This window comes from Streptomonospora arabica, assembly GCF_039531585.1.
Taxonomy (GTDB): domain Bacteria; phylum Actinomycetota; class Actinomycetes; order Streptosporangiales; family Streptosporangiaceae; genus Streptomonospora; species Streptomonospora halophila.
In genome coordinates, this window is the sequence record NZ_BAAAQI010000001.1 from 1 (window position 1) to 115343 (window position 115343).

Below are 115343 nucleotides of genomic sequence, written 5' to 3' on the forward strand. Positions count from 1 at the left end.
TGCGCGCCGCCGGCGCCGCCGCCGCGGGGCTGCGGCGGTGGGGCACCGGCGGTCGCGCTCAGGCGCGCCCCGCACTTGTGCGAGCGGCCTCAATCCGTCGTGAAAAACGGCACATCCGCCTTCGAGCGCTACTCGGCTCCGCCGAATTCCCGCTCCAGAGCCGAGCGCTGGTTGGCGCCCAGCCCGCGGACTCGGCGGGACTCGGCGATGTTCAGCCGCTCCATGATCTGCTTGGCGCGGACTTTGCCGACGCCCGGGAGGGATTCGAGCAGAGCCGAGACCTTCATCTTGCCGATGACGTCGTCCGTCTGTCCGTCAGCCAGCACCTCTGACAGCGACACGCCGCCGTGCTTCAGACGGTTCTTGACTTCCGCGCGCTCTTTTCTGGCCTTCGCGGCTTTCTCCAGAGCCGCGGCGCGCTGTTCGGGTGTGAGGGGAGGAAGGGCCACGCCGGGTCACCTCGGTTTTCTCTCGTTTGTAGAGGGCGGACGCCTGCGCAAGTTAGTAGGTTCCGACCCCGTTCGGCAACGCAAAGTCGCCTTTCAGGCGCCATTTCATCAAAGTAATTACTCTTTGTAATTAACCGATTGCGCAGAGGTAGGAAAATCAGGACTTTCGGCCCGGTTGAAGTTCGGTTCAACCGTACCGCGGCCGGGCCCGGTCCTCGACCCCGCAGGTCATGGCCGTGCCGTCTCAGAGAGGTTTCGGGCGTGAACTTTCTGCTGTCACGAGGTGGCCGCAACCGGTCATCGTGTCCACGTCCGGGACGCACGGCGCAGGGCGGGGATCAGGCCGAGGCCGCCTCCACCCGCCGCAGCGCCGCCGCGATCGAGGCGGCCGCCGCACCGGGGTCGGAGGCCCGGGTGATGGGCCGGCCGATCACCAGGAGGTCGGCTCCGGCCTCGTAGGCCGCCTCGGGCGTGGCCACGCGCGCCTGGTCGCCGTGGTCGGAGCCCAGCGGCCGCACGCCGGGGGTGATCAGGGCCACGTCCGGGCCGACCTCGGACCGCAGCGAGGCGACCTCGTGCGGCGAGCACACGAGCGCGCGGGCGCCCGCCTCGACCGCCATGACCGCCAGGCGCCGCGCCGCGTCGCCCGCCGGGCCCGTGATGCCGATCTCGGCCAGCGCGGCGTCGTCCAGCGACGTCAGGATCGTCACGGCGGCGATGCTCGTCTGCGGGGCGGCCTCGACCGCCGCGGAGATCATCTCGCGCCCGCCGGCCGCGTGCACCGTCAGGATCGAGGGCTTGAGCCGCGCGAGGTTGCGCGCCGCCCCCGCCACGGTCGCCGGGATGTCGTGCAGCTTGAGGTCGAGGAAGACCGAGGTCTTGTTGCCTCCGCGCAGGGTGCCCACGACCTCGGGGCCGTAGCGCAGGTAGAGCTCCAGCCCCACTTTCACCGTGCTGACGTGGGGAGAGACCTCGGAGGCCCAGCGTGCGGCTGTCTCGATGTCGGGTGCGTCGATGGCGACGGCGATGGGCGCTGCCACGGTGGTTCTCCTTCGGCTCGCTGAGGTGGTCGGAACGGTTCAGGGTGTGCGGCCGGCCGCGGAGCCGGGACGGACCGCGCGGTGCCCGCGCGGTCGGGCGGAGGCGGCCGACCGGTCAGCGCCGGCGCGCTGCCCCGAGCGGTTCCCCCGTGCGGCCGGTTCATGCATGTTCGCCGCCAGATGTGCGTCGGCGCCGCTGAGACGACCGCAGCGCGGCGTTCCGTACCCGAGGGTAGGTCGGACACAGCCCCGGGCGCTTTGGGTGCCTGGAGGCGATCTGAGCGGTTTGCCGGTCATCGTCCCAGCACAGTTCCGATCGGACGGTGTGCGGCCCCGACGACGTCGGTGACCCGATCCACACCGCGCTCCTCCAGAAGCTCCTCCAGCTCGCGCAGGATCCGCACACACGCGGAGGGGTCGGCGAAGTTCACGGTGCCCGCGGCCACCGCCGAGGCGCCGGCCGCCAGGAACTCCAGGGCGTCGGCGCCGGTGCGCACGCCGCCCATCCCGACGATCGGCACGTCCGGCAGGGCGGCGCGCACGCGGTAGACGCAGCCCACGGCGATCGGGCGGATCGCCGGCCCCGAGACGCCGCCCACGCCCCCGGCCACCACCGGCCGCAGGGTGGCGGGGTCGATCGCCATGCCGCGCAGGCAGTTGACCATGCTCAGCCCGTCGGCGCCCGCGTCGACGCAGGCGCCGGCCAGGGCCACCGGGTCGGGCACGTCGGCGGCCAGCTTGGCCAAGACCGGCATGCGCGGCTCCGCGGAGCCGCGCACGGCCGCGACCACGCGGGCCGCCTCGGCCGGGTCGTCGGCGAAGTCGCGCCCGTGCCCGGCGGGGTTGGGGCAGGAGAGGTTGATCTCGATCATCGCCACCCCCGCCTCGCCGGTCAGGCGCGCGGCGAGCGCGGCGTACTCGTCGGGGCCCGACCCGGCCACGGAGACCACGGTGGTGCCGCCGCGCGACCGCAGCCACGGCAGGTCGCGCTGGAGGAACACCTCGATGCCCGGCCCCTGCAGGCCGATCGCGCTGACCATGCCCGAGGGGGTCTCGGCGATGCGCGGAGCGGGCCGCCCGGCCCGCGGCTCCAGCATGACCGACTTGGTCGCCAGGGCGCCCAGCCGGGCGATGTCGTAGAAGCGGGCGAGCTCGCGCCCGGTTCCGGCGCAGCCGGCCGCCGCGATGACCGGGTTGGCCAGTTCCCGTCCGGCCAGGCGGACGCGCATGTCGGGGTTCACGCTCAGCCGGCCTCCCGTTCGGCGGACCCGCCCGCGTCCTCGGCGCGGGCCTTCCAGCCGGGCGCGCCCAGCGCGTCGAAGGGGATGGTGCCCACGTCGTCGAAACGCACCCGCTCCCCGCGGAAGACGGGCCCGTCCACGCAGGCGCGCGCCATGCGGGTGATGCCGTCCTCGCCGACCACCGGGACGACGCAGCTCATGCACACGCCCGTCCCGCAGGCCATCGCCTCCTCCACCGCCACCTGCGCGGGGATGTCCATGCGCGCGGCGGCCGCGGCCACCCTGCCCAGCATCGGCATCGGCCCGCAGGCGTAGATCACGTCGGAGCGCGCGTCGGCCACCACCCGCTCCAGCGCGTCGGTGACGCGGCCGCGGACGCCGAAGGAGCCGTCGTCGGTGGTGAAGGTGGCGGTCTCGGCGACGCGGCGGGCGCTGATCGCGCTGAAGACCCGGTCGGCCGAGGCGGCGCCCAGCACGAAGTCCACGCGGCAGCCCCGCCGGCGCAGCGCGTGCGCCAGCGGGAACAGCGGGGCCGCGCCGGACCCGCCGCCGACCAGCACGCAGTTGACCGGGTCGCGCGGCAGCGGGAACGGCCGGCCCAGCGGGCCCACGACGTCGATGAGGTCGCGCGAGCGCCGCTCGGCCAGCCAGGCCGTCCCGGGCCCGCGCACCGCGAAGAGGAACTCCACCGTGCCGCCGTAGTCGGGCTTGACGTCGTGGACGGCGAAGGGGCGGCGCAGCAGCATGCCGGAGTGCTCGCCGCCCACGCCCACCGACAGGAACTGCCCGGAGCGGAACCGCTCGGCGATCTGGGGCGCCACGACCGTGATGGCGTGGTAGGCGTCGACCCGGCGCACGGTCAGCACGGAGCTGCGCGTCTGGACCGGCCCGCTGTCACTCACTCGGCTGCCCTGCCTCGATCCGCTCGGCTGCGCGGCCTGCCCCGGCCCCGCGCCCGGCCGCCTACCGGCCGCCCCTGTCGCGGCCGGGGGCTTCCCGGCCGCCTCGACGCCCCCTCACACGCGCGCTCAGCCCGCGGCGCCGCGCAGCGACGCGGCGTGCTCCTGCAGCGAGCGCACCCCGATGTCGCCCCGCACCAGGGCCTCGATGCCCTGGACCGCCGCGGCCAGCCCTTGGACCGTGGTGACGCTGGGCACCCCGCGCACGACCGCCGCGGTGCGGATCTCGTAGCCGTCCAGGCGCGGACCGGACTGCCCGGCGCTGCCGAAGGGCGTGTTGACGATGAGGTCCACATCGCCGCGGTGGATGAGTTGCACGATAGTGGGTTCGCCGTCCGCTCCGGGCCCTGCGCTGTGCTTGCGCACCACGCGGGCGGCCACGCCGTGGCGGCGCAGCACCCAGGCGGTGCCCTCGGTCGCCAGGATCTCGAACCCGAGGTCGGCCAGCCGCTTGACCGGGAAGACCATGGTGCGCTTGTCCCGGTTGGCCACCGAGACGAACACCGACCCCGCCGTCGGCAGCGAGCCGTAGGCGGCCAGCTGCGACTTGGCGTAGGCGGCCCCGAAGTCGGTGTCCAGGCCCATGACCTCGCCGGTGGAGCGCATCTCCGGCCCCAGCACGGTGTCCACGCCCTCGCCCTGGCGGTCGATGAAGCGGTTGAAGGGCAGCACCGCCTCCTTCACCGAGACGGGGGCGTCCATGGGCAGCGTGCCGCCGTCGCCCTCGGCCGGCAGCAGGCCCTCGGCGCGCAGCTCGCGCACGCCCGCCCCCAGCATCACCCGGGCGGCCGCCTTGGCCAGCGGCACCGCGGTCGCCTTGGACACGAACGGGACCGTGCGCGAGGCGCGCGGGTTGGCCTCCAGCACGTACAGGACGCCCGAGGCCAGCGCGTACTGCACGTTGAGCAGCCCGCGCACGCCGGTACCGCGGGCGATGGCCTCGGTGGAGTAGCGGATGCGCTCGAAGTCCTCGTTGCCCAGCGTCACCGCCGGCAGCGCGCAGGCGGAGTCGCCGGAGTGGATGCCGGCCTCCTCGATGTGCTCCATGATGCCGCCGAGGTAGAGGTCGGTGCCGTCGTAGATGGCGTCGACGTCGATCTCGATGGCGTCGTCGAGGAACCTGTCGATCAGTACCGGGTGGTCCGGGCTGACCTCGGCGTTGCGCTCGATGTAGTCGGCCAGCATCCGCTCGTCGTAGACGATCTCCATGCCGCGCCCGCCCAGCACGTAGGAGGGCCGCACCATCACGGGGTAGCCGATCTCGCCGGCGACCTCGCGGGCCCCGGCGAAGGAGTGGGCGGTGCCGTGCTTGGGCGCGGGCAGCCCGGCGTCGGCGAGCACTTTGCCGAACTCGCCGCGGTCCTCGGCCAGGTCGATGGAGCCGGGGCTGGTGCCGACGATGGGCACCCCCGCGGCCTCCAGGCCGCGCGCCAGCCCCAGCGGGGTCTGCCCGCCCAGCTGGACGACCACCCCGGCGAGCTCGCCCGTGGCGCGCTCGGCGCGCACGACCTCCAGCACGTCCTCCAGCGTGAGCGGCTCGAAGTAGAGGCGGTCGCTGGTGTCGTAGTCGGTGGAGACGGTCTCGGGGTTGCAGTTGACCATCACCGTCTCGTAGCCGGCCGCCGACAGCGCGAACGAGGCGTGCACGCAGCTGTAGTCGAACTCCACGCCCTGGCCGATGCGGTTGGGGCCCGAGCCCAGGATGATCACCTTGGGCTTGGTGCCCTCGGGGACCTCGGTCTCCTCGTCGTAGCTGGAGTAGAGGTAGGGCGTCTTGGCGGCGAACTCCGCGGCGCAGGTGTCCACGGTCAGGTAGACGGGGTGGACGCCCAGCGCGTGGCGCAGCTCGCGCACGACCTCCTCGGTCTTGCCGGTGATCTCGCCGATCTGCAGGTCGGAGAACCCCGCGCGCTTGGCGGCGCGCAGCCGCTCGGCGTCCAGCCGGGCCCCGGCCAGGCCGCGGGCGGTCTCCTCCAACAGCAGCATCTGGTCCAGGAACCAGGGGTCGATGCCGGTGGCCTCGTGCAGCTCGGCCACGCCCGCGCCCGCGCGCAGCGCCTGATGGATCCGGCGCATGCGCAGCTCGCCGGGCGTGGCCGCGGCGCGCACCAGCTCGTCCCTGCCGCCGGGCTCGCCGGCCCAGGTGAACCCGACGCCGTTCTTCTCGACCGAGCGCATCGCCTTCTGCAGCGCCTCGGGGAAGGACCGGCCGATGGCCATGGCCTCGCCGACCGACTTCATGGTGGTGGTCAGCGCGGGGTCGGCGCCGGGGAACTTCTCGAAGGCGAACCGGGGCACCTTGACCACGACGTAGTCCAGGCTCGGTTCGAAGCTGGCCGGGGTCTCGGCGGTGATGTCGTTGGGGATCTCGTCGAGGGTGTAGCCCACGGCCAGCTTGGCGGCGATCTTGGCGATGGGGAACCCGGTGGCCTTGGAGGCCAGCGCCGAGGAGCGCGAGACGCGCGGGTTCATCTCGATGACGATCATGCGCCCGCTGTCGGGGTCGACGGCGAACTGGATGTTGCAGCCGCCGGTGTCGACGCCGACCTCGCGGATGACGTCGATGCCGACGTCGCGCATGCGCTGGTACTCGCGGTCGGTGAGGGTCATGGCCGGCGCGACGGTGACCGAGTCGCCGGTGTGCACGCCCATCGGGTCGAAGTTCTCGATGGAGCAGACGACGACCACGTTGTCGTTGCCGTCGCGCATCAGCTCCAGCTCGTACTCCTTCCAGCCGAGGATGGACTCCTCCAGCAGGACCTCGGTCACCGGCGAGAGCGCGAGCCCCTGGCCGGCGATGCGGCGCAGGTCGGCCTCGTCGTGGGCGAAGCCCGAGCCCGACCCGCCCATGGTGAACGAGGGCCGCACGACGACCGGGTAGCTCAGCTCCTCGGCGGCCTCCAGGCACTCCTGGAGGGTGTGGCAGATGCGCGAGCGCGCGGACTCGCCGCCGATGCGCTCGACGATGGCCTTGAACGTCTCGCGGTCCTCGCCCGACTGGATGGCCTCGACGTTGGCGCCGATCAGCTCGACGTTGTACTTGGCCAGCACGCCGGACTCGTGCAGGGCGACGGCGGTGTTGAGCGCGGTCTGGCCGCCCAGGGTCGGCAGCAGCGCGTCGGGGCGCTCCTTGGCGATGATCTTCTCGACCATCTCCGGTGTGATCGGCTCGACGTAGGTGGCGTCGGCGATCTCGGGGTCGGTCATGATCGTGGCCGGGTTGGAGTTGACCAGGACCACGCGCAGGCCCTCGGCCTTGAGCACGCGGCAGGCCTGGGTGCCGGAGTAGTCGAACTCCGCGGCCTGCCCGATCACGATCGGCCCGGAGCCGACCACGAGGACGGACTTCAGGTCATTACGGCGCGGCATGTGCGGTCCCCCGGCTTACGACTGGGCGGGCTCGGCCGACCGGCCGGAGCTGCTGGACGGATCGGTGGAGGCGGCCATGAGGTCGCAGAAGGCGTCGAAGTGCTCGGCGGCGTCGTGCGGCCCGGCGGCGGCCTCGGGGTGGTACTGGACGCTGAACGCGGGCCGGTCGAGCAGCCGCAGGCCCTCGACGACGCCGTCGTTGAGGTCGACGTGGCTGACCTCCGCGCGGCCGTAGGGGGTCGCGAACGGCCCGTCCGCCGGGGCGTCGACGGCGAAGCCGTGGTTGTGGCTGGTGATGTAGACCCGCTTGGTGTGCACGTCCTGCACGGGCTGGTTCACGCCGCGGTGGCCGAACCTCAGCTTGAAGGTGCCCAGGTCCAGCGCACGCCCCAGGATCTGGTTGCCGAAGCAGATGCCGAACAGCGGCGTGCCCGACTCCAGCACGCCGCGCATCGCGGCCACCGGCGCGTCGGCGGTGGCCGGGTCGCCCGGGCCGTTGCTGAAGAAGACGCCGTCGGGCTCCAGCGCCAGGATCTCCTCGGCGGTGGCGCCGCCCGGCAGCACGGTGACCTCGCAGCCGCGCTCGGCGAGCCGCTGGGGGGTCATCGCCTTGATGCCGAGGTCCACGGCCGCGACGCGGAAGCGGGCGGCCACGCCCTCGGGCGGTCGGACCGTGTAGGGCTCGGCGGTGGCGACCTCGCCCGCCAGGTCGGCCCCGGCCATCTGCGGGCTGGCCAGCACGCGCTCGCGCAGCCGCTCGGGGTCGGTCTCGACGGTGCTGATGGCCGCGCGCATGGCGCCGCGGTCGCGCAGGTGGCGGGTGAGGGCGCGGGTGCCGTCGACGGCGATTCCCACCACGTTCTGGCGCACCAGCTCCTCCTCCAGGGTGCGCTCGGCGCGCCAGTTGGAGGAGACGCGGGCGGGCTCGCGCACCACGTAGCCCGAGACCCAGATCCGGCCCGACTCGGGGTCGTCGTCGTTGACGCCGGTGTTGCCGATGTGCGGGGCGGTCATCACGACGATCTGGCGGTGGTAGGACGGGTCGGTGAGGGTCTCCTGGTATCCGGTCATCCCGGTGTTGAAGACGACCTCGCCGAGGGTCTCGCCCTGTGCGCCGAAGGACCTTCCGTGGAACGCGCGCCCGTCCTCCAGGACGAGGACCGCGGGCACGCCGCCGGTTGCTGGTTGTGGATTCACTGGATCTTCCCATCGAGGACCGTGGGGACGCCGCGCAGGAACGTCGCCTGGATGCGGCCGGGCAGGCGCATGCCCCGGTACGGGGTGTTCGCGCTCTTGGATGCCAGGGCCGCCGGATCGATGTCCCAGGCGGTGTCCGCGTCATACAGCGTAACGTTGGCGGGCTCGCCGGGGGCGATCGGACGACCGTGACCTGCAAGACGTCCGATGCGAGCGGGTTCGGCCGACATCCGCCGGGCCAGTGCGGCCCAGTCGAGCAGACCGGTGTCGACCATGGTGTGCTGCACCACCGACAGCGCGGTCTCCAGGCCGAGCATGCCCATCGCCGCGGTGGCCCACTCGGTCTCCTTGGCCTCGGCCGGGTGGGGCGCGTGATCGGTGGCCACGCAGTCGATGGTGCCGTCGGCCAGACCCTCCCGCAGCGCGCGCACGTCCTCGGCGGTGCGCAGCGGCGGGTTGACCTTGTAGACGGGGTCGTAGCTCTCGGCGAGGTCGTCGGTGAGCAGCAGGTGGTGCGGGGTGACCTCGGCGGTGACGTCGCAGCCGCGCTCCTTGGCCCAGCGGATGATCTCCACCGAGCCCTTGGTCGAGACGTGGCAGACGTGCAGCCGCGAGCCGACGTGCTCGGTGAGCAGGCAGTCGCGGGCGATGACCGCCTCCTCGGCCACGGCCGGCCAGCCGGCCAGGCCCAGCCGGTCGCTGACCACGCCCTCGTTCATCTGGGCGTTCTCGGTGAGCCGGGGCTCCTGGGCGTGCTGGGCGACGACGCCGTCGAAGGCCTTGACGTACTCCAGGGCGCGGCGCATCAGCAGCGCGTCGGAGACGCACGTGCCGTCGTCGGAGAACACGCGCACCGCCGCGGCGGAGTCGGCCATGGCGCCCAGCTCGGCGAGCCGGACACCGCCGAGGCCCCGGGTGACCGCGCCGACGGGCTGGACGTCGCAGTGGCCGGACTCGCGGCCGAGCCGCCACACCTGCTCGACGACGCCGGCGGTGTCGGCGACCGGGTCGGTGTTGGCCATGGCGTGCACGGCGGTGTAGCCGCCCGCCGCGGCCGCGCGGGCGCCGCCGGCCACGGTCTCGGCGTCCTCGCGGCCGGGTTCGCGCAGATGGGTGTGGAGGTCGACGAGGCCGGGCAGTGCGACGAGCCCCTCGGCGTCGACGACGGCGGCGCCGGCGGCGCTGAGACCGGTGCCGGTCTCGGCGATCGCGCCGTCGCGGATGAGGATGTCGACCGGGTCACGCCCGGCGATCCGGGCACCGCGGACCAGGTAGGCGGCGCTGCTCTGGGTCATATGGTCCATCGCTTCTGTGTGGTGGTCGTGTTGCGGGCGCGGCGCGGCCGCCGCCCCGGGAGCAGGCGGGCGCGGCGGGGCCGGGGCGGTGCGCGCTAGGAGCCGCCCAGGAGCAGGTAGAGCACGGCCATGCGCACGCTGACGCCGTTGGCGACCTGCTCGTTGACGGTGCTGCGGGGGGAGTCGGCGACCTCGGCCGAGATCTCCATGCCGCGGACCATGGGGCCGGGGTGCATGACGATGGCGTCGTCCTGCATACGGGCGAAGCGCTCGCCGTCGAGCCCGTAGCGGCGGCTGTACTCGCGCGCGGTGGGGAAGAACGCGTCGTGCATGCGCTCGGCCTGCACCCGCAGCAGCATCACCACGTCGCTCTTGGGCAGCACGGCGTCGAGGTCGTAGGAGACCGAGCAGGGCCAGGTGTGCACCGACACCGGAACCAGAGTGGGCGGTGCGACCAGGGTGACCTCGGCGCCCAGCGTGTGCAGCAGCAGCACGTTGGACCTGGCCACCCGGCTGTGCAGGATGTCGCCGACGACCGCCACGCGCAGCCCGTCGAGGCGGCCCAGGCGCTCGCGCATGGTGTAGACGTCCAGCAGCGCCTGGGTGGGGTGCTCGTGGGTGCCGTCGCCGGCGTTGAGCACGGCGCCGTCGACCCACTCGGCCAGCCGGTGGGCGGCCCCCGAGGCGCTGTGGCGCACGACGACGCCGTCGGCGCCCATGGCCTGCAGCGTCAGCGCGGTGTCCTTGAGGCTCTCGCCCTTGGAGACGCTGGAGCCCTTGGCGGAGAAGTTGACGACGTCGGCCGAGAGGCGCTTGGCGGCGAGCTCGAAGGACGTGAGGGTGCGGGTGGAGTCCTCGTAGAAGAGGTTGACCACGGTGCGCCCGCGCAGGGTGGGCAGCTTCTTCACCGAGCGGCCGCTGACCTGGGCGAGCTCGGCGGCGGTGTCGAGCACCAGCAGCGCCTCGTCGCGGGAGAGGTCGCCGGCGGACAGCAGGTGGCGCATCAGGCCTCCACCCCCTCGTGCCCCTCGTGGCTCCGGCCGCCGGGACGGGGCCGCTCCGCCGGGCCCAGCAGAACGGCATCGGTCCCGTCGTACTCCTCCAGCTGCACCGTGACGTTCTCGCGCAGCGAGGTGGGCAGGTTCTTGCCGACGTAGTCGGCGCGGACGGGCAGCTCGCGGTGGCCGCGGTCGACGAGGATCGCCAACTGCACCGCGCGGGGGCGGCCGAGGTCGTTGAGGGCGTCCAGGGCGGCGCGCACGGTGCGCCCGGAGTACAGGACGTCGTCGACCAGGACCACCTGGCGGCCGTCGATGCCTTCGGGCGGGATATCGGTGCGGCCCAGTGCGCGGGCGGGCGCCAGCCGCAGGTCGTCGCGGTACATGGTGATGTCCAGCGAGCCCCGGGGGACGGTGCGGCCCTCGACGCGCTCGATGCGCTCGGCCAGCCGCTCGGCCAGCGGGACGCCGCGCGAGGGGATGCCCAGCAGGGTGACGTCGGCGCCGCCCTTGGTGCGTTCCAGGATCTCGTGGGCGATGCGGGTCAGCGCCCGCTGGATCTCGGGGCCGTTCAGGACGGTCCGCGCGGCCGATGGGGCGCGCGAGCCGGATCCGAGCGGATCGGCGGCTCCGCCCGCGGATGCGTCCGAATCACGTTCGGCACGCTGGCGCGCACACACAGTAGTGACCCCCTTCCCTGCCTCACGGGACAGGCCGTTAAAGGATGTCGAACGCCTTCACGCTATCAGCGGAGGTAGAGCACTCCGGGCGGCGGGTCGACGACACTCGGCGAAAAATGTGACTCTCGTCACACTCCCCGATCTTGACATAGTGCACCATTGTCCGGCGAAGGGGATGCCACACACGGTGCACACACCGGACGGATCTCCAGAATCCCCACGCCAACGGGCTTTCCGCGCACCCGGGGTGGATACGGTGTCCCGATCAGTCCCGGAATGAGAGCCCTCTCACTTACACACGGTTTGGCCACTGAATCGTCGCATTTCCACCCAACGGCTTGACCTGGCAACCGAACAGCCCTACCGTCACTGTCCGTAACCAATCTCGGGCGGGACCGCTCCGTCCGGGCCCTGCGGCAGGAGCCCACCGGGCGCCTTCGGCCGGGCGCGGTCGCCCATGGCGGACTCGGGGCCCTACCGCCCACACCAGCCACTTTCACGGCCGGGGAGCGACGAAGAAGATGCCATCCGAATACGCCAAGTCCCTAGGTGCGCGGCTGCGCGCCATCCGCACCCAGCAGGGGCTCTCCCTGCACGGAGTGGAGGAGAAGTCCCACGGCCGCTGGAAGGCCGTCGTCGTGGGCTCCTACGAGCGCGGTGACCGCGCCGTGACCGTCCAGAAGCTCGCCGAGCTCGCCGACTTCTACGGCGTGCCCATGTCCGAGCTGCTGCCGGGCGGCGCCGCGCCGACGCCGCTGGGCCCCACACCCAAGCTGGTGATCGACCTGGAGCGCATGCAGCAGCTGCCCCAGGAGAAGGCCGGGCCGCTCGCACGCTATGTGGCCACCATCCAGAGCCAGCGCGGCGACTACAACGGGCGCGTGCTGTCCATCCGCCAGGAGGACCTGCGCTCGCTGGCGGTCATCTACGACCGCTCGCCCGGCGACCTCACTGAGGAGCTGATCAACTGGGGCGTCCTCGACCCCGAGGCCCGCCGCGCGGTCGACGCGTTCTAGCGGGCTCGGGCAGGCCTTCCGGCAGGCCTGAGACGGACCGGCAGACCGCGGCGCGCGCCCACCGCGCGCGCCGGCCGAGGCGCGCGTCCCGCGCCCACTCCCCCGGGCCGCGGACGCGCCGCCCCGCCGCGCCGCGGGCATGCCGCCGAGCGCCGCGCGGACCGGTCCCGCGCTTCCCCGTGTCCCCGTGCTCCTCGGGACCGCGCGGTTCGCCGCGCCGAGACGACGACGGCCGCGTCCCCGCTGCACTCGCGCAGCGGGGACGCGGCCGTCGGTGTGTGGAGCGGGCACCCGGAGCGCGCCGACCCGGATGACCGGAGGGGGCGCGGCCGGGCAAGAGGCTTCCCCTCCCCCCGCCCGGCCGCTTTCCCGCGCCCGCGCGCCCGACCGGACAGGCGGGCCGCAAGCACGGGGTGAACGTAGCTTCCGGACGACCCGACGGGGCCTCGTCCGAGGCTCCAGTCGAACAGAAGTACGAACATGGACAGTTAAGCGCACCCCGGCGGCCTCCGTCAACAGCGCCGCGCGCGGACGCCGGTCGTCTACCGTGGCCCTGTGCGCACCACCGAGATCGAGCTGTGGGAGCTGGCCGCTCCGGCCTTCCTGCACGCTCTGCCGGCCCTGATGGAGATCTACACGGCCGCGATGGACCCGCCCCGCGAGCAGCTCCCCGGGCGCCGCTCCATCATGCGCGAGCACGCCCGCTACCCCCGGTTCCGCTCGGTGATCGCGCTGCCCCGGGAGGGCGGGGGCGCGGCCGGGTTCGCCTACGGCTTCCGCGGCGGCAGCGGGCAGTGGTGGCACGACATCGTCACCGCCGAGCTGCGCGAGCACGACCCCGGCGCCGAGCAGCGCTGGTTCACCGACTCCTTCGAGGTCGCCGAACTGCACGTACTGCCCGCCCACCAGGGGCGCGGCATCGGCCGCAGCCTGCTGGAAACACTGACGGCGGCGCGCAGGGAGCGCACCGCCGTCCTGTCGACCCCGGCCGGCCGGACGGCCGCCCGGGGCCTCTACCGCTCGTGCGGGTTCGTCGACGTCCTACCGGAGTTCCACTTCCCCGGCAGCCCTCATCGGCCCTTCACGATCATGGCCGCGCCCCTGCCATTGCCGGGAGGCGGTCGGAGGCGACCTGCTCGTAGATCTCCCGTGTGGCAGTGGACTGGTTGAACGTGATGAAGTGGATGCCGGGAGCACCCTCGTCCAGCAGCCGCTCGCACATGCGCTGCGCCTGCTCGATTCCCAGCTTGCGCACCGCCTCGGGGTCGTCGGCGACCTTGTCGAACTCCTCGGCGAGGTGGCGCGGGAACGGCGCGCCGGAGAGCTGCTCGGACATCCCGATGGTGGAGTGCTTCACCACCGGCATGATCTCGGGGATGATCGGGGTGTCGCAGCCCGCGGCCGCCACCCGGTCGCGCAGGCGCAGGTAGTCCTCGGCGTCGAAGAACATCTGGGTGATGGCGTAGTCGGCGCCCGCACGGCACTTCTGCACGAGGTACCTCGTGTCGGACTCGATGTCGGGAGAGCGGGGGTGCTTGTAGGGGAACGCGGCGACGCCGACGCTGAAGTCGCCGGTCTCCTTGAGGAGCCGGACCAGATCCTCCGCGTACTCCAGCCCTTCGGGGTGCTTGACCCACTCGCCGAGCGGGTCGCCCGGGGGGTCGCCGCGCAGCGCGAGGAGGTTGTTCACCCCCACGCCGGCGAAGCGGCCGATGAGGTGGCGCAGCTCGCGCACGGAGTGGTTCACGGCCGTCATGTGGGCGACGGGGAGCAGTGTCGTGTCAGTGGCGACCTGCTCGGTGATCTCGACGGTGAGATCCCGTGTACCGCCGCCGGCGCCGTACGTCACCGAGATGAACGACGGCTGCAGCGCCTCGATCTGGCGGATCACCCGCCAGAGCTTGCGCAGTCCTTCGTCCGTCTTCGGTGGGAAGAACTCGAAGGAGAATGTCGGTTCGCCGGCCTTGAGCAGTTCGCGGATGTCGCGCGGCCGCGACGCTGCGGCCGGCGCGCTCCCGTTGCGTGTCGATGACCCAACCATGCGTTCCACCTTAGGCGAAGCCCTGTCCCGCACCGGGAGGGTGGGTACCCACTACCCGCTTTACCTGCACGAACACCCGCAGAACGGCCTCGGGTGCCCGCGAGGCCCCCGGCCGCGGACCGTTCGGCACCGCCGCCGCGGCGGCACCGGGGCGGCACCGGGGCGGCGAGAAGCGGACCCGCCGCCGCGCCGCCGATGCCCCGGCGCGCGGACCCCGGCCATCAGGCGGGGAACCCCATACCAACCGATAATGTGCAGCCCATGACCTTCTCCGCCTCCTCTCCGGTCTCCTTCGTGCGCTCGGCCGTCGACGGCGAGATCGCCCGGTTCGTCGCCCGGCGGCGCGCCCAGCTGCTGGAGATCGGCTCCGAGCTGGCGCCGGCCGTCGATGCGCTGGAGGCCATGCTCGCCGGCGGCAAGCGGCTGCGTCCGGCGTTCTGCTACTGGGGCTGGCGCGGTGCGGGCGGCGCCGACGTGCCGGGCATCCACGCCGCCGCGGCGTCGCTGGAGTTCCTGCAGGCCTGCGCGCTCATCCACGACGACGTGATCGACAACAGCGACACCCGCCGCGGCCTGCCCGCCACCCACAAGCGCCTGGAGGAGCTGCACGAGCGCTCGGGCTGGAGCGGGTCGGCCGCGGACTTCGGCCGCGGCGCGGCGATCCTCATCGGCGACCTGTGCCTGGCCTGGAGCGAGGACCTCTACCAGGCCAGCGGCCTGGAGCTGGAGGCGCTGCGGGCCGGGCGCACGCCCTTCGACGCGATGCGCACCGAGGTGATGGCCGGGCAGTACCTGGACATGCTGGAGCAGGTGCGCGGCGGCGGCGCCGTCGAGGCGACGCTGCGGGTCATGCACTACAAGGCCGCCAAGTACACCGTCGAGCGCCCGCTGCACCTGGGCGCGGCGCTGGCGGGCCGCCACGAGGACCTCTCCCCCGTCTACACGGCCTACGGGCTGCCGCTGGGCGTGGCCTTCCAGCTGCGCGACGACGTCCTGGGGGTCTTCGGCGACCCCGAGCAGACCGGCAAGCCGGCAGGCGACGACCTGCGCGAGGGCAAGCGCACGCTGATCGTGGCCGAGACGCTGGAGCGCGCGGGCGCGGCCGACCGCGCCGGGTTCCTCCGGCGCCTGGGGGACCCCGGGCTGGACACCGACGCGGTGGAGTGGATGCGCGGCGTGGCCGAGGACTGCGGGGCGCTCGCGGCCTGCGAGCGCCGCATCGACGACTACGTCGAGCAGGCCGGCACGGCGCTGGAGAGCGGCCTGCTCGACGGCTCGGCACGCTCGGCCCTGGCCGACCTCGTGGTCGCCGCCACCGCCCGCAAGCACTGACGGGCCGCGCCGCCGCGGGCGGGGGCCGGGCGGGGCGGGGCCCGCCCGGTGCGGGCCTCCTCCCGCGGAGCACCACGCCTCCGCCCCGAGGCGGAGCGGCGTCCCGTCCCTCGGGCGGTCGCACCGGGCGGCCGCATCGGGCACGCTGAAGGGAAAGCACGTCCTGCGGCGGCCTGCCCGCGCTTGGAGGCACCATCGTGGACGCCACACCGGCCCCCCGACGCGGACCGCTGCGCCCGGCGGAGCGCGCTCCGGCCCCGGACCTGGCCCGCGGGTTCATGCTCCTGCTGATCGCGCTGGCCAACACCCCGCTGTACCTCTACGGCTCCCGGCAGTCGCCGCTGGGGACCCACCCTGTCGACGGGTCGGCCGCCGACCGCGCCGTGCAGTTCGTGATGATCCTGGCCGTGGACGGACGCGTCTACCCGATGTTCGCGTGCCTGTTTGGCTACGGGCTGGTGCGCATCTACGACCGCCAGCGCGCGGCGGGCGCCTCGCCGCGGGACGCGGCCGCGGTGGTGCGCCGCCGCAACCTGTGGCTGCTGGTGCTCGGCTTCGCGCACGCGGCGCTGCTGTTCCTCGGCGACGTCCTGGCCGCCTACGGGCTGCTGGGGCTCGTCCTGGGCGGGCTGCTGCTGCGCCGCCCCGAGCGCGCGATGCGGTGGACGGCGGCGGTCCTCGTCGGGCTGACCCTCGTGCTGTGGGTGTTCAGCGCGGTCGGCGCCGCCCTGGCCGCGCTGGCCCCCTCCGGCGCCGTCGGCGGGACGGGAGCGGACATGTCCGGCATCCTGCGGTCCTCCTTCAGCGAGGAGGACTACCTCGCCTCCGTCGCCGACCGGCTGGCGGCCTGGGCGCTCCTGGCGCCGCTGCAGGCCCTGACCCTGGTGATGCCCGCCATGATGGCGCTGGGCCTGGTCCTGGGCCGCCACCGGGTACTGGAGCGCACCGACCGGCACCTGCGCCTGCTCGTCGCCGCCGCCGCGGTGGGGATCGGCCTCGCCTGGGCGTCGGCGCTGCCCGAGGCGCTGGCCCACGTCGGCCTCGTTCCGGCGAACGGCGCCGTCACCGCGGCGCTCAGCGGCGTGCGGCAGCTGAGCGGCGTGCTCGGCGGGGCGGGCTACGTGGCGCTGTTCGCCCTGGTCGGCCGCGCCGTGAGCCGCCGGGCGCGCCCCGGACCGGGCACCGTCGCCGTCATCGCGGTCGGCAAGCGCTCCCTGTCCTGCTACCTGGCCCAGTCGGTGCTGTGCGCGCCGCTGCTGGCCGCGTGGGGGCTGGGGCTCGGCGCGCACTTCGGCAGCGCGGCCACGGCCCTGTTCGCCGCGGGCGTGTGGCTGGTCACGCTGGTCGGCGCCTACGCGCTGGAGCGGGCCGACCTTCCCGGGCCGGCCGAGGTGCTGCTGCGCCGGCTGAGCTACGGTCCCGCGGCCCGAAGCGGCGGCAGCGGGCCCGGCGCAGACCCGTCCGGCGGGTCCGGCACCGCGACGCGCTGAGAGGCGCGCGAACGCCCGCGGCCGCGCGGGTCCCGGACGCGCCGTCCCGGGGTCGGCGACCGCGCGCCCGGACCGGCGCAGTACGCGCTCCTTGAGGAAGCCCGGAAAGCCGGGAAGGAACGGGCTCATCCGCGGGCCCGCCGGGCAGGGCCGCCTGGCGCGGGTCTCGCGCGAGGACGCGGCCGAGGCGGCGGTGGCCGTGCTCACCGGCGGGCCCGGGCACGACGGGAGCATTTGCGACCTCACCGGGCCCGAGGCGATCGGCGCGGCCGGGGGAACGGGACGGATCCGGAGCCGGCACCCGGGTCGGCGCCGACGCCTGCGCCGCGATCGCCGCGGGCGGACCGGACGCGGTCCCGCCCCGCCGTGCCCGAGCTGACCGGAGGGCCCGCCCGGTCCGTCGAGGGCTGCCTGCGCACCCGCCCCGGCGCGCTGCACCGCGCGCCGGTCCGACCCGCGCCGGCGCCGGAGAGGCGCCGCGAGCGGTCACTCGCGCGTGTCGACGACCTCGAGCTCGCCCGAGGCGTGCCGGGAGCGCAGGGTCTTCTTGTCGAACTTGCCGACGCTGGTCTTGGGCACCTCCGCCACGAAGGTCCAGAACTCCGGCAGCTGCCAGCGCGCCATCTTCTCGGCCAGGAACTCCCGCAGCTCCGGGGCGCCGGCGGCCGCGCCGTCCCGGAGGACGACGGCGACCAGCGGGCGCTCGTCCCACTTGGGGTCGGGCACGGCCACGACGGCCGCCTCGGCCACGTCCGGGTGGGCCATGACGGAGTTCTCCAGCTCGACCGAGGAGATCCACTCGCCGCCGGTCTTGATGACGTCCTTGGCGCGGTCGGTGAGCCGCAGGAAGCCGTCCGGGGTCAGAGAGCCGACGTCGCCGGTGCGCAGCCAGCCGTCGTGGAACTTCTCCGGGTCCTCTCCGCCGTAGTAGGAGCCGGTCACCCAGGGCCCGCGCACCTCCAGCTCGCCGACGGAGGCGCCGTCGTGCGGCACCACCGCGCCGTCGGGGCCGATGAGCCGGCCCCGCACCGAAGCCGGCAGGCGCCCCTGGCTGAGGCGGTAGGCGCGGCGCTCGCTGCCGGCGGCCTCGGCGGGCGGGCGCGCGAAGCTGCCCAGCGGGGAGGTCTCGGTCATCCCCCAGGCGTGCAGCATGGGCACCCCGTAGCGCTCCTCGAAGCGCTCCATGAGCGAGGGCGGGCAGGCCGCTCCGCCCACGATGACGCTGTGCAGCGAGGACACGTCGCGCGGCGCCGCCTCCAGCTCCTCCAGCAGCCCGTGCCAGATGGTGGGCACGGCCGCCGCGATGGTCGGGCGCTCGGCCTGGATCATGTCGGCCAGCGGGCCCGGCTGAAGGAAGCGGTCGGGCAGCACCAGCGAGGCGCCCACCATGAGCGCGGCGAAGGGCAGGCCCCAGCTCATGGCGTGGAACATGGGCACGACGGCGAGCACGGTGTCACCCTGGGCGACGGCCATGCCGTCGGTCATGCACACCTGCATGGAGTGCAGGTACATCGACCGGTGGCTGTAGGCGACGCCCTTGGGCGCCCCGGTCGTGCCGGAGGTGTAGCACATCGCGGCGGCGTCGCGCTCGTCGATCTCGGGCCAGTCGAAGGTGTCGGGCCGTCCGGCGAGCAGGTCCTCGTAGGAGTGCACCTCCACGCCCTCGGCGGCGAGGCCGCCGGGCTCCCCTCCGGCGACGATCACGTGGCGCACGGTGCGCAGCCGCGGCAGGATCGGCGCGAACACCGGGACGAGGGAGGCGTCGACGATGACGACGCGGTCCTCGGCGTGGTCGGCGATGTAGGCGACCTGGTCGGCGTGCAGCCGGATGTTGAGCGTGTGCAGCACCGCGCCCATGGCCGGGACGGCGAGGTAGGCCTCCAGGTGCTCCTGGTTGTTCCACTGGAATGTGGCCACGCGCTCGTCTCCGGCGACCCCGAGCCCGCGCAGCGCGTGGGCCAGGCGGGCGGCGCGCGCGCCGACCTCGCCGAGGGTGGCGCGGCGGGGCTCGCCGCCGGTCCAGGTGGTGATGCGGGCCCGGCTGTGCACCGAGGTGCCGTAGCGGACGAGGTCGCCGACGGACAGCGGGACGTCCTGCATGGTGCTGCGCATTCGCCCTCACCCTTCACGCAGTACGGACGTGATTCGTGTCACCGACGCTAGAAGGGGCGGGGCACGCGGGAAAGCATGCCGGGCACATCGTTACCTGACGGTGTTAGGCAAAGGGCGCGCCCGCCGGAGGGGGCACGGGCGCCTTCAGCCCGCGGCGGCGAGCCTGCGCGCGAGCTCCTCCGCCGCGGCGCGCGGGTCCTCGGCGCCGGTGATGGCGCGCACGACGACCACGCGCCGGGCGCCGGCCGCCACCACGCGGTCGAGGTTGGCCAGGTCGATGCCGCCGATGGCGAACCAGGGGCGCTGCGGGGCCATCGCAGCGGTGCGCTCCACCAGCTCCAGCCCGGCGGCGGCCCGGCCCGGCTTTGTAGGCGTGGTCCAGGTCGGACCCACGCAGAAGTAGTCGACGCCCTCCTCCTGGTCGGAGGCGGCCGCCATCGCCGCGTCGCTGTTGGAGCGGCCGATCAGCGGACCGGCGCCGACGACGGCGCGCGCGTGGGCCACAGGCAGGTCCTCCTGGCCCAGGTGCAGCACGTCGGCGCCCGCCGCCAGGGCGATGTCAGCGCGGTCGTTGACCGACATCAGGGCCCCGTGGCGCTCGCAGGCGGCCCGCACGGTCTCCAGCGCGGCGAGCTCCCCTCGGGCCTCCAGGGACTTGTCGCGCAGCTGGACGATGTCGACGCCGCCGGCCAGCGCGGCGTCGAGGAACTCGGCGAGGTCGCCCCGGTCGGCGCGGGCGTCGGTGCACAGGTAGAGGCGCGCCCGGTCCAGGCGCTCTCGCAGGCTCGCGTTCACCGGGCCAGGGTAACCGCCGCGGGCCGGGCGCCCGCGCGCGCCCTCCTCCGCCGGGGCGGGCCGCCCCGGCGGGGGCGGACGCCTCCGGCGCAGGGCGCGGTCAGAAGGCCATGGCCTGCGCGCGGCGGCGGACCTCGGTGCCGCGGTTGTCGCTCAGCGCCTCGATGGGCGCTCCCGGCAGCGTGTCGTCAGGGGTGAACATCCACTCCAGCGCCTCTTCGGTGCTGAACCCGGAGTCGGCCAGGACGGTGAGCGTGCCGGGCAGACCCTTGACGACGTCGCCGCGGGAGATGAACGCGGCCGGGACGCAGAGCTCGCCGCCGCGCCGCACGCCCAGCAGCTTGTGGTCGGCGATGAACTGCTTGACCCGGTTCGGGCTGACGTTCAGCTCCTGCGCCGCGTCCTTCAGTGTCATCCATTCACCGACGAGGGCGTCGATGTCGCTGTCGTTCTCGTTCACGCTGCCAATGTGCCACACCCGCCCCCGTGCCAAACTCCGCTGCGGCGGCGTATCGCTCAGGGCGTAGGGCGCGTGTTCGGCGGGTCGCTGTCCTCCTGCGCAGCGCCCCGCTCCGGAACAGCGCTGCACGCCCCGACCACGGGGCGCACCCACGCGTCTTAGTCGACCGTCGTCTACGTCGACAACGACCCGCTGGTGCTGGCACACGCCAACGCCCTGCTCGTCGGGACGGCCGAGGGCACGACCGACTACATCCACGCCGACATCCGCGACCCCGAATCCATCGTCGCCGCGGTCCGCGGGCGCCTCGACTTCGACCGGCCGATCGCCCTGGTGCTGATGGGCGTCCTGGGCCACATCGACGCCGACGAGGTGCCGCGGATCATCCGCGCCCTCGTCGAGGCCCTGCCCAGCGGCAGCTACCTCGCACTGTGGGACGGCACCGACACCGACCCGGGTGTGCCGGCCGCGCTGGAGGAGTACAACGCCAACGCGCCGCTGCCCTACCGGCACCGCAGCCCGGAGTGGATCGCGTCGCTCTTCGACGGCCTGGAGCGCGCCGCCCGCTGTGGACGGATCCGTCGAACACGCCCCGGCCCGGTCCGCCGGGAGGAGCGCCGCTCCGCCCGGGACACCCCGGCGGGCCGGGCCCTAGAATGGGTGCGGACGAGAACACCCGCGGGAGCCGGGGCGGGACCCGGCTGAGAGGGAGGCTGGCCGCCTCCGACCGCATGAACCTGATCCGGGTCATACCGGCGAAGGAAGTGGCAGCAGGACCGTGTGTGCAGCGACCGACCTCTCCGCCTCGCAGCGCACCGCCGACGTGGTCGTCGTCGGCGGCGGGCTCGTCGGGCTGGCCACCGCTTGGCGGGCCGCCCGCGCCGGGCTGAGCGTGACCGTGGTGGCCGAACCGGTCGAAGGCTCCGCCTCGACCGTGGCCGCCGGCATGCTCACCCCCGCCACCGAGGCCTCCTACGGCGAGGAGGCGCTGATGCGCCTCGCCGTCCTCTCCCGCGACCGCTACCCCTCCTTCGTCGCCGAACTTGAGGAGGACAGCGGGCTGGATGCGGGCTACCGCGCCGAGGGCACCCTGCAGGTCGCCTTCGACACCGACGACATGGCCCGGCTCGGCCACCTCGGCGAGCTGCGGGAGCGCCTGGGCCTGTCCACCGAGCGGCTCACCGGGCGCGAGTGCCGCAGGCTGGAGCCCATGCTGGCGCCGTCGGTGCGCGGCGGCTACCTGGCGGCCGACGACCACTCCGTGGACCCGCGCGCACTGCTGGAGGCGATGCGCGCCGCCGCCGAGCGGCGGGGCGCCGTGGGCGTGCGCGACCGCGCGGGCCGACTGGTCCTCGACGGCGGCCGCGCCCGGGGGGTCGTACTCGACTCCGGCAACGAGGTCTCCGCGGGGCAGGTCGTGCTGGCCGCCGGGGTGGGCACCCCGGCGATCGAGGGGGTCCCCGAGGGCGTGGTGCCGCCGCTGCGCCCGGTGAAGGGCCAGCTGCTGCGCCTGCGCACGCCCGAGGGCGAGGACCCGATCGTCACCCGCACCGTGCGCGGCCTGGTCAAAGGATCGCCCGTGTACCTGGTACCGCGCGGCTCCGGCGAGATCGTGCTCGGCGCCACCCAGGAGGAGCAGGGCTTCGACACCCGCCTGACCGCCGGCGGCCTGTGGGAGGTGCTGCGCGACGCCCACGAGCTGGTGCCCGGCGTCAGCGAGCTGGAGGTCGCCGAGACCTGTGTGGGCCTGCGCCCCGGCTCCCCCGACAACGAACCGCTGCTGGGCCCCACCGCGGTCCCCGGGCTGCACCTGGCCGCCGGCCACTTCCGGCACGGGGTGCTGCTCGCCCCGGCCACCGGTGACGCCATGGCCCAGGCTCTGACCACCGGCGCGCTTCCCGACTACGCGCGCCGGTTCGCCGCCACCCGCGCCGCCGGCGGTCTCCCCGCCGCCGCGGACGGCGGCCGCACCGAGGGAGGCGAGCAGGACCAGTGGATGTGATCATCAACGGCGAGCGCCGCGCGGTCCCACCCCGGACCACCGTGGAGGAGGTCGTGCGCTCTCTGACGCACCGGCCCGCCGGCATCGCCGTCGCGCTCAACGACGAGGTCGTGCCCAAGGCGGGCTGGGCCATCACCGAGGTCGGCGAGGACGACCGCGTCGACGTGCTCACCGCGGTCCAAGGAGGCTGACGTGACCCACACGCACACCCCGGCGAGCCCGGAGGCCGCCGGAGCTCCCGGCACCGGCCGCGAGGACCGGCCGCACCCCGGCGCGGAGTCCGGCGAGGACCCGCTGGTCATCGCAGGGCGCTCGTTCACCTCCCGGCTCATCACCGGGACCGGCGGCGCGCCCTCGCTGCGCGTCCTGGAGGACGCCCTGGCCGCCTCGGGCACCGAGCTGACCACCGTCGCGCTGCGCCGGGTCTCCCCCGGCGCCGAAGGAACGGTGTGGGACGTGCTGCGGCGCAACGGCATCCGGCCGCTGCCCAACACCGCCGGCTGCTTCACCGCCGGCGACGCGCTGCGCACCGCCCGCCTGGCCCGCGAGGCGCTGGAGACCGACTGGGTCAAGCTGGAGGTCGTCGCCGACGAGCGCACTCTGCTGCCCGACCCGGTCGAGCTGCTCGACGCGGCCGAGCGCCTGGTCGACGAGGGGTTCACCGTCCTGCCCTACACCAACGACGACCCGGTCCTCGCGCGCCGGCTGGAGCAGGTCGGCTGCGCCGCGGTCATGCCGCTGGGCGCCCCCATCGGCTCCGGCCTGGGCATCCGCAACCCGCACAACATCGAGCTGATCGTGGAGCAGGCGGGGGTCCCGGTGGTGATCGACGCCGGCATCGGCACCGCCAGCGAGGCCGCCCTGGCCATGGAGCTGGGATGCGACGCGGTCATGCTGGCCACCGCGGTCACCCGCGCCCAGGACCCGGTACTGATGGCCGCCGCCATGCGCGACGCCGTGAGCGCCGGCCGCGCCGCCCGACGCGCCGGGCGCATCCCCGTTCGGCGCTACGCCCGGGCGTCCTCCCCGGCCGTGGACTAGGATCCACAGCGGACCGTCCGGCGGCGCCCGGACGGCCCGCGTGTCCGGTCTCACCCTCGGCCGCGCCGTCCGCCCAGTTCAGGGGCTTGTGCCCGGTCGCGGTCGGGCCGCGGACCACCGCAGGCGCCACCCCCGCACGCACGACGCCTTACACTCCCGGGTGTGGACATGACGACTGCCGACCCTCTGGTGGGCACGACACTCGATCAGCGCTACCACGTCGAGGCACGGGTGGCCAGCGGAGGCATGGCCACGGTCTACGTCGCGCACGACACGCGGCTGGACCGGCGACTGGCCTGCAAGGTCATGCACCCCTCCTTGGCTCAGGACCCCTCCTTCGTGCGCCGCTTCATCAACGAGGCGCACTCGGTGGCCAAGCTCTCCCACCCCAACGTGGTGCAGGTCTACGACCAGGGCACCGACCAGGGCCACGTCTACCTGGCCATGGAGTACGTGCCGGGGCGGACACTGCGCGACATGCTCAACGCGCGCGGGCGCCTGTCGCCCTCGGACGCGGTCGAGGTCATCTCGCCGGTGCTGGCGGCGCTGGGCGCCGCCCACCAGGCCGGACTGGTCCACCGCGACGTGAAGCCCGAGAACGTGCTGCTCACCGAGGACGGCCGCGTCAAGGTCGCCGACTTCGGCCTGGCGCGGGCGGTGGAGTCCTCCCAGCAGGCCACCACCAAGACCGGCACCGTGATGGGTACCGCCGCCTACCTGGCGCCCGAGCAGATCGAGCGCGGCGCCGCGGACGCGCGCACCGACGTCTACGCGGCCGGCATCATGCTCTACGAGCTGCTGACCGGCGCGCAGCCGCACACCGGCGACACCCCCATCTCGATCGCCTACCAGCACGTCAACGAGGACGTGCCGCGGCCCTCGCGCGCCGTCCCCGGGCTGCCGCCCCAGATCGACACCCTGGTCACCCGCGCCACCGAGCGCGACCCCAGCTATCGGCCCGGCGACGCCGGCCAGTACCTGGCCCTGGTGCTCAACACCAAGTCGGCGCTGCCGGCCGCCGGGGCGGCCGAGGCGGCCCACGGCGGTCACACCGCCGCGCCGCCCCCGGCTTCGGACGGGTCCAACGACACCCTCGTCGTCGAGACCGGCGGGCCGGCCGGGGAGGAGGCCGCACCGGCGTTCCGCGGCGGGCGGGGGCGGCGCTCCCGCCTGCGGCTGGACTACCGCAGCTACCCGATGATGATCGTCGCGGGCGTGCTCGCGGTGGTGCTCCTGGTGTTCGGCTGGTGGTTTTTGGTCGGCAGGTACGAGCCCGTGCCCGAGGTCGTCGGCATGCACGAGTCCGGCGCCCGCGCGGTGCTGGGCGACATCCCGGTGCAGATCGAGACCTCCGACAAGCGCGTCTACTCCGAGGAGTCGGCCGGCTCCGTCGCCAAGCTGGAGCCCGCGGTGGGTGAGCGCATCCTCCCCGGCGACACGGTCAAGCTCTTCTTGTCGAAGGGGCCGCAGACCGTCGAGATGCCCGACCTGGTGGGCCAGAGCGCCGGGGACGCGCGGGCCGCGCTGGAGGACCAGGGCTTCGCCGAGGTCGTGGAGCAGGAGACCGAGTCCCAGGACCAGCCGGCGGGGACGGTCATCAGCACCGACCCCGAGGCGGGCACCGACGCCGACCGCGAGGAGCCGGTCACCCTGTCCGTCAGCGCGGGGTTCGAGGTCCCCCAGGTCGAGGGGATGCAGCAGGACCAGGCGGAGACGGCGCTGCAGGACGCCGGGCTGCAGGTCTCGGTGACCGAGGAGCCCAGCGAGGACGTCCCCGAGGGCGAGGTCGTATCGCAGGACCCGCCCGGCGGCGAGACCGTGAGCTCCGGCGACACCGTCACGATCACCGTGTCCTCGGGGCCCGCGGCGATCGGGATCCCCGATGTGACCGGATGGAACGTGAACGACGCGAAGAAGAAGCTGGAGGAGCTGGGCTTCAAGGTGAAGGTCACCAGGATCTTCGGCGGCGACACGGTCACCAGCTACAGCCCGCAGGGCGAGGCCGAGAAGGACACCGAGATCGAGCTGGTCGCCAGCCCGTTCGACACCGGCGGTGGCGGCGGCAGGCCGCCGGGCCACGGCAACGGCCAGGGCGGCGACGGCGACGGCGGTGACGACTGACCGCACCACCGCCTCCCGCCGAGGGCCGCGGCCGCCGCGGAGGCTCCGTTAGAGTCGCTCCATGATCGACCGGGCAGAGGCGGAGTCGGCGGAGGGGCGCGCGATCCGCGTCATGGTCGTCGACGACCATCCCATGTGGCGCGACGCGGTGGCGCGCGACCTGGCCGAGGCCGGTTTCGCGGTGGTGGCGACCGCGGGCGACGGCGCCAAGGCCGTGCGCGTGGCCCCGGCGGCCCGGCCCACGGTCGCGGTGGTCGACCTGCAGCTGCCCGACATCGGGGGCGTGGAGGTCACGCGCCGCCTGCTGGCCGGCGGCGAGCCGCCGCGCGTGCTGGTGCTCTCGGCCAGCGGCGAGCAGGCCGACGTCCTGGAGGCGGTCAAGGCCGGCGCCACCGGCTACCTGGTGAAGTCGGCCCAGCGCGAGGAGCTGCTGGAGGCCATACGCCGGGTGCACGCCGGCGAGGCGGTCTACACCCCCGGCCTCGCCGGGCTGGTGCTGGGCGAGTACCGCCGGATGGCCGCCGAGCCGGAGCCGGCCGGCGAGCCCGCGGCGCCGTCGCTGACCCCGCGCGAGACCGAGGTGCTGCGGCTGGTGGCCAAGGGGCTGGGCTACAAGCAGATCGCCGAGCGCCTGACCCTGTCCCACCGCACCGTGCAGAACCACGTGCAGAACACGCTGAGCAAACTGCACCTGCACAACCGCGTCGAGTTGGCGCGCTATGCGATCGACCGGGGGCTCGACGGCGACGAGTGAGCCCGGGCGCCGCGCGGCGCGCCCGCCGGCGCCCGCGCGGCCGCGCGAGTGCGGCCGCACGGGCGGTGCCTGCGCGGGCCCGCGCGGGCGGGGCTTCAGCGGAGCTCGGCCCAGCCTTTGGAGCGCTCGACGGCGGTGCGCCAGCGCCGGTGGGCGGCGTCGTCGCGGTCGCCGGGCTCGAAGCGGCGGTCCAGGTGCCAGGTGCGCGCGAGCTCGTCGGTGGAGGACCACACGCCGGTGGCCAGTCCAGCGAGGAACGCGGCGCCCAGCGCAGTGGTCTCCTGCACCTCGGGCCGGGCCACGCTGACCTGGAGCTGGTCGGCCTGGATGCGGCAGAGCAGGTCGTTGGTGGAGGCGCCGCCGTCCACCCGCAGCTCCGGCAGCCGGGTGCCGGAGGCGGCGGCCATGGACTCGACCACGTCGCGGACCTCGAAGGCGATCGCCTCCAGGGTGGCGCGGGCGATGTGGGCGCGCTGGGTGCCGCGGGTGATGCCGAAGATGGCGCCGCGGGCGTGGGGGTCCCAGTCGGGCGCCCCCAGGCCGGTCAGCGCCGGGACGAACACCACGCCGCCGGAGTCGGGCACGCTGGCGGCCAGCCCTTCGGACTGCGGCGCGCTGTCGATGAGGCCCAACCCGTCGCGCAGCCACTGCACGGCCGCGCCGGTGACGAAGATCGAGCCTTCCAGGGCGTAGTCGAGCCGACCGTCGGGGTGCTGCCACAGCACGGTGCTGAGCAGGCCGTGGTCGGGCGCCACCGGCTGCTGGCCGGTGTTGACCAGCACGAAGGACCCGGTGCCGTAGGTGCACTTGGAGGTGCCCGGGGTGTAGCAGTTCTGGCCGAACATGGCGGCCTGCTGGTCGCCGGCGATCCCGGCGATGGGAATCCGCAGGCCGAGGAACTCCTGGGGGTCGGTCTCGCCGACGACCCCGTAGGAGGGCACGACCTCGGGCAGCGCCGAGAGCGGCACGCCGAGCAGGTCGCACATCTCCTGCGACCACTCGCCGCGGTGGATGTCGTAGAGCAGGGTGCGGGAGGCGTTGGAGGCGTCGGTGACGTGCCGGGCCCCGGCGGTCATCCGGCTGATGACGTAGGAGTCGACGGTGCCCACGACGGTCTCGCCGGACTCCACGCCGCTCCAGGCCCGCTGGTCGTTGCGGCTGATCCAGGTGAGCTTGGTGCCGGTGAAGTAGGGGTCCAGCCGCAGGCCGGTGACGTCGGTCACGCGGCCCTCGTGCCCGGCCTCGCGCAGCTCGGCGCAGATGCCCGCGGTGCGGCGGTCCTGCCAGACGACGGCTCTGCGCGGCGAGCTGCCGCGTTTGCGGTGCCACAGCACCGCCGTCTCGCGCTGGTTGGTGATGCCCACGCAGGTGGGCACGCTGTCGGTGGCGTCCAGGGCCGTCTGGCACGCGGCCAGGGTCGCCTGCCAGATCTCCTCGGGAACGTGCTCGACCCAGCCGGTCTCGGGGTAATGCTGGGCGAACTCCTGGTAGCCGCGGGCGAGAACACCGCCGTTGTCGTCGACGACGAGTGCGGTCACGCCGGTGGTGCCGGCATCGAGCGCGAGGACGGACATGGGTTGGCCTCCAGCACGTTGGGCGACTATGGTCTAGACCATGCGGACGGTGCGGGACTGAAGGCGCCGCCCCGGCTCCGATCCGCCATCCGGGGGACTTACCCCCCGGCAGGCGGCTTCCAACGCTCGGCGCGCGCCTTCCGTGGCACCGGTCACATTGTGGCCCCTGGCGTGACGGCGGACGACCGCTGTCGCCCTGCGGTCCGCACCGCCCGAACGGCGCCCGCGCCGGCAGGGGCGGTCAGGTTGTCCACAGGAATTCGAGGAGTGCACGCATGCGAGTCGGGGTGCTGACCGGTGGCGGCGACTGCCCGGGGCTGAACGCGGTCATCCGCGCAGTGGTCCGCAAGGGCATCAAGGACTACGGCTACGAGTTCGTCGGGTTCCGGGACGGCTGGCGCGGGCCGCTTGAGGGCGCGACCATGGCCCTGGACCGGGCGGCCGTCAGCGGGATCCTGCCGCGCGGCGGCACGATCCTGGGTTCCTCGCGCACCAACCTCATGAAGATCGAGGGCGGCGTCGAGCGGGTCAAGGAGAACATGGCCGAGCTGGGCATCGACGCCCTGGTGGCCATCGGCGGCGAGGACACCCTGGGGGTGGCCACGCAGCTGACCGACCGCGGCGTCAACGTCGTGGGCGTGCCCAAGACCATCGACAACGACCTCAACGCCACCGACTACACCTTCGGCTTCGACACGGCCGTCAACATCGCCACCGAGGCGGTCGACCGGCTGCACACCACCGCCGAGTCCCACCACCGCGCTCTGGTCGTGGAGGTCATGGGCCGCCACGCCGGCTGGATCGCGCTGCACTCGGGCATGGCCGCCGGCGCCAACGTCATCCTCATCCCCGAGCGCCCCTTCGACATCGACGAGGTCGTGGCGCACGTCGAGAGCCGGTTCGAGACCAACTACGCGCCCATCCTCGTCGTCGCCGAGGGCGCCCACCCCAAGGACGGCCAGATGGAGCTCTCCGCCGGCGAGAAGGACGCCTTCGGCCACGTCCGCCTCGGCGGCATCGGCCAGCGCCTCTCCGAGGAGATCGAGTCGCGCACCGGCAAGGAGGCCCGCTCGGTGGTCCTGGGCCACGTGCAGCGCGGCGGCACCCCCTCGGCCTTCGACCGCGTGCTGGCCACCCGGCTGGGCGTGAACGCCATCGAGGCCGTCCACGACCAGGACTACGGCAAGATGGTCGGGCTGCAGGGCACCGACATCGTGCGGGTCGACCTGTCGGCGGCCACCGACAAGCTCAAGACCGTGCCGGCCGAGCGCTTCGAAGAGGCCGAGGTCTTCTTCGGCTGACCGGCGCACCGCGGCGGCGCACCGACCGCCCACCGCTCCGCGGCGCGCCCCGCCCCGCCGGCTTGCGCCGGGTACCGCGGCCGGGGCGCGCCGTCGGCGTTTCGGACACCCCGGGCGCCGCTGCGGCCGCGTGCGCGGGAATCCTCCGTCGCGTCCGGTCGTTGCGATGTCCGATACTGGAAGCGGCGGGGGAACGGCCTCCGCCCTCCCCTCACCCGTCGAGACATCTGGGAGCCGCTGTCATGGCCGTCATGTCCGAGCCCGAGGCCGTCGAAGGACGCGAGGCCCAGGCCGCCGTCCCGGAGCGGTCGGCGTCCGGACCGCACGAGCTGTGCGTGCTGATGAAGCTCGGCGAGATCGTGCTCAAGGGCAGCAACCGCAGCCTGTTCGAGCGCCGCCTGCACAACAACATCCGCGCGTCCGCGCGCGGCCTGAGCCCGATCCGGCTGACCCGGCGCGGCTCGGGGGTCGTCATCGTCCGCATGCCCGGCGCCTCCGACATCGAGGTCGCCGAACTGGGCGAGCGGATGCGCAACGTGATGGGCGTGGTGTGGGTGCACCTGGTGCGCCGGGTGCCCAAGGACCTCGACGCGGTCACCGCCACCGCGGTGCAGGCCCTGGCCGACCGCAGCGGCGCCTTCGCCGTGCGGGCCCGCCGCCGCGACAAGCGGTTCCCGCTGACCTCCTCGCAGCTCGCCGCGCACGTGGGCGCGGCCGTGCAGCAGGCCCACGGCCTGCCGGTCGACCTCAAGCACCCGCGGAACACGGTCTCCATCGAGGTCGACAAGGACGAGGTGTTCGTCTTCACCGACGGCATCCCCGGCCAGGGCGGTCTTCCGGTGGGCATGAGCGGGCGCGCGCTGGTCCTGATGTCGGGCGGGATCGACTCCCCGGTCGCCGCGCACCGGATGATGCGCCGCGGCCTGAAGGTCGACTTCCTGCACTTCTCGGGCATGCCCTTCACCGGGCCGGAGTCGGTCTACAAGGCCTACAGCCTGGTGCGCCAGCTGGACCGGTACCAGGTGGGCTCGCGGCTGTTCGTCGTGCCCTTCGGCAAGGCGCAGCAGCAGCTGAAGTCCTCCGGCGCCGAGCGGCTGCAGATCATCGCCCAGCGGCGGCTGATGCTCAAGACCGCCGAGGCGCTGGCCGACGACCTCAACGCCGAGGCGCTTGTCACCGGCGACGCGCTGGGCCAGGTCTCCAGCCAGACCATGACCAATCTGACGGCGCTGGACGACTCCGTGGACCTGCCGATACTGCGGCCGCTGATCGGCATGGACAAGACCGAGATCATGGACCAGGCGCGGCGGATCGGCACGCTGTCGATCTCGGAGCTGCCCGACGAGGACTGCTGCACGCTGCTCACGCCGCGCCAGGTCGAGACCGCCGCCAAGATCCCCGACCTGCGCCAGATCGAGAAGCGCCTGGACGCCGAGGAGCTGGCCGAGCACCTGCTCACGGTCAAGCAGCTGCACCGCCCCAGCTTCCTGGGCGACGCGGCGCCCGCCGAGGTCTGAAGGGCCGCGCTGTCGGCCGCCCGACCCGCCGCCTGGCGGCGCCGGTCCGGCGGTCTCCGCGGAGACCGCCGGACGGGACAACCCCGGTGCGTCCGGCCTCCGCTACACGCCGGCCGCGGTCGGCGCCGGCGCGGCGGTGAGGGTGCGGCCCACCAGCGGTGCGAGGGTGGCCGCGATCCCGGCCAGCTCGCCGATGTCGTCGCCGAACAGGGCCTGGGGGCCGTCGCACAGCGCGGTCTCGGGCGCGGGGTGCACGTCGACGATGACCCCGTCGGCGCCGGCCGCGATCGCCGCGCGCGACAGCGGCAGGACCAGCTCGCGCTTGCCGCCCGAGTGGGACGGGTCCACGATCACCGGCAGGTGCGACAGGCTCTGGGCCACCGGCACCGCGCTGATGTCGAGGGTGTTGCGGGTGGCCTTCTCGAAGGTGCGGATGCCCCGCTCGCACAGCACGATGTCGAGGTTGCCGCGCTGGGCGATGTACTCGGCGGCCATCAGCCACTCCTCGATGGTGGCGTTCATGCCGCGCTTGAGCAGCACCGGGCGGCCGGCCTCGCCCGCCGCCTGCAGCAGCGCGAAGTTCTGCATGTTGCGGGTGCCGATCTGCAGCATGTCGGCGTAGCCGGCGACCAGGTCCACGTCGCCGGCGTCGACCACCTCGGTGACGATCGGCAGCCCGGTCTCGGCGCGCACGTCGGCGAGGATCTTCAGGCCGGTCTCGCCCAGCCCCTGGAAGGCGTAAGGGGAGGTGCGGGGCTTGTAGGCGCCGCCGCGCAGCAGCGAGGCCCCGGCCGCGCGGGCCATGCGCGCGGCCTCCAGCGTCTGGTCGGGGGTCTCGACGGCGCACGGGCCGGCGATGACGGTCATGTTGTCGCCGCCGACGGGGACGCCGGCGACCCGCACCGTGGAGCGGCCCGGATGGTGCTCGCTGCTGACGAGCTTGTAGGGGACGCTGATGCGCAGGACGTCGCTCACGCCGGGCATGGCGCGCAGGTCCAGGGTCTCGAACTGCCGTACGTCGCCGACCAGGCCGATGATGGTGCGGCTGACTCCGCGGGTCACGTAGGCCTCGCCCCCCGCGTTTGCGACGAGGTCGACGAGGTTGTCGATATGTTCGCGTGTGGCCCCAGGCCCCATGACGATGACCATGTGCGTTGTCCCTTCGGCACTTCGGTGTCCGTTCCCGGACGCGGTGGAGTTGTCGGCCGGACGGGGCGGGAGCGGCGGGGCGGAAGGGGCCGGGCAGCAGAGGAGCCCCGGGCCGCTTCCGGCCCGGGGCTCCTCTGGTCGTCCGTCTCAGCGCAGCGCTTGGCGGGCGACCGTCCTAGCCGTGGGCCGGTAGCCATAAAAGCGCCAAAAGCTCTGCTGCATGGAAGCGACTATAGCGCATACCCCGGCCCGCTCCGAACGGGCGGAGGGGCCGAGCGCGCCGCCGCCCGGCACTGGCAGGATGGCGAAGAACGCGCGAAGGAGAGCGATTGTCGGATCAGCCGCTGCCGCCGGGGCAGCACGTGCCACGCGGCCGACCCGCCCTGCACTACGGCCCGGTGCCGCGGTTCCGTGCGCACAGATGGGACCTGCGGGTCTACGGTTTCACCGAGTCGCTGGGCGAGTACCGGTGGACCTGGCCCGAGTTCGACGCGCTGCCGCGTGTGGCGGCCGTCGCCGACTTCCACTGCGTGACCAGGTTCACCCTGCCCGCCGTGCGCTGGAGCGGCGTCTCGACAGCGGCCCTGGTGGAGCTGGCTCCGCCCGCGCCCGCCGTCACGCACGTGATGGTGTGGGCCGAGTACGGCTACAGCGCCAACATGCGCCTGGACGACTTCCTCGCCCCCGGCGTGCTGCTGGCCACCCACCGCGGCGGCGAGCGCCTCGCGCCCGAGTACGGCCATCCGGTGCGCCTGGTCGTGCCGCACCTGTACGGGTGGAAGAGCGTGAAGTGGGTGCGCGCAGTGGAGTACCTCGCCGCCGACCGCCGCGGTTTCTGGGAGGAGCGCGGCTACCACAACCGCGCCGACCCCTGGAAGGAGCAGCGCTACTCCTATCAGGAGGAGCCCGGCGACGGACCGCCGCCGGCGTAGCCGCCCCGATCCCCGGCCGTGCTAAGCGGGTGCGGCCACCGGACCGAACCAGCGGTCCAGTGCGGCGCGCAGCCCGGCCCGGTCGCAGGCGCCCGGTGGGAACCGGCGGGGCGTTGCGGTGGCCACACGAAGGCCTCCTGAGCCTCGGTGCAGATGTTCGCAATCCACACCGGGACCAGCAGGCCCTTTTCTCATGCAACCGCTGCCGCGGCGCGTCGGCTGTCACCGACGTGCCGGGACAGCACACCTAGCGCGGCACGCGCAGCTCGATCTCGGTGCCCTGGCCGGGGGCCGCGGTGATCTCGGCGGTGCCGCCGAGGTCGGCGATGCGGCCGCGGATCGACTGGGCGAGACCCAGGCGGCCCTCGGCGGCGGCCTCGTCGAGGCGGTGCGGCTCGATTCCGGGGCCCTCGTCGCGGATTGTGACCGTGACCGTGCCGCCCTCGTCCTCCAGCAGGACCCAGGCGCGGGTCCCGGGCGGGCAGTGGCGTTCGACGTTGCTCAGCGCCTCGCGGACGGCGGCGTCGATCTCGCGGGCCGCCCGGGCCTCCACGGCGACCTCGGTCGCCGGCGCCGAGAGCGTCACCCGAGCGCCGGCGTGCGCGTCGAGCAGGCCCGCCAGGTCGGCGGTCGGCGGGGCGTCCCCCGGCGCGGCGGAGGGGGCCGCGCCGCCGTCCGCTCCCCCTGCGGGACCGTCCGCCGGGCCCGCGCCGTGCCTGCCGGCGATCAGCGCGCGGAGCCGCGCCTCCTGCTCGCCCGCGAGGCGGCCGAGCTCGGCCGCCTCGCCGCCCGCCTCCGCCCCGCGCCGCTGCACCATCGCGAGGACCTGGAGCACGGAGTCGTGGATGGAGCGGCCCAGCCGTTCGCGCTCGCGCGTGCGCGCCTCCAGCTCGACGGCTTCGGCGAAGCGGCGCTCGGCCGCCGCGGCGTAGGTCGCCAGGTAGCCCACCGAGTAGCCGGCCAGGAGCAGCAGCACGACGCCGCGCGGTACCGCGGCCGTGATGGTCAGGCCCATGGCTGTCCGCACCGCGATGTCGACGACGCCGTGCGCCAGCGCCGCGCCCAGCGCCACGCGCCGTCCGGCCAGCACGGCGGCGGCGAGGACGGCGCCGCCGAACCAGGTGGTCGTCAGCGGCGGGGCCATGCGCAGGTAGCCGGGTTCGACCGCCAGGGCCGTGGCCGCCAGGCAGCCGAAGGCGACGGTGAGGTCGGCGGCCAGCAGGAGGCGGGTGCGGCGGTGCGGTCGGGCGTAGAGGACGGCCGATGCGGCGGTCCACGCGGCCATGGCGCAGAGGACGCCCCACGCCGCCCACGGCCGTGCGAGCAGGTCGAGGTACTGCACCATCAGGAACACGGCGTAGCCCACCGACGCCGCGCGGAAGACCGCGATGGCGCGCCACAGGGGCGTGGAGAGCCCGGTCGGCCCGCTGGGCCGCCCGTCGCCGCGGCCGCTCGCCGCGGTGCCCGCTCCGGCGCCCGCGGTCCCGGGGGCGGCGGTCGGGGAGCCGGAAGGCGCGGAAGCGGTCCCGGAAGGGGGCGCGGCGCCGGCCGCCGCGCGGGTGAGGTCGGGGGATTCGGGGGTCATCAGCTCAGGGTCCTGCCGGCCGGGGGAACGGGAGGGCGCCGCGGCGCCGGGACGCGCACGGCGGCGGGCCGCGTGCGGCGGCGCGGCGGGGTCAGACCACGGCGCCGTCGTCGGGGCCGTTGTCGCCGGGCGGGCGGTCGCCCATGCGGACCACCAGCACGACGAATCCCGTGATGAAGGCGGCCACCGCCAGAAACGCCAGCCAGCCGGGCAGCGACATCCCCAGCAGCATCGAGCCAAGCAGCAGCAGCGGGCCGCCGAAGAGTCCGGCCCAGGACAGCCGGCTGGTGAGGTCGCCCCGGGGAAGGGGCGGCGGCGGGGGCGGCACGAAGTGCTCGCGGTCGTCCGCGGGCTCGGCCGGGCGGACCACGCGGGCGGCCGGTGCGCCGCCGGCCTCCTCGTCGTCGGCGTCCTCGGCGGCGTCGTCGGGATCGGGGTCCGGGGAGGCGGGGCGCTCGCCGGCGGCGAGGTTCTCGGCGTCGGGCCAGGCGGCCTCGGACGCGGAAGGTGTGTCGTAGAAGCGCGCGACGAGATCGGCCCACACGTCGTCATCGGCGGCCGCCGCCGCGGCCCCCGTCCCCGCACCGGGCTCGGCCTCCACCCGCGTCTGCCGGCGGGGGCCCTCTACGGTCTCGGCGCCGCCCGGTTCGAGGCCCCGGTACTCCAGGTCCGGAAGCTGGTCGCGCAGGATCTCCTCGGCGGTGGCCCGCTCGTGGGAGTCGACGTAGAGGTGGTCGGTCGGCGGTTCCTCCACCGCACCGGAGTCGTCGAGCAGCCCGTCGTCCAGCTGCACCGCGTAGGCCGCGATGCCGGACTCGCGCAGCGCGTCGAGCATCTGGTCGGCCAGGGCGGTGGGGAGCACGATGAGCGGGACGTAGGTGTCGGCGAGCAGACCGTTGCCCCGGCGATGAGTCATCGCTTCGTCCCTTCCCCGCTTCTGCTGTGCTCGCGCACGAACGCGAGGCTGCCGTCGAAGATGGTTGAGGCGTCGTGGTCGAGTGTGGCCACGTGGTAGCTGTTGTCCAGGGAGTGGACGCGCAGCGGCGCGTTCACCGCCCTACTTGTGAGGATACGCAGACTCTGCGGCCCCACGACATGATCCTGGGGACTCCGGTAGGCGAGAACCGGCGCGGTGACGGCCGGCAGGTCGCGCTTCGTGGCGCGCCACAGCCTCGGGAGTGTCGCCGCCGCGGCGGTGGGGACCCTCTCGTAGGACCCCTCGCCGGCGCCGGGCTTCTTGACGTCCTCACCCACCGCGGCGGTGGTGGGCACCAGGGGGGCCAGCAGCCGGGCCACCAGCAGCAGGCGGTTCTCCAGCGCCAGCGACGGGTTCACCACGACCACGCCGCGCACCTTGTCGGGGTGCAGTTCGGCCATGCGCAGCGCCAGGCAGCCGCCCATCGACAAACCCATGACGAAGACGGTGTGGCAGATCCCGTGCATCCGCAGCAGCGCGGACTCCACGGCCTCCACCCACTGCGTGCTCGTGGTCTTGGCCATCTCCTGCCAGCTGGTGCCGTGGCCGGGCAGCAGCGGGACGTCGACGGCCAGCCCGGCCTCGGCCAGGTGCTCGGCCCAGGGGCGCAGGGCGCGGGGCGTCCCGGTGAAGCCGTGGCACAGCAGCACGCCGACGCCGTCGCCGGATCGGCGGTAGGGCTCGGCACCCGGCATCGTCGGCATGGAGGGCCCTCCTGAGGATCCGGCGGGGTGCGGCGGACGGCCGCGGGTTCACTGACCGACTTTACGAAACTAGTACGCGCTCCGCCTCCCGGATACCCGGTCCCGGGGTCGGCGGAAACGGCCGCAGCACCGGCCCGCGGGCGGGTCCGCGGCACCCGCGGCGCGACTACCTGCGGGTAACTTGTTCCGCCATTGGTAGTACGCCCGCGACAATGGGAAGATGACGGCGAATGTTCGTGTGAGCGGGAAGGCTGACGTGGCGAGTTCGTCGAAGCACGCCCCGCGTGAGCGGGGGTGAGTGCCGGTGTTCTATTGGGTTGTCAAGGCGATTCTGGGACCTGTGATCGCGGTGCTGTGGCAGCCGCGCGCCGAAGGCGTCGAGAACGTGCCCCGACAGGGACCGGCGATCATGGTCGGCAACCATCTGTCCTTCTCCGACCACTTCTTCGGGCCGCTGCCCCTGCCCCGCAAGATCACGTTTCTGGCCAAGGCCGAGTACTTCACCGGGACCGGGCCCAAGGGGCTGCTCAGCCGCCTGTTCTTCACCGGGGTCGGGCAGATCCCCATCGACCGGTCCGGCGGCAAGGCCAGTGAGGCGGCGCTGCGCACCGGACTGAAGGTGCTCAAGCAGGGCAAGCTGCTGGGCATCTACCCCGAGGGCACGCGCTCGCCCGACGGCAAGCTCTACCGCGGCCGCACCGGGGTGGCGCGCATGGCGCTGGAGTCCAAGGCGCCGGTCGTCCCGATGGCCATGATCAACGCCGACAAGATCATGCCGCCCGGGCGCACCCTGCCCAAGCTCGGCATCCGGCCCAAGGTCGTCTTCGGCAAGGCCCTGGACTTCTCCCGCTACTACGGGATGGAGCGCGACCCGAGGGTCCTGCGCGCCGTCACCGACGAGATCATGTACTCCCTGATGGAGCTGTCCGGCCAGGAGTACGTCGACCGCTACGCCCAGTCGGTCAAGTCCGAGCTTGAGGCGGCGGCCAAGGAGGAGAAGAAGGAGCAGCACGCCGGCGAGAAGGAGCGCAGGCGCGCCGAGAAGGCCGAGCGCAAGTCCACGCGCAAGAAGGGGAGGAAGCGCGGCACGCGCTCGTCGGCCGAGGCCGACACCGGCCCCGAGGGCGTGCCCGCCCCCGAGTCCGACGGAACCGGCACCGAGCGGCCCGACGACAACCCGGGCACCGCGGCGTAACCGCGCACCCCCGCGCCTCCGGCTCTCCCCGTACGCCGCACCCGCGGCGGCCCGCCCGCTCCCGCTCGGACCGCGCCGCCCGGGCTACGCACTGACCGAGTTCCCCGCACGACGTCCCTATGTGTAAGGGCAGAACGTCCGCGTGGTCGGCTGGTGAAGGTCGGCCCCGCGGGGTCCGTCGAATGGGAGTCGGCGCCGACCGCTCGGCCTCCGCCGACTCGCCCGGCGAGGACTGCGCGCAGGCCTTCACCGCCCGGTGGCGCTGAGCCGCGGCGCGGCGCACCGCCGGCCGACCGGCTGAGCACGCGGCGCCGCCCGGCGGGCGGCCCTCCCCCGGCGCGGGCCGCCCGCCGGTCAGCCTCCGACCGGGCGCCGCCCCTCCTCTGCCTCGCCTGCCTCGCCAAGCACGATGTCGGCGAGCACCGGGAGATGGTCGCTCGCGGCGGCCATGTCGGCCGGGTCGACCAGGTCCACGGGCACACCGGCCCGGCGCACCAGGACGTCGCCCGAGGCGAAGACGCCGTCGACGCGGCGGCGCGGCGCGTGCGCGGGAAAGGTCGCCGAACCGCCCCACGGGTGCTCGGCCGCGGCGTCGCGCAGCCCGGCGGTCAGCAGCCGCCAGGCCGCGTCCCCGGGGGAGCAGGCGGCGTCGGCGGCGAGCACGAACGGCCCCGGGTTCTCGGCGGCGAAGGCGGCCAGGCGGTCCACCGCCTCCCCGGCGTGGTGCAGGCGGGCCCCGGGGTGCGGGTCGAAGTGGGCGCAGGCGACCAGCAGCGGCAGCCCCTCCACCTGCAGCGCGGCCATGGACAGGCTCCGCACGCGCAGGCCCGGATAGCGGCGCAGCACGTGGTGCCCGATGCGGTGCACCTCGATCCCCGGGCGGTACAGCACGGCCAGCCCGCCGGTGCGGCGGCTGATCGCCGGGACCATGCCGATGGAGCGGTCCAGCCTGCGCCTGCGGGACTGCCAGCGCAGCAGGTACGGCGCCTCCTGAAGGCACACGACGTCGGGCGCGCAGGCGTCGACCACCCGCGCCACGGCGTCCGGGCCGCCTCGCAGGCCGTGCACGTTGTAGCTGAGCATCCGGAATTCCGTCACACCCGCACGACTACCCGCGCCGCCCCGCGGCATGGGTGGACGGCGCCGCCCATGCCGCCGCCCGAGGACGGGACGGGCGCGGCATCAGCGCAGCGCGAGGTCGGCGGCGCCGACGATGCCCGCCCGGGAGCCCAGCTCGGCGATGCGGATCTCGGCCAGGCGGCGGGTGGAGCGCCCCGTGACGTGCCGGGCGAAGGAGTCGCGGACCGGCCCGAGCAGGACGTCGCCGGCGTCGGAGACTCCCCCGCCGATCACGAACAGCTCCGGGTCCAGGATCGCGGCGAGGTCGGCGAGCCCCAGGCCCACCCACTCCCCCACCGCGCGGAAGCAGGACAGCGCGCCCTCGTCGCCCTCCATCGCGGCGGCGGTGATCTCGCGGCCCTGGATGTCCTCGGCCTCGCCCCCGGCCAGCTGTGCCATCCGCTCGGCCCGCTTGGGCTCGGCGCGGGCGAGGTCGAGGGCCTCGCCGACCAGGGCGCGGCCGCTGGCGTACTGCTCCCAGCAGCCGTGGTTGCCGCATCCGCACCGGCGCCCGAACGGCACGACCCGGTAGTGGCCGACCTCGCCGGCCACGCCGTAGCGCCCGCGCTGCAGCTCGCCGTCCATGACGACGGCGCCGCCCACTCCGGTGCCCAGAGTGACGCAGACGACGTGCCCGCTGCCGCGGCCGGCGCCGAAGCGGACCTCGGCCCACGCGGCGGCGTTGGCGTCGTTCTCGACCACGACCGGCAGGTCCACGCGCCGCCGCAGCCGCTCCTTGAACGGCTCCTCGGCCAGTCCCAGGTTCGCGCCGAGCACGATGGTCGCCCGGTCGGCGTCGACGAACCCGGCGGTGCCCACGCCGACGGCGGCGACGGCGCCGTCGGCGTGGCCGTCGCGCAGCTCGCGCACCACCCCGCCCACGACGTCGGCCAGGGCCTCGCCGTCGCCAAAGGGGGTGGGGTGCGTGACGACGTCGCGGACCCGGCCCTCGGAGTCGGCGATCCCGGCGGCCACCTTGGTGCCGCCGATGTCCACGCCGATCGTCATCCGCATGCGCGGCTCCTCCTGCTCGTCTCCCGCGGTGCGCGCGGCGCCGGGCGCACCGCGGCTCAGGGGCGCAGGGGGTGGAGCGCGGGCGGCACGGCGATTGGTCTAAACCGGTTCCCGCGGGATTCTAGTTCAGTCCCCGCGGGGGATCTCACGCGGCGCCTCGACCTCGGAGCGCATCTGGGACCCCCGGTCGCTCGGGCGCGGCCGTTCGGGGTCGGGGGTGCGGCGCTCCAGGGCGCGCTCGACCACGCCCAGGGTTTCGCCGACGGCGCCGACCACGGCGATGCCGGCCCGCCCGAGGTGTCCGACGACCTCCGGGCCCTTCTTGCGCGCGATGCCCAGCAGCTCGTCCACCGGTGAGACCGCGGGCCGGGGCTGCTCGTACTTGACGGCCTCCTCCCACACGTCCCCCTTGCGCGGCGGTGCGGTCGCCGCGGCGGCGCCGCGGCGCACCCCGGCCACGAGCAGCCGCCTCTGCAGCGTGTCGACCATGCGCAGCGCGTCGTCGATGATGTCCTGCGACCCGTTGCCGTCCTTGTCGGTGCGGTCGGTGCCGCGATCAGGCTCGGCCATGGTGACTTCGACCCCGCTTCCCTGTCGGCCCTGTTCCTCGGCTCTGCCCGTCACGTTAGCCGCCCGGGGCGCGGTCCGGGCGAGGCGCCCGGGGGAAATCCGGGGACCCCCCGGAGGATTCCGGGGTAGGCCCGGGGAAACGGCCGGTACGCGGCCGGTACGGGGCTCAAGGTCACTTTCGGATACCAACGCCGTCCAGCCGAGAACGTGTTCTACCCGCGGGTAGGGAAAGTTGTTACGGTCGTGCTGTCCCCTCGTGGAAGCAGATGTCCGGGAGCAATGACGTGCGCGAATTCAGCAGTCCGGTGAAGGTGGAGGTCGCGGCCGAGTCGCGGCTGCCCGACACGCTCTTTGCGCGGGCCCGGGAGGAGCCCGACGCCGTCGCGTTCCGCCGGCAGGAGGACGGCCAGTGGCGCGACGTCACCTGCGCGCAGTTCCGCGACGACGTCTCGGCCGTCGCCAAGGCCCTGATCGCGGCCGGGATCGAGCACGGCGACAGGGTCGGCCTGATGTCGCGCACCCGCTACGAATGGACCGTGATCGACTACGCGGTCTGGTCGGTGGGCGGCGTCACGGTCCCGATCTACGACTCCTCGTCCGAGGAGCAGATCTCCTGGATCCTCAGCGACTCCGGGAGCCGGGCGGTCTTCGCCGAGAGCGACGAGCACGCCGCACGTGTCGAGGCCGTCCGCGGCGACCTGCCCGAGTTGGAGCACGTCTGGCGCATCGAGGGTCCGGCGTTCGGCGAGTTCCGGCAGAGCGGCGACGGCGTCGGCGACTCCGCCGTCGAGGAGCGGCGCACGGCGGGCACCGCCGACGAGGCCGCAACCCTGATCTACACCTCGGGCACCACCGGCCGCCCCAAGGGCTGCGAGCTGACCCACCGCAACCTGCTCTTCACCATCCTCAACACGGTGCACGGACCGCTGCACGAGGTCTTCTCCATCGAGGGCCGCTCCACGCTGCTGTTCCTGCCGCTGGCGCACTCCTTCGCCCGCATCATCCAGGTCGGCTGCGTGGAGTCGCGCACCGTGATGGGCCACTTCCCCACCACGGGCCCCGAGGTCATCGACGCGCTCGGCTCGTTCCGCCCCACGTTCCTGCTCGCCATGCCCCGCGTGTTCGAGAAGGTCTACAACAAGGCCGAGCAGAAGGCCGTCTCCGAGGGCCGGGGCCGCATCTTCCGCGCCGCCGCCGACACCGCCGTCGCCTACAGCCGTGCGCTGGACTCCGGCCGCGTGCCGCTGGCGCTGCGCCTGCGCCACGCGCTGTTCGAGCGGCTGGTCTACGGCAAGATCCTCGCCGCCGTCGGCGGGCAGGCCCGGTACTCGGTCTCGGGCGGCTCCGCGCTGGGCGACCGGCTCGGCCACTTCTTCCGCGGTGTCGGGCTGACCATCATCGAGGGCTACGGCCTCACCGAGACCTCGGCCCCCACTTCCGTGAACAGCCCGTCGGCGAACAAGATCGGCACGGTGGGGCCCCCGCTGCCCGGGGTCAGCCACCGCATCGACGAGGACGGCGAGGTCCTGGTCAAGGGCGACCACGTGATGCGCGGGTACTGGCGGAACGAGCAGGCCACGCGCGAGGCCTTCGACTCCGAGGGCTGGTACCGCACCGGCGACCTCGGCGTGCTGGACGAGGACGGCTACCTGTCGATCACCGGCCGCAAGAAGGAGATCATCGTGACGGCCGGCGGCAAGAACGTCGCCCCCGCGGTGATCGAGGACCGGCTGCGCGGCCACGCGATCGTCAGCCAGTGCATGGTGGTCGGCGACAACCGCAACTTCATCTCCGCGCTGATCACCGTCGACCCCGAGGCCTTCGAGTTCTGGAAGAAGGAGAAGGGCAAGACCGGCGACATCCCCGACCTGGTCGAGGACCCCGATCTGGTGGCCGCTGTCCAGGAGGCGGTCGACGACGCCAACAAGGCGGTCTCGCGCGCCGAGTCGGTGCGCAAGTTCACCATCCTGCCGTCGGACTTCTCCGAGGAGGGCGGCCAGATGACGCCGTCGCTCAAGGTCAAGCGGCACGTCGTGGCCAAGCAGTTCAGCGAGGAGATCGACCGGCTCTACAGCGGCTGACCCGCGCGGGCCGGGCGATCGGCGGGGCGGGTGCGGGCCGGGCGGGCCCGCACCCGCCCCGACTCCTGCGCACCGGCGCCCGCGCGCGGCGGGGGCCCGGCGGCGCTCAGCCCTCCAGCAGGTCGGCCAACCGCTCCGCGACGCCGTCCCAGGTCCACTCGCGCTCCACCCACGCGCGGCCGCGCTCTCCCATGGCCGCGGCCCGCTGGGGGTCGCGCAGCAGCCCGATGAGCGCCCGCGCGGTGGGACCGGGGCGGGTCGGGTCGACCACGAGTCCGGTCTCGCCCTCGCTGACGGCGTCGGGCGCACCGCCGGAGCGCCCGGCGACCACCGGCAGGCCGGTCGCCGAGGCCTCCAGGTAGACCATGCCCAGCCCTTCGACGTCCAGCCCGCCGTTGCGGGTGCGGCAGGGCATCGCGAACACGTCGCCGGCGTCGTAGTGGGCGGGCAGCTCGCCGGCCGGAACGTCGCCGGCAAAGCGCACCGAGTCCGCGACCCCCTGCTCGCGCGCCAGAGCCTCCAGCCGCCCCCGGTAGGGGCCGCCGCCCACCAGCAGCAGGGCCGCGTCGGGCACGTCGGCCAGCACGCGGGGCCAGGCCCGCAGCAGCGTGTCCTGCCCCTTGCGGGCGACCAGGCGCGAGACGCACACCACCACCGGGCGCCCGCGCAGGCCGTGGCGCTCGCGCACGCCTTCGCCGCCCGCGCCGGGGCGGAACCGCGCGGTGTCGACGCCGGGCGCCAGCCGCCGCATGCGGTCGGCGGCCTCCGGCGTCAGCGCGCGCGCCAAGCGGGCGCGCGTGTACTCGCCGAGGTAGGTCAAAGTGTCGGTGTCCTCGCCGATACGGCGCAGCGCCTGCCGCGCACCCGGAAGTGCCGACCAGCCGGTCTCGTGGCCGTGTGTCAGGCCCACGATGCGGCGCACCCCGGCGCGGCGCAGACCGCCGGCCATCAGGCCCAGAGGGGCGGCCGCACCGAAGAGCACCGAGTCGCACTCCTCCAGCGCCGCGATCCGTGCGGCCCGCCGCCGCACCGCCGGGGTGGGCAGCAGTACCGGCGTCCGCTCCCGCACCACGGGAAAGGGCAGCCCCAGGTCGAAGTCGGAGGCCTCGTCCGGGGCCGCCGCGCCGCGCGGGCTCGGCGTCGAGCAGTACACGACCACGGAGTCCGGCGGACGGCGCAGCGCGAGCTCGTGCACGAAGGCCTGGATGCCCCCGGGACGCGGCGGGAAGTCGTTGGTGATGATCAGCGTACGCGGCACGGGCCCGAGTCTAGGCCGATCCGCACCGCGGGGGTACACGGCCGCGCGGGCCGGCCCAGCGTCCGGAAGCGCACGCCGGTGTCCTCCGCGGACCGCCCGGCAGCGCGCTACCGGTCGCCGCGCGCACGGCCGGCGTCGGTCCGGACGCGCGGTGAACAGCAGGTCGGCGACAGCCGCCGAGGCCGGAGGGGACGTCCGGGCACCCCGCTCCAGGGCGTCGGCGAGGTCCCGGCCGTCCCGCACCCCGTCGACGACGCGGATGACCGGGAACCGCCCCGGCGCCATCGCGTCACCGTGGCGGGTCAGCACCCCCTGCAGGTGAGCGCGGCCGCCGACCGGGGGCGCAGTCCGCGCCGGGCACGCTCCAGCGACCGCCCGCGCTCACCGGGTCCGCGCCGCGGCCTCAGCGTCGGCGCGCCCGCGGCCGACGGCCGGACGGACGCGGTTCGCGGTCGACGCCGCCGGGCGCGCCGGCGACGCGGACCGGCGCCCGGCAAGCGGCGCCGTGTCCCCGGATGGGCGGCGCTTCGGCCGCCGCGACTCGGCGGCGGTCACGGCGGTCACGCCGTCAGGTCCCTCAGGGAGAGCCGGGACCGCGGTCTCGGCGCCGAGCGCGGCCGCCCGCCGCCGAGACCCGCGTGCGGGCGCTACGGGCGGACCGCCGAGTGGAAGTTGCTCTGGTAGTAGCCGCTCAGCGAGACCTCGGCGACCGGCTTGGAGGGGTTGGAGGCGTGCACCATCATGTTGTTGCCGACGTACAGGCCCACGTGGCTGGGGCCGTCGTAGAAGAAGATCAGGTCGCCGGGCTGCATGCTGTCCCAGGACACCGGGGTTCCGGCGTTGACCTGGTCGTAGGTGGTGCGCGGCAGGCTGACGCCGGCCTCGGCCCAGGCGGCCTGCACCAGGCTGGAGCAGTCCCAGACGTCGGGGCCGGTGGCGCCCATGCTGTAGGAGTCGCCGATCTGGGCGTAGGCGAAGTCGATGGCCACCCCGGCGCTGCCCGAGGCGCTGCCGGTATAGGTGGCGCCGGAGTCGCCGCCGCCGACACCGGAGGTGGCGGCGTTCTGCTGCTCGGCCGTCAGGTCGCTGAGAAGGTCCTCCTGCTTCTCGATCTTCTTCTCGGCCTCGTCCTTGGCCTCTTCGGCCTCGTCCAGCTTGTCCTTGGCCTTGTCCTCGGTGTCGGCCGCCTCGGCCGTCAGGTCGTCCAGCTTGTCCTTCTGCTCGTTGTAGTCGACGAGCGTCTGCTGCTGGTTCTCCGAGAGGTAGCCCAGGTCGGCGGCCTGCTCCAGGGCGTCTGCGGGGCCCTGGGAGCCCAGCAGGTAAGCGGGCGACCCGAAGTCGGCGTTGGTGTAGGCCGCGTTGGCGAGCCCGCGGATGTCGTCCTGCATGCCGTCGATCTTGTCCTGAGTCTCCTGCTTGTCCTCGCGCAGGTCCTCAAGCTTCTCTTTGGCGGCGTCGTGGTCTTCCTTCGCCTGGTTGTACTTCTCGGCGAGCTCCGCGTGCTCCTCTTCGAGCTTCTCGATCTTGTTGCGGACCTCGTCGACGCTCGGCTCGGCGACCGCGGCGCTGGAGGACAGGATCAAAGCGCCTGCGGCGACGAAGCCGACGGTCGCGAGATGCCGGCGGAACGAGCCACGTTCATGGCGTTCATCCACGATGGTGGCACACCTTTCTGCCAGGGGGCCGCCTGACCGGAGGACTCCACGGAAGCGGGGCGGCCGCGGCGTTCGGCGGTCGCACCCGGGGCGCAGTCGGCGCCCGGTGATCCGGGAAGGATGCGTGCGGCGTGCGAGAGAACACGCCCGCAAGGGGGTTTCCGGTCTCCGCCGGCCCGGGGGTGGAACGGCACGGTCGGAGGTCGGCGGGAGCCGGCCGGCGCCACCCTTCTGATGGCACGTACAGGCGACCGGGCTCGGCGAGGAACACTAGTGCATCCCCAGCACCATACTCAACCGATTCGTTACTATTTCTACCTCTTTACGGCCCGTCCGCAATGGAACGTCCGGATCATCCCCACCCCATATCGGCATCGGCGCCGATTCACCTGGAGCCGTCGCCGCCCGGCCCGCCGCGCCCTGGAGCACGCGGCGACCGGATCAGAGCCGGAGTGCTGAGGGGCGCACCGCCCGCCCCGGTCCGCGACCGGAGCGGGCGCAGGCGACCCGGCGTCCGCCGTCCGCCCTAAGGGCGCACGCCGAACTGGAACTGGCCGTCCCAGTACCCCGAGAGCGAGACGACCTCGACGTTCTTGCCGGTGCGCGGCGCGTGGATCATCTGGCCGTTGCCGACGTAGAGGCCGTCGTGGCCGAGGCCGTCGAAGAAGAACAGGATGTCGCCGGGCTGCAGCTGGTCGTAGCTGACGCGCGGGCCGGCCTCGGCCTGGCCGTAGGTGGTACGCGGCAGGCTCACCCCGGCGGCACCCCACGAGCGCATCACCAGGCCGGAGCAGTCGTAGCTGTCGGGGCCGGTGGCGCCGTAGACGTAGGGCTTGCCCAGCTGGGCGTAGGCGAAGTCGAGGGCCGCACGCGCGTCGCCGGAGGCCGCGCCGGTGTAGCTGCCGCCCCCGGAGTCGTCGCCGCCGGTGGCGGGGTCGGCGGAGGGGAACTCGGAGAGCAGGTCCTGCTGCTTCTCGATCTTCTCCTCGACCTCGTCCTTCTTGTCCTCGATCTCCTCCTTCTCGTCCTTGGCGTCGGCCAGGGCCTCGTCGGCCTCGTCCTTCAACCGGAACAGGCGCTCGGAGGAGTCGGTGAAGTCGTCCAGCTTCTCCTTCTGGTTCTCCGAGAGGTAGCCGACGTCGGCCGACTGGGCCTGCAGTTCCTCGGGGTTCTCGACGTTGATGATGTTGGAGGGCGAGTCGAGGTCGGTGCCCCGGTAGGCGGCGCTGGCGAAGTCGGCGACGTCGTCGCGCAGCTCGTTGTAGCGCTCCTGCTCGTCGCCGACCCGCTCCTCGAGGTCGTCGGCCTTCTCCTTGGCGGCCTGGTAGTCCTCTTTGGCCTTGTTGTACTCCTGGACGATGCCGTCGGCTTCCTCCTGGAGTTCGCCGATCTTGTCCTCGACCTCCTGCTGGGTCGGCTCGGCATAGGCCACCCCGGAGGGCACGATCAGGCCTCCTACGGCCACGACCCCGAAACCGGTCGCGATCCGGCGGGCCGTGCGCCGACCACCTGTGCTCGTCATGGCGGTCCACGCTCCTTACGGGTCAGGTCCACATGCGGGATGGGGGGGATCGGGGCGGGGGCGACCGGAATCCGGGCAGGGTGCCGGGCGAGCGGGAACCGCGGACACACCGGGCCGGACCTCCGGTCGGTGCGGCGGCACGCCGCAAAGGCACCGCCGTCACCGGGGGCCTCCCGCAGAGCGCACGACGCGGCGACACCGGCGCCGCAGGCGCGACCCTCGCGTTCTTCGCGGGAAGCCGAACAAGCTCCGGATAGAACTTAGCGGACCGGACAGGGCACCTCAACCACAACGACCGACGCGTCACCCGGTGCACACGGGGTTTCGGACGCCGCATCGGTCGCGCCCGCCCTGGCCGGGAACCACGCCCGGGGGCCGGCCGGCGCGTAGGCACCGCCGGCCCGGCGCCTATCCGCCCAGCCGGCGCAGCAGCAGAGACGACGCGACGGTGCGCGCCCCCTCGCGGCGGACCGCGGCGACGATCTCCTGGTCGGAGGTGACCACAGCCAGCGGCCGCCCCCGCGGTTCGGCCCGCACCAGCCGGATGATCAGCTCGTCGGCGGTCTCGTCCGGCTCGCTGAACAGCAACCGCACCCGGCGCGTGGCCGAGAGCACCGGCGGCGTGCTGACGTCGGCGCCGTCGAAGACGCAGGTGATCTCGGTCTTGGCGCGGCTGGCCAGCCCTTCCAGCGACGACAGCAGCCGGCTGCGCTGGTCGGCCAGCGGCAGGGTGCCGTAGCCGGTCTTGGTGACGTTGTAGCCGTCCACCAGCACGTGCATCCGCGGCAGGCTCAGCAGCTCGTCGACCAGCCCCGGGTCGTCGTCGGGCAGCCCCTGGCCGGGGACCGAGGCCGCCCCGGCCGGGTGCTGCTCCGCCACCAGGTCGGCCGGACTCTCGATGGAGCTGGGCAGCGCCAGCTCGCGGCGCAGCCCGTGGGAGGCCTCCAGCAGCACGTCCAGCAGCACCCGCAGCCGCGCCTCGTCGGCGCTGCGCCCGGCGCGGGCGGCCCGGCGCGCGTTCTCCACCTGCGCTTCGGCCGCGGCAAGGCGGTTGCGCAACCGGCGGTTCTCCGCCTCCACCGCGTTGACCTGACCGGTCGTGGTGGCACTGCGGTCCGCCGCCTCCGCGATCGCCTGCTCGGCTTTGTTCATCGCCTCCTTGGCGCGCTCGCGCTCGGTGTGCAGCCGGCGGCGCAGGTCGGCGATGGTGCTGCGCTGGTCCTTGAGCTCGCTGCGCAGCCGCGCCAGCTCCTCACGCTGGCCGCTCTTGGCCTCCTCCAGCCGGCGGCGCAGGTCGGCGATGGTGCCGGCGGCGTCGTCGACCTCCTTGGCGGTCTCCTGGCGGTCGAGTTCCTCGCGCACGCGGCCGACGACGGCGCGCCAGCCTTCAGGGCGCAGCAGGTAGGCCGCCGCCGCCACCGCGACGGGGTCGGCCGCCGGCGGCACCACGCCGCGGCGCAGTTCGCCGACCAGCTCGGGCCAGACCTGCTCGACGCGTTCGGCGACCTGCCCGCGAAAGCCCGCGTCGGCCTCCAGCTGCGCGGCGATCTGCGGACCGGCGAGCCGCGCACGGCGGCGCGGCTCGAACTTCGCGACGCGGCGCAGCACCGGCGGCAGGTCGGAAAGGCGCATCCCGCCCAGGACCTCGGAGCCGTACTCGACGACCCGCGCGCGCACGGCCTCGGGCAGCGGGCGCTCCGGACCCTCCACGGCGCTCTCCGCGCTCTCCGCGCCGTCGCCCTCGCCGCCCTCGCCGCCGCCGGGGCGCTCCGCGGCGGCCGCGGACTCCTCGGCGCCGCGGCGCCGCGGGCGCCCGCCGGCCTCGGAGGTCACGACCGCACCCCGGCGCCGCGAACGCACCGCCCGCGCCGCGGCGGAACCGGATTCCGCACACCCATCTGCCTGGTCCTCCTGCACTCCGCACCTCAAGCCTCGCTGCGCACCGGGGCCCCGCCGCGGCTCGCGGCCCGGTCTCCCCCGGGGTCTGGGCCATCCTTCCACGGAGATCGCGGGGGAAACCGGCCGAACCACGCGGGCCCCGCCCCGCGGGACCCGGCGCCCGCCCGCGTTCGGCACACCGCGCCACCTGCGCCGACACCGGCCGCCGACCCCGCCCGGCCGCCGGCGGCGTCGGTGCCCCCGTTTACCCTGTCGGGGTGGCCGAGCAGCACACCCCCGTCCAAGGCACCCTCGACGACCTGGGAACCCCCCTGTCGGAATGCACGTTCGTCGTCGTCGACCTGGAGACCACCGGCACCCGCGCCGACGCGTCGGGCATCACCGAGATCGGCGCCGTCAAGGTGCGCGGCGGCGAGGTGCTCGGCGAGTTCTCGACGCTGGTCAACCCCGGCCTGCCCATACCGCCGTTCATCACGCTGCTCACCGGGATCACCCAGGCCATGGTCGCCCCGGCGCCCGCCGTCGAGAGCGTGATCCCCGGGTTCCTGGAGTTCGCCGGGCTGGAGCGCGGCTCCCTCCTGGTCGCCCACAACGCCCCCTTCGACGTCGGCTTCCTCAAGGCCGCCTGCGCCGCGCACGGCTACGACTGGCCCGCGCCCCAGGTCGTCGACACCGTCGCGCTCGCCCGCCGGCTGGTCACCCGCGAGGAGGTGCCCAACCACAAGCTCGGCACCCTCGCCGGCTACTTCGGCGTCGCCGACCAGCCCACCCACCGGGCCCTCGACGACGCCCGCGCCACCGTCGGCGTCCTGCACGGCCTGCTGGAGCGCCTCGGCGCCTTCGGCGTCGAGACCGCCCAGGAGCTGCGCGGCTTCCGCTCGGCCCCCACCGCCGCACAGCGCACCAAGCGCCGCATCGCCGACGACGTCCCCGCGGCCCCGGGCGTCTACGTCTTCACCGACGCCAAGGGCGACGCGCTCTACGTCGGCAAGAGCACCGACCTGCGCCGGCGCGTGCGCTCCTACTTCACCGGCTCCGAGAAGCGGGGCCGCATCCGCGAGATGGCGGCCCTGGTCGAGGGGGTCACCCCCATCGTGTGCGAGACCGGCCTGGAGGCCGAGGTGCGCGAGCTGCGGATGATCGCCGAGCGCAAGCCGCCCTACAACCGGCGCTCGCGCAACCCCGAGCGCGCGCCCTGGCTCAAGCTCACCGCCGAGGACTTCCCGCGCCTGTCGATCGTGCGCACCGTGCGCGACGACGGCGCACCCTACCTGGGGCCGTTCCGGTCCGCGCGCGAGGCCGAACTCGCCCGCGAGGCGCTGCACGAGGCCTTCCCGCTGCGCCAGTGCACCCGCCGGATCACACCCGCGAAGCCCACCGCCGCCTGTGTGCTGGCGGAGCTGGGCCGGTGCGGGGCCCCCTGCTCGGGCGCCGAGACCGCCGCGGACTACGCCGTGCACGCCGCGGCCGCCCAGGGCGCCATGACCGCCGACCCCGCACCGGTGGTCGAGCGCATCACCGCCCACATCCGCGAGCTGTCCGAGCAGCTGCGCTACGAGGAGGCGGCCGGCCACCGCGACCGGCTGGCCGCGTTCCTCACCGCATCGGCGCGCAGCCAGCGCCTGACCGCCCTGTCGGCGATCCCCGAGCTGGTCGCGGCGGCGCCCGCACGCGGCCCCGCGGGCGCCGCACGGCCCGGCTGGGACGTCCACGTGGTGCGCTACGGGCGGCTGGCCAACAGCGGGGTCATGGCCCCGGGCACCGACCCCGCGGAGTTCGTGGCGGCGCTGAGCGGCACCGCCGAGTCCGTGTTCCCCGGCCCCGGGCCGGCGCCGTGCGCCAGCGCCTGGGAGATGGAGTGCGTACTGCGCTGGCTGGAGGCCCCGGGCGTACGCCTGGCCGAATCCGCCGAAGGCTGGACATGCCCCGTCAATGGGGCCGAGAAGTACCGCCACCTGACAGACTGGGAGCGCGGCGTGTCGGCGCTCGCGCACCGCTGACGCCCCGCGCCTGGCGGACGCACCGGCCCGCGCCCGCAGTGACCGGAGTCCTCGCCCAAGGAGTGCAGATGGCGGGTATCCCGCTGAGTGACGACTACCCGGTGCGGCGCGTGCCCACGGTGACCTACGCGCTCATCGCCGTCAACGTCGCCGCCTACCTGCTCTCGCCGCTGTCGCTGCTCGCCGTGTGGTACGACGCCGGCGACCTGCCCCGCCAGTGCGCCGTCGAGCACTACTTCCTGCGCTGGGCGGCCATCCCCGTGGAGCTGCTGGGCGGAGCCCAGGTCGAGGGGGCGGGGCCCTGCCCCGCGCCCGGCCACACGAAGGTCGCCTGGGTCTCCGCGCTGACCTCGATGTTCATGCACGGCGGGGCGCTGCACCTGATCGGCAACATGGTCTATCTGTTCGTGTTCGGCCCGGTGGTCGAGGACCGCCTGGGGCGGCTGCGCTACCTGGGCCTCTACCTGGGCAGCGGCCTGGTGGCCACCTACGCCTTCGCGCTCAGCCAGGCGTCGGCGGAGGTCCCGCTCGTGGGCGCCTCGGGGGCGATCTCCGGCGTGCTGGGCGCCTACCTGCTGGTGCAGCACCGCAGCCGCGTGGTGACCCTGGTGCTGGTCATCGTGCCGGTGCGGCTGCCGGGCTGGGCGCTGGTGGGCACCTACTTCATCCTCCAGTATTTTCTCTACGTCAGCATGTCGGCCTATCCCGGCTCCGACACCGGCGTGGCCTACGCCGCCCACGTCTACGGCTTCATCGCCGGCGCGCTGGGGGCGCTGCTGATGCACCGCATCCGCTGGCGCTCCGGGATCCGCCGCTCCGACGTCTACTGACCGGCCCGCCGACCCACCGAACCGGAGGACACCCCGTGATCACCGCGATCGTCATGATCAAGGCCGAAGTCGCCCGCATTTCCGAGGTCGCCGAGGCGATCGCCGAGATCGGCGGCGTCAGCGAGGTCTACTCCGTCACCGGCGGCGTCGACCTGATCGCGATGGTGCGGGTGCGCGGCCACGAGGACCTGGCCGAGGTCATCCCCGGCCGCGTCAACAAGGTTCCGGGCGTGCTCTCCTCCGACACCCACATCGCCTTCCACGCCTACTCCAACCATGACCTGGAGGCGGCGTTCTCGCTGGGCATGGAGGATTGACCGGCGGCCGGCGCCCGCCGACGACCGCGCGCGCAGCCGACCTCCCGGTCCGTTCGCGTCCGGGCCCCGCCCGGCGGGCGGTGCGCCGGGTCCGCCCTTCGCGCGCCGCCGGGTAGGGGCGCCGCGGGAAGGGCGGACCGGGGCCTACTCCGAGGGCTGGGGCAGCTCGGGGCACTCGACGGTCGGGTTGACGCCGAAGTAGTTCAGCGGTCCGGCCGCGATCGTCGTGAGGGTGCTGCCGATCGTCGCGCAGTTGGCCTCGTCTGTGCTGAAGTAGCCGCGCTGGATAGCCGCGAACAGGCCGATGAGCAGCCAGACGACCACGACGGTTGCGATGACGACTCTGCTGCGCACTGCTGCCTCCTGGGGGTGAGGGGGGCGGAAGGGGCGATGCGGCTCGCCGTGTCGCACACGGCGTACCCCTCTGGCGCGCGATGTCACCACTTTCGTGCCGCCCCGCCGTCCGGCGCCGGTCCGCAACGGCCGCCGCGCTGCGGTCACTCCGCACCCCGCGCGGCCGGCCACCCGGCCGCGCGCACGTCCGCGGGCCCCGCAGGGCGGTGTGGGCCCCCTCAGGCCCGCTTGGCGCGGGACTGGCTGACCTCCACCCAGTCGTCGAGCACGCGGGCGGCGGCTCCGCTGGTCAACGCGTTCTCGGTGACCTCCAGGGCCGAGCCCAGGGTCTCCGCCGCTCCCGCCGAGCCGAAGCCGGGCAGGGTGGCGGCCACCGCCGCCGCCGCGTTGAGCAGGACCGCGTCGCGCACGGCTCCCTCGGCGGCGGGGCCGCCCGCGACCAGGTCCCGCACCACGCGGGCGTTGTACTCGACGTCCCCGCCGCGCAGCGCCCCCGGCTCCGCGCGCTCGATGCCCAGCTCGGCCGGGTCGAAGCGCTCGTGGGAGACCGCGCCGCCGTGCACCGTCCAGATGCGGGACGTGCTGGTCGTGGTGAGCTCGTCCAGGCCGTCGTCGCCGCGGAAGACCATGGCCGAGGTGCCGCGCCGGGCGAACACGCCGGCGATGGTCTCGCACATGCCCTCGTCGAAGACGCCCACGGCCGCGGCGCCCGGCCGCGCCGGGTTGGTCAGCGGGCCCAGGAAGTTGAACACCGTGGGCACGCCCAGCTCCTTGCGGGTCTTGGACGCGTGGCGCAGCGACGGGTGGAACAGCGGGGCGAAGCAGAAGGTGATGCCCGCCTCCTCGGCCACCCGCGCGGTGTCCTCGGGCGCCAGGTCGATGACCACGCCCAGCCGCTCCAGCACGTCGGCGGTGCCGCAGGACGACGACGCGGCGCGGTTGCCGTGCTTGACGACCTTGGCTCCGGCCGCGGCGGCCACGATAGCCGCCATGGTGGAGATGTTGACGGTGTGGGCCCGGTCGCCGCCGGTGCCGACGACGTCGACCGTGCTGCCGGGGACCGTGATCTGCACGGCGTGCCGGAACATGCCCTCGGCCAGGCCGGTGACCTCGGCCACCTCGGCCCCCTTGGCGCGCAGCGCCACGGCGAAGCCGGCGATCTGCACGTCGGTGGCCGAGCCGGACATGATCTCGTTCATGGCCCAGCCGGTGTCCTCGGCGGAGAGCGGCCGGCCCTCCAGCAGCGCGGTGATCAGCTCGGACCAGGTGCGTTCGGTGGTGCTCACGTGGGTGCTCCTCGGGGGATCGTCCAGGGGACGCGTCGTCGGGCGGTCGGACTGAGCGGAGTGGCTCAGCCGCGCCATCGAGCGGTGTCGGCCCCGTGGCGGCCCCCGCCCCCGGCGAAGCGCGCCTGCACGCCGCGGGTCCCGCGGCCGGCGCTCGCCCCGGTGCGGCCCGGCGCGGCCGGGGCCGCGGTCAGCGGGCGGCGCGCCAAAGCGGCGGGGCCGCGCGGCCGCGGTCGGCCGCCTCGGCTCGCACCTGCGCTGTGCACCATCGGCAACGTCTCTCGCTCGGCTGGGTCCGTGCCGCCCGCCGCGGATTGCACCGCACGGGCGGAGGCGCGTGCACACCTCGGGCGCGCGGCCGGCGGTGTGCCGCGGCGCCGCCGGCCGGCGGCGCCGCTTCCTGCGTCGGAGACTACCCGAGGGCGGCGGTCCCGGCCGCCTGCTCGCGCATCAGCTCGGCCAGCGCCTCGGCCAGCGCGACCGGGTCGATCGGGTGGCTGACGACCTTGTCGGCGCGCGACCACGCGGCCAGCCATCCGTCGTCGCGGCGCCCGATGATCAGCAGCACCGGCGGGCACCGGTAGATCTCGTCCTTGACCTGGCGGCAGACGCCCATGCCGCCGGCCGGCGCGGTCTCGCCGTCGAACACCGCGACGTCGATGCCGCCGTCCTCCAGGCGCGCCAGCACGCCGGGCGCGGTCGCGCACTCGACGAACTCGACCTTCGGGACGTCGGCGGCCGGCCGGCGCCCGACCGCCGTACGCACCTGCTCGCGGGTACCGGGCTTGTCGCTGTAGAGGAGCACGCGCATGCGCGCGGCGGGCTCCCCGGAAGCGGGGCCGTTGGTCGCCATGGTCAACCGTCACCATCCCTGTACGTCACGGCCGGCACCGGTGCCTTCGGGAGGCGCTCCGGGCGTCCGGGCACGAGCCCGGCGGCCGTCGAGTTGAGACCTTCGCCACCTCAGCATGCCACCGAGGGCACATGCCTGGCCATCCGGCGCCCCTCGGCGGGCCCGGCGGTGCGGGCCGCCCCGGAACCCGGACACGCCGGAAGGTGCGGCGGATCCCGTGACTGGCGGCGCCGCGCGCGCTATCCTCTCAACGTCGCCCCGTATCCGGTGCGCGGGCGCCCGCCCGACGATCACGAGCCGATACCGTTGCCACGGCAGATCGGGCGCCTTTCGGGGGGTCGTGCAACAACCTTCGCGGGATGCCGTAATAATGCTCCCGTGGCGACAGCAACCGCGAATCAACCAACAGGACCGACACCGTTGCACGGTGCGGCAAAGCGACCTGACCTGGTGAGCGTTGGCACCATCGTGTGGCTTGCCAACGAGCTCATGTTCTTCGCAGCGCTGTTCGCGATGTACTACACCATCCGATCGGTGACCCTGGGCGACCCCGAGCTGGGCGAATGGCCCGCTGCCGAGCTCAGCGTGGGTTACGCCCTCGTCAACACCATCATTCTGGTGGCCTCCAGCTTCACCGCCCAGGCAGGCGTCTGGGCCGCCGAGCGCGGTGATGTCGGGAAGCTCCGTCTGTGGTTCGTCATCTCGTTCCTCATGGGCCTGGTCTTCGTACTCGGCCAGGGCTACGAGTACTACGAGCTCATCGTGCACGAGGGCCTGACGCTGCAGTCCAGCGCCTACGGCTCGATGTTCTACCTCACCACGGGGTTCCACGGTCTCCACGTCATCGGTGGTCTGATCGCGTTCCTGATCATGCTGGGACGCACGTACGCCGCGAAGCGCTTCACTCACCAGCAGGCGACCAGCGCCATCGTCGTGTCCTACTACTGGCACTTCGTCGACGTGGTCTGGGTCGCTTTGTTCGCAACCATCTACCTCCTTCAGTGACCCGAAACGGGGAAACCGTGAAATGGATTACCGCGCGGCGACGGCATCCCCTTGCGGGATACGCCGTCGTCATACTCGCGCTCACCCTCTTCGGAGTGGGCTATGCCGTCTTCGCCCCCAGCGCGGAGCGGGCCGAGGCGCAGACTCTGGCGGCCGACGCCGCAGCGGCTGAGCAGCAGCCGACCGCCGAGGACGTGGCCCAGGGCCGCGAGATCTACACCAAGACCTGCGCCAGCTGCCACGGCAGGGACGGCACGGGCGGCGAGGGCTACTCCGGCCCCGACATCACCGGTGAAGGCGCCGCGGCCGTGGACTTCCAGGTCAGCACCGGCCGCATGCCCTCCATGAACCCCGACGCCCAGATGCCCCGCAAGCCGTCGGCGCTGACCGAGGAGGAGCTCGCCGACCTTCTCGCGTTCTACAACGCCGAGATCGGCGAGAAGGGCGCGCCCGGCGTGCCCACGGACATCCCCGGCGCCGCTCCTCAGCGCGCCGACTTCGAGAGCCACGCCGCCTACGAGAAGGCGGCCGAGGAGTGGGAAGCCGGCTACGAGGACTACCTCGAGGGCGCCGACAACACCGAGGCCGGCATGCAGCTCTACCTGGCCAACTGCGCGCACTGCCACAGCTGGTCGGGCGAGGGCGGCGCGCTGACGGGCGGCCGGTGGGCGCCCGAGATCGGCGACGCGACGCCCCGGCAGATCTACGAGGCCATGATCTCCGGCCCCGGCGCGATGCCCGTGTTCAACGACACGACCGTCACCCCGGACGAGAAGCAGGACCTGATCGCCTACGTGAAGGACCTCCAGGCCGAGCCGAACGCCGGGGGCATCTTCGACCTCAACCGTGTGGGCCAGGTCGCCGAGGGCTTCATCAGCTGGACCGTCGGTCTCAGCCTGATCGTGGCGTGCGCGATCTGGATCACCGCAAAGCAGCGAGCCCATGACTGAGAACAACCGCAACCACGACACCGACCCGGGCGCCGAGGGGCCCGACCGGGTCATCGGCACCCCCACCTCCGCCGAGGAGGACCGGGTGGTCTCCGGCAGGACCGGCGAGGAGGCGGACCACGAGGGCGCCTACTCCGCGGCGGAGACCCACTCCCGCCCCGAGGAGGTGCAGCGCAAGGGCGAGCGCACCGCCTCGATGTGGTTCACCCTGGCGTTTCTGGGCGGCGTGGGCTTCCTGGTGTCCTACTTCCTGTTCCCGCCCGACGCCGAGGGCGACCCGGCCATCGCCAACCCGCTGGTGGGCCAGTGGGCGAACATGCTGATGGGCGGCACGCTCACGCTGTCCCTGTTCGGCATCGGTGCGGGCATGACGGTGTGGGCACGGCGGGTCATGCCGCACTACGAGGTGGCCAACGACTACGACGAGCTTCCGTCGGCGCCCGAGGAGAAGAGCTCCTTCAGCGACTTCTTCATGCGCGGCGCCGACGAGAGCGGGTTCACCAAGCGCCCCCTGATGCGCCGCACCCTGCTGCTGGCCATGGCCCCGCTGGGGCTGGCGCCCATCGTGCTGCTGCGCGACACCGGCCCGCTGCCCCGCGACACCCTCAAGCACACGCTGTGGGAGCCGGGCATGCACATGGTCGTCGAGGGCGGCGTCCAGGAGGACGAGGACGGCTGGATCCACGCGGACGACCTCCGCGCGGGCGGCATGATCAGCGCCCTGCCCTATGTGGCGCCCGACCCCGAGCACCCGCACGGGCTGAGCCTCAACGACCAGGCCAAGACGGTCATCCTGCTGATCCGCATGGACGAGTCCGAGTTCAGCGACGAGATGACGCGGGAGCAGCGCAACTGGACCCACGACGGGATCGTCGCCTACTCCAAGATCTGCACGCACGTCGGATGCCCGGCGGCGCTCTACGAGAGCGGATCGCACCGGATTCTGTGCCCGTGCCACCAGTCGACCTTCGACGCCGCCAACGGCGCCAAGGTCGTTTTCGGACCGGCCCACCGGCCGCTTCCGATGCTGCCCATTACAGTGGACGAAGAAGGCTACCTGGTGGCCGACGGCGACTTCTCCGAGCCGGTCGGGCCGACCTTCTGGGACGCGCAGAGGGGGAACTAGCCGATGAGTCGTACAACACAGGCGCCCAAGGCGCTGCGCGGCGCCGGCAACTACATCGACGACCGGTTCCACCTCGCCAAGACCGGCAAGAAGCAGCTCGGCAAGGTCTTTCCGAACCACTGGTCGTTCATGCTCGGCGAGATCGCCCTGTACTCGTTCATCATCCTGCTCGTCACGGGCGTCTTCTTGACCCTGTGGTTCAAGCCGAGCATGGCCGAGATCGTCTACCACGGCTCCTATGAGCGCCTGCACGGCGTGACGATGAGCGAGGCCTACGCCTCCACGCTCTACATCAACTTCGACGTGCGCGGCGGCATGCTGATCCGCCAGATCCACCACTGGGCCGCGCTGATCTTCGTCGCGGCGATGCTGGTCCACATGCTGCGGGTGTTCTTCACCGGCGCGTTCCGCAAGCCGCGTGAGATCAACTGGCTGATCGGTGTGGCGCTCTTCGCCCTGGCCATGATCGAGGGGCTGTTCGGGTACTCGCTGCCCGACGACCTGCCCTCCGGCATGGGCGTGCGCATCCTGCAGGGCGTGATGATGGCCCTGCCGATCGTGGGGCCCTACGTGTCGATGTTCCTCTTCGGCGGCGAGTTCCCCGGCGAGGACATCATCCCGCGGCTGTACATGCTGCACATCCTGCTGATCCCGGGCATTTTGCTGGCACTGATCGGTGCGCACGTGCTGATCCTGTGGCACCAGAAGCACACCCAGTACCCCGGCAAGGGGCGCACGGAGAAACAGGTCGTGGGCACGCCGATGCTGCCGGCGTTCGCGGTCAAGGCGGGCGGGTTCTTCTTCTTCGTCTTCGCCGTCACCGCCGGACTCAGCGCGTTCGTGCAGGTCAACCCGATCCACCTGTTCGGGCCCTTCACCCCGACCTCCATCACCTCCGGGCTGCAGCCCGACTGGTACATGGGCTTCATGGAGGGGTCGCTGCGGATCTTCCCGAACTGGTTCGACCTCAACATCGCGGGTTATGCGATTCCGACCGCGGTGCTCGTGCCGGGCCTGGTGATTCCGGGTCTGGTGTTCGGCGCGATGGCGCTGTGGCCGTTCGTGGAGCAGTGGATCAGCGGCGACCGGCGCCACCACAACGTGGCCGACCGCCCGCGCAACGCCCCGGTCCGCACCGGCATGGGCGTCGCCGGGATCACCTTCTACGGCCTGCTGTGGCTGGCGGGGTCCAACGACATCCTGTCGGAGACCTTCTCCATCAGCCTCTACGCGACCACCTGGTTCTTCCGGATCACGGTCATCGTGGGGCCGTTCATCGGCTTCATGATCGCCAAGCGCGTGTGCCTGGGCCTCCAGCGCCGCGACCGGGAGCAGTTGGAGCACGGCTACGAGAGCGGCACCATCCAGCAGCTGCCCAGCGGTGAGTTCATCGAGGTGCACAAGGAGTCCTCCGACGAGACCGTGCGCGTGCTGGAGAGCAAGGAGCCGGTCTCGCGGATCGAGGTGCAGGCCCTCGACGAGAACGGCGTGGAGTCGCCGTCCTCGCGCGGGATGACGGGCCGGCTGCGGCAGCGCCTCGCCGAGTGGTACACCCGCGACAACGTCTCCTTCGAGGGCGTGCGCCCGCACACGGGCCACCACCTGCACCACGGCGCCCACGAGGAGGGCGAGCACGAGGAGGCCCGCGAGGAGGCCACCACCTCCTCCACCTCCTAGCCTGCCGTTCCGGCCGCCCCGCGGCCGGTGGGCGGAACGCGACGGCCCGGCACCCCGCGGGGTGCCGGGCCGTCGCGTTCCGGCGTCTCCCGGCGGTGCGCCCGCCGGAGCCGCCCCCCGTCCCCACTCCCCCATTCCCACGGCCCCGTCGCCCCGCCGCCTGCAGAGAACGGCGCACGGCTGAGGGAGAAGCGGGGCGCCGGGAGCCGCCTGAGCCGCGCTGAGCCGCCCCCTGCGGGGCTCGGGGGCCGCGCCGGGCAAATGGGGGAGGCCGACACGCGTTGGGGCCGCGGAGTGCGACTCCGCGGCCCCGTGGCCGGTACCGGCGCTTTGGTCGGGCGGGAGTGTGCAGCCCGCCCGGAGCGCCCGGTCAGCGGCTCCTCAGGCGTCCTCGCCGTGCACGTCGCCCGGCGTGCCTTCGCCGTCGGTGGTGTCGGGCTCGCCGGTGGCGCTGTTGGCCAGCCACTCGTCCCAGGAGCGCTGCCAGTAGCCCCACCCGTTGTCGACCTCGAGCTCGCGGTCGGTGCCGTTGATGATGAGCGGGTCGCCCATCAGCGACTGCTCGTAGAACCACTTGGCGTCGGCGTTGCTCATGTTCGTGCAGCCGTGGCTCTCGTTGGACTCGCCGAGCCGCCCGTTCCACGGAGCGGCGTGGGTGAACTCGCCGCTGTTGGAGAAGCGGACCGCGTAGTCGACGTCGAGCTTGTAGCCCTCGGGGCTGTCGACCGGGATGCCCGTCGTCGAGGAGTCCATGACCAGGTGGTCGTACTTCTCCATGGTGAGGTGGACTCCGCTGGTGGTCGTGTACTTGCGGATGTCGCCGCGGCCGTTGCTGATGGGGAACGTCTTGATGGACTCGCCGTCGCGCTCGACGGTCATGGTGTGCTGGGAGTCCTCGATGGTGCTGATCTGCTCGCGGCCGACCTCGAAGTTGAGCTGGTGGTTCTCGATGCCGTAGACGCCGTCGGAGCCCTCGACCCCGGCCAGGCGCAGGTCGACGGTGACCTTCTGGTGGGGCTCCCAGTACTCCTGCGGGCGGAAGACCGCGGTGGTGTCGCCGAACCAGTTCCACGCGCCGTCGACCGGGGTCTCGGAGGTGACCTCCATGGAGTTCTCGACCTGCGCCTTGTTCTCGACGGGCAGGTCGAAGTTGACGATCACCGGCATGCCCACGCCCACGGTCTGGCCGCTGGTGGGGAAGTTCGACTGCAGCTCCAGGCGCTTGCCCTCGACCGCCTGCTTGGTGCGGAACTCGCTGACGACCTCGGTCTGCTCGCCGTCGCTGTTCTCGGCGGTGGCGGTCACGGTGACCTCGGAGCCGGGCGTGAGGTTGCGGTCGCTGACCCAGGTGGACTCGTCCTCGCTGAGCGACCCGGTGACCTCGCCGAGTCCGGACTCGCCGCTCGGCGAGGGGCTCGCGCTCTCCTCGGCGGCGGCGTCGGCCGCACCGCCGGTCTGCTCGATCCGGACGTCGGTGACCTTGGCGTCGGCGGCCTCGACGGTCACCGGGACGTCGGGCTCGACCTCGCTCGCGCCGTCCTTGGGCGAGATCCGCACGTCGACGGCGGGGCCGGTCTCGCCCTCGCCCGCGGCCGTCGGTGAGCCGGAGCCGCCGGTGCAGGCCGTCGCCAGGACGAGGACCAGCCCGGCCAGTCCGACTCCAGTGCCGCGCAGCGCCGTTGGGAGTGATCTGCCCTTCACCCTGCGACCTCCAGTCTTGAAGGCGGCCTTTGCTCGGCACTGCCCCTACAGGGCCGATGCCAAACAATGCCGAAAAGTTCCGCTGTTCCACGGGAAGGCGGCCGCGGGGGGTGGGAAACCGGCAACGTACCGGCGGGAGACGCCGGCCGCCGGAAAAAGAATACCCCCGGCGGGTGACGGTTTCGGTGGAAACCGCCGCCCACCGGGGGTGACCGGAGTCTCGGACGCCCGGCCGGGCCGGGTCCGGTGGCTAGTGGCTAGTGGCTAGTGGCTGAACTCGCCGCGGTAGTACTCGAACACCCAGCCGATGACGGTGAGGATCACGGCGAGGGCGCCGATGAACACCATCCACCAGCCGATGGTCACACCGACGGCCATGAAGGCCACCGCCATCGCCACGAACAGCGGCCACCAGCTGTGCGGGCTGAAGAACCCGTACTCGCCGGAGTTCTCGGGGATGTCGCCGTCGAGGCGCTCCTCGGGTGCCAGGCCGTGGTACCGCTCGCTGCGCCGCGCCGACTGCCACAGCCAGAAGCCGATCATCCAGCCGAAGAAGATCGACACGACGAGCGCGACGGTGCCGGTCCACTCGATCGTGCCGTGCGCCACCCAGGACCAGTACGCGTACATGGCGGCGACCAGGCCGAAGAAGGTCGAGACGCCCATAAACAGGTAGGCCTGCATCTTCATGGTGAGCTCGCTCCCCTACTTCGCGGTTGCGGGTTCGGGCGCCACACCGGGTGCGGCGGCGTGCGGGTGGTGCAGGTCGAACGCCGGACGCTCGGAGCGGATGCGCGGCAGCGACGTGAAGTTGTGCCGCGGCGGCGGGCAGGAGGTCGCCCACTCCAGCGAGCAGCCGTACTCCCAGGGGTCGTCCACCTCGACCTTGGCGGCGTTGCGGTGGGTGACCCACATGTTCCAGAAGAACACCAGAGTGGAGGCGCCCAGCACGAACGAGCTGACTGAGGAGATGATGTTCAGGCCGGTGAACCCGTCGGAGGGCAGGTAGTCGGCGTAGCGGCGGGGGAAGCCCTCGGCGCCCAGCCAGTGCTGCACCAGGAAGGTCCCGTGGAACCCGAAGAACAGCAGCCAGAAGTGTATCTTGCCCAGGGCCTCGTTGAGCATCTTCCCGGTGAACTTGGGCCACCAGAAGTAGAAGCCCGCGAACATCGCGAACACCACGGTGCCGAACACGACGTAGTGGAAGTGGGCCACCACGAAGTAGGAGTCGGTGACGTGGAAGTCGATGGGCGGCGACGCCAGCAGCACACCGGTGAGCCCGCCGAAGAGGAACGTCACCAGGAAGCCGACGGTGAAGAGCATCGGCGTGGCGAAGACGAGTTGGCCGCGCCACATCGTGCCGACCCAGTTGAAGAACTTCACGCCGGTGGGAACCGCGATGAGGAACGACATGAACGAGAAGAACGGCAGCAGCACCGCGCCGGTGGGGAACATGTGGTGGGCCCACACGGTCACCGACAGGCCGGTGATGGCGATGGTGGCCGCCACCAGGCTCTTGTAGCCGAAGATCGGTTTGCGGCTGAACACCGGGAGCACCTCGGTCGCGATGCCGAAGAACGGCAGCGCGATGATGTAGACCTCCGGATGGCCGAAGAACCAGAAGAGGTGCTGCCAGAGGATGGCTCCGCCGTGCTCGGGATCGAACACGTGGGTGCCGACCATGCGGTCTGCGCCCAGCGCGACCAGCGCGGCCGTCAGCACCGGGAAGGCGATGAGCACCAGCACGCTGGTCAGCAGTCCGTTCCAGGTGAAGATCGGCATGCGGAACATGGTCATGCCGGGGGCGCGCATGCACAGCCCGGTGGTGATGAAGTTGACGGCGGACAGGATCGTGCCCAGACCGCTGACGACCAGGCCCATGATCCACAGGTCGCCGCCGAGCCCGGGTGAGCGCACCGCGTCCGACAGCGGCGTGTAGGCGAACCAGCCGAAGCTGGCGGCGCCGCCGGGGGTGAGGAACCCGCCGACCACGATGAGGCCGCCGAACAGGAAGAGGTAGTACCCGAGCAGGTTCATGCGCGGGAACGCCACATCGGGCGCACCGATCTGCAGCGGCATGATGATGTTGGTGAACCCGACGAACAGCGGGGTCGCGAACAGCAGCAGCATGATCGTGCCGTGCATGGTGAACAGCTGGTTGTACTGCTCGTGGCTGACCACCTGCATGCCGGGCCACATCAGCTCGGCACGGATGATCATCGCCATAACACCGGCGAGGAGGAAGAACGCGAACGAGGTGATCAGGTACATGTACCCGATGACCTTGTGGTCGGTCGAGGTCACCCAGCTGACCAGGATCGATCCTTTGCGTGTGCCGGCGGGAGCCGCCGCCTCGGGGGTCTGCGTCACGGTCGCCATCAGCGCCCTGCCTCCTCGCTGGCCGCGGCGGGCACGTTCGCCTCGTCGGCCGGGGCCGGTTCGTCGGCCGCCGGCTCCTCGTCGGTGACCTCGTCCTCGGGGCCCTCGCCCTCGGGGCCGGGAAGGTCGATCCCGGTACCGGGGTTCTCGACTCCCGACTCCAGCTGCTCGGCCGTCTCCAGCTGCTGCTGCTTAGCCTTGGCCTCCTGCTCGGCGACCCAGGCGTCGTAGTCGCCGGGCTCCATCACCTTGAGGGTGAACAGCATCCGGGAGTGGTCGACGCCGCACAGCTCGGCGCAGCGGCCGGCGTAGGTGCCCGCGGTGCCTTCCTTCACCTTGACCTGGAACTCGTTGTCCTGGTGCGGGATGACGTCCATCTTGAACGCGAAGGCCGGGATCCAGAACGAGTGGATGACGTCGGGCGAGGTGAGGTCGAAGTGGACCACGTCGCCCTCGCGCAGTACCAGGGTGGGCCTGTGCTCGGGGGTTCCGGCCACGGAGAACCGCGTCTGCGGCTCGCTGCCCTGCTCCTCGGCCTCGGCCTTGGACTGCTCCAGGTAGTTGAACTGCCAGCTCCACTGGAAGCCGACGACCTCGATGTTGGTGTCGGGCGCCTCCTCGGTGGACAGCAGCGCCGTCTGGTCGCGCGCGGTGAAGTAGAAGAGCACCGCGATGATCACGATCGGCAGAACGGTGTAGAGGGCCTCGATGGGCATGTTGTAGCGCACCTGCGGCGGGAGCTGCTCGGAGCGCTTGCGGTGGAAGATGACCGACCAGACGATCAATCCCCACACGAGAATGCCGACCGCGAACGCCGCCACCCATGAACCCTGCCAGAGCGTGAGGACGCGCTGGCCCTGTTCGGTGATCGGCTCCGGCACACCCAAACGAGTGAACTCGTTCGACGCGCAGCCGGTCGCAGCCAGGCCCAGCGCGGCAAGCGCGGCGCCACGCGGTGCCCATCGGCGCAGCGCGGGGCGCCGATTCCTATGGCGGGTCGGACTCACGGATTGCCTTCCCAGCGGTGATGCCCGCGGACGTTGCGCGGGCGGTCGTATTCCAAAGCTTTTCGGGGGAAACACTAGCGCGATCTTCCCGGGCCCCCGATCAGGGGCATGCCTGACCAGCGTGTTGGCAGCGTGCCCGCGCGGGGGACGCGGCCACACGCGTCCGCCCCGCCCCACCGCCCGGTGGCACGGGGATGCGGGCGCTCCGGGGAGTCGGCGTGTTCACCCGGCCCGCCGGCCTCGGCCGCCGGGTGCCCGGAGTATCCGGTTCCGGCCGTCGGTAGCGGGCTAAGGCGAGAGTACCGCTGGATTTACCGGCCTCTTAACCGGGTGCCGTTTAGTGCCCGGCTCGGGTAAAGAATGGAGTACGAGCCACCACCAGAGGAGGTCCGTTGGCGGAGGAGCCGTTGGTGACCGTCGAGGCGGTCGGGCGCAAGTGCCCGATCCCCATCATCATGCTCGCCGGGCGGATCCGGGAGGTGCCGATCGGCTCGGTCATCGCCGTGACGGCCGACGACCCGGCGGCGCGCACCGACATCCCGTCCTGGTGCCGGATGAAGATGCAGGAGTTCGTGGGCGAGGTGCCGCTGACCCGGGGCAGTGCGTTCCACATCCGGCGCATGTACTGAGCCCGCGCAGGCGGCCGGGCCGCCCGCGGCGGGCGGGTGCGGGCGTGTCGGCGGCCCGGCCGCCGGCACGAAGCGGGCCGCGCGCCCTTCCGGAGGTCCGGCAAGGCGCGCGGCCCGCATCAGGCACGCGAAGCGCTGGGGCTAGCGCGCGTAGTACTCCACGACGAGCTGCTCGTCGAAGGGCACCGGCACCTGCTCGCGCTTGGGGCGGTCGATGACCGCCACGCGCAGGTCCTTGTGGCTGACCGCGAGGTAGCCGGCGGTCTTGTCGTCGGCGTGCACGCCCTCGGCGGCCTCGACGAAGGGCACCATCTGGCGGGACTTCTCCCGCACACTGATGACCTGGCCGGCCTTGACCTGGTACGAGGGGATGTCGACCTTCTTGCCGTCCACGGTGATGTGGCCGTGGTTGATGTACTGGCGCGCCGCGTAGACCGACGGCGCGAGCCCGGAGCGGAGCACGATCGAGACGAGCCGCGTCTCCAGCTCGGCGATCAGCTCCTCACCGGTACGCCCGGGCCGCTTCTTGGCCGTCTCGTAGGCACGGGCCAGCTGCTTCTCGGACAGGTCGTAGTACCAGCGCAGCTTCTGCTTCTCCGCTTGGCGCACCGCGTAGTCGCTGGTGGAGCGCCGAACTCGGCGGCCGTGCTCACCCGGGGGGTAAGGCCGCTTCTCGAAGTAGCTGACCGCCTTACGGGTCAGCGGGGTACCCGCGCGCCGGGACAACCGCACCTTAGGTCCGGTGTAGCGCATTCACGTCCTCCGTCTATGAGTCACTTGCGAAAAGTGGGAGTCCTAGGTAAGGCTTGCCTAAGTCTAGGAGGTGTCATGCGACAGCCCAGCCCGTCCGAGACCGAACGGGTCCGCTCCCTTGCCGCCACGGCGACCCCCACCGCGGCGACGTTGGCAGACAATCCCGACACGCGTTTCAGCGTGCGCGGGGCGGTCGATCGCGCCGGCCGCGTCCTGCTGTGGGTCGCGGCGCACCACCCGCTGCACGAGGCGGTGCGGGAGGAGCGGCGGACAGCCCGCGGCCCGGAGGCCGGTGTCGATCTGTCCGCGCTTCGGCGCGTGGGTCGCACCTCTACTGTACGCGCTCGGCTGTGGTGCCAGGGCAGCCTGGAGGAGGTCCCCGCCCGCGACCGCCGCTCGGCGGCCCTCGCGGTGTGGGAGCGCCACCCCGACGAGGAGCTGCTCGCCACCGCCGCGCGGCGCCCGGAGCCGGACGCACCGGTGCTGCTCAGGCTGACACCGCGCCGTGTGGCCTACCACACCTATGACGCCGCCGGGCTGGTCGAGGGCGCCGCGTTCGCGCTGACCCGCCCCGACCCGCTCACCGGGCCGGCCGAGGAGATCATCGCCCGGGTCAACGACCGCTACCGCGACGAACTGACGCGCGCGGTGCACCGGCTGCCCCGAGCGCCGCGGGGAGCCGCCTGGCTGTGGGAGCTGGACGCCCGCGGCGCGACGGTGTGGGTGCAGCTCACGGGCGGCGCCGACGCGGCCCTGGTGCGGGTGCCCTGGAGCGCCCGCGCGACGGAGGCGTGCCAGCTGGAGCGCGCGCTGTTCGACTTCCTCGCCGGGGACGCCGCACCGGCGCACGGCGCCGACCAGGGACGGCACCGCCGCCGCTGCCCCCGGGACGAGGCCCGCCGCCGGAGCTGACCCGCGCGGTCCGAGGGCGCGGCGGACCGGCGGACACGCGAAAAGGGCCTCCCCGGCGGGACCGCGAGCGGGCCGAGACGCCCGCGACCCGCCGCCGGGAAGGCCCGGTGCACCCGTCGCGGCTCCGCTGCGCGGCGCCGGGGCGGGTACGGCCACAAGACCTCAGGCCAGGTGCGGCTTGATCTCGCGCGCGCTGTCCTCGCCGTAGGACTCGGTGATCTTGTCGAGCAGACTCGCCGCGGTCAGCTCGTACTCCTGCGGGCCGTTGACCGCCAGGCAGTGCACCGCGATGGCGTTGCCGACCTGGGCGGACAGCTCCAGGGGCAGTCCCCAGGACAGTCCCGCGAGGAAGCCGGCGCGGAAGGCGTCGCCCACACCGGTGGGGTCGACCTTGTCGGAGACCGCGGCGGGGCCGACCTGGATCGGCGGCTCACCGCGGCGGTCGATGCGCACGCCCTTGGCGCCCAGCGTGGTCACGCGGGTGCTGACCTTGCCGAGGATCTCGTCCTCGCTCCAGCCGGTCTTCTGCTCGCAGAGGGCCTTCTCGTACTCGTTGGTGAACAGGTAGTCGGCACCCTCGATCAGCTCGCGCACCTGCGGGCCGTCCATGAAGGCCAGCTGCTGGGAGGGGTCGGCGGCGAACGCGAGGCCGCGGTCCCGGCACTCCTGGCTGTGCCGGGTCATGGCGCCGGGGTCGTTGGCGCTGACCAGCACCAGGTCGAAGCCGCCGGCGGAGTCGGAGAGCGGCTTGAGCTCGATGTTCTTCGCCTCGGCCATCGCGCCGGGGTAGAACGACGCGATCTGGTTGTGGTCCTTGTCCGTGGTGCAGACGAAGCGCGCCGTGTGGCGCAGCTCGGAGATGTGCACGCCGGAGGTGTCCACCCCGTGGCGCTCCAGCCAGGAGCGGTACTCGTCGAAGTCGGCCCCTGCCGCGCCTACGAGGACGGGGCTCAGGCCCAGGACCCCCATGGCGAAGCTGATGTTGGGGGCGCAGCCGCCGCGCCGCACCTCGAGCTCGTCCACCAGGAACGACAGCGACACCTGCTCGAGCTGATCGGCGATGAGTTGTTCGGAGAACCGTCCCTCGAAGGTCATCAGATGGTCGGAGGCAATCGATCCTGTAACCGCGATGCGCACTGCAGAGGGCTCCTTGGATTGGGGAGAATGGACGGTCCTCAAGCCTACCGATCCCGGATTCTCCCGTTGAAGGCGCCTGCGACGGTACCGCTCCGTCGCAGGTCAGAGGCAGGATATCCGCTCCGGTTCCGGTCTGTGCAGGATCGGTGCGCGCCGGCGCCGCGAATTCCGCGCCGCAGCGGGCGCAGCCGGGAATCCGAATCCGGATTGTTCCGCCACACGCTTTCCGTTCCGCCCTGCGCCTACGGGAGAAGAATTCCCGCCGCGCGGCGGCGGGAGCCGTCGCCCGGTGCGGGCGCACCGCTACAGCGGGTTCGGCGGCGGCGCGGGCGCCCCGGCGAAACGACGAGGGTCCGCGCGCCCCGGCGGGGCGTGCGGACCCTCGGCTGGTCTGCGGGCGATGCCCGACCGCGCCGCCGCCCGGGATCGGGGCGCCGGCGTGCGGGAGCGGTCGCCTCAGTTGAAGGAGTCGCCGCAGGCGCAGGAACCCGAGGCGTTCGGGTTGTCGATCGTGAAGCCCTGCTTCTCGATGGTGTCGACGAAGTCGATCTTGGCGCCCATGAGGTAGGGGGCGCTCATCCGGTCCGTGACGACCTCGACGCCGGAGAAGTCGCGCACGACATCGCCGTCGAGCTCGCGCTCGTCGAAGAACAGCTGGTAGCGGAGCCCCGAGCAGCCGCCCGGCTGCACAGCGACACGAAGCCGCAGGTCGTCGCGCCCCTCCTGCTCCAGGAGGTTCTTGACCTTGCTCGACGCCGTCTCCGTCAGGATGATGCCCTGCGCGGGGGCCTCGCTCTGAACCGTCATCTGCTAGCTCCTCCGTAAAAGCGTGGCGGCCGCCACTGGCACTGGTCGACCCGGATAGGTCAACGCCCGCGGCCGCTGTTGCATTCCTGCCCGTGGCGGGGACGCGCAATGCTGCTGCCGTCCAGACTAGGCGCTCATACCGGCCGCCGCCATATTCGCGATCTGTGCTGGGGACGACCCGCGGGGTACCCGGACGTGCGCTGACGCGCCGAATAGGCCCGGTGGCGCTGCGCGGCGCCACCGGGCCTATTCGGCGGACGAGTCGCCGGCGGCGCCCGCCGCCCCGGTGCGCGCGCCCGACCAGCGCCGGGCCACATCGGCGGCGAGCTTGCGCAGCTCCTCGGCGGAGCGGCTCATGGCGGCCTCGGTCGAACCCGCCGACTCCACCAGGGAGTAGGTCTCGGCGATGCCGGCGGCCGCGGCCTCCTGGCGCCCGACGCCCACCGCGCCGGCCAGGACCACGCAGGGCACACCCTGGTCGGCGGCCGCCCGGGCGACGCCGTGCGGGAGCTTGCCGCGCAGCGACTGGGTGTCGAAGGAACCCTCGCCGGTGATGACGAGGTCGGCCGCCGAGACGTCCTCGGCCAGGCCGACCGCGCCCAGCACGCGGGCGATACCGGACTCCACGGCGCCGCCGACCAGCAGCATGCCGTAGCCCAGGCCGCCGGCCGCCCCCGCGCCGGGGGCGTCGCGCAGCCCGCCGGGGTCGGTGGCCTCGGCGAAGGCGGCCAGCGCGGCGTCGAGGCGCTGCACCTGGTCGTCGTCGGCGCCCTTCTGCGGACCGAAGACGGCGCTGGCGCCGTGCAGGCCCAGCAGCGGGTTGTCGACGTCGGTCGCGGCGACGAGCGAGACCCCGTGCACCGCCTCGCGCGCGGCGTCGAGCCCGACGGCGCCCGGAAGCCGCCCCAGCGCCGCGCCGCCGCAGCTGAGCGCTTCGGCGGGTTCGGCGCCCAGCGCAGCGAGCATGCCGGCGCCGCCGTCGTTGGTGGAGCTGCCGCCGAGCCCGACGACGACGCTGCGCGCGCCGTCGGCGACCGCGCGGGCGATCAGCTCGCCCACGCCGCGGCTGGTGGTGCGGCCCGGGTCGCGCCGGTCCCCGGGTACCAGGTGCAGGCCGCAGGCCTGGGCGCTCTCGATGTAGGCCGTGGCACCCGACACCAGGTAGCGGGCGGGAACGGGGGCGCCGAGCGGGCCGGTGACCTGCGCCTCGTGCAGGGTGCCGCCGAGGGCCGTGTGCAGGACCTCGACGAAGCCGGGGCCGCCGTCGGACAGCGGCAGCAGCCGGGTCTGCGCGCCGGGGTCGACCGAGCGCCACCCTTCGGCGACGGCTTCGGCGGCCTCGACGGCGCTGAGGGTGCCGGCGAACTTGTCTGGGGCTATGACGATGCGCACCCCACCAGTGTGCCGTGCGCCTCATCGCGCTTGCGAGGCGGGATGCGCGACCGCCGGGTCTTCCGAAGGGCGAAGGGGGACTTGGGCGCCTAAAGGTCGTCGATTCCCGCGAGGAACGCGTGCCACTCGTCTGAGGGGAATGAGAGGTGTCCTTGCTCGCGATTCTGCGTGTCGCGAACGAGTGTCTCGATGCCCTCGGCGACCTCGACGCAGTTATGCCCAGACGAGTCGCTGTAGGTGCTCTTGTGCCATTCAGAGGTCATTACAACCGTCCTTGAAGATTTCTGATCAAGCGGACACTGTCTCTCGGTGACATCGCCTCAGCCTGCAAGGCAGCGAAGATCGTCCACAACTCCGAGACCTTCTCGGGTTCGCCGATGGTCATCCCCCCTAACGGGTGCTCCACGTAGGCAAGCGACTGCGTGTCACGCAAGGCGCTTACCCGGAAGGGCGGATACAGCCCTGCATCCACGGACGCATCCGGCAGTACCTGGACTCTCACGCCGTCTCGGGCCAGCCTAGCCAGGTGGCGAAGCTGGGCGGCCATGACCCCGGTACCACCCACCACGCGGGCGAGAACGGAACTGCGGATCACGAACCACAGCAGCGGGCGCCCCGGCGCGATCTTCCCGAGCCGTTCGGTGCGCACACGCGCCACCTCGTTCACCTGCTCCGGGGAGCGCCGACTGTGGCTGGTACTGAGGATCGCGCGGGCGTACTCGTGCGTCTGTAGCAGCCCGGGAATCACGATGGGCTGATACTCCCGAATCTCCGCTGCCCGGCCCTCGACCTGCAATACGTCCCGGAATTCGGGGGGCACCTCCTGGTGCTCGGTCAGCCGCCCCCACAGCTTCCTAAGAATCCCACCTGTGGCAAGCGCACTGTCCAGCGTGTCCGCGTGGTCCGCTTTCGGCTTGCGCGCCCCTTTCTCGAGTGCCGATATCTGCTGCCTGCTCAGCAGGGCGGAACGCGCTAGTTCTTGCTGCGTCTTCCCAGCTAGAGACCTCTGTCGTGCAAGTTCAGCGCCCCATTGGATCCACGCGTCATCCACCATGGCCCCATCATGCCCCGACGCGCCACACGCTGCCACGGATTCCCATTGTCGCTAGGAAACTGTGGCATCTCTGGTAGATCCGTCACTGTGGCATCAGCCTGCATTCATGGGCGAACTTGAAATCCTCGAAATGATCACAACCGAAGCACGGAAACGCGGTATAGCGCTCAAGCGCGGTCGCGGCTACAGTGTCGCGATCGCCGGGACCACGGTGACCGCTACGGACAATCTTGCGTCCTTCCCCACGTCGACCGGCGCGACGCGGCACATCGCAGTGCTGGACCGCCTGGGGGCGGCGAAGGTGGTCGACCTGGTGGTGGCCGACGCCGACCCGGCCGCCGTGTTCGCGCACAAGCGGCGGGCGCGCACGTGAGCGCCGCTCCGCGGCTCCGCACGGCGCGTGTCCGCCCGTACGTACGGCGCCGCCACCCCGGTCCGCCCGCTTCCGAACGTGCGCCCTCCCGGCCGCCGGGCGGCGGGTTACAGGCCGGGGGCTCCGTAGACGGGGAACCAGCGGGCCTTGTCCCGCTCGACGGCGAGGTCGTCACCCACCGCGGCCTCCACCTGCAGCTCCAGGGCGTTGTCCCGCCGCTGGCCGACCAGGGGTGCGAACGGGTAGAAGGTGCCGCGCTTGTAGAGGTAGACGAGCGCGACCCGGCGGCCCCCCTCGTCGGCGAAGGTGACGAGCGAGCACAGCAGGGAGGGCCCGTAGCCGTGGGTCTCCAGGGAGGAGTTGACGGCGTGGATGTCGGTGACCAGCTCGCTGATACCGCCGGACGCGGGATCGGCCGGTTCGTCCGGCGCCTCCATCACCAGCCAGGTGTAGCCGTACTCGTCGGCCGTCGCCTCGATGCGGGGACCGCCGTCGGCGTTGAGGAGGTCGGTGACGCTCTGCTGCAGCTCGCTGAAGGCCTGCCCCTCGGCGGGGCGGAAGGCCACCGAGCCGGTGCCGGTGGGCCGCAGGCCCGCGGTCGCCTGCAGCGTGATGGCGGCCGAGGGAAGGCCGAACAGGGCGTCGAGGTCGGGCTGAGCGGGCTTGGAACGGCCCAGCAGGGCGCGCAGGAAACTCATGTCGGGTCCTTCCCCGTGTTCGGCTGTCCGTGGGTGCTCCGCCCGCCCCGGCGGCCGTGCGCCGCCGCGGCGCCGCGCGCTCAGGCCCCGGTCCCCAGCTGCCGGGATATGTCGGAGAGCTGGGACAGGCGCTGCTCGATGGGCGGGTGGGTGGAGAAGAGCTGGCTGAGGCTGAACCCCTTCTTGGAGACCGCGGGGGTGAAGAAGAAGGCGTTGAACGGCTCGGCCCGGCGCAGGTCGTTGGTGGGGATGCGCGCCATGTCCCCGTTGATCTTGGTCAGTGCGCTGCCCAGCGACGAGGGGCGTCCGGTCAGGTAGGCGGCTGCGCGGTCGGCGGAGAGCTCGCGGTAGCGCGAGAGGACCCGTGTCAGCAGGAAGCTCAGGACCCACACGATGGCGCTGACCAGCACCACCAGCAGGGCGACGACCGCCGGCGCGGGCCCGTTGTTGTTGCTGCGGGCGCCGCCGCTGAACAGGGCAAAGCGCAGGCCCATCTGGGTGAGGAACCCGGCGATGATGCCCAGGAAGCCGGCGATCGTCATGACCATCACGTCGCGGTGGGCGACGTGGCTCAGCTCGTGCGCGAGGACGGCCTCCAGCTCGGCGGTGTCCAGGCGGCGCATGATGCCGGTCGTCGCGCAGACGACCGCGTTCTTCTGGTTGTGGCCGGTCGCGAAGGCGTTGGGGACGTCGGTGCGTGCGATCGCGACCTTGGGCTTGGGCATGTCGGCCATCGCGCACAGCCGGTCGACGACGGCGTGCAGCTCCGGCGCCTCGGCCGGCGACACCTCCCGCGCACCCATGGAGAACACGGCGATCTTGTCGGAGGCGAAGTACTGGAAGGCGGCGAAGCCGAGCACCACCAGGACCAGCAGCCACAGCGGCATGCCCACCAGGTACAGCGCGATGACGAACGCCACGTAGAGGATGCCCAGTAAGGACATGGTGGCGACCATGCGGGTGGTCAGCCCGCGGTCGGGCGTGAACTTCGAACCAGCCACGGCGGCGCTCCTCGGTCCGCTTGCACGGTCCGGTCCCGGCGGCGGCCGGGTCCGCCGGCCGGAGGCGCGCCGCGGATCGACGGCCCTGCTCATCCGACCGGACATCTGCAGTCTAGTCAGCGGCGACGGCGTACCCGGAGTGCCGCAGCCGCGCGTTGGGCGGGGAGAGGGCGGCGCCGGTGCGCGGACGCCCGGGGCCCGCTCCGGCGAGGCCCGGAAACGCCGATGGCCGCCGCGCGGCGCGCGGCGGCCATCGCGGGCAGCCGACCGGGAGGCGGGCCGGGAAAAGGCGCTCCCGGTGTCAGGAGAGGTCGGGGATGAGTCCTTCGTCACCGAGCATGGCGCGGACCTCCTCCATGCTGGCGTCCGCGTGCGGCAGGATGAACTGCGACGGCTCCAGGGAGTCCGGCGGCAGCGGCTTGCCGTCCTGGCGGACCCGCTCCAGCAGGTCGTGCAGGGCCTGGCGGAAGGTGTCCTCGCTGTCGGACTCGAGGGCCTCCTCAAGGATGCGGTCGAAGCGGTTGAGCAGGTCCAGGTCTGCGTCGGTGAGGTCGAGCTGCCCCTCCCCCATGATCCGTACGATCATGCTCCCTCCCCCTGGCGGTAGGGCTGGGTCTGGCCGCCGCTGGCACTGCTGCCGTTGGTGCCGCTGCCGTTGGCCGTGCTGCCTCCGGCGCCGCCCGTGCCGCCCGAGGAGGCGGTGCCGCCCTCCTCGATCTGGGGCGCGGGGGCCGAGCCCCCGCCGAGTTCCTGCTTCATCCGCTCCAGCTCCAGCTCGACTCCGCTGGAGCTGGCCATGCGGTCGAGCTCGGACTGGATGTCGTCGCGGGAGCTGCCGCTGACGTCGTCGAGGGCGCCCGATTCGAGGAGCTCGTCGACCGCGCCGGCGCGGGCCTGCATCTCGGCGGTCTTGTCCTCGGCGCGCTGCACCGCCATGCCGACGTCGCCCATCTCCTCGGAGATGCCCGAGAACGCCTCGCTGATCTGGGTCTGGGCCTGGGCCGCGGTGTAGGTGGCCTTGATGGTCTCCTTGCGGGTGCGGAAGGAGTCGACCTTGGCCTGCAGGCGCTGGGCGGCCAGGGTCAGCTTCTGCTCCTCGCCCTGCAGCTGCTCGTGCTGCTGGCGGAGTCCGTCGATCTGGGACTGCAGGCCGGACCGGCGGGTCAGTGCCTCGCGCGCGAGGTCCTCGCGGCCCTGCTCCAACGCCTGGCGGCTCTGGGTCTCAAGCTTGCCCGACTGCTGCTCCAGCTGCTGCACCTGCAGCTCGACCCGCTTGCGGGAGGTGGCGACGTCTGCCACGCCGCGCCGGACCTTCTGCAGCAGTTCGAGCTGCTTCTGGTAAGAGTAGTCGAGGGTTTCGCGCGGGTCCTCGACGGAGTCCATGGCCCGGTTGGCCTTGGACTTGAAGATCATGGAAAGTCGCTGAAACACGCTCATCGGCGTGGCCGTCCCCTTCTCGGTCCGTGTATCGGCTGTTCCCGGCGGGCGCTGCATCCAACCCTACGCTCTCGGGCGGAGGGTCGCCATGAAGCTCGGACCGGCTACCCTGGTAGACGTGTTCCGACGTCGCTCCGTTCCCGCATCCGAAGATCCGGCCGCGTCCGGCCCTGCCACTGCTGAGGCCACCCAACCTAAGGGATATACCCCGAAGAAGGGCGCGCCAACGCCCAAGCGCCGCGAATCCGCACCCGCGCTGCACCGGCCGGTGAACGCCCCCCAGACCCGCAAGGAGGCCTACCGCGCCTGGCGCGAGCGCCAGGCGCGCGACGTCCCGCGCGTCAAGCGCGCGAAGGGGGCCCCTCCCGGCGAGGAGCGCAACTTCCGCCCGCAGGACCTCGGCCCGGTGCGCGCCTACGCGCGCGATGTCGTCGACTCCCGGCGCAGCATCAGCGAGTACTTCCTGTACTTCTCGCTGGCCATCATCGTGCTGCTGTTCCTGCCGCTGCCCGAGTTCCAGGTCGTGGTGACCTACGTGGTGTGGCCGGCCATGATGGTCACGATCATCGTGGAGGGCGTCTTCGTCGCCAACCGCGTCAAGCGCCAGGCGCGCGAGCTGTTCCCCGACGACGGCTCGGTGCGCGGCGCGGGCTGGTACGCGGCGGTGCGCCAGCTCCAGGTCCGGCGGCTGCGCCTGCCCAAGCCCAGGGTCAAGCCCGGCGAGCCCGTTCCCGCCCCCAGGCGCTGACCGGCCGCGGGCCCGGCACGCCCACCCTTCCGATGGGCCGCCCGCCCGCACCGGCGTAAGGTGCTCGGCATGGAATTCCGGCATCTTGGCAACAGCGGTCTGGTCATCAGCGAGATCGCCTATGGGAACTGGATCACCCACGGTTCCCAGATCGAGGAGGAAGGGGCCGCCGCGTGCGTGCGCGCGGCGCTGGACGAGGGCATCACGACCTTCGACACCGCCGACGCCTACGCGCAGGGGCGCGCCGAGGAGGTCCTGGGCCGGGCGCTGAAGGGCGAGCGCCGCGACGGCCTGGAGATCCTCTCCAAGGTCTTCTGGCCGACGGGCCCGGGCAAGAACGACCGCGGCCTCTCCCGCAAGCACATCGTGCGCAGCTGCGAGGACTCGCTCCGCCGGCTGGGCACCGACTACCTGGACCTCTACCAGGCGCACCGCTTCGACTACGCGACCCCGCTGGAGGAGACCCTGCGGGCCTTCGACGACCTGGTGCGCCAGGGCAAGGTCTGCTACATCGGGGTCTCGGAGTGGCGGGCCGAGGAGATCGAGCGGGCGCTCACGCTCGCCGACGAGATGGGCCTGGACCGGATCGTCTCCAACCAGCCGCAGTACAGCATGCTGCACCGGGTCATCGAGCCCGAGGTGGTTCCGGCCAGCCGGCGCGGCGGGCTGGGCCAGATCGTGTTCTCCCCCATCGCCCAGGGCGTGCTCACCGGCAAGTACAAGCCGGGCCAGGAGGCGCCGGCCGGCTCGCGTGCGACCGACGAGACCGGCGGGCGGTTCATCAGCCGCGTGCTGAAGGACGACGTACTGGAGCGCGTCCAGCGCCTGGTCCCCCTCGCCGAGGAGGCCGGGCTGACCATGGCCCAGCTGGCGGTGGCCTGGGTGCTGCAGAACGACAACGTCTCGGCGGCGATCATCGGCGCTTCGCGGCCCGAGCAGGTGGGCGACAACGCCGCGGCCGCGGGCGTGCGCCTCGACGAGAGCCTGATGGCCCGCATCGACGAGGCCCTCGGCGACGCCGTCCAGCGCGACCCCGCGCTCACGGTCAGCCCGCCCCAGCGGCCCTGAGCGAACCGGCCCCTTCCGGCCGGGCCGGAAGGGGCCGCCGCCCGCGGGCCGCAGACTGACGTGCCCCGCTGCGCGCCGCCTCCGGGCGGGCGCGCGGCGGGGGCTCCGCTCAGGCGGGGTCGTCCAGGCTCATCGTGTACACCGGGCGCTCGTCCTCCAGCAGCGTGACCCGCGAGGCGCCCCCGTCGACCAGCTCGCGCCAGGTCTCGCCCAGCCAGCTCTCGGCGTCGCCGCGCGAGGAGAACAGCTCGCGCGGCAGGGCCCCGTCCTCCAGGGGCTTGCCGTGCTCGGTCTCGTACCGCCAGCTCCAGGCCATGGGCCGCCCTTTCTCATGTCCGACTCGCGCTGCCGGCGCCCGTACCGGCGCCGGAGACGGTTCCGAGCATAGGCTGTGCCCGCGGAGCGCCACCGCTCCCGGCGCGCGTCGCCGCAGTGCGCCCTGCGCGCCGCGGGCCCGCCCCGCCGTCCCCGCCCCCGATGCAATTGACTGGCCAACGTGCGAATCCGACTTTCCGGTACTTCCGGCCCCGAAGGCTGGCCCGCACCCCACTGCCGCTGCGCATCGTGCAACCGCGCCGCGGAGAACCGCCGCGTCCCCCTGCGGGTCACCGTCGACGACGCGCTGACGCTGCGCGAACCCGGCGCGGGTCCGGTCTCGGCTCCCCCGTCCGGATACACGGTCGAGGTCACCCCCTACGGCACACGCGTCGAGGGCCCCGGCGGCGGGCGACTGCTGCTCGCCAGCCCGGACGCGCCGGCCGACGGTCCCGCGCCCTCGCCGCGCCCCGACCCGCAGGACGCCGGGGGCTGGACGGCCGAGGCCGCCTCCGCCCCCGGTACCCCCGCGCACCAGGTCGACGTGGCGATCGTGGACGTCGGTGCGTCGCCCGCCGCGATCGGGGCCCTGCGCCGGGCGGGCGTCGCCGCCACGACCACGGCGGTCCTCGCGGTGGGCGGCGACCACCGGGTGCACTCCCCCGCGGAGTTCGACCGCCGCGCACGGCTGTGGGGCGCCTCGGCGCCGTTCGACGGCCAGGAGCAGTGGTGCCCCCCGTCGGCCTGGCCGCCCGAGCGCGCCCACGGCCCGCACCGCGTGCTGGTCACCGGGGGTGCCCGGTCGGGGAAGTCGGCCGAGGCCGAGACGCGCCTTCTGGGCGAGCCCGAGGTCACCTACCTGGCCACGGGCCCCCGGCCGGGCGGCGGGGAGGACGACGGCGACGAGGGGGACCGGGCGTGGGCCCGCCGCGTCGCGCTGCACCGGGCACGGCGGCCCTCCTGGTGGAAGACCGAGGAGTCCCCGGACGCGGCCGCCGCGCTGCGCGAGGCGCGGGGCGCCGTCCTGTTCGACTGCGTGGGCACCTGGCTGGCCGGCGCGATGGAGTCGTGCGGGCTGTGGCAGGAGCCGCCGCCCTCGGGCGCCGAGGACGAGCTGGCCGCACGCGTCGACGAGCTGGTGGAGGCCTGGCGCCGCTGCCCGGCCTACCTGGTCGCGGTGACCAACGAGGTGGGCTCGGGCGTGGTGCCGGCGACGGCGAGCGGCGGACTGTTCCGCGACTGGCTGGGGCGGGTCAACCAGCTCCTGGCGGCGGAGTCGGAGGAGGTCGTGCTCGCTGCAGCAGGACGCGTCGTCGAGCTGCGCTAGGACACGCTCGGCGGATCGCCGCCCTGCCGAGCGGCACCCCGGCACGCCCTCGCGACCTTCCCTCCGCAAGCGGCAGAAGTCCCCTTTGACGCTGGTGCCGCACCGGTCCGGGCTGACCGCTCGCAGCAGAAGTCCCCGCCCCCCACTGTGCAGGGATGCGCAGCCCGCCAGGGAAAGGGCGCTCCCTCCCCAACCCCGCGAAAGCGGCACCCCCGCGCAGCGCCGCGACGGCGCCCACCCCGCAAGATCAGACTCCCTGAAGCAAGCCCGGCAGCAGCGCACCGCCCTCTCATGTGCGAGGCGCACACGAACCCCGCCCGCTGCCGACGGACACGGCGAACACGCCCTCGGGCGCCCTCGGCGGATCGCCGCCTTGCCGAGCGGCTGCGTAGGGTGGGTTCCGTCCGCGCCGCATCCTCGGCGGTCGGCGGACTCCCCGGCTCCTTACCTCCCCGGCCCCTTACCTTCGCGGCGACGGCGGCACCCGCCGGACCGGGCCCGGCACGAAGGCCGCGGCGGCGCGTGGAGGGCGCCGGTCGCACCGCCGCGCCGGCCCTTCCGGCGGCCGCGGGTCCCGCCCAGTGACGAAAGGGAAACACGCGATGCCCCCAGCCGACGGCGCGGAACCCGCCGGGGGCGGCTCCCGCGGCGGCCCCCTGCGCGACTGCCTCGACGGGCTGCGCATGGCGGGCGGAACACTGACCGCGGTGCCGGTCGCGGCTCCGCGGGTGGACCGCGCCGTGGCGGGCTGGGCGATGGCCCTCGCGCCGCTGGTGGGCGCGGCGCTGGGGACCGCCGCCGCGGCCGTGCTGGCGGCCGCGCTGCTGGTCGGCCTGCCCGGCTTCCTCTCCGCCGTCCTGGCGGTGGGCTCGCTCGCACTGCTGACCCGCGGGCTGCACCTGGACGGCCTGGCCGATCTCGCCGACGGGCTCGGCAGCGGTCGTCCGGCGGAGGGCGCCCTGGAGATCATGCGGCGCTCGGACATCGGGCCCTTCGGCGTCATCACTCTGGTGCTGGTGCTGTTGATACAGACGGCGGCGCTGGGAGCCGTCGCCGACTCCTCGCCCGCCGCCGCGGCCGCCGCGCTGGTGGCCGCGGCTGCGAGCGGCCGGCTGGCGATCACCTGGGCGTGCACCCCGCGCGTACCCTCGGCGCGCCCGGAGGGCCTGGGAGCGTTCGTGTCGGGGACCGTTCCGTACTGGGCGGCGGCCGCGGCGACCGGGGCGGTCGTGGCGGTGTCCGCGCTGGCGGGGCTCGCGGGCGGCGGCGCGTTCGCGCTTTCCTGCGCCCTCGCCGCCGCGGCGGGCCCGGCCGCCGCCGCGCTGCTGCTCGCCCGCGCGCTGCGCCGTACCGGCGGCATAACCGGCGACACCCTGGGGGCGCTGTCCGAGACCGCGACGACCGCCGCGCTGCTGGTCACGGCCGCTGCCGCCGCCTGAGCCCGCGGCGGCGGAGCCCGGCTGCCGCTCCCGCCTCCCCGCCTCGGCGTACCGGCGGGTGGCACGTGTTGCCATCCTCACATCTCTTCACAGCCGCCGCGCTGCCGCGTCCGCCCGGGGCGGCACCGGCGGCGCCCGCCCGGCGCGCACGCCGCGGCGTGCGCCTCCGGCACGCCGCGGTGCCGCCGAAGCGCACCGCACACGCACCGCACCCCGAACCGCCGCCGGGCCCGGATCGCGGCGACGCCCGCGTGAGCGGGGCCGACGGCGCGGTCTCCGCTCCGCGGGGCGCGCGGCCGCTCCCGGCCCCGGGCGCCGCCTCCGTCCGCCACCATTCGCCTCCGCCGCCGCATACGGCCGCCAGGACCGCGGCGCATTCCGGCGTTCTGCGCACGCGCGCGGCCACGCCGCGGGCGCGGTGCCCGGCGGCACGTCACAAGGGCTAGCATCGGGGACGTGAGCACGTCGTTGTCAGTAATTACGGAATCCCCCGGTTCGCTCGACGTCGACGCGGTGGTGGTCGGTTACCATCCGTCGGACGACGGACCCCAGCCCGCGTCCGGCGCCGACAGCGTCGACGCCGCCTTCCCCGGCGGCCTGGCCAAGACGCTGTCGCTGCTCGGAGCGACCGGTGCCGCCGAGGAGGTGCACAGCGTCCCCACCCAGGGCACGCTGACCGCTCCGGTCGTGATCGCCGTCGGCCTCGGCGCCCCGCCGCCGGGCGGCGCGCCCGGCCCCGACGCCGTCGCCCGCGCCGCCGGAGCCGCGCTGCGGTCGCGCGGGGCCAAGCACACCCGGATCGCCCTCGCTCTGCCCGCCGACACCCCCGAGCTGGTGCACTCGGCCGCGCTGGGCGCCCTGCTCGGCGACTACTCCTTCACCCGGTACCGCACCGGCGAGGACACCCGCGACCCCGCCGCGGAGCTGCTGGTCGCCAGCACCGCCGCCGGCGCGCGGGAGGCCGCCGAGCGCGCGAGCACCCTCGCCGGAGCCGTCAGCCTCAGCCGCGACCTGGTGAACACCTCCCCCGCCGACCTCGTACCCGAGGACCTGGCGGACATCGCCGCCCAGGTGGCGCGCGAGAACGGCCTGGCCGTCGAGGTCCTCGACGAGCACGCGCTGGCCGAGGGCGGCTACGGCGGCCTGATCGGCGTCGGCCAGGGCTCGGCCAACCCGCCCCGCCTGGTCCGCCTGGAGTACACCCACCCCGAGGCGAGCAGCACCGTGGCGTTCGTCGGCAAGGGCATCACCTTCGACTCCGGCGGCCTCTCGCTGAAGCCGGCCTCCGCGATGGACTGGATGAAGTCCGACATGGGCGGCGCCGCGGCGGTCCTGGGCGCCATGCGCGCCATCGCGCAGCTGGGCCCGGCCGTCAACGCCGTGGCCTACCTCGCCATCGCCGAGAACATGCCCGGCGGCAGCGCACAGCGGCCCTCCGACGTGCTGACGATCTACGGCGGCACGACAGTCGAAGTCCTCAACACCGACGCCGAGGGACGCCTGGTTATGGCCGACGCGCTGGTGCGCGCCCACGAGGACTCCCCCGACCTGATCGTGGACGTGGCCACCCTCACCGGAGCCCAACTGGTCGCGCTGGGCACGCGGGTGTTCGCCGTCATGGCCAACGACGACGGTGTGCGCGAGGACGTCGTGGCCGCCGCCACCGAAGCCGGTGAGCAGTCCTGGCCCATGCCGCTCCCCGCGGAGCTGCGCAAGGGGCTGGACTCCTCCGTGGCCGACATCGCCAACGTCGCCGGCGAGCGCTGGGGGGGCATGCTCAGTGCGGGCGTCTTCCTCAAGGAGTTCGTCGCCGACGGCACGGCCTGGGCGCACCTGGACATCGCCGGCCCCGCCTTCAACCAGGGCGGCCCCTTCGGTTACACGCCCAAGGGCGGTACCGGCGCCGCCACCCGGACCCTGGTGCGGATCGCGGAGAACCGCTCCGCACGCCGGACCTGACGCGGAAGCCGAACCACGGCGACCGCAGCTAGTACGCGAACAGCGGCGGCATCCGGGTAGCGGACCCGGACCGCCCTCCGCGCGGACTCGTCCGAACCAGACGAACACTTACATCCACATCAAGGAGTGTCCTTCCCGTGAGTGAGAACGGCGGCACCTTCGACCTGGTGATCCTGGGAGCCGGCAGCGGTGGCTACGCCGCCGCCATCCGCGCCTCCGAGCTGGGCATGAAGGTCGCCCTGATCGAGAAGAACAAGCTCGGGGGCACCTGCCTTCACGTCGGCTGCATCCCCACGAAGGCGCTGCTGCACTCGGCCGAGGTCGCCGACGCGGCGCGGGACAGCGAGACGTTCGGCGTCAAGGCCGACTTCCAGGGCATCGACATGCCGGGCGTCAACGCCTACAAGGACAAGGTCGTCAACCGCATGTACCGCGGCCTGACCGGCCTGATCAAGGCGCACGGCATCACCGTGGTCGAGGGCGAGGGCCGGCTCACCGGGCCGGACGAGGTCACCGTCGGCGGCGCCGTCTACAAGGGCGCCAACATCCTGCTGGCCACCGGTTCCGTTCCCAAGACCCTGGGCCTGGACATCGACGGCGAGAAGGTCATCACCAGCGAGCAGGCGCTGGAGATGCAGAGCGTCCCCCAGTCGGTGGTGGTGCTGGGCGGCGGCGTCATCGGCGTCGAGTTCGCCAGCGTCTACCGCTCCTACGGCGCCGAGGTCACCATCGTCGAGGCGCTGCCGCACCTGCTTCCGCTGGAGGACGAGTCCACCTCCAAGCAGCTGGAGCGCGCGTTCCGCAAGCGCGGCATCAAGTACGAGCTGGGCACCCCGTTCGAGAGCGTCAAGACCACCGACTCCGGCGTCAGCGTCTCGCTCCAGGGCGGCGGCAAGCCCCTGGAGGCCGACGTCCTGCTGGTGGCCATCGGCCGCGGGCCGGTCTCGGAGGGCCTGGGCTTCGAGGACGCCGGCGTCCAGCTGGAGCGCGGCTTCGTCCAGGTCGACGAGAACCTGCACACCGGCGTGGGCAGCATCTACGCGGTGGGCGACCTCATCCCCACCCTGCAGCTGGCCCACGTCGGCTTCGCCGAGGGCATCTACGTCGCCGAGCAGATCGCCGGGCTGAACCCGCCGGCCATCGACTACGACGGCGTGCCCCGCATCACCTACTCCGAGCCCGAGGTGGCCTCAGTGGGCCTGACCTCCGCCAAGGCCAAGGAGAAGGGGTACGAGACCGTCGAGCTGGACTACAACCTCGGCGGCAACGGCAAGAGCCAGATCCTGCAGACGCAGGGCTCGGTCAAGGTCATCGCCCAGAAGGACGGCCCCGTGCTGGGCGTCCACATGATCGGCTCCCGCGTGGGCGAGCTGACCGCCGAGGGCCAGCTCATCTACAACTGGGAGGCCCTGCCCTCGGAGGTGGCCCAGCTGGTCCACCCGCACCCGACGCAGTCGGAGGCGCTGGGCGAAGCGCACCTGGCACTCGCCGGAAAGCCGCTGCACGTCCACGAATGAGGCGACCGCGGGGCGGGCTGGGGCTCGCCCCGCCTTTTTCTTCCCCGCGTTCCGCACGTCCATTTAAGAGGAACCATGCCGACTTCCGTTTCAATGCCCGCACTGGGCGAAAGCGTCACCGAGGGCACAGTCACCCAGTGGCTGAAGCAGGAGGGCGACACCGTCGAGGTCGACGAGCCCCTCCTGGAGGTCTCGACCGACAAGGTCGACACCGAGATCCCCTCCCCGGCGGCCGGGGTGCTGAGCAAGATCCTCGTCGCCGAGGACGAGACCGTGGAGATCGGCGCGGAGATCGCGATCATCGGCGGGGAGGGCGAGGACTCCGGTGAGTCCGGCCAGGGCGGCGGCGCCACCGCGCAGCCCCCCGCCCCTGAGCCCGAGGAGCCCGCGTCCGACCCCGCGGAGAGCCCGGCGCCGCAGGCCGAGGAGTCCGCGCCGGAGCCCGAGCCGGAGCCGGAGCCCGCTCCCCAGCCGGCTGCGCGGCCCGAGCCCGAGGCGGAGCCGCAGGCCGCCCCGGAGCCCCAGCGCGGCGCGCCTGCCGAGGCCGCGCAGCGCCCCAGCCGCGAGGACGTCACCCCGCCGGTGGACGTGGAGACGGTCAGCGGCACCGGCCGCTCCGCGGGTACCGACGCCGTCACCGAGGCCTACGTGACGCCGCTGGTGCGCAAGCTCGCCGCCGAGGAGGGTGTCGACCTCTCCACGGTGCAGGGCACCGGTGTCGGCGGCCGCATCCGCAAGCAGGACGTGCAGGACGCCGCCCGCAAGCGCCGCGAGGCCCCCGCCGGCGGCGGCACCGCACCGCAGGCGCCCGCGCGCACCCGCCGCCCGGCGGCCGCCGACACCCAGCTGCGCGGCACGACCGAGACCATGTCGCGGCTGCGCCAGACCATCGCCGACCAGATGGCCGAGTCGCTGCGGATCTCGGCCGAGGTCACCCAGGTGATCGAGGTCGACGTCACCACCGTCGCCCGGCTGCGCGAGCGCGCCGCCGCGGAGTTCGAGCAGCGCGAAGGCGTGGAGCTCGGCTTCTTCCCGTTCATCGCGCTGGCCGCGGTCGAGTCGCTCAAGGCCCACCCCAAGCTCAACGCGGTCATCGACAGCAGCAGCTACGAGGTCACCTACCACAGCATCGAGAACCTGGGGATCTCGGTCGACACCGAGCCCGGGCTGCTCGTGCCGGTGATCAAGGACGCCGGCGACCTCAACCTGGGCGGGCTGGCCCGCAAGATCGCCGACCTCAGCGAGCGCGCGCACACCGGCAGCCTCAGCCCCGACGAGCTGAGCGGCGGCACGTTCACGCTGGCCGACACCGGTGAGGTGGGCGCCCTGTTCACCACCCCGATCATCAACCAGCCGCAGGTCGGCATCCTGAGCACCGGCGCGGTCGTCAAGCGCCCGGTGGTGGTCGACGACCCCGAGCTGGGCGAGGTCATCGCGGTGCGGTCGATGATGTACATGGCCCTGACCCACGACCACCGGCTGATCGACAGCGCCGACGCCGCGCGCTTCCTGCAGGACATCCGCGAGCGCATCGAGGAAGGCGCGTTCGAGTCCGAGGTCGGCCTGGCCTAGGCTCCGGCGGCGCCCCGCGAGCGGGCGCCGCGCACAAGCGGACGGGGCGGTGCCCGAGACCGGGTACCGCCCCGCTTTTTACCCCACCATTCACCATCCCCCTGGTGATCCCCATCACCAAAGGTCTGCGCCGCGGAACCCGACGGTTACGTTGAGTCCCGCGGCGCTAACACTACGGTATTTCACCCGTGCTTGTCGCGTCGGAGTTTGGCGGAAACCGGCCACGGGCATCGCGCTCACGCGGGCCGGACCGCCCCGGCCCTCCGGCGGCCCCGCCTCGCGGGCGCCGCGGACGGCGCAGGGGGTAGCTTGGCGGCCATGCGCGTAGCGATCACCGGGGCCTCGGGACTCGTCGGCTCCGCACTGGCCGGCTCCCTCACCGACGACGGCCACGAGGTCGTCCGCATGGTCCGGCGCCCCGCCCGCCACACCGGCGAAGCGGAGTGGCGCCCCGAGAGCGGATACGTCGACACCGGCCGCCTCGCCGGCGCCGACGCGGTCGTGCACCTGGCCGGCGCCCCGATCGGCCCGGCCCGCTGGACGCGCCGCTACAGGCGGCTGCTGCGCGAGAGCCGCATCGCGGGCACCCGCACGCTGGCGGTCGCGCTGGCGGGCATGGACCGGCCGCCGCCGCGCCTGGTCTCGGGCTCGGCCGTGGGCTACTACGGCGACACCGGCGCCGTCCGCACCGGGGAGGACGGTCCGCGCGGCCGCGGGTTCCTCGCCGAGCTGGTCGCCGACTGGGAGGCCGCCACCGCCCCGGCCGAGGAGGCGGGCCTGTCCGTGGCGCATGCGCGCACGGGCGTGGTCCTCGCGCGCTCGGGCGGCCTGCTGGGCACGCTGCTGCCGCTGTTCCGGCTGGGGCTGGGCGCGCGCCTGGGCAGCGGGCGGCAGTACATCTCGTGGATCGCGCTGGCCGACGCGGTGGGCGCGCTGCGGTTCTTGATCGAGCGGCCCGACATCACCGGCCCGGTGAACCTGGTCGCGCCCGAGCCGGTCACCAACGCCTCCTACACCCGGTACGTGGCGCGCGCGGTGGGCAGGCCCGCCGTGCTCGCCGTTCCGGGATTCGCGATGCGCGCCGCGCTGGGCGGCTTCGCCGACGAGGCGGCGCTCGTGAGCCAGCGTGCGGTGCCCGAACGCCTGTCGGCCGAGAGGTATTCCTTCCGCCGCCCCGGGCTGGCCGGTGCCCTATCCGACATCGCCTGAGCCCTGGCCGGGGCATATGGTGGGATGTATGAGTGAGCTCGTCTTCGTCCGCCTCGGCGAGACCCCGGTGCCCTTCCACGAGGGCTGGGACCTCCAGAAGCGGGTGCACGCCGACCGCGTCGGCGACCTCATCCCCGACACCGTCCTGGTGCTGGAGCACGAGCCGGTCTACACGGCGGGCAAGCGCACCGGCCGCTGGGACCGCCCGCTGACCGATCCCGGCGCCCCCGTCGTCGACATCGACCGCGGCGGCAAGCTCACCTGGCACGGCCCCGGCCAGGCCACGGTCTACCCGATCGTGCGGCTGGGGCAGCCGATCGACGTCGTCGGCTACGTGCGGATGCTGGAGGAGGCCCTCATCCGCGCCATCGCCGAGTTCGGTCTGGAGGGCAGGCGGGTCGAGGGCCGCACCGGAGTCTGGCTGGCGGCCGACCCCGACCGCGGTCTGGCCGAGCGCAAGATCGCCGCGATCGGCTGCCGGATCGCCAGCGGTGTCGGTATGCACGGGTTCGCGCTGAACTGCGACAACGACCCGTCCTGGTTCGACCGGATCGTGCCCTGCGGCATCACCGACGCCGGGGTCACCTCGCTCTCCGCCGAACTGGGCCGCGACGTCTCGGTCGCCGATGCCGTCCCCGTCGTCGAGCGCCACCTGGCCGCCGTGCTGGGCGCCACCGGCTACCGCGTGCAGGACAGCGCGCCCGAGCCGGTCCGCGGTGCCGAGCCGGAGCCCGCGGGCGCCTGAGCCGGGCCGCCGTACCACGAACTCCCCACAAGGGAAGCAGGAAAGGAAGGGTCCGCGTTGACCGTCACTCCTGAGGGCCGCAGGCTGCTGCGGATCGAGGCCCGCAACAGCGAGACGCCCATCGAGCGGAAGCCGCCCTGGATCAAGATCAAGGCGAAGATGGGGCCGGAGTACTCCGAGCTGCACTCCCTGGTCAAGCGCGAAGGGCTGCACACGGTCTGCCAAGAGGCGGGCTGCCCCAACATCTACGAGTGCTGGGAGGACCGCGAGGCCACCTTCCTCATCGGCGGCGACCAGTGCACCCGGCGGTGCGACTTCTGCCAGATCGCCACGGGCAGGCCCAGCCCCCTGGACCGCATGGAGCCCACCAAGGTGGCCGAGTCGGTCCGCAAGATGGAGCTGCGCTATGCCACGGTCACCGGTGTGGCGCGCGACGACCTCGACGACGGCGGCGCCTGGCTCTACGCCGAGACCGTCCGCAAGATCCACGAGCTCAACCCGGGCACGGGCGTCGAGCTGCTGATCCCCGACTTCAACTCCGACGACGAGCAGCTGGGCGAGGTCTTCGGGTCCCGGCCCGAGGTGCTCGCGCACAACATCGAGACGGTGCCGCGGATCTTCAAGCGGATCCGTCCGGGCTTCCGCTACGAGCGCTCGCTGGAGGTCATCGGCAAGGCGCGCGCCGACGGGCTGGTCACCAAGTCCAACCTGATTCTGGGCATGGGCGAGGACCGCGCCGAGATCAGCGAGGCGATGCGCGACCTGCACGAGGCCGGGTGCGACCTGCTGACCATCACCCAGTACCTGCGGCCGTCCAAGCTGCACCACCCCATCGACCGCTGGGTCAGGCCCGAGGAGTTCGTCGAGCTGTCGGAGGAGGCCGAGGAGATCGGCTTCGCCGGTGTCATGTCCGGGCCGCTGGTGCGCTCCTCCTACCGCGCCGGGCGCCTGTACCAGCAGGCGATCGAGAAGCGCGAGCGGGTCGCCGCGGGCAGCTGAGGCCACGCCGGGCCCGCGGGGGCTCGGGGCGCCCCGGTCGGCGGGCCGCACCGGCGTTCCGGCGTACGCGCCGCCGACCGCGGCCGGCGCGGACGGCGCCACCGGTGACAACGTAACCAAGCTGAGACGGCGGCCGAGGGGCCGCCGTCTCACGTCCGCCCACCGGCGGCCCATATCCTGAAAGGGACGCGGGACGGACCGCCGCCCCCGGCCCGGGCGGCCGGCGGCGGTCCTGCACCGGCCAGACGAGCTGCGGCGCGCCCGATGCGAGCGGGACGCGGCCGACGAGCAGGGTTCGACCGATAGGAGGACGGGCAGGAGAGGGGTTCCCCCGCCGGCGCACCGCCGGTGCGCCCTGCCTGGAAATGCAATGGCGAAGAAGCCCAAGGACACCAAGGCCACCGCGACCCCGGCGCAAGGCGCCTCCGGCCAGGACGGGGCGCAGAAGCCGCCCGGCCGGCTCAAGCAGTTCGGCATGGTCGTCCGAGTGGTCCACCGGCAGAGTCCGCGCACCATCCCCATCGCGGTCGGGATCTTCCTGGCGGTGCTCGCGCTGGCCGTCGTAGGCGGAACCGTCTTCGGCGGATGGCTGTACTGGGGGCCGCTCGGGTTCGGCGTGGCCTTCCTGGCCGGCTTCTTCTACTTCACGCGCGCCACGCAGCGCCTCCAGTACCAGATGCTGGACGGCCAGCTCGGCGCCGCGACCGCGGTGCTGGACAACATGCGCGGCGACTGGACCAACGAGCCCGGCGTCAACGCCAACCGGCAGATGGACGTCGTCCACCGCGCGGTGGGGCGGCCCGGCGTGGTGCTGGTGGGCGAGGGCGACCCCGCACGGCTCAAGGGGCTCATCGCCGCGGAGAAGAAGAAGGTCGCGCGCGTCGCCTCCAACACGCCCATCTACGACCTGCAGGTGGGCCACGGCGAGTCCCAGGTGCCGATCGCCCGGCTCCAGCGCCGGCTGGTGCGTCTGCCGCGCAACCTGGACAAGGGCGAGGTCGCCGAGCTGCGCTACCGCCTCAAGGCGCTGCCCGGCGGGATGCAGATGCCCAAGGGGCCCATGCCCAAGGGCGTGCGGATGCCCAAGGGGCCCAAGGCTCCCGGCGGCGGCGGACGCTGAGACGGCCTTCCGGGCGAAGCGCCCGGCGGGCGCGCCCGAGGGCGCCGGTGGCCCGGCGGAGCCTCGGGCCGGCTGCGCCGGGGACCGGACCGGCGGGCGGGGCCGTGGCCGCCCAGATCCGCGGGGCCCTTCACTGCGCGGGCCGCGCCGAACGGTGGCCCGGGTGCCGCACCTGCGTGCCGCCGGGCGCCCGCCTCACATGCGCCGGGTGACGGTGCCGGCCGCACGGTCGTGCAGGCCGCGGTGGTCACGGTCGTAGACCACGGCCGGGATGACCAGGCAGAGCAGGACCGTGCGCACCACCATCGCGACGGGCCACGGCAGCGCGCGCTCGCCGGTGGAGGCGACCTCGGTACCCACCATCCGCTTGCCCAGCGTGGTGCCGAACACCGACAGCATCGCGGCGGTGTAGACGGCGAACAGCACCAGCGCCGCGCCGGAGGCGAACGTGGTGTCCTGGGGGTCGCCGCGCAGCCCTCCGGTGGCCGCCGAGGCGACGAGGGCGCACAGCAGCCAGTCCAGGACCAGGCCCGACAGCCGCCGGCCGATCCCCGGCACGGAACCCGACCCGAACTCGGTCATGCCCAGACGGCTGCCGCGGTAGCGGAACTGCGCCTGACCGGCGCCTCCGGTGTTGGCCATGGACACAACGGTATCGGCACACACAGGCGGTTCCGGTCGTCCCGCAGGCACCGCGAGCGGTGTCCGCACCCCTCCCGCGTGTCCGGTTTCACCGTGTTATCGCCGCTCATGCACGATAGGCAGGGTAAACGCCGAGCTCCGTAACGCGCAGGAAACATTGGAGACATGGACCGGAAATCGCCTGCTCCTAGCGTCGTTGACGTAGCCGGGAGGTCGCTGGGCCGGAGCACGGTACCGCAATGGCGCGGGGCACGGACCGTGCGACCTCTTTCACCTGCACGGAGGTAACCCTTGTTCAGCAGCGCCGAAGAACTACTGGCCTTCGCCCGGAACGAGGACGTCAAATTCCTCGACGTCCGATTCACCGACCTGTTCGGGGCAGCGCACCACTTCACCCTCCCCATCGAGCACGTCGATGAGGGAACCTTCGACGAGGGCCTGATGTTCGACGGTTCGTCGATCCGGGGCTTCCAGGCCATCCACGAGTCCGACATGCTGCTGCTGCCGGACCTCGCGACCGCGGTCCTGGACCAGTTCCGCGAGCACAAGACGCTGAACCTCACGTTCTTCGTGCACGACCCCTTCACCCGCGAGTCCTACAGCCGCGACCCGCGCAACGTCGCCCGCAAGGCCGAGGCCTTCCTGAAGAGCACCGGCATCGCCGACACCGTCTTCGTCGGCCCCGAGGCCGAGTTCTACATCTTCGACGACGTGCGCTTCCAGACCCAGGAGAACGCGAGCTTCTACTACATCGACTCGATCGAGGGCGCCTGGAACACCGGCACCCGCAACGGCGAGTCCAACCTGGGCTACCGGCCGCGCTACAAGGGCGGCTACTTCCCGGTCGAGCCGGTCGACCACTACAGCGACCTGCGCTCGACGATGGTGCGCAACCTCATCGACGCCGGCATGGACGTCGAGATCCAGCACCACGAGGTGGGCACCGCCGGCCAGGCCGAGATCGACTTCAAGTTCGGCACGCTGCTCAAGACGGCCGACAACGTGCAGCTCTACAAGTACATCGTCAAGAACACGGCGTACTCCAAGGGCAAGTCGGTCACCTTCATGCCCAAGCCGGTCTTCGGCGACAACGGCTCGGGCATGCACTGCCACATGAGCCTGTGGAAGGACGGCGCCCCGCAGTTCTTCGACGAGTCGGGCTACGCGCAGCTGTCGGACATGGCGCGCTACTACATCGGCGGCCTGCTCAAGCACGCTTCGGCGCTGCTCGCGTTCACCAACCCGACGGTGAACTCCTACCACCGCCTGGTTCCGGGTTACGAGGCCCCGATCAACCTGGTCTACTCGCAGCGCAACCGCTCCGCCTGCATCCGCATCCCGCTGACCGGGTCCAACCCCAAGGCCAAGCGCCTGGAGTTCCGGGTGCCCGACCCCTCGGCCAACCCCTACCTGGCCTTCGCGGCGATGCTCATGGCCGGCATCGACGGCATCAAGAACAAGATCGAGCCGCCGGAGCCGGTCGACAAGGACCTCTACGAGCTGCCCCCGGCCGAGGCCGAGGCCATCGAGAAGGTGCCCGCCTCGCTCGACGCCGCTCTGGACGCCCTTGAGGCCGACCACGAGTTCCTGGTCGAGGGCGGTGTCTTCACCGAGGACCTGATCGAGACCTACATCGACTACAAGCGCACCGAGGAGATCGACTCCCTCCGCCTGCGCCCCCACCCGCGCGAGTTCGAGCTGTACTACGACATTTAACGTCGCTGCAGGTCAGCGCACGTAAGCGCTGATCCGGGCCGTACTCGGGCCGTCGCCCGCACCTGGCAGGGGGTGCGGGCGGCGGCCCTTCGCCCTCCCGGGGCCGGAGAGTTTCGCCGCTGCCCTCCGGCACCGGGCGCGCGGGTGCCGGCGGCGCTGCCGAAATGTGATGGCGGGGCGGCCCGGGGGCGACACCTCGTTACTACAGGTCGTAGTAGCGTCGGGTGCATGGACTTCATCAACTCGGTACTCGTCTTCCTGCACCTGCTGGGGATGGCGGGCATCATCGCGGGATTCATGCTCCAGCTCATCGCCGGACACGCCGCGGGCCCCAAGAGCATCCTGCATAGCTCGCTGCTGCAGCTGGTGACCGGGCTGCTGCTGACCGGGCTGGCCGAGATGGGCGACGGTCCGGTCGACCACGCCAAGATCGGCGTCAAGCTCGTCGTCGCCCTGGCGGTGACGGTCGTGGCGATCCTCGACGTCCGCAGGCCCGACAAGCGCCTGGCGATCACCGCGGGCGCCCTCGCCGTCGTGAACGTGGCCGTGGCGGTGTTCGTCTAGCCTCTCCCCCGCCTCCGGGCGCGAACGCACCACCGGAGCACCTCCGCGCGCGGCGCGGCGGTGCTCGTTTCGCGTTCCGCGCCCCGCTCGCCGACGGCAGGCCTCCTCGCCGCTCGGACTCCTCGCGCCCGGCCCCGCGGGCTCTGCGGCTCAGTCGTCGTAGAAGACGCGCTCCATCACCGCGCGCGCCCGGCGCGTGGCCTGGCGGTAGTCCTGCACCATGCGGCCGACCGCGCCCTCGTCACCGTCGTCCCGGTAGCCCAGCGCGCCTGCCAGGATCGCCTGGTCGCGCAGCGGCTTGGGGATGGAGTCCGACGGCTTGCCCCGCACCAGCATGATCGCCCCCCGCACGCGGGCGGCCAGGCACCAGGCGGCCTCCAGGGTGGCGCCGTCCTCTGCGTCGAGCAGACCGTGTCCGACCGCCGCGTGCAGCGCCTCCAGCGTGCCCGTGGTGCGCAGTTCGGGCACCTCGTGGGCGTGCCGGAGCTGGAGGAGCTGGGCGACCCACTCGACGTCGGAGAGCCCGCCCCGGCCCAGCTTGGTGTGCGTGGCGGGATCGGCGCCGCGGGGCAGCCGCTCGGCCTCCATGCGGGCCTTGAGCTTGCGGATCTCACGCACCTGCGTGTCGCCGACGCCGCCGTCGGGATAGCGCATCGGGTCGATGATCCGGGCGAAGCGCTCACCGACCTCCGCGTCGCCGGCGACGGGCGCGGCGCGCAGCAGCGCCTGGCTCTCCCAGGTCGCCGACCAGCGCCGGTAGTAGGCGGCGTAGGAGTCCAGGGTGCGCACCATCGCACCGCTGCGGCCCTCGGGGCGCAGGTCGGCGTCCAGGAGCAGCGGCGGGTCGTGCGCCGGCATCTCCAGCAGCCGCCGCAGCTCCCGCACGATCGCGTCGGCGGTCTCGGTGGCGGCCACCGGGTCGGCCCCGGGCAGCGGCTCGTGCACGAAGACCACGTCGGCGTCGCTGGCGTAGGTCAGCTCCCGGCCGCCGAAGCGGCCCATGCCCACCACGCACAGCCGCGTCTGCGGCTCCTCGCCGCGCTGGTCGGCGACCCGCGCGCGAGCGGTGCGCAGTGCGGCCTCGATGGTCACCACCGTGATCGCGGTGAGCGCGTCGCCCACCGCTGCCACCGGCGAGACGTCCAGCAGGTCGGCCAGCGCCGTGCGCAGCAGCTCGCGGCGGCGCAGCGCCCGCACCGCCGCCACGGCGTTCTCGGCGGTGCCGTGGCGGCGCAGGGCGGCGTCGGCCTCGGCCACCAGCGCGTGCGTGGGCCGCTGCACCAGGTCGGCGTCGTCGGCCAGGACGGCCACCGCCTCGGGCGCCCGCAGCAGCAGCTCGGTGACGTACCGGCTGGTCCCCAGCACCCAGGCCATGCGCTCGGCCACCCGCACGTCGTCGCGCAGCAGCCGCAGGTACCAGGGTGTGCCGCCCAGCGCTTCGCTGACCTTGCGAAAGCCCAGCAGCCCGGCGTCGGGGTCGGGGGCGTCGGAGAACCAGCCCAGCATCACCGGCAGCAGCGTGCGCTGTATGGACGCCCGCCGCGACACCCCCGATGTCAGCGCCTCCAGGTGGCGCAGGGCCCCGGACGGGTCGGCAAAGCCCAGCGCGCTGAGCCGGTCGCCCGCCTGCTCCAGGGTGAGCCGCTGCTCGCCCTCGGGCAGGCGCGCCACGGCGTGCAGCAGCGGGCGGTAGAAGAGCTTCTCGTGCAGGCGCCGCACCTCGGCGGCGACGCGGCGCCAGGCCGACATGAACTCGGTGACGGGGTTGGCGCCGTAGCCCATGGCCCGGCCGAGCCGGCGCAGCTGCTCGGCGCCGTCGGCGCTGTCGGGGTCGGGCAGCAGGTGCGTGCGGCGCAGCCGGTTGAGCTGGAGCAGGTGCTCGACTCGGCGCAGGAAGCGGTAGGCGTCGGCGAGGCCGGCCGCGTCGTCGCGGCCCACGTACCCGCGCGAGGACAGCGAGTCGAGCGCGGCCAAGGTGTTGCCCGAACGCAGCGCCGGGTCGCTGCGGCCGTGCACGAGCTGGAGCAGCTGCACCGAGAACTCGATGTCGCGCAGACCGCCGCGGCTGAGCTTGATCTCGCGCTCGGACTCGGCGGGCGGGATGTGGGCGACCACGCGGCGGCGCATCGACTGCACGTCGTCGACGAAGTTGTCGCGGCCGGCGGCCTGCCAGACCATCGGCTCGATCGCCTCGGCGTAGGCGGCGCCGAGCGCGGCGTCGCCGGCGATGGGCCGGGCCTTCAGCAGCGCCTGGAACTCCCAGGTCTTGGCCCAGCGCCGGTAGTAGGACACGTGCCCCGACAGCGCGCGCACCAGGGGCCCGTTCTTGCCCTCGGGGCGCAGCGCGGCGTCGACCTGCCACAGGGTGCCCTCGGGGCCGGTCTCGGAGGGGATGCGCATCGTCTCGGCCGCCAGGCGCGCCGCGGCGCGCATCGCCGCCTGGTCGTCCTCGGCGCCGTCGGCGGGCTCGGCGACGAAGACGACGTCGACGTCGCTGACGTAGTTCAGCTCGCGGCCGCCGCACTTGCCCATGCCGATGACCGCCATCCGGCACAGCGCGGCCTGCTCGGGGTCGTCGGCCCGCGCGATCGCCAGCGCCGCGTCCAGCACCGCGGCGGCCAGGTCGGCCAGTTCGGCGCCGACGGTCTCCAGGTCGGCGGCGCCCGTGAGGTCGCGCCCGGCCAGCCGCAGCACGCGCCGGTGGTAGGCGACTCGCAGCGCGTGCGCAGGGCCGGCGGGGTCGTCGACCTTCTCCGCGGCGACGGGCGCCGCGGCGTTGGGGTCGGCGCCGACGATGTGCAGCATGCCGGCCCGCAGCGCGTCGGGGCCGGGCGCACGGGCGGCGTCGGCGCCGCGCAGCTCGCGCCAGTCGCCGGGATGGCGGACCAGGTGGTCGGTGAGGGCGGTGCTGGCGCCGAGGACCTTGACCAGTCGGGCGCTGAGATCGGGGTCGGAGCACAGTGCGTCGAGCAGCTCGTCGGGCTCGGCGCAGCACTCCAGCAGGCGGGTCAGGCCCAGGAGAGCCTGATCGGGGTCGGCGGCGGCGCCCAGTTCGTCGACGACGGCGGCGTGGCGCCCGGGATCGAGTCCGCAGTCCGCCAGCAGCCGCACCGCCCGCGCGCCGTCGCCGAAACCGCGCCTCGCCAGCGCACCGGCCGTCATGGTGAAAGTCTCCCGAGCCACGCTGATCACGGTAGCCGCCCGCGGCGATCCGCCGGTAGGCTGATCTAGTTGAACACACGTTCAACTTTCTCGCCGGCCTCCGGGGTCGCGGCGGACGGCGCGCGAGGGCGCCGGCCGTCCGGAGCCCGCGCCCGGCGTGCCGGTGCGGCCGCGTCCCGCCTCCGCACCGCCCCCAGCACACCCGGCCCCGCTGCGGCCGGGCCGGAAGGAAAGAAGGCCGTCCATGACGTGGCTGCTGCTGTTGGCCGCGATCGCCGCCGAGGTCACCGGCACGATCGCGCTGCGCTTCTCCGACGGGTTCACGCGCCTGGTGCCCACCGCGGTCGCGCTGGCCGGATACGGCGCGGCCTTCTGGCTGCTGGCCCAGGTGCTGGTCCGCGGCATGAACATCGGGGTCGCCTACGGGGTGTGGGCGGCGCTGGGGGTGTCGCTGGTCGCGGTGATCGGCGCCGCCTTCCTGGGCGACGGCCTGACCTGGATCCAGGGCGGCGGCATCGTCCTGGTCATCGCGGGCGTGCTCGCCCTGGAGCTGGGAGGGGCGCACTGACCACCGAAGCCGCCGCCGACGGCCGCCGGGCGCGGGGCGAGCGCAGGCGCGCCGAACTGATCGCCGCGACGCTGCGCGTCGTGGAGGCCGGCGGGGTCGCCGGGGTGACCCACCGCGCCGTGGCGCGGGAGGCGGGCGTACCGGCGAGCTCGGCGGTCTACCACTTCGCCACCCTCGACGACCTGCTGGTGGCCGCGCTCACCTCGGCGACCGACACCTACGTCGAGCAGTTGCACGCGATGGCCCGGCAGCACGAGGACGTCCCGGCGGCGCTGGCCGGCCTGGTCGCCGACGGTGCGGTGACCGACCGCCGCCGCGCCCTGGCCGAGTGCGAACTGACCCTGCTGGCGGTGCGCCGCCCGGCGCTGCGCCCGGTCGTGCGCCGCTACCTCACGGCGCTCACCGAGGCCGTCGCCCGCTGCACGGGCGATCCCACGGCCGTCCGCGCGGCGGTCGCGGCCGTCGACGGCCTGTTCCTGCAGGGGCTGCTGGACGAGCGCGGGGTCGAGGCGGCGGAGATCCGCGCGGTGCTCACGCACATCCTGGGCGCGGGCGAGGACAGCGGGCCCTGAACCGAAGGGCCACTGCCCCGGCGGCCCGCAACACCGCCCCGCTGGCGGACGCGCGAATGCGAGACACGATCTTCCCGCAAGCCTTCCCGGACCCGTCCCCACATCCCGCCGCTGACACCCCTGCGCCCCGCTACCCGCACCCACCGACCACGAGGCAGCGACCCGGGACGGGAACCACCGGGCGTCGCAGACCAGGCCGACCCCGCCCCCCGCCCCGCCTCGCAGCGGCCTCCGGCTCGCGGCGGCCGGGGGGACGGGCTCAGCCGTCGCTCCCGTTCGCCGGGTCCCTGCGGGCTCCCGGGCGGAGGCGGGTCCACACGACGAAGGCCGCGACGCCCGTCGCCACCACGAGCAGAACCGCGGTGAGCACGCTGGTGACCGTGAGCACCCGTTGCGGTGCCGAGACCGCCGACGCCGCCTCGCGCACCGAGCCGTCGACCCGGTCGGCGTCGGTGGCGCAGGCCACCGGCGGTGCGCCCGCCTCGCTCTGGGCGCAGGCGGTGGTGGACATGCGCCACAGCCGCTCGCCGGGCTCGCCCAGGCGTACGCGGGCCGTGCGCTCGATCTCGGCGCCGGGCTCGACCACCACGCGCCAGGTCGCAACCCCGCCGCTCGCCGTGCCGCCTTCTCCCACGTCGACGAACCGCGCCTTCGCCGAGACGCGCTGGGAGACGATGGCGTGGCGCTCTTCGTCGCCTTCGTTGCGCAGCGTAAGGGTGTAGAGCACCTCCTCGCCCGCGGCGATGGTGTCGCGGTCGTCGGTGATGCGGACGCCCAGGGTCGCCCCCTCGACCGTCGCGGTGCGCTCGCCGGCACCCGGCTCCGCTGAATCGGCGGGAGCGAGCGCGGCGACCACCGAAGGCGGAGCCCCCGGCGCGAACGCCGCCGAGGCCGGCGTCCCGCTCCACGCCGCACCGGCCGCATCCGCCGCAGCGCCCTCCTCCCCCGGAGTGCCCGGCACGTCCGCCGCACCGGCGGCGCCCGCTGCGGCCGCCGCCACCATGGCCGCGGTCATCGCACCCGCCGCGCAGCGGCGGCCTAAGCTCCCGTTCCCGTCGGACACGTCCACCAGCCCCCGATCGCCCGTCCGGCCGTCGGAGCCGCTCTCCGTCACGAGCGGCCACACCGAAGACAACTACGCGCGTCCGGCCGAAAACGGAAAGTGACACGCCCACGGCAGTCCATCCGGAACCGCTGACCCGCCTCCCCGCCGTGGCATGAACTGTCGGAGACCGTCCCCACCCCGCCCCGCGAACCCTCTCGCACCCCAGGCGCCAAGCGCCATCCGCGCGGGCTCCGGATTCGCCGACGAGCAAGGCCCGCACCGCCCCCCACGCCGATGGGGCGCGATTCCGCGATCCCCCCGTCAGCCGCCTCCGGCCGGCGGCTGCGCACCGCCCCGCACGAGGTCCGCGAACGGGCGGCGCACGCGGGTGTCCCGCACCCAAGCCGCGAAGCATCCGCACAGGCACAAGACACCGCCCCGGCGGGCTCAACCGCCACACGAGCGGCCCCGACCGCTCTGGCAGCCCTTCACAAGCCCCATCGGCGCGGCAGCCCCTCTACGAAGTCACGGGCCGCAGCGCGCAAGCGCCCCACCGCCTGCGCCACGCACCTCCGCCCGCCACCACCACTCCCGTGCACGGACCGCACCCAAGACGCGAAACATCCGCGCAGGCAAGGGACGGCATCACGGCAAACTCCCCCCGACGGACCACCGCCGCACGTGCGACCGCGCCGCTTCCGCTCGGGCGGGGCTTGCATCCGAACCCGGCCGGCCGGCAGGTCGGCGACCGGCTTTGCAACGTCACCGTAAGAGGCCGGCGGAATGCGGCGTGAGCAGGGGACTTGCGCGCCCGGCGGCCCCGGCGGGCGTGCGGCCCGGCGGGGTTGATCGGGCGTGTCTTAGGCGCGGAGACCGGAATCCGCGGTGGTGAGCGCCGTCCGGGCGCGCACATAAGGCATTCGCCCGATGCGGGCACGGCCGTCTTACGGCGAGCGTGGACGTCACCGGGGCAGAAGCGCCCGGCTTGGCACCACGGCAGTTCCACGAGAGTAGGTCATCGCCATGCACCCCGACTTCCTGCAAGCGGCCGCGGACGAGCGGATCGCCCGACTTCACGAGGTGGCCCGGCAGAGCAGGCTGCTGCGCGCGGCGCGGGCGCGGATCCGGCGGGCGCGCGGCCGGGATGAGGACCCCGGTGGCGGAACCGCCGACGCGCTGCCCGAGCGGCAGCCGTCCGTCTCCCGCACCGCCCCCGCCGGCACCACTCCGGCACCGGGTCCGGCCACCCGCGCCGGCGACGCTCCGGAGAACGCCGCCGAGCGCGCACCGGCCCCGTGCTGACCCGCGGGACGGGCCGGCCGGCCGCTTCCGGGCGGCCGGCGCCCCACTGGACGCGGTCTCCGGGCCCCGGCCGTCCGCGCCCGCGGCGGTCGGCCGGGCCCGTCCCTGCTCCGGCGGTCCCGCCCGCCGGAATTCCGATGGCCCGAACACCCCTTTTGTCGGCATACTGGACGGCATGACGCCTGTCGGCACCAGTCCCGTCTTCATCGGGCGCCAGCACGAACTCCGCACCCTCCTCGACCACGCGCACAGCGCGCGCTCCGGCGCCGGCGCGGCCACGGTGCTCGTGGGAGGTGACGCCGGGGTCGGCAAGTCCCGGCTGATCGCGGAGCTCTCCCAACACGTCACGGGCGGCGTGGTCGCCGGCGGATGCCTCGAACTGGGCGTCGACGGCCTGCCCTTCGCCCCCTTCGTCGCGGTGCTGCGCCAGATCCTGCGCGACCGCGGCCGCGCGGTCTTCGACGAGCTCGTCCAAGGGGGCGCGGGCGGCTCGCTCATGGCCCAGGAGCTGGCCCGCCTGCTGCCGGAGCTGGGCACGCCGCCCGAGGACCGGCGCGAGGCGCGCGGCCTGCTGTTCGAGCAGGTGCTGCGCCTGCTGACCGGAGTCGCCGGCTCCGAAGGCCTCACGGTGGTCATCGAGGACCTGCACTGGGCCGACTCGGCCACCCGCGACCTGCTGGTGTTCCTGCTGCGCAACCTCGACTCCGCCGCCGTGCAGATCGTCGCCACCTACCGCAGCGACGACCTCCACCGCGGCCACCCGCTGCGCCGCCTGCTGCTGGAGCTGGAGCGCCTGCCCTCGGTCACCCGCATCACGCTGGAGCCCCTCACGCACGACCAGGCCGCCGAGCAGGCCGCGGCCATCCGCGGCCGGGAGCTGGAGCCCGACGAGGCGGCCGCGCTGTTCGACCGCACCGGCGGCAACCCGCTGTTCGTGGAGTCCCTGGCCGGCCAGAGCGGGTTCGTGGGCGCCGGGCTGCCCGAGCGGCCCCGAGAGCTGCTGCTGGCCTCCCTGGACGGGCTCGACGAGGCGCACCGGCGCGTGCTGCGCGTCGCCTCGATCGGCGCCGTCAGCGCCGCCCACATCGAGCACGAGCTGCTGGCCCACGTCGCGGGGCTCGGCGAGGAGGACCTCAACACCGCCCTGCGCGCTCTGGTCGACGCCAACGTGCTGCGCATCGACGGCAGCGGCTACCGCTTCCGGCACGCACTGCTGCGCGAGGCCGTGCACGACGAGCTGCTGCCCGGCGAGCACACCCTGCTGCACCTGCGCTTCGCCGAGGCCCTGGACGCCATTCCGGGCGCCGTCCCCTTGCACCGCCTCGCCGCGGAGCAGGCGCACCACTACTGCTCCGGCCACGACCTCCCGCGCGCCCTCAGCGCCTCCTGGTGGGCGGCCGTGCGGTCCGCGGAGACGCTCGCCTTCGCCGAGGAGCTGCAGATGCTGGAGCGCGTCCTGGAGTTCTGGGAGAGGGTTCCCGACGCCGTGGAGCGGGTCCAGGGCCACAACCACGTGCAGGTGGTCTCGCGGGCCGCGGCGGCGGCGCTGGAGAGCGGCGACTTCTTCCGGGCGCGGGCGCTGTGCGACTCGGGACTCGCCGAGATCCCCGCCGGCGCCGACGACGAGCAGAGCCGCACCGACCGCGCGACCCTGCTGCGCCGCCGCGGCCAGGCGCGCACCCAGATCTCCGACGGCGACGGGATCGCCGACCTGTTCGAGGCGATGGCCGAGCACCCGCCCCGCGAGCCCGGCTACGGTTTCGTGCTGTCGCTGCTGGCGCGGGAGGCGATGCTGCACCAGGACGAGTCGCTTACGGCCACCCCCGGTGTCGACGGGGTCCCGGAGGCCTCCTTCTGGTGGTCGAGTGCGACCGCGCTCGCCACCGAGGCGATCCGCCGGTCCCGCGAAGGCGGCGACACCTGCGCCGAGGCCGACGCCCTCATGACGCTGGGCACCTGCCGGATGAACGACGGCGACTTCGAGGAGGGCCGCGCGACCCTGGAGCGCGGGCTGGAGCTGGCGCGGGAGCTGCAGGACCCCTCGCTGCAGGCGCGCGGGATGGCCAACCTCTCCCACTACATGCGCGAGCGCGGGATGCACGAGGAGGCGCTCGTCCAGCTCGACGCCGCCATGGAGCGGCTGCGCGAGCTGGGGCTGATGAGCGCCAACGGGTGCTTCGTCGCACTCAACATCGCCGAGACCCGCTTCGACCTGGGCGATCTCGCGGGCTGCCGTGAGCTGGTGCGCAGCAGCATGATCGCCTCCCCTTCCCCCGCCCACCGCGTGTACCTGGCCACCGTGGCCGTGCGGGCCGCCCTGGCCCAGGGCGACGTCGAGGGGGCCCGCCGCAGCGCGAACGAGCTCGACCCCGAATGCGCGTCCGGACGCTCCCGCATCCACACGGTGCAGCTCAGCACCGCCGCACTGCTCGACCTGTACATGGCCGAAGGCGACCTCGCACGCGCGTCGGCGCTGGCGGCCAAGGCGCTGGAGGACATCGACTTCGACCGGTCGCCGGGCTACGGCTGGGTCCTGCTCGACCGCACCGCCGCGTTCCTGCGGCAGGCCGCCGAGATGCCCGAGGAGGTCTGCGCCGAGGCGGCGGCGGTGCGCGCATGCGTCGAGCGGATCGTCGCCGGGCTGCGGACCGACGGACCGGTCCAGGCGGCCTTCCGGGCGACGGTGCGCGCACGGCTCGCATCGGCCGCGTGCGGCCTGGGGCCGGAAAGCGCGGCCGGCGCCGCCGCGGCCTGGCAGGCGGCGGTCGCGGCCTGGAACAGGGTCAGCATGCCCCTGCACCGCGCCGACGCCCTGCTGCATGCGGCCGAGTCCGCGCTGGCCGCCGACCGCGGCGCACCGGTGGGCGACTGGCTGCGGGAGGTCGCCAAGCGCGCGTCGGAGCACGGCGCCGCCGTCCTGGAGGGCCGGGCCCGCGAGCTGGCGCGGCGGACCGGGGTGGCGCTGGAGGACGGCGGCCCGGTCGGCGGCGCGCCGCCGGCGTCCCCGCCCGGAGGGCTGACTCCGCGCGAGGCCGAGGTGCTGCGGCTGCTCGCCCGCGGCTACACCAACGCCGAGATCGCCCAGGAGCTGTTCATCGCGGCCAAGACGGCCAGCGTGCACGTATCGCACATCCTGGCCAAGCTGGAGCTGCCCAACCGGGCCAGCGCGGGAGCCCGCGCACACGAGCTGGGACTCGTCTGACCGCCCTCCGGGCACACCCCGGCCGGGCCGTGCTCAGGACCGGGGCGTCCAGCGGTTGGTGATCGGCAGGCGGCGGTCGCGGCCGAAGTTGCGCGAGCTGATCTTGGGCCCCGGCGGGTACTGGCGGCGCTTGTACTCGGCCCGGTCGACCATGCGGATGACGCGCTCGACCAGGTCGGGCGGGTAGCCGTCGGTGGTCAGCTCGCGCATGCCCTTGTCGGTGCCGATGTAGGCGTCCAGCAGCCCGTCGAGCAGGTCGTAGTCCGGCAGCGAGTCGGTGTCGAGCTGGTCGGGCCGCAGCTCGGCGCTCGGCGGCTTGCTGATGGAGTTCTCCGGGATCGGCGGGGGCGCGCCGGTCCGCTCCGCCTCGGCGTTGCGCCAGCGCGCCAGCTCCCAGACCAGCGTCTTCCAGCAGTCCTTGATCGGCGCGAACCCGCCCACCGAGTCGCCGTAGAGGGTGGAGTAGCCGGTGGCCAGCTCGCTCTTGTTGCCCGTTGCCAGCACCAGGTGGCCCTCCTGGTTGGACAGGCCCATCAGCAGCGTGCCGCGCACCCGCGCCTGCAGGTTCTCCGCGGCCAGCCCCTCCAGAGTCAGGCCCTCCTCGAACGCCGCAACGATCGGCGCGATGGCCACCGTGCGCGAGGTGACGCCCTGGCGCTTGACCAGCTCCTCGGCGTCGGAGACCGAGTGCTCGCTGGAGTACCTGCTGGGCAGCAGGAGCACGTGGACGCGGTCGGCGCCCAGCGCGTCGACGGCCACCGTGGTGGTCAGCGCGGAGTCGATGCCGCCGGAGAGCGCGACCGCCACCGAGCCGAACCCGTTCTTGCGCGCGTAGTCGCGCACGCCCACCACCAGGGCGCGGTAGACCTCGCCGACGTCGGAGGCGGGGTCGGCGCGCGGGGTGAGCACCGGCGGCGCGGGCGCGTAGGGCTCGGCCGGCTCGCCCGAGAGCAGGTGGCGCACCACCCGCACACCGTCGACGGCCTCGCCGGGCCCCTCGGAGGGCGGCACGCCGCCGTCGGCCGCGGGCAGCGCCAGGTCGGTGACGAACAGGTCCTCTTCGAACTTGGGTGCGCGGGCGACCAGCTCGCCTTCGGCGTCGACGATCAGCGAGTCGCCGTCGAAGATCAGCTCGTCCTGGCCGCCGCTCATGTTCACATAGCCCACCGCGGCGCCGATCTCGCGGGCGCGGCGCTGGCACAGCTCCAGCCGGACGTTGTCCTTGTCGCGCTCGTAGGGCGAGGCGTTGACGGTCACCAGCAGTCCGGCGCGCGCACGCCGGGCCGCGGCCACGGGCCCGCCGCCCTGCCAGAGGTCCTCGCAGACCGCGAAGGCGACGTCGACGCCGTGCAGCCGCACGACCGGCAGGGTCTCGCCGGGGACGAAGTGCCGCGCCTCGTCGAAGACGCCGTAGTTGGGCAGGTGGTGCTTGGCCGAGCCGACCTCGACGCGGCCGCAGTGCAGCAGCGCGAAGGCGTTCTGCGGGGTGCCCGCGGGCTGGCCGTAGCGCTCCCCCACACCGACCCGGCGGCTGAGGTAGCCCACCGCCACGGGCAGCTCGCCCAGGCCCTCGTCGGCCAGGCGCTCGGCGAGCGCGGCCACGGCCTTGACCGAGGCCGACACGAACGAGTTGCGCAGGGCGAGGTCCTCGACCGGGTACCCGGTCACCACGAGCTCGGGGAACACGGCCAGGTGCGCGCCCGCCTCGTGGGCGCGCCGGGCGTGGTCGAGCACGATCCGGCAGTTGCCGTCGAGGTCGCCTACGGTGGGGTTGACTTGCGCCATCGCGATTCTGAGCTGGGCCACGCATTCGAGACTAGTGGGTGGGGCGCCCGGCGCGCCGCACCCGGGTCCGGCGCAGCGGAGGGTCCGCGATGTGCGGCTGCGTACACTGTGGCCACGGCGGAGGGCGCGAGCTGCGTTAATGCGCCGGAAACCTGCGGCGTGCAAACTGGCGTAGGAGTCCGCGCCGGCCGCTGCAGGCAGCGCCGCGCGCATCACGACGAGGAAGGTGGACCGTGAACCGACAGCAGGAGTTCGTGCTCCGTACCCTGGAGGAGCGCGATATCCGGTTCGTGCGACTGTGGTTCACCGACGTGCTCGGTTACCTCAAGTCGGTCGCCGTCGCACCGGCCGAGCTCGAGGCCGCGTTCACCGAGGGCATCGGGTTCGACGGGTCGGCCATCGAGGGCTTCGCCCGGGTCTACGAGGCCGACATGCTCGCCCAGCCCGACCCCTCGACGTTCCAGGTGCTGCCTTGGCGCAACGAGCCGCACGGTACGGCCCGCATGTACTGCGACATCCTCATGCCCGACGGCAGTCCCAGCTACGCCGACCCCCGCCACGTGCTCAAGCGCCAGCTGAGCAAGGCCTCCGACCTCGGGTTCACCTTCTACACCCACCCCGAGATCGAGTTCTACCTGCTGAAGAAGAAGCCCGAGCTCGGCGAGCTGCCCGAGCCCAACGACTCCGGGGGCTACTTCGACCACACCCCGCACAACAGCGCGCACGACTTCCGGCGCAACGCGATCAACATGCTGGAGGCCATGGGCATCTCGGTGGAGTTCAGCCACCACGAGGGCGGCCCCGGCCAGCAGGAGATCGACCTGCGCTACGCCGACGCGCTGACCACCGCCGACAACATCATGACCTTCCGGCTGGTGATGAAGGAGGTGGCGATGGAGCAGGACGTCTACGCCACCTTCATGCCCAAGCCCTTCACCGAGTACCCGGGCTCGGGCATGCACACCCACATGTCGCTGTTCGAGGGCGAGCGCAACGCGTTCTACGAGGCGGGCGCCGAGTACCAGATGTCCAAGGTGGGCCGCGGGTTCATCGCCGGCCTGCTGCGCCACTCGGCCGAGATCACCGCGGTGTGCAACCAGTGGGTGAACTCCTACAAGCGCCTCTGGGACAACGCCGCCGCCTCGGCGGGCGCGGGCGGCGAGGCCCCCGCCTACGTGTGCTGGGGCCACAACAACCGCTCGGCGCTGGTGCGGGTGCCGATGTACAAGCCCAACAAGAGCAACTCCAGCCGGATCGAGTTCCGCTCGGTGGACACCGCCTGCAACCCCTACCTCGCCTACGCGGTGATCCTGGCCGCCGGGCTGAAGGGCATCGAGGAGGGCTACGAGCTGCCTCCCGGCGCCGAGGACGACGTGTGGGCGCTGACCGACGCCGAGCGGCGCGCGCTGGGGATCGCGCCGCTGCCCCAGAGCCTGGACGAGGCCATCCGGGCGATGGAGAACAGCGAGCTGGTCGCCGAGACCCTGGGCGAGCACGTCTTCGACTTCTTCCTGCGCAACAAGAAGGCCGAGTGGGAGTCCTACCGGCGCCAGGTGACCCCCTACGAGCTGCAGCGCTACCTGCCGACGCTCTGATCGGCGGCGCGCACCGCGCGGCCCCGCCCGCGAAACGGTCCGGGTCCCGCGCCCGCCGGGTGCGGGACCCGGCGCCCGCGTGCGACCGGCGTGTAGGCGGCGCACGTCTTCGGCCTCCGGCCGCCCCCGTGGCCGCCGCCTAGTCGCCGTCGAGGAACTTCTCGCGTACCGCGTAGACGGCCGCCTCGGTGCGGGAGTGCAGCTGCAGCTTCTCCAGGATGTTGCGCACGTGGTTCTTGACCGTGTGCTCGGAGATGAACAGCTCCTCGGCGATCTCCTTGTTGTTCAGGCAGCGCGCCACGCGGCGCAGGACCTCGGTCTCGCGGCCGGTCAGCTGCGGTGCGGGGACTCGGCGGGCGCGGCCGCCGTCCTTCTTGGCCAGGGCGGTGAACTCGCCGATGAGCTTGGTGGCCATCGACGGCGTGATGAAGGACTGCCCGCTGGCGACGGCGCGCACGGCGGCGGGCAGCTCGTCGACGGAGATCTCCTTGAGCAGGTAGCCGGTGGCGCCCGCCTTGAGCGCCTCGAAGAGGTCGTCCTCCTCGTCGCTCATGGTCAGCATCACGATCTTGGCGCTGGGAACCATGTCCTTGATGCCGGTGCACGCGTCGATGCCGCTGCTGCCCGGCATCCACACGTCCATCAGCACGACGTCGGGCACCAGGTCGGCGGCGGTGCGCACCGCGTGCTCGCCGTCGCCGGACTCGCCCACCACGTCGATGTCGGGCTCGTCGTCCAGCACGGAGACCAGGCCGCGCCGGAAGAAGGCGTGGTCGTCGACGACGAGGACCTTGACGGGCGGCGCCTGGGTCGCGGACGGGGCCGCGAAGGCTGCCTCCGGGGCGGGGGGATGCCCACTCACAACGGAAATTCCCTCCTCGCGCGAGGTGGCCGGGTATCTTCTATTCGGACCCGCGGACATGAAACCCGCGAGTGCGTCGCCACCCCTCGGCGGCGCTGGTTGCGCGGTTCCCAAGACCGTTGTTCCAAACAGTTTATGCCATTGCCGCGTGCTTCAACAGTGGCGACTCGGGCGCGCCGGGATGCCGGAAACGGCGGCTTTGCCGGGCTTCCGCGTAGCCTTCGGACAATATATCCGGGCACGTACACGCCTCCGCCCAATTCCGCCGATTCGTAGCCGATTACCGGATCACCGCACTCCACCGGACCCGGAAGTCGCTTCATATCGAGACGTTTTCACGTTACGGCGCCGACCGCTCGGCACCGTGCGGCCCGGGGCCGGCACACTCCGCACGGCGATGATTTCCTGCGGCCCGCCGAATTCATCCCTCTCCCGCATACCGCTCTCGGACACGGACCGGATTCCGCAGCGCCCCACCGTGCCTCACCCCGCTCCCCCGCCGCGCTCCCCCGCGGCTCGGGCGGCCCGCACGGCGGGCTGGACCGGCGCCGTCCCCACCGGGATGATCCGAGGGCCGCGCGGGGTTGGCCCACAGTGAAGGCCGCGAATCCTGCTATGGGATGATGAATCGGCCGACGGCGCCCAGTGCCGCCGCGCCTGTCCGACACCGTCCGGAGACGCCGCAGCCGCGCTTCGAGACACCGGAGGAAGCACTATGAGCACAACCGCAGCACCCCCCGCCCTCTACGGCGGAAAGACCAACCGCAGGGTGAGCGTCCGCGACATCCTGCAGGCCAAGGAGCGCCAGGAGCGCTGGCCGATGCTCACCGCCTACGACGCGCTGACCGCCCGCGTCTTCGACGAGGCCGGAATCCCCGTCCTGCTGGTCGGCGACTCGGCGGCGATGGTCGTCTACGGCTACGACTCCACCCTGCCCGTCACCGTCGACGACCTGCTCCCGCTCACCGCGGCCGTCTCCCGGGCCACCAGGCGCGCGCTCGTCGTGGCGGACCTGCCGTTCGGCTCCTACCAGGGCTCGCCCGGGCAGGCGCTGGACGCGGCCTCGCGGTTCATGAAGGAGGGCCACGCCCAGGCCGTGAAGCTGGAGGGCGGGCACCGCGTCGCCGCGCACGTCGAGGCGCTGGTCGGCGCGGGCGTCCCCGTCATGGGCCACATCGGGCTCACGCCCCAGTCGGTCAACACCCTCGGCGGCTACCGGGTCCAGGGCCGCGGCGAGGAGGCCGGCGCCGCGCTGCTGGCCGACGCCAAGGAGCTGGAGCGCGCCGGCGCGTTCTCCGTCGTGCTGGAGTGCGTGCCCAGCGAGCTGGCCGCCCGCGTGACCGAGCAGCTGAGCATCCCGACCATCGGCATCGGCGCCGGTCCCCGCACCGACGCCCAGGTGCTGGTCTGGCAGGACATGGCCGGGCTCAGCCCGCACGTGGCCAAGTTCGTCAAGGCCTACGCCGACCTGAACGAGACCCTGTCCACGGCCGCGCGCACGTTCGCCGACGAGGTCGTGCAGGGCTCCTTCCCCGACGCCGACCACTCCTACAACTGATCACCGGCGCCCGCCGGGAGCCGCCCCCGGCGGGCCGCCCACGCGTCCGCGCCGTCAGCGTGCGCGCCCGGCGCACGTCCGGGCCTTCCCGCCGCCGACAAGTTACTCGGTAGTAGAGTTTGCGGCATCCGTGCGCGCCCCGCCGCGCGAGTCAAGGGAGGCACCATGCGCATCTCCATGCCGCTGCAGTACGCCGGCGAGGCCAAGCCGGCCGTGGACCAGGTCGTCGAGTTGGAGAAGGCCGGGCTTGACACTCTGTGGGTGGCCGAGGCCTACGGCTACGACAGCCCCACCCTGATGGGCTACATCGCCGCGCGCACCGAGCGCGTCAACATCGGCTCGGCGATCCTGCCCGTCTACACGCGCACCCCCACCCTCATCGCGCAGACCGCGGCCGGGCTGGACTACCTCTCCGACGGGCGCGCCGTGCTCGGGCTGGGCGCCAGCGGCCCCCAGGTCATCGAGGGCTGGCACGGCGTCCCCTACACCAAGCCCCTGGGCCGCACCCGCGACGTCGTCGAGATCTGCCGCAAGGTGTGGGCGCGCGAGGAGCGCCTGACCCACGACGGCCGCACCACCACCCTGCCGCTGCCGCCCGAGCAGGGCACCGGCCTGGGCAAGCCGCTGAAGATCATCAACCACCCGGTGCGCAGCGGCGTCCCGATCTTCTTGGCCTCCCTGGGCGAGAAGAACGTCGCCATGACCGCCGAGATCGCCGACGGCTGGCTGCCGCACCTGTTCATCCCGGAGAAGGCCGACTCGGTGTGGGGCGAGGCCCTCGCCCGGGGCAGAGCCAAGCGCGACCCCTCACTGGGCGAGCTGCAGATCTCCGCGGGCGGCCTGCTGGCCATCGGCGAGGGCGAGGAGACCCGCAAGCTCGCCGACTTCACCCGCCCGATGATCGCCCTCTACGTCGGGGGCATGGGCGCCAAGGGCAAGAACTTCTACAACGACGTCGCGCGGCGCTACGGCTACGAGGAGGCCGCCGAGCGCATCCAGGACCTGTACCTGGAGGGCAAGAAGGAGGAGGCCGCCGCCGCGGTTCCGGACGAGTTCGTGGAGCTGACCAACCTGGTGGGGCCGGAGTCCTACGTCCGCGAGCGCGTGGCCGCCTTCCGCGCGGCCGGTGTCACCCACCTCAACGTGACACCAGTCGGCGACGACCCGGTCGCGCTCGTGGAGAAGCTGCGCTCCATGCTGTAGCGGCGGGGCGGGCGGGGCCGGCGGCTGCGCCGGCTCCGCCCGCCGCGCGCGCCGGTCAGACGTCGGTGATGCGCAGTCCCGCATGCGCTTTGTAGCGACGGTTGACCGCGATGATGTTGGCGGTCAGCGCCTCGACCTGGTGGGCGTTGCGCAGCCGGCCGCCGTAGATCCCGCGGACGCCCGGGATGCGGGCGGCCAGCGCCCGCACGGTGTTGGTGGCGTCGCGGTCGTCGCCCAGCACCAGCACGTCCAGGTCGACCTCCTCGACGCCGGGATCCAGCAGAACCACCGCCGAGACGTGGTGGAAGGCCGCGACCACGCGGCTGTCGGGCAGCAGCGCCTCGGCCTGCTGCGCCGCGCTGCCCTCGGGCACATCCAGGGCGTAGGGGCCCTTGGAGTCGAAGCCCAGCGGGTTCACGCAGTCGACGACCAGCTTGCCCGCGAGGTCGCCGGCCAGCGACTCCAGCAGGGCGCGGTGCCCGTCCCAGGGCACCGCGACGACGACCACGTCGCAGCCGCGGGCCGCCGCGGCGTTCTCGTCGCCGACGACCGGAAGGCCCTCGCCCAGCTCGTCGGCGGCGGTCTGCGCCCGCTCCCGGCTGCGCGAGCCGATGACCACCCGGTGTCCGGCCATCGCCAGCCGCAGCGCCAGGCCGCGGCCCTGGTCGCCGGTTCCGCCGAGCACGGCGACGGACAGGCTGGAGACGTCGGGGAGGTCGTGTGGGGTTCTCTGCTCTGCCATGCCACGATCCTGCCAGGTGCCCGCCGCAGGACCGAACCGGACTCGGTTTCGGGCGGGTCACCCGGTGCGGCGCCCGCTGCACCGACGCGGCGGGACCGACCCCCCGGTCAGCGCGCCGCGTCTCCCCGCCCGCGCGCTTCGCGGTGCTCGCGCCAGGCGCGGGAGAGCATGGAGACCGTGCGGCCGTCGGCGACGCCGTCGCCGGGCAGCCCGTTGGCGCGCTGGAAGTCCGCCAGCGCCCGGCGGCGCTCCTGCGGCGGCGCGGCGGCGTCCAGCTCGCCGATCTCGACGAGCATCGCGCGCACCCGCGCGGGTTCGGGCTCGGGGACCAGGCCGCGGGCGTCGACGACCGCCTGCAGCGCCGGAAGCACGGCGGCCAGGACGCGGCGCGGGCCGAACCGGCTGATCCCCGAGGGGCGGTGCGCGTGCCCGGCACCGGGTTCGGAGGAGGCGCTGTGCGCCACACCCCTTTCGGGCCGCCGGTTCCGGTGCCGCCACGTGATCGCGACCATATCGGCCTCCCCTCCCCTGGTGCGGTGTCTGCTGGCTCCTCCCGGTCTCCCGTCCTCAGTATCGGCATCCCCGCGTTAACGGGCATCATGCGCGGGTTCGGAATCGGGTTGGACCTAAGGAGGCATCCAGCGGCGCCGGCACCGCCGCAAGTCGGGCCGCCGCCTACGCCAGGGCGGGCCGGTCCAGGGTGAGGGTGCGCGCATCGGCGTCGAGGGTGGCCGCAGCGCCCAGCGGCACGGTGATCTGCGCGGCGCGGTGGCCGAAGCCGAACTCGCCCACCACCGGGACCCCCAGCGGCGCCAGCCGCTCCAGCATCAGCGTGCGCACTGCGGCGGCGTCGGGCGTGCAGCCCTCCCACGAGCCGAGCAGCACACCGGCGGCGCCCTCGAACCACCCGCTGCGCAGCAGCTGGGTCAGCATCCGGTCGATCCGCGAGACGTCCTCGCCCACGTCCTCCAGCAGCACGAGGCCGCCCCGGGCCGAGGGGCGGCTGTGCGGCGCGGCGAGACTGTCGTTGAGCACGCTCAGGTTGCCGCCGACGGTCACTCCGCGCGCCGTGCCGCCCACGAGCGTCTCCGCGCCGGGAGCGCCGAGCACGGTGGCGGCCTCCGGCTCGAACAGCGCGGTGCGCAGGTGCGCGGCCGCGACCGGGTCCTCGCTGAAGGACTCCAGCGCCACCACCGGTCCGTGCAGGGTGGCGGCGCCCAGCTCCACCGCGAACGCCTCGTGCAGCGCGGTGACGTCGCTGAAGCCCACCAGCGTCTTTGCGGGCGCGCGGCGCATCGCGGCGAAGTCCAGCCGGTCCAGGACGCGGTGCGCGCCGTCCCCGCCGCGCGCGCACAGCACCGCGGCGGTGCGCGGGTCCAGCCAGGCGCGCTGGAGGTCCGCGGCGCGCTCCTCATCGGTGCCGGCCAGGTAGGACAGCCGGGGGTGGCGGCCGCGCAGGTGCTCGCCCTCGGCGGCCTCCAGGCCCCAATTGCGCAGCACGGACAGGCCCGATTCGATCCCGTCGCAGGTCACGGGGCTGCACGGAGCGACCACCGAGACGGCGTCGCCGGGGCGCAGCCGCGGCCCGCGCGCGCCCGGCGCCGCCGTCACCGGCGCAGCTCCAGATGCGGCGCGTCGGTCTCGAACCCGAACACCTGGGCGTAGAGGGACAGCTCGGCCTCCAGGGCCGCCCGGATCGTCTCCTTGCGGCGGAAGCCGTGCTGCTCGCCCTCGAAGGCCAGGTAGGCGTGCGGCACGCCGTTCACCCGCTGCACGAACCGCTCCGCCTGTGCGGGCGGGCATATCTCGTCCTCCAGACCCTGCAGCAGCACGAACGGGGCGCTGACGTCGCCGGCGCGGTTGACCGGCGAGCGGTCGGCGTAGCGGCGCGCGGCCTCGGGCCAGGGGCCCACCAGGCTCTCCAGGTACTGCGACTCGAAGTCGTGGGTCTCGCCCGTGCGCCAGCCGGCGAGGTCGACGATGGGGAAGCTGACGACGGCGCAGGCGAAGACGTCGGTGAATGCCAGTGCCGCGGCCGCCGTCCACCCTCCGGCGCTGCCGCCGCGGATCGCGATGCGGCCGGGGTCGGCGGCGCCCTCCTCGGCGAGGGCGTGCGCGGCGGCCACGCAGTCCTCCACGTCGACCACGCCCCAGTTCTCCCGCAGCCGCTCGCGGTAGGCGCGCCCGTAGCCGGTCGATCCGCCGTAGTCGACCTCGACGACGCCGATCCCCCGGCTGGTGAAGTAGGCGACCTCCAGGTCGCGGATCATCGGGGACCGGCCGGTGGGCCCGCCGTGGACCCACACCGCGTACGGCGGGCGCTCCCCCGGAGCCGGCTGGGCGTGCGGGTTGCGCGGCGGATACAGGTTGGCGTGCACCTCGCGGCCGCCGGGGCCGGTGAACACCCGCGGGCGGGGGACGGGCATGTAGTCCGGGTCCGCGGCGGTGCCCTCGGCTGCGGAGGCAGCGCCCGCGCCGCGGCCGCGGCGGTCGGGCGCGCTCAGCGACCGCCAGGACCCGCTCGGCCCCACGGCCACGATCTCGGGGGCGATGTCGGGCGCGGCGGCCGGGCAGACCAGGGTGTCGCCCGCGGCCCCGCCGACGGCCAGCCGGCCGAACCACTCGGTGTGGGGCGTGTCGGCGTCGGCGACGGTGCCGGTGGCGGGGTCGATCCGGCCCAGCGCGCTCGTGGCGCGCCCGTGCACGGCGGCCACCGGTCCGCGCGCCGGAACCGCCAGCCAGGTGTAGCCCAGCTGCCACAGCGCTCCGCCGAACTCCTCCTCGGCGGCCGCCGCGGGCCGCGGTTCGCCCCAGGTCCCGTCGGCGCCGGCGCTGATGCGGTAGGGGTTCCACCAGCCGGAGGGGTCGGCGACGCAGTAGAGGGTGTCGGCGTCGGCCCACTCGGCCTGGACCACGGAGACGCCGGGCCCGCCGGCGACGGTCGCGGGCGCGCCCGCGGTGCGCCCACCCGGCCCCAGGTCGGCGATGTGCAGCACGGTGCTGTCCCAGGGCATGTCGGGGTGGTCCCAGCCGATCCACGAGAGCCGCCGGCCGTCGGGCGAGACGCGGGGGCAGGCCAGGAAGCGGTGGCCGGCCGCGACCTCGCGCACGGCCGCGGGGTCGCCGGCGGCCGAGCCGTCCAGCGGGACGGCGACGATCGCCCGGCGCACGTCGGTGGGCGCGGGGCCGGTGCTGCGCTCGCACACGCACCAGACCTCCCGGCCCTCCGGCGAGAGCACGGGTTCGACGTAGCGCAGCCCGGCGGGCTCGGGTGGCTCCGGGGTCAGCGGCGCGGGCTCCCCGCCCGGCTGCCACAGGTACAGGCGCTGGTCGCCGAACTCGGCGAAGACCACGGCCGTGCCCGCCGCAGCGGGCACCAGCGCGTAGGGGCGGCCGCCGTACTCGTGCACGCGGCTGCGCACGTTCCAGGGCGCGGGCAGCATCTCCCGCGGGCGCGCCGCGGGGTCGTCCAGCCGCGTGCGGCACAGCGTGACTCGCCCGCCCTGGGCGGGGCGCGGCTCAGTCCACCACACCTCCTCGCCCAGGGCCGCCGGCCAGTTGGGGGCGCCCTCGTGGTCGGCGACGTCGCCGGCGCCGATCGGCGAGGGCCAGGCTCCGCAGGGGGGTGCGTCGTTCACGGTGGTGCCTCTTCCGTCGTCGCGGTCGCGGTGCTCGGTCGGGGGTGCGGGCGCGGGGTCAGCGCGGGCCGCGCAGGAAGCGGTCCAGCACGCGCACGCCGAAGCGCAGCCCCTCCACGGGGACGCGCTCGTCGACGCCGTGGAACAGGGCGCCGTGGTCCAGGCCGGGCGGCAGGTGCAGCGGCGAGAACCCGTAGCCGGCGATGCCGAGCTCGGCGAACTGCTTGGCGTCGGTGCCGCCGGTCAGGCACACGGGCACGACGTGGGCGCCGGGGTCGAAGGCCAGCAGCGCGTCGCGCATCTCGGCGACGATCGGCGCGTCCACCGGAGACTGCAGGGGCCGGGAGCGGTGGCGGTACTCCCACCGCACCTCGTCGCCGGTCAGCTCGTCGAGGGCGGCGGCGAACTCCTCCTCTGTCCCGGGCAGCACCCGCCCGTCGATCCCGGCCTCGGCCCGGCCGGGGACCACGTTCACCTTGTAGCCGGCGTCCAGCACGGTCGGCGCGCTGCTGCAGCGGACGGTGGGGCGGACCAGATCGGCGGCGTCGCCGAGGGAGTCGACGAGCGCGTCGGTGTCGCGGGCCGGGTCGAACCCGGGGTCGGCGGTGGAGGCGGGCACGCCCGTCGCGGCGGCGACGCCGTCGAGCGCGGCGCGCGTGACGGGCGTCAGCCGCACCGGCCACTCGTGTGCGCCGATGCGGGCGACCGCGGCGGCCAGCGCGCTGACGGCGTTGTCCCGGTTGGTCTTGGACCCGTGCCCGGCGGTGCCCTCGGCGCTCAGCCGCAGCCAGGCGGTGCCCCGCTCGCCCGCGCCGACGGGATACAGCCGCACGGGCGTGCCGTCGGCGGCCGCGGCGTGCACCGTATGCCCTCCGGACTCGCCCACGGCCTCGGTGCAGCCCTCGAACAGACCGGCGTGCTCGCGGGCCAGCCACTCGGCGCCGTAGGCGGCGCTGTCCTCCTCGTCGGCGGTGAAGGCGAGGACGAGGCCGCGGCGGGGCCGCACGCCGGTGCGCGCCCAGTGGCGCACCAGCGCCAGCACCATGGCGTCGGTGCCCTTCATGTCGACGGCGCCGCGTCCCCAGACCATGCCGTCGGCGACCTCGCCGCTGAACGGATGCCGGCTCCACCGGGAGGCGTCGGCCGGCACCACGTCCAGGTGGCCGTGCACGAGCAGAGCGGGAGCGGCGGGGTCGGTGCCCTCGACCCGGGCGACCACGTTGGCGCGGCCCGGCGCCGACTCCAGCACTTGCGGGCTCAGGCCGGCGTCGGCGAGGCGCTCGGCGACGTACTCGGCGGCGGGCCGCTCGCACCCGTCGCCGCCGCCGCGGTTGGTGGTGTCGAGGCGGATCAGCTCGGAGGTGAACCGCACCGCCTCCTCGTCGAGCCGGTCGAGGCCGCCCGTTCCCGGGGCGGTTCCGGCTTCGGGCCGTCGTGCTGTGCGGGCGCGCTCCACCTCGTGCATGCCTTTCGTCAGTGCCCGCCGGCGCTGGTCGCCGGCCCCGGTGCCGCCGCCCCCTCCCGCTCGCCGCCGGTCAGCCGTAGTCGGCCTCGACCGCGTTGGAGACGAGCGTGGTGACGGCCTTGAAGCAGCGGATCATCTCAAAGGCCGTCTGCGAGGTGTAGCGGACACGCCGGGCACCGGTCTGCTCGACGCCGGGCACCACCGCCGCGGCGCCGGCCAGGTGGGCGGCGTCCAGCTCGACCTCGACGGTCAGGGGCCCGCTGGCGGTGGGCGCGGTGCGCCCGGCCTCGGCCGCCGCGGCCTCCGCCGCGTCGGCGATGTCGTCGGCGGTGGCGCCCGGCGGGCGGCACAGCGCGGCGTAGCGCGAGACGTAGCGCTTGACCGCCACGGTGTGCGCGTCGGGCGCGTAGGCCGCGGCGTCGACGCAGGCCCGGTCGTCGCCGGTGACCAGCAGCACCGGCACGCCGTACTCGGCGGCGACGCAGGAGTTGAGCCGGCCCTCGTCGGCGGGCTCGCCGTCCAGCCACACGCCCGTGATGGAGTTGGGCAGGTAGGTGTGGGCGAGCACTCCTTCGGCGCCGGCGCCGCTGTGGTAGCCGAGGAAGGCGACCCCGTCGACGTCGCCGTGCTGGATTCCCTCGACCATGGACAGGTCCTTGTGGCGGCCCGTGATCATGGCGGCCCGCTCGTCGAGCCGCTCCAGCAGCAGGTTGCGCATCGTCGCGTGCGCCTCGTTGACGACCACCTCGCGCGCGCCGCCGGCGAAGAACCCGGAGATCGCGGCGTTGACGTCCGAGGTGAACATGGCCCGGCAGCGCTGCCACTGCTCGGTTCCCGGCGTGACGTCGGCGGGCCAGGTCACCCCGGTGGCCCCCTCCATGTCGGCCGAGATCAGGATCCGCACCGCGTCGCTCCCCTCGCCTGGCCGCGCCTGCTGTGGTGGTGCGGGCGCTCGGCCCGCGGCGCCCGTTCCTAGGGCAGAGTGAGGATCTCGGCACCCTCGTCGGTAATGACCAGGCTGTGCTCGAACTGGGCGGTGCGCCTGCGGTCGGCGGTGACCGCCGTCCAGCCGTCGTCCCAGACCTCGTAGTCGATCGTGCCCAGAGTGATCATCGGCTCGATGGTGAAGGTCATGCCGGGCTCCATGACCGTGTCGGCCCGCGGGTCGTCGTAGTGGGGCACCACCAGGCCGGAGTGGAACTCCGGGCCGACACCGTGCCCGGTGAAGTCGCGGACGACGCCGTAGCCGAAGCGCTTGGCGTAGGACTCGATCACCCGGCCGACGACGCTGAGCCGCCTGCCCGGGCGGCACGCCTTGATGGCGCGCATCGTGGCCTCGCGGGTGCGCTCGACCAGCAGCCGGGACTCCTCGTCGACGTCGCCCGCCAGGAAGGTGGCGTTGGTGTCGCCGTGCACCCCGTGGATGTAGGCGGTGATGTCGATGTTGACGATGTCGCCGTCGGAGACGACGGTGTCGTCGGGGATGCCGTGGCAGATGACCTCGTTGAGTGAGGAGCACAGCGATTTGGGGTAGCCCTTGTACCCGAGGGTGCTGGGGTAGGCGCCGTGGTCGCAGAGGAACT

99 protein-coding genes, 1 pseudogene and 1 riboswitch (1 of these 101 running past the window's edge) are annotated in these 115343 nt (G+C 73.5%); of the genes and pseudogenes, 45 read left to right on the top strand and 55 right to left on the bottom strand.

What is annotated here, in order from left to right; all coding sequences use genetic code 11:
* Positions 1-128: 128 nt before the first annotated feature.
* The 9 genes from mihF to pyrR form a co-directional block, all read right to left on the bottom strand.
* Positions 129-449: an integration host factor, actinobacterial type gene (gene mihF / locus ABD284_RS00005; RefSeq protein ID WP_131098131.1), complete on the bottom strand. Its 321-nt coding sequence runs from the start codon at positions 447-449 to the stop codon at positions 129-131.
* Positions 450-787: 338 nt separating this feature from the next.
* Complete coding sequence (gene pyrF, locus ABD284_RS00010; protein WP_344139325.1) at positions 788-1489, bottom strand: orotidine-5'-phosphate decarboxylase; 702 nt, start codon at positions 1487-1489, stop codon at positions 788-790.
* Positions 1490-1782: 293 nt separating this feature from the next.
* Positions 1783-2730, bottom strand: a complete 948-nt coding sequence (locus ABD284_RS00015; RefSeq protein ID WP_344139328.1) for a dihydroorotate dehydrogenase — start codon at positions 2728-2730, stop codon at positions 1783-1785.
* Between the two features lie 2 nt (positions 2731-2732).
* Positions 2733-3632, bottom strand: a complete 900-nt coding sequence (locus ABD284_RS00020) for a dihydroorotate dehydrogenase electron transfer subunit (RefSeq protein WP_344139331.1) — start codon at positions 3630-3632, stop codon at positions 2733-2735.
* Positions 3633-3758: 126 nt separating this feature from the next.
* Positions 3759-7058 (bottom strand): carbamoyl-phosphate synthase large subunit, encoded by a 3300-nt coding sequence (gene carB, locus ABD284_RS00025; protein ID WP_344139334.1) that lies wholly within the window; start codon positions 7056-7058, stop codon positions 3759-3761.
* Positions 7059-7073: 15 nt separating this feature from the next.
* The gene (gene carA, locus ABD284_RS00030) at positions 7074-8255 is read right to left on the bottom strand and encodes a glutamine-hydrolyzing carbamoyl-phosphate synthase small subunit (protein ID WP_344139337.1); all 1182 of its coding nucleotides are present in this window, start codon (positions 8253-8255) and stop codon (positions 7074-7076) included.
* Positions 8252-9550, bottom strand: coding sequence for a dihydroorotase (locus ABD284_RS00035; protein WP_344140739.1), 1299 nt, complete (start codon positions 9548-9550; stop codon positions 8252-8254). Before ABD284_RS00035 ends, carA begins: the two co-directional genes overlap by 4 nt.
* Before the next feature lie 95 nt (positions 9551-9645).
* Entirely contained in the window at positions 9646-10554 is a 909-nt protein-coding gene (locus ABD284_RS00040; RefSeq protein WP_344139340.1) for an aspartate carbamoyltransferase catalytic subunit, read from the bottom strand.
* Positions 10554-11228 (bottom strand): bifunctional pyr operon transcriptional regulator/uracil phosphoribosyltransferase PyrR, encoded by a 675-nt coding sequence (pyrR, locus tag ABD284_RS00045; protein WP_386699085.1) that lies wholly within the window; start codon positions 11226-11228, stop codon positions 10554-10556. The genes ABD284_RS00040 and pyrR overlap by 1 nt, the downstream gene beginning before the upstream one ends.
* Positions 11229-11749: 521 nt before the next feature.
* Between pyrR and bldD the strand changes: the two genes are divergently transcribed.
* Both bldD and ABD284_RS00055 read left to right on the top strand, forming a co-directional pair.
* Positions 11750-12244 (top strand): transcriptional regulator BldD, encoded by a 495-nt coding sequence (bldD, locus tag ABD284_RS00050; protein ID WP_017591133.1) that lies wholly within the window; start codon positions 11750-11752, stop codon positions 12242-12244.
* A gap of 624 nt (positions 12245-12868) precedes the next feature.
* On the top strand, positions 12869-13414 hold the full coding sequence (locus ABD284_RS00055; RefSeq protein WP_344140741.1) for a GNAT family N-acetyltransferase: 546 nt from the start codon (positions 12869-12871) through the stop codon (positions 13412-13414).
* Here the strand turns inward: ABD284_RS00055 and metF are convergent.
* Entirely contained in the window at positions 13332-14285 is a 954-nt protein-coding gene (gene metF / locus ABD284_RS00060; protein WP_344139345.1) for a methylenetetrahydrofolate reductase [NAD(P)H], read from the bottom strand. The two genes, ABD284_RS00055 and metF, sit on opposite strands and share 83 nt — an antisense overlap.
* 261 nt (positions 14286-14546) lie before the next feature.
* Here metF and ABD284_RS00065 point away from each other — a divergent pair, with 261 nt between their 5' ends.
* Together ABD284_RS00065 and ABD284_RS00070 are read left to right on the top strand one after the other, a co-directional pair.
* Positions 14547-15617: a polyprenyl synthetase family protein gene (locus ABD284_RS00065; RefSeq protein ID WP_344139348.1), complete on the top strand. Its 1071-nt coding sequence runs from the start codon at positions 14547-14549 to the stop codon at positions 15615-15617.
* Positions 15618-15814: 197 nt separating this feature from the next.
* Entirely contained in the window at positions 15815-17107 is a 1293-nt protein-coding gene (locus tag ABD284_RS00070) for a DUF418 domain-containing protein (protein ID WP_344139351.1), read from the top strand.
* A gap of 486 nt (positions 17108-17593) precedes the next feature.
* Here the strand turns inward: ABD284_RS00070 and ABD284_RS00075 are convergent, their stop codons facing one another.
* The 3 genes from ABD284_RS00075 to ABD284_RS00085 all read right to left on the bottom strand — a co-directional run bounded on the left by ABD284_RS00075 (position 17594) and on the right by ABD284_RS00085 (position 20474).
* Positions 17594-19219, bottom strand: a complete 1626-nt coding sequence (locus ABD284_RS00075) for a long-chain fatty acid--CoA ligase (protein WP_344139354.1) — start codon at positions 19217-19219, stop codon at positions 17594-17596.
* A 144-nt stretch (positions 19220-19363) separates the two neighbouring features.
* Positions 19364-20014, bottom strand: coding sequence for a thiamine phosphate synthase (gene thiE, locus ABD284_RS00080; RefSeq protein ID WP_344139357.1), 651 nt, complete (start codon positions 20012-20014; stop codon positions 19364-19366).
* A 100-nt stretch (positions 20015-20114) separates the two neighbouring features.
* Complete coding sequence (locus tag ABD284_RS00085) at positions 20115-20474, bottom strand: Rv2175c family DNA-binding protein (protein WP_344139360.1); 360 nt, start codon at positions 20472-20474, stop codon at positions 20115-20117.
* A 177-nt stretch (positions 20475-20651) separates the two neighbouring features.
* Between ABD284_RS00085 and ABD284_RS00090 the strand changes: the two are divergent.
* From ABD284_RS00090 to ABD284_RS00115, 6 genes and pseudogenes are all read left to right on the top strand, one after another.
* Positions 20652-21179 (top strand): annotated as a pseudogene (locus tag ABD284_RS00090) (SAM-dependent methyltransferase); the annotation flags it as partial.
* Positions 21143-21256, top strand: a riboswitch (TPP riboswitch). It overlaps the preceding pseudogene by 37 nt.
* Positions 21253-22476 carry a glycine oxidase ThiO gene (gene thiO / locus ABD284_RS00095; RefSeq protein WP_344139363.1) on the top strand — a complete coding sequence of 408 codons (1224 nt, stop codon included), beginning with the start codon at positions 21253-21255 and terminating at the stop codon, positions 22474-22476. (Overlaps the previous riboswitch by 4 nt.)
* Complete coding sequence (thiS, locus tag ABD284_RS00100) at positions 22467-22667, top strand: sulfur carrier protein ThiS (protein ID WP_344139366.1); 201 nt, start codon at positions 22467-22469, stop codon at positions 22665-22667. The genes thiO and thiS overlap by 10 nt, the downstream gene beginning before the upstream one ends.
* A 103-nt stretch (positions 22668-22770) precedes the next feature.
* A complete protein-coding gene (locus ABD284_RS00105) occupies positions 22771-23517 on the top strand; it encodes a thiazole synthase (protein ID WP_344140742.1) in 747 nt (248 codons plus the stop codon).
* A gap of 162 nt (positions 23518-23679) precedes the next feature.
* A complete protein-coding gene (gene pknB, locus ABD284_RS00110; RefSeq protein ID WP_344139369.1) occupies positions 23680-25638 on the top strand; it encodes a Stk1 family PASTA domain-containing Ser/Thr kinase in 1959 nt (652 codons plus the stop codon).
* A 61-nt stretch (positions 25639-25699) separates the two neighbouring features.
* Positions 25700-26392 carry a response regulator gene (locus ABD284_RS00115; RefSeq protein WP_344139372.1) on the top strand — a complete coding sequence of 231 codons (693 nt, stop codon included), beginning with the start codon at positions 25700-25702 and terminating at the stop codon, positions 26390-26392.
* 95 nt (positions 26393-26487) lie between these two features.
* On the opposite strand, the gene glpK is transcribed toward ABD284_RS00115, so the two are convergent.
* A complete protein-coding gene (glpK, locus tag ABD284_RS00120) occupies positions 26488-27966 on the bottom strand; it encodes a glycerol kinase GlpK (protein WP_344139375.1) in 1479 nt (492 codons plus the stop codon).
* A 275-nt stretch (positions 27967-28241) separates the two neighbouring features.
* Here glpK and ABD284_RS00125 point away from each other — a divergent pair, with 275 nt between their 5' ends.
* Complete coding sequence (locus ABD284_RS00125) at positions 28242-29267, top strand: 6-phosphofructokinase (protein ID WP_344139378.1); 1026 nt, start codon at positions 28242-28244, stop codon at positions 29265-29267.
* Positions 29268-29509: 242 nt separating this feature from the next.
* Complete coding sequence (gene thiI / locus ABD284_RS00130; protein ID WP_344139381.1) at positions 29510-30784, top strand: tRNA uracil 4-sulfurtransferase ThiI; 1275 nt, start codon at positions 29510-29512, stop codon at positions 30782-30784.
* 102 nt (positions 30785-30886) lie between these two features.
* Here the strand turns inward: thiI and aroF are convergent, their stop codons facing one another.
* Positions 30887-31933 (bottom strand): 3-deoxy-7-phosphoheptulonate synthase, encoded by a 1047-nt coding sequence (gene aroF, locus ABD284_RS00135; RefSeq protein WP_344139385.1) that lies wholly within the window; start codon positions 31931-31933, stop codon positions 30887-30889.
* A gap of 329 nt (positions 31934-32262) precedes the next feature.
* Between aroF and ABD284_RS00140 the strand changes: the two genes are divergently transcribed.
* Positions 32263-32865, top strand: coding sequence for a molybdopterin-dependent oxidoreductase (locus ABD284_RS00140; protein ID WP_344139389.1), 603 nt, complete (start codon positions 32263-32265; stop codon positions 32863-32865).
* Positions 32866-33112: 247 nt separating this feature from the next.
* Here ABD284_RS00140 and macS read toward each other — a convergent pair whose 3' ends face one another.
* The 3 genes from macS to ABD284_RS00155 form a co-directional block, all read right to left on the bottom strand.
* A complete protein-coding gene (gene macS / locus ABD284_RS00145; RefSeq protein ID WP_344139393.1) occupies positions 33113-34450 on the bottom strand; it encodes a MacS family sensor histidine kinase in 1338 nt (445 codons plus the stop codon).
* 91 nt (positions 34451-34541) lie between these two features.
* The gene (locus ABD284_RS00150) at positions 34542-35366 is read right to left on the bottom strand and encodes a hypothetical protein (RefSeq protein ID WP_344139396.1); all 825 of its coding nucleotides are present in this window, start codon (positions 35364-35366) and stop codon (positions 34542-34544) included.
* Positions 35363-36130: an alpha/beta hydrolase gene (locus ABD284_RS00155; protein ID WP_344139399.1), complete on the bottom strand. Its 768-nt coding sequence runs from the start codon at positions 36128-36130 to the stop codon at positions 35363-35365. Before ABD284_RS00155 ends, ABD284_RS00150 begins: the two co-directional genes overlap by 4 nt.
* Positions 36131-36434: 304 nt before the next feature.
* Between ABD284_RS00155 and ABD284_RS00160 the strand changes: the two genes are divergently transcribed.
* Positions 36435-37325 carry a lysophospholipid acyltransferase family protein gene (locus ABD284_RS00160; RefSeq protein WP_344139402.1) on the top strand — a complete coding sequence of 297 codons (891 nt, stop codon included), beginning with the start codon at positions 36435-36437 and terminating at the stop codon, positions 37323-37325.
* Between the two features lie 354 nt (positions 37326-37679).
* On the opposite strand, the gene ABD284_RS00165 is transcribed toward ABD284_RS00160, so the two are convergent.
* The 3 genes from ABD284_RS00165 to ABD284_RS00175 form a co-directional block, all read right to left on the bottom strand.
* Positions 37680-38423 carry an endonuclease/exonuclease/phosphatase family protein gene (locus ABD284_RS00165; protein WP_344139405.1) on the bottom strand — a complete coding sequence of 248 codons (744 nt, stop codon included), beginning with the start codon at positions 38421-38423 and terminating at the stop codon, positions 37680-37682.
* Between the two features lie 84 nt (positions 38424-38507).
* Entirely contained in the window at positions 38508-39458 is a 951-nt protein-coding gene (locus ABD284_RS00170; RefSeq protein WP_344139408.1) for an ROK family glucokinase, read from the bottom strand.
* 126 nt (positions 39459-39584) lie between these two features.
* Positions 39585-40028, bottom strand: coding sequence for a hypothetical protein (locus tag ABD284_RS00175; RefSeq protein WP_344139411.1), 444 nt, complete (start codon positions 40026-40028; stop codon positions 39585-39587).
* A gap of 284 nt (positions 40029-40312) precedes the next feature.
* Here ABD284_RS00175 and ABD284_RS00180 point away from each other — a divergent pair, with 284 nt between their 5' ends.
* On the top strand, positions 40313-42109 hold the full coding sequence (locus ABD284_RS00180; RefSeq protein WP_344140743.1) for an AMP-dependent synthetase/ligase: 1797 nt from the start codon (positions 40313-40315) through the stop codon (positions 42107-42109).
* A 106-nt stretch (positions 42110-42215) separates the two neighbouring features.
* On the opposite strand, the gene ABD284_RS00185 is transcribed toward ABD284_RS00180, so the two are convergent.
* The 4 genes from ABD284_RS00185 to ABD284_RS00200 form a co-directional block, all read right to left on the bottom strand.
* Entirely contained in the window at positions 42216-43367 is a 1152-nt protein-coding gene (locus ABD284_RS00185) for a glycosyltransferase family 4 protein (protein ID WP_344139414.1), read from the bottom strand.
* A gap of 647 nt (positions 43368-44014) precedes the next feature.
* Positions 44015-45022 (bottom strand): C40 family peptidase, encoded by a 1008-nt coding sequence (locus ABD284_RS00190; RefSeq protein ID WP_344139417.1) that lies wholly within the window; start codon positions 45020-45022, stop codon positions 44015-44017.
* Between the two features lie 526 nt (positions 45023-45548).
* Positions 45549-46544: a C40 family peptidase gene (locus ABD284_RS00195; RefSeq protein ID WP_344139420.1), complete on the bottom strand. Its 996-nt coding sequence runs from the start codon at positions 46542-46544 to the stop codon at positions 45549-45551.
* 408 nt (positions 46545-46952) lie between these two features.
* Positions 46953-48377 (bottom strand): NYN domain-containing protein, encoded by a 1425-nt coding sequence (locus ABD284_RS00200; RefSeq protein ID WP_425573269.1) that lies wholly within the window; start codon positions 48375-48377, stop codon positions 46953-46955.
* Positions 48378-48700: 323 nt separating this feature from the next.
* Here ABD284_RS00200 and ABD284_RS00205 point away from each other — a divergent pair, with 323 nt between their 5' ends.
* The 3 genes from ABD284_RS00205 to ABD284_RS00215 all read left to right on the top strand — a co-directional run bounded on the left by ABD284_RS00205 (position 48701) and on the right by ABD284_RS00215 (position 51590).
* A complete protein-coding gene (locus ABD284_RS00205; RefSeq protein ID WP_344139423.1) occupies positions 48701-50443 on the top strand; it encodes a DEDD exonuclease domain-containing protein in 1743 nt (580 codons plus the stop codon).
* A 68-nt stretch (positions 50444-50511) separates the two neighbouring features.
* Positions 50512-51273, top strand: a complete 762-nt coding sequence (locus tag ABD284_RS00210; RefSeq protein ID WP_344139426.1) for a rhomboid family intramembrane serine protease — start codon at positions 50512-50514, stop codon at positions 51271-51273.
* Positions 51274-51308: 35 nt separating this feature from the next.
* Positions 51309-51590 (top strand): Lrp/AsnC family transcriptional regulator, encoded by a 282-nt coding sequence (locus tag ABD284_RS00215; RefSeq protein WP_344139429.1) that lies wholly within the window; start codon positions 51309-51311, stop codon positions 51588-51590.
* 144 nt (positions 51591-51734) lie between these two features.
* Here ABD284_RS00215 and ABD284_RS00220 read toward each other — a convergent pair whose 3' ends face one another.
* The 3 genes from ABD284_RS00220 to ABD284_RS00230 form a co-directional block, all read right to left on the bottom strand.
* Positions 51735-51944 (bottom strand): hypothetical protein, encoded by a 210-nt coding sequence (locus ABD284_RS00220; protein ID WP_344139432.1) that lies wholly within the window; start codon positions 51942-51944, stop codon positions 51735-51737.
* A gap of 218 nt (positions 51945-52162) precedes the next feature.
* Positions 52163-53308, bottom strand: coding sequence for an anthranilate phosphoribosyltransferase (gene trpD / locus ABD284_RS00225; protein ID WP_386699095.1), 1146 nt, complete (start codon positions 53306-53308; stop codon positions 52163-52165).
* Positions 53309-53642: 334 nt separating this feature from the next.
* The gene (locus ABD284_RS00230; RefSeq protein ID WP_344139438.1) at positions 53643-54083 is read right to left on the bottom strand and encodes a hypothetical protein; all 441 of its coding nucleotides are present in this window, start codon (positions 54081-54083) and stop codon (positions 53643-53645) included.
* Positions 54084-54461: 378 nt separating this feature from the next.
* On the opposite strand from ABD284_RS00230, the gene ctaE reads away from it, so the two are divergent.
* The 4 genes from ctaE to qcrB are packed head-to-tail and all read left to right on the top strand — an operon-like array spanning position 54462 to position 58841.
* The gene (ctaE, locus tag ABD284_RS00235; protein ID WP_465269419.1) at positions 54462-55088 is read left to right on the top strand and encodes an aa3-type cytochrome oxidase subunit III; all 627 of its coding nucleotides are present in this window, start codon (positions 54462-54464) and stop codon (positions 55086-55088) included.
* A gap of 17 nt (positions 55089-55105) precedes the next feature.
* Positions 55106-56038 (top strand): cytochrome bc1 complex diheme cytochrome c subunit, encoded by a 933-nt coding sequence (gene qcrC, locus ABD284_RS00240; protein WP_344139441.1) that lies wholly within the window; start codon positions 55106-55108, stop codon positions 56036-56038.
* Entirely contained in the window at positions 56031-57164 is a 1134-nt protein-coding gene (qcrA, locus tag ABD284_RS00245) for a cytochrome bc1 complex Rieske iron-sulfur subunit (RefSeq protein ID WP_344139444.1), read from the top strand. Before qcrC ends, qcrA begins: the two co-directional genes overlap by 8 nt.
* Positions 57165-57167: 3 nt before the next feature.
* On the top strand, positions 57168-58841 hold the full coding sequence (gene qcrB, locus ABD284_RS00250; RefSeq protein WP_344139447.1) for a cytochrome bc1 complex cytochrome b subunit: 1674 nt from the start codon (positions 57168-57170) through the stop codon (positions 58839-58841).
* Between the two features lie 381 nt (positions 58842-59222).
* Here qcrB and ABD284_RS00255 read toward each other — a convergent pair whose 3' ends face one another.
* The 4 genes from ABD284_RS00255 to ctaC all read right to left on the bottom strand — a co-directional run bounded on the left by ABD284_RS00255 (position 59223) and on the right by ctaC (position 63928).
* Positions 59223-60542, bottom strand: coding sequence for a L,D-transpeptidase (locus ABD284_RS00255; RefSeq protein WP_344139450.1), 1320 nt, complete (start codon positions 60540-60542; stop codon positions 59223-59225).
* Between the two features lie 264 nt (positions 60543-60806).
* Positions 60807-61232 carry a cytochrome c oxidase subunit 4 gene (locus tag ABD284_RS00260; protein WP_344139453.1) on the bottom strand — a complete coding sequence of 142 codons (426 nt, stop codon included), beginning with the start codon at positions 61230-61232 and terminating at the stop codon, positions 60807-60809.
* Between the two features lie 15 nt (positions 61233-61247).
* Positions 61248-62921, bottom strand: coding sequence for an aa3-type cytochrome oxidase subunit I (ctaD, locus tag ABD284_RS00265; RefSeq protein WP_344139456.1), 1674 nt, complete (start codon positions 62919-62921; stop codon positions 61248-61250).
* Positions 62921-63928, bottom strand: a complete 1008-nt coding sequence (gene ctaC / locus ABD284_RS00270; RefSeq protein WP_465269420.1) for an aa3-type cytochrome oxidase subunit II — start codon at positions 63926-63928, stop codon at positions 62921-62923. The genes ctaD and ctaC overlap by 1 nt, the downstream gene beginning before the upstream one ends.
* Before the next feature lie 392 nt (positions 63929-64320).
* Between ctaC and ABD284_RS00275 the strand changes: the two genes are divergently transcribed.
* Positions 64321-64557: a sulfurtransferase TusA family protein gene (locus ABD284_RS00275; protein WP_344139462.1), complete on the top strand. Its 237-nt coding sequence runs from the start codon at positions 64321-64323 to the stop codon at positions 64555-64557.
* Positions 64558-64698: 141 nt separating this feature from the next.
* Here ABD284_RS00275 and rpsD read toward each other — a convergent pair whose 3' ends face one another.
* A complete protein-coding gene (rpsD, locus tag ABD284_RS00280) occupies positions 64699-65310 on the bottom strand; it encodes a 30S ribosomal protein S4 (protein ID WP_344139465.1) in 612 nt (203 codons plus the stop codon).
* A 75-nt stretch (positions 65311-65385) separates the two neighbouring features.
* Between rpsD and ABD284_RS00285 the strand changes: the two genes are divergently transcribed.
* Positions 65386-66222, top strand: a complete 837-nt coding sequence (locus ABD284_RS00285) for a DUF2470 domain-containing protein (RefSeq protein WP_344139470.1) — start codon at positions 65386-65388, stop codon at positions 66220-66222.
* Positions 66223-66384: 162 nt separating this feature from the next.
* On the opposite strand, the gene ABD284_RS00290 is transcribed toward ABD284_RS00285, so the two are convergent.
* From ABD284_RS00290 to ABD284_RS00310, 5 genes are all read right to left on the bottom strand, one after another.
* Entirely contained in the window at positions 66385-67359 is a 975-nt protein-coding gene (locus tag ABD284_RS00290; protein WP_344139473.1) for a carbohydrate kinase family protein, read from the bottom strand.
* Between the two features lie 456 nt (positions 67360-67815).
* Positions 67816-68166: a HesB/IscA family protein gene (locus ABD284_RS00295; protein WP_344139476.1), complete on the bottom strand. Its 351-nt coding sequence runs from the start codon at positions 68164-68166 to the stop codon at positions 67816-67818.
* A gap of 246 nt (positions 68167-68412) precedes the next feature.
* A complete protein-coding gene (locus ABD284_RS00300) occupies positions 68413-69558 on the bottom strand; it encodes a glycerate kinase family protein (protein WP_344139479.1) in 1146 nt (381 codons plus the stop codon).
* An 89-nt stretch (positions 69559-69647) separates the two neighbouring features.
* Entirely contained in the window at positions 69648-69821 is a 174-nt protein-coding gene (locus ABD284_RS00305; RefSeq protein WP_344139482.1) for a DUF397 domain-containing protein, read from the bottom strand.
* On the bottom strand, positions 69821-70612 hold the full coding sequence (locus ABD284_RS00310; RefSeq protein ID WP_344139485.1) for a helix-turn-helix domain-containing protein: 792 nt from the start codon (positions 70610-70612) through the stop codon (positions 69821-69823). The genes ABD284_RS00305 and ABD284_RS00310 overlap by 1 nt, the downstream gene beginning before the upstream one ends.
* 106 nt (positions 70613-70718) lie before the next feature.
* Here ABD284_RS00310 and ABD284_RS00315 point away from each other — a divergent pair, with 106 nt between their 5' ends.
* Positions 70719-70985: a hypothetical protein gene (locus ABD284_RS00315; protein ID WP_344139488.1), complete on the top strand. Its 267-nt coding sequence runs from the start codon at positions 70719-70721 to the stop codon at positions 70983-70985.
* 107 nt (positions 70986-71092) lie between these two features.
* Here the strand turns inward: ABD284_RS00315 and pspAB are convergent, their stop codons facing one another.
* The 4 genes from pspAB to ABD284_RS00335 all read right to left on the bottom strand — a co-directional run bounded on the left by pspAB (position 71093) and on the right by ABD284_RS00335 (position 74121).
* Entirely contained in the window at positions 71093-71683 is a 591-nt protein-coding gene (gene pspAB / locus ABD284_RS00320) for a PspA-associated protein PspAB (RefSeq protein WP_344139491.1), read from the bottom strand.
* 80 nt (positions 71684-71763) lie between these two features.
* The gene (htpX, locus tag ABD284_RS00325; RefSeq protein ID WP_344139494.1) at positions 71764-72684 is read right to left on the bottom strand and encodes a zinc metalloprotease HtpX; all 921 of its coding nucleotides are present in this window, start codon (positions 72682-72684) and stop codon (positions 71764-71766) included.
* 301 nt (positions 72685-72985) lie between these two features.
* A complete protein-coding gene (gene pspAA, locus ABD284_RS00330) occupies positions 72986-73270 on the bottom strand; it encodes a PspA-associated protein PspAA (RefSeq protein ID WP_344139497.1) in 285 nt (94 codons plus the stop codon).
* Positions 73267-74121, bottom strand: coding sequence for a PspA/IM30 family protein (locus tag ABD284_RS00335; RefSeq protein ID WP_344139500.1), 855 nt, complete (start codon positions 74119-74121; stop codon positions 73267-73269). The genes pspAA and ABD284_RS00335 overlap by 4 nt, the downstream gene beginning before the upstream one ends.
* Before the next feature lie 268 nt (positions 74122-74389).
* On the opposite strand from ABD284_RS00335, the gene ABD284_RS00340 reads away from it, so the two are divergent.
* The gene (locus ABD284_RS00340; protein WP_344139503.1) at positions 74390-74869 is read left to right on the top strand and encodes a DUF3043 domain-containing protein; all 480 of its coding nucleotides are present in this window, start codon (positions 74390-74392) and stop codon (positions 74867-74869) included.
* A 69-nt stretch (positions 74870-74938) separates the two neighbouring features.
* Positions 74939-75937, top strand: coding sequence for an aldo/keto reductase family protein (locus tag ABD284_RS00345; RefSeq protein WP_344139506.1), 999 nt, complete (start codon positions 74939-74941; stop codon positions 75935-75937).
* Between the two features lie 109 nt (positions 75938-76046).
* On the opposite strand, the gene ABD284_RS00350 is transcribed toward ABD284_RS00345, so the two are convergent.
* Positions 76047-76253 carry a hypothetical protein gene (locus tag ABD284_RS00350; protein WP_344139509.1) on the bottom strand — a complete coding sequence of 69 codons (207 nt, stop codon included), beginning with the start codon at positions 76251-76253 and terminating at the stop codon, positions 76047-76049.
* 282 nt (positions 76254-76535) lie between these two features.
* Here ABD284_RS00350 and ABD284_RS00355 point away from each other — a divergent pair, with 282 nt between their 5' ends.
* The 9 genes from ABD284_RS00355 to ABD284_RS00395 all read left to right on the top strand — a co-directional run bounded on the left by ABD284_RS00355 (position 76536) and on the right by ABD284_RS00395 (position 88139).
* Entirely contained in the window at positions 76536-77579 is a 1044-nt protein-coding gene (locus ABD284_RS00355) for a bifunctional adenosylcobinamide kinase/adenosylcobinamide-phosphate guanylyltransferase (RefSeq protein WP_344140746.1), read from the top strand.
* Between the two features lie 602 nt (positions 77580-78181).
* Complete coding sequence (locus tag ABD284_RS00360; RefSeq protein ID WP_344139512.1) at positions 78182-79018, top strand: adenosylcobinamide-GDP ribazoletransferase; 837 nt, start codon at positions 78182-78184, stop codon at positions 79016-79018.
* A gap of 456 nt (positions 79019-79474) precedes the next feature.
* Positions 79475-80977 carry a leucyl aminopeptidase gene (locus ABD284_RS00365; protein WP_344139515.1) on the top strand — a complete coding sequence of 501 codons (1503 nt, stop codon included), beginning with the start codon at positions 79475-79477 and terminating at the stop codon, positions 80975-80977.
* A gap of 137 nt (positions 80978-81114) precedes the next feature.
* The gene (lpdA, locus tag ABD284_RS00370; RefSeq protein ID WP_344139518.1) at positions 81115-82494 is read left to right on the top strand and encodes a dihydrolipoyl dehydrogenase; all 1380 of its coding nucleotides are present in this window, start codon (positions 81115-81117) and stop codon (positions 82492-82494) included.
* 75 nt (positions 82495-82569) lie between these two features.
* Positions 82570-84066: a 2-oxoglutarate dehydrogenase, E2 component, dihydrolipoamide succinyltransferase gene (sucB, locus tag ABD284_RS00375; RefSeq protein WP_386699102.1), complete on the top strand. Its 1497-nt coding sequence runs from the start codon at positions 82570-82572 to the stop codon at positions 84064-84066.
* A 318-nt stretch (positions 84067-84384) separates the two neighbouring features.
* Entirely contained in the window at positions 84385-85275 is an 891-nt protein-coding gene (locus tag ABD284_RS00380) for a TIGR01777 family oxidoreductase (protein WP_344139522.1), read from the top strand.
* Between the two features lie 28 nt (positions 85276-85303).
* Positions 85304-86020, top strand: a complete 717-nt coding sequence (gene lipB, locus ABD284_RS00385; RefSeq protein ID WP_344139525.1) for a lipoyl(octanoyl) transferase LipB — start codon at positions 85304-85306, stop codon at positions 86018-86020.
* A gap of 57 nt (positions 86021-86077) precedes the next feature.
* Entirely contained in the window at positions 86078-87019 is a 942-nt protein-coding gene (gene lipA, locus ABD284_RS00390; protein WP_344139528.1) for a lipoyl synthase, read from the top strand.
* 370 nt (positions 87020-87389) lie between these two features.
* Positions 87390-88139 (top strand): DUF4191 domain-containing protein, encoded by a 750-nt coding sequence (locus ABD284_RS00395; RefSeq protein WP_344139531.1) that lies wholly within the window; start codon positions 87390-87392, stop codon positions 88137-88139.
* Between the two features lie 195 nt (positions 88140-88334).
* Here ABD284_RS00395 and ABD284_RS00400 read toward each other — a convergent pair whose 3' ends face one another.
* Entirely contained in the window at positions 88335-88781 is a 447-nt protein-coding gene (locus ABD284_RS00400) for an RDD family protein (protein ID WP_344139533.1), read from the bottom strand.
* A gap of 291 nt (positions 88782-89072) precedes the next feature.
* On the opposite strand from ABD284_RS00400, the gene glnA reads away from it, so the two are divergent.
* Both glnA and ABD284_RS00410 read left to right on the top strand, forming a co-directional pair.
* Complete coding sequence (glnA, locus tag ABD284_RS00405; RefSeq protein ID WP_344139536.1) at positions 89073-90497, top strand: type I glutamate--ammonia ligase; 1425 nt, start codon at positions 89073-89075, stop codon at positions 90495-90497.
* Positions 90498-90725: 228 nt separating this feature from the next.
* Positions 90726-91061 (top strand): hypothetical protein, encoded by a 336-nt coding sequence (locus ABD284_RS00410; protein WP_344139539.1) that lies wholly within the window; start codon positions 90726-90728, stop codon positions 91059-91061.
* Positions 91062-91211: 150 nt separating this feature from the next.
* Here the strand turns inward: ABD284_RS00410 and ABD284_RS00415 are convergent, their stop codons facing one another.
* Positions 91212-94223: a bifunctional [glutamine synthetase] adenylyltransferase/[glutamine synthetase]-adenylyl-L-tyrosine phosphorylase gene (locus ABD284_RS00415; RefSeq protein ID WP_344140748.1), complete on the bottom strand. Its 3012-nt coding sequence runs from the start codon at positions 94221-94223 to the stop codon at positions 91212-91214.
* 244 nt (positions 94224-94467) lie between these two features.
* Here ABD284_RS00415 and ABD284_RS00420 point away from each other — a divergent pair, with 244 nt between their 5' ends.
* Positions 94468-94791 (top strand): DMT family transporter, encoded by a 324-nt coding sequence (locus ABD284_RS00420; RefSeq protein ID WP_311543447.1) that lies wholly within the window; start codon positions 94468-94470, stop codon positions 94789-94791.
* Complete coding sequence (locus ABD284_RS00425; RefSeq protein WP_345555203.1) at positions 94788-95363, top strand: TetR/AcrR family transcriptional regulator; 576 nt, start codon at positions 94788-94790, stop codon at positions 95361-95363. Before ABD284_RS00420 ends, ABD284_RS00425 begins: the two co-directional genes overlap by 4 nt.
* Positions 95364-95622: 259 nt before the next feature.
* Here the strand turns inward: ABD284_RS00425 and ABD284_RS00430 are convergent, their stop codons facing one another.
* Positions 95623-96378, bottom strand: a complete 756-nt coding sequence (locus ABD284_RS00430) for a hypothetical protein (RefSeq protein ID WP_344139543.1) — start codon at positions 96376-96378, stop codon at positions 95623-95625.
* A 1053-nt stretch (positions 96379-97431) separates the two neighbouring features.
* Between ABD284_RS00430 and ABD284_RS00435 the strand changes: the two genes are divergently transcribed.
* Both ABD284_RS00435 and ABD284_RS00440 read left to right on the top strand, forming a co-directional pair.
* Positions 97432-97710, top strand: coding sequence for a hypothetical protein (locus ABD284_RS00435; RefSeq protein WP_344139546.1), 279 nt, complete (start codon positions 97432-97434; stop codon positions 97708-97710).
* A gap of 175 nt (positions 97711-97885) precedes the next feature.
* Positions 97886-100912 carry a helix-turn-helix transcriptional regulator gene (locus tag ABD284_RS00440; RefSeq protein WP_344139549.1) on the top strand — a complete coding sequence of 1009 codons (3027 nt, stop codon included), beginning with the start codon at positions 97886-97888 and terminating at the stop codon, positions 100910-100912.
* A 33-nt stretch (positions 100913-100945) separates the two neighbouring features.
* Here ABD284_RS00440 and ABD284_RS00445 read toward each other — a convergent pair whose 3' ends face one another.
* The gene (locus ABD284_RS00445; protein ID WP_344139552.1) at positions 100946-102718 is read right to left on the bottom strand and encodes an NAD+ synthase; all 1773 of its coding nucleotides are present in this window, start codon (positions 102716-102718) and stop codon (positions 100946-100948) included.
* A 212-nt stretch (positions 102719-102930) separates the two neighbouring features.
* On the opposite strand from ABD284_RS00445, the gene ABD284_RS00450 reads away from it, so the two are divergent.
* A complete protein-coding gene (locus tag ABD284_RS00450; protein ID WP_344139555.1) occupies positions 102931-104292 on the top strand; it encodes a glutamine synthetase family protein in 1362 nt (453 codons plus the stop codon).
* Between the two features lie 139 nt (positions 104293-104431).
* Here the strand turns inward: ABD284_RS00450 and ABD284_RS00455 are convergent, their stop codons facing one another.
* Positions 104432-105154, bottom strand: coding sequence for a response regulator (locus tag ABD284_RS00455; protein ID WP_344139558.1), 723 nt, complete (start codon positions 105152-105154; stop codon positions 104432-104434).
* A gap of 715 nt (positions 105155-105869) precedes the next feature.
* Here ABD284_RS00455 and panB point away from each other — a divergent pair.
* Both panB and ABD284_RS00465 read left to right on the top strand, forming a co-directional pair.
* Positions 105870-106712 (top strand): 3-methyl-2-oxobutanoate hydroxymethyltransferase, encoded by an 843-nt coding sequence (gene panB / locus ABD284_RS00460; RefSeq protein ID WP_344139561.1) that lies wholly within the window; start codon positions 105870-105872, stop codon positions 106710-106712.
* A gap of 165 nt (positions 106713-106877) precedes the next feature.
* Positions 106878-107915, top strand: a complete 1038-nt coding sequence (locus ABD284_RS00465) for an LLM class F420-dependent oxidoreductase (RefSeq protein WP_344139564.1) — start codon at positions 106878-106880, stop codon at positions 107913-107915.
* A gap of 55 nt (positions 107916-107970) precedes the next feature.
* Here the strand turns inward: ABD284_RS00465 and npdG are convergent, their stop codons facing one another.
* The 7 genes from npdG to map all read right to left on the bottom strand — a co-directional run.
* Positions 107971-108657 (bottom strand): NADPH-dependent F420 reductase, encoded by a 687-nt coding sequence (gene npdG, locus ABD284_RS00470; RefSeq protein WP_344139567.1) that lies wholly within the window; start codon positions 108655-108657, stop codon positions 107971-107973.
* Between the two features lie 107 nt (positions 108658-108764).
* Complete coding sequence (locus ABD284_RS00475; protein ID WP_344139569.1) at positions 108765-109169, bottom strand: peptidoglycan-binding domain-containing protein; 405 nt, start codon at positions 109167-109169, stop codon at positions 108765-108767.
* A 163-nt stretch (positions 109170-109332) separates the two neighbouring features.
* On the bottom strand, positions 109333-110268 hold the full coding sequence (locus ABD284_RS00480) for a S66 peptidase family protein (protein ID WP_344139572.1): 936 nt from the start codon (positions 110266-110268) through the stop codon (positions 109333-109335).
* Positions 110265-112295 carry a dipeptidyl-peptidase 5 gene (locus ABD284_RS00485; RefSeq protein WP_344139575.1) on the bottom strand — a complete coding sequence of 677 codons (2031 nt, stop codon included), beginning with the start codon at positions 112293-112295 and terminating at the stop codon, positions 110265-110267. The genes ABD284_RS00480 and ABD284_RS00485 overlap by 4 nt, the downstream gene beginning before the upstream one ends.
* A gap of 58 nt (positions 112296-112353) precedes the next feature.
* On the bottom strand, positions 112354-113760 hold the full coding sequence (locus ABD284_RS00490) for a M20/M25/M40 family metallo-hydrolase (protein WP_344139578.1): 1407 nt from the start codon (positions 113758-113760) through the stop codon (positions 112354-112356).
* A 70-nt stretch (positions 113761-113830) separates the two neighbouring features.
* Positions 113831-114664: a M55 family metallopeptidase gene (locus ABD284_RS00495; protein WP_344139582.1), complete on the bottom strand. Its 834-nt coding sequence runs from the start codon at positions 114662-114664 to the stop codon at positions 113831-113833.
* A gap of 68 nt (positions 114665-114732) precedes the next feature.
* Positions 114733-115343, bottom strand: partial view of a type I methionyl aminopeptidase gene (gene map / locus ABD284_RS00500; protein ID WP_344139585.1) — the 3' portion only. It continues 241 nt past the right edge of the window; 611 of the gene's 852 nt are visible here — the last part of the coding sequence; its start codon lies beyond the right edge, outside the window — the gene reads right to left on this strand; it ends in the stop codon at positions 114733-114735.

What these genes read in the sequence shown, in the direction of transcription:
- ctaD (WP_344139456.1), bottom strand. Translation starts at nt 62,921, where the DNA reads ATGGCGACCGTGACGCAGACCCCCGAGGCGGCGGCTCCCGCCGGCACA.
- ABD284_RS00435 (WP_344139546.1), top strand. Translation starts at nt 97,432, where the DNA reads ATGCACCCCGACTTCCTGCAAGCGGCCGCGGACGAGCGGATCGCCCGA.
- bldD (WP_017591133.1), top strand. Translation starts at nt 11,750, where the DNA reads ATGCCATCCGAATACGCCAAGTCCCTAGGTGCGCGGCTGCGCGCCATC.
- ABD284_RS00350 (WP_344139509.1), bottom strand. Translation starts at nt 76,253, where the DNA reads ATGGCCTGGAGCTGGCGGTACGAGACCGAGCACGGCAAGCCCCTGGAG.
- ABD284_RS00065 (WP_344139348.1), top strand. Translation starts at nt 14,547, where the DNA reads ATGACCTTCTCCGCCTCCTCTCCGGTCTCCTTCGTGCGCTCGGCCGTC.
- aroF (WP_344139385.1), bottom strand. Translation starts at nt 31,933, where the DNA reads ATGGTCATCGTCATGGGGCCTGGGGCCACACGCGAACATATCGACAAC.
- carB (WP_344139334.1), bottom strand. Translation starts at nt 7,058, where the DNA reads ATGCCGCGCCGTAATGACCTGAAGTCCGTCCTCGTGGTCGGCTCCGGG.
- ABD284_RS00380 (WP_344139522.1), top strand. Translation starts at nt 84,385, where the DNA reads ATGCGCGTAGCGATCACCGGGGCCTCGGGACTCGTCGGCTCCGCACTG.
- panB (WP_344139561.1), top strand. Translation starts at nt 105,870, where the DNA reads ATGAGCACAACCGCAGCACCCCCCGCCCTCTACGGCGGAAAGACCAAC.
- ABD284_RS00305 (WP_344139482.1), bottom strand. Translation starts at nt 69,821, where the DNA reads ATGACCTCTGAATGGCACAAGAGCACCTACAGCGACTCGTCTGGGCAT.
- ABD284_RS00055 (WP_344140741.1), top strand. Translation starts at nt 12,869, where the DNA reads ATGGAGATCTACACGGCCGCGATGGACCCGCCCCGCGAGCAGCTCCCC.
- metF (WP_344139345.1), bottom strand. Translation starts at nt 14,285, where the DNA reads ATGGTTGGGTCATCGACACGCAACGGGAGCGCGCCGGCCGCAGCGTCG.
- pspAA (WP_344139497.1), bottom strand. Translation starts at nt 73,270, where the DNA reads ATGATCGTACGGATCATGGGGGAGGGGCAGCTCGACCTCACCGACGCA.
- trpD (WP_386699095.1), bottom strand. Translation starts at nt 53,308, where the DNA reads ATGGCGCGGCTGAGCCACTCCGCTCAGTCCGACCGCCCGACGACGCGT.
- ABD284_RS00440 (WP_344139549.1), top strand. Translation starts at nt 97,886, where the DNA reads ATGACGCCTGTCGGCACCAGTCCCGTCTTCATCGGGCGCCAGCACGAA.
- ABD284_RS00230 (WP_344139438.1), bottom strand. Translation starts at nt 54,083, where the DNA reads ATGGCGACCAACGGCCCCGCTTCCGGGGAGCCCGCCGCGCGCATGCGC.
- sucB (WP_386699102.1), top strand. Translation starts at nt 82,570, where the DNA reads ATGCCGACTTCCGTTTCAATGCCCGCACTGGGCGAAAGCGTCACCGAG.
- ABD284_RS00170 (WP_344139408.1), bottom strand. Translation starts at nt 39,458, where the DNA reads ATGCGGATGACGATCGGCGTGGACATCGGCGGCACCAAGGTGGCCGCC.
- rpsD (WP_344139465.1), bottom strand. Translation starts at nt 65,310, where the DNA reads ATGCGCTACACCGGACCTAAGGTGCGGTTGTCCCGGCGCGCGGGTACC.
- ABD284_RS00430 (WP_344139543.1), bottom strand. Translation starts at nt 96,378, where the DNA reads ATGACCGCGGCCATGGTGGCGGCGGCCGCAGCGGGCGCCGCCGGTGCG.
- ABD284_RS00035 (WP_344140739.1), bottom strand. Translation starts at nt 9,550, where the DNA reads ATGACCCAGAGCAGCGCCGCCTACCTGGTCCGCGGTGCCCGGATCGCC.
- thiI (WP_344139381.1), top strand. Translation starts at nt 29,510, where the DNA reads ATGGCCGTCATGTCCGAGCCCGAGGCCGTCGAAGGACGCGAGGCCCAG.
- ABD284_RS00345 (WP_344139506.1), top strand. Translation starts at nt 74,939, where the DNA reads ATGGAATTCCGGCATCTTGGCAACAGCGGTCTGGTCATCAGCGAGATC.
- ABD284_RS00315 (WP_344139488.1), top strand. Translation starts at nt 70,719, where the DNA reads ATGGGCGAACTTGAAATCCTCGAAATGATCACAACCGAAGCACGGAAA.
- ABD284_RS00490 (WP_344139578.1), bottom strand. Translation starts at nt 113,760, where the DNA reads ATGCACGAGGTGGAGCGCGCCCGCACAGCACGACGGCCCGAAGCCGGA.
- ABD284_RS00260 (WP_344139453.1), bottom strand. Translation starts at nt 61,232, where the DNA reads ATGAAGATGCAGGCCTACCTGTTTATGGGCGTCTCGACCTTCTTCGGC.
- lipB (WP_344139525.1), top strand. Translation starts at nt 85,304, where the DNA reads ATGAGTGAGCTCGTCTTCGTCCGCCTCGGCGAGACCCCGGTGCCCTTC.
- ABD284_RS00310 (WP_344139485.1), bottom strand. Translation starts at nt 70,612, where the DNA reads ATGGTGGATGACGCGTGGATCCAATGGGGCGCTGAACTTGCACGACAG.
- ABD284_RS00295 (WP_344139476.1), bottom strand. Translation starts at nt 68,166, where the DNA reads ATGACGGTTCAGAGCGAGGCCCCCGCGCAGGGCATCATCCTGACGGAG.
- pspAB (WP_344139491.1), bottom strand. Translation starts at nt 71,683, where the DNA reads ATGAGTTTCCTGCGCGCCCTGCTGGGCCGTTCCAAGCCCGCTCAGCCC.
- npdG (WP_344139567.1), bottom strand. Translation starts at nt 108,657, where the DNA reads ATGGCAGAGCAGAGAACCCCACACGACCTCCCCGACGTCTCCAGCCTG.
- ABD284_RS00410 (WP_344139539.1), top strand. Translation starts at nt 90,726, where the DNA reads ATGGACTTCATCAACTCGGTACTCGTCTTCCTGCACCTGCTGGGGATG.
- ABD284_RS00155 (WP_344139399.1), bottom strand. Translation starts at nt 36,130, where the DNA reads ATGCCGACGATGCCGGGTGCCGAGCCCTACCGCCGATCCGGCGACGGC.
- ABD284_RS00210 (WP_344139426.1), top strand. Translation starts at nt 50,512, where the DNA reads ATGGCGGGTATCCCGCTGAGTGACGACTACCCGGTGCGGCGCGTGCCC.
- ABD284_RS00040 (WP_344139340.1), bottom strand. Translation starts at nt 10,554, where the DNA reads ATGCGCCACCTGCTGTCCGCCGGCGACCTCTCCCGCGACGAGGCGCTG.
- ABD284_RS00195 (WP_344139420.1), bottom strand. Translation starts at nt 46,544, where the DNA reads ATGACGAGCACAGGTGGTCGGCGCACGGCCCGCCGGATCGCGACCGGT.
- ABD284_RS00465 (WP_344139564.1), top strand. Translation starts at nt 106,878, where the DNA reads ATGCGCATCTCCATGCCGCTGCAGTACGCCGGCGAGGCCAAGCCGGCC.
- ABD284_RS00150 (WP_344139396.1), bottom strand. Translation starts at nt 35,366, where the DNA reads ATGACTCATCGCCGGGGCAACGGTCTGCTCGCCGACACCTACGTCCCG.
- ABD284_RS00115 (WP_344139372.1), top strand. Translation starts at nt 25,700, where the DNA reads ATGATCGACCGGGCAGAGGCGGAGTCGGCGGAGGGGCGCGCGATCCGC.
- ABD284_RS00285 (WP_344139470.1), top strand. Translation starts at nt 65,386, where the DNA reads ATGCGACAGCCCAGCCCGTCCGAGACCGAACGGGTCCGCTCCCTTGCC.
- ABD284_RS00395 (WP_344139531.1), top strand. Translation starts at nt 87,390, where the DNA reads ATGGCGAAGAAGCCCAAGGACACCAAGGCCACCGCGACCCCGGCGCAA.
- ABD284_RS00335 (WP_344139500.1), bottom strand. Translation starts at nt 74,121, where the DNA reads ATGAGCGTGTTTCAGCGACTTTCCATGATCTTCAAGTCCAAGGCCAAC.
- ABD284_RS00075 (WP_344139354.1), bottom strand. Translation starts at nt 19,219, where the DNA reads ATGCGCAGCACCATGCAGGACGTCCCGCTGTCCGTCGGCGACCTCGTC.
- qcrB (WP_344139447.1), top strand. Translation starts at nt 57,168, where the DNA reads ATGAGTCGTACAACACAGGCGCCCAAGGCGCTGCGCGGCGCCGGCAAC.
- macS (WP_344139393.1), bottom strand. Translation starts at nt 34,450, where the DNA reads ATGACCCCCGAATCCCCCGACCTCACCCGCGCGGCGGCCGGCGCCGCG.
- ABD284_RS00420 (WP_311543447.1), top strand. Translation starts at nt 94,468, where the DNA reads ATGACGTGGCTGCTGCTGTTGGCCGCGATCGCCGCCGAGGTCACCGGC.
- ABD284_RS00125 (WP_344139378.1), top strand. Translation starts at nt 28,242, where the DNA reads ATGCGAGTCGGGGTGCTGACCGGTGGCGGCGACTGCCCGGGGCTGAAC.
- glpK (WP_344139375.1), bottom strand. Translation starts at nt 27,966, where the DNA reads ATGTCCGTCCTCGCGCTCGATGCCGGCACCACCGGCGTGACCGCACTC.
- ABD284_RS00360 (WP_344139512.1), top strand. Translation starts at nt 78,182, where the DNA reads ATGCCCCCAGCCGACGGCGCGGAACCCGCCGGGGGCGGCTCCCGCGGC.
- qcrA (WP_344139444.1), top strand. Translation starts at nt 56,031, where the DNA reads ATGACTGAGAACAACCGCAACCACGACACCGACCCGGGCGCCGAGGGG.
- ABD284_RS00475 (WP_344139569.1), bottom strand. Translation starts at nt 109,169, where the DNA reads ATGGTCGCGATCACGTGGCGGCACCGGAACCGGCGGCCCGAAAGGGGT.
- ABD284_RS00400 (WP_344139533.1), bottom strand. Translation starts at nt 88,781, where the DNA reads ATGGCCAACACCGGAGGCGCCGGTCAGGCGCAGTTCCGCTACCGCGGC.
- ABD284_RS00415 (WP_344140748.1), bottom strand. Translation starts at nt 94,223, where the DNA reads ATGACGGCCGGTGCGCTGGCGAGGCGCGGTTTCGGCGACGGCGCGCGG.
- ABD284_RS00175 (WP_344139411.1), bottom strand. Translation starts at nt 40,028, where the DNA reads ATGGCCGAGCCTGATCGCGGCACCGACCGCACCGACAAGGACGGCAAC.